This is a genomic window from Streptomyces sp. NPDC021212, assembly GCF_044332925.1.
GTDB lineage: Bacteria > Actinomycetota > Actinomycetes > Streptomycetales > Streptomycetaceae > Streptomyces.
In genome coordinates this window covers 225588-338190 of sequence record NZ_JBIRPZ010000004.1, presented here as the reverse complement: position 1 = coordinate 338190, position 112603 = coordinate 225588, and the positions used below count along the sequence as shown (strand labels likewise).

102 protein-coding genes, 1 tRNA gene, 2 pseudogenes and 1 riboswitch (1 of these 106 running past the window's edge) are annotated in these 112603 nt (G+C 70.8%); of the genes and pseudogenes, 47 read left to right on the top strand and 58 right to left on the bottom strand.

Annotation, left to right across the window (positions count from 1 at the left end):
* Together ACH4SI_RS12990 and ACH4SI_RS12985 are read left to right on the top strand one after the other, a co-directional pair.
* A protein-coding gene (locus ACH4SI_RS12990; RefSeq protein ID WP_398295755.1) for a ParB/RepB/Spo0J family partition protein crosses the window boundary here: on the top strand, positions 1 to 211 show its end. Its footprint begins 935 nt before the window's first position; 211 of the gene's 1146 nt are visible here — the last part of the coding sequence; its start codon lies beyond the left edge, outside the window; it ends in the stop codon at positions 209 to 211.
* 322 nt (positions 212 to 533) lie between these two features.
* Positions 534 to 1151 (top strand): GNAT family N-acetyltransferase, encoded by a 618-nt coding sequence (locus ACH4SI_RS12985; protein ID WP_009716491.1) that lies wholly within the window; start codon positions 534 to 536, stop codon positions 1149 to 1151.
* 96 nt (positions 1152 to 1247) lie between these two features.
* Here ACH4SI_RS12985 and trxA (ACH4SI_RS12980) read toward each other — a convergent pair whose 3' ends face one another.
* The 7 genes from trxA (ACH4SI_RS12980) to ACH4SI_RS12950 all read right to left on the bottom strand — a co-directional run bounded on the left by trxA (ACH4SI_RS12980) (position 1248) and on the right by ACH4SI_RS12950 (position 11018).
* Positions 1248 to 1577 carry a thioredoxin gene (gene trxA / locus ACH4SI_RS12980; RefSeq protein WP_009716492.1) on the bottom strand — a complete coding sequence of 110 codons (330 nt, stop codon included), beginning with the start codon at positions 1575 to 1577 and terminating at the stop codon, positions 1248 to 1250.
* A gap of 41 nt (positions 1578 to 1618) precedes the next feature.
* On the bottom strand, positions 1619 to 2572 hold the full coding sequence (gene trxB, locus ACH4SI_RS12975) for a thioredoxin-disulfide reductase (protein WP_398295754.1): 954 nt from the start codon (positions 2570 to 2572) through the stop codon (positions 1619 to 1621).
* Positions 2573 to 2726: 154 nt separating this feature from the next.
* Positions 2727 to 3692, bottom strand: a complete 966-nt coding sequence (locus ACH4SI_RS12970; protein WP_398295753.1) for a hypothetical protein — start codon at positions 3690 to 3692, stop codon at positions 2727 to 2729.
* Positions 3689 to 4378, bottom strand: a complete 690-nt coding sequence (gene sigM, locus ACH4SI_RS12965) for an RNA polymerase sigma factor SigM (protein ID WP_398295751.1) — start codon at positions 4376 to 4378, stop codon at positions 3689 to 3691. The genes ACH4SI_RS12970 and sigM overlap by 4 nt, the downstream gene beginning before the upstream one ends.
* 38 nt (positions 4379 to 4416) lie before the next feature.
* Complete coding sequence (locus tag ACH4SI_RS12960; protein WP_398295750.1) at positions 4417 to 6153, bottom strand: protein kinase family protein; 1737 nt, start codon at positions 6151 to 6153, stop codon at positions 4417 to 4419.
* A gap of 110 nt (positions 6154 to 6263) precedes the next feature.
* Complete coding sequence (gene murJ, locus ACH4SI_RS12955; RefSeq protein ID WP_398295749.1) at positions 6264 to 8642, bottom strand: murein biosynthesis integral membrane protein MurJ; 2379 nt, start codon at positions 8640 to 8642, stop codon at positions 6264 to 6266.
* Between the two features lie 48 nt (positions 8643 to 8690).
* Complete coding sequence (locus tag ACH4SI_RS12950) at positions 8691 to 11018, bottom strand: DUF6049 family protein (RefSeq protein ID WP_398295748.1); 2328 nt, start codon at positions 11016 to 11018, stop codon at positions 8691 to 8693.
* Positions 11019 to 11208: 190 nt separating this feature from the next.
* Here ACH4SI_RS12950 and ACH4SI_RS12945 point away from each other — a divergent pair, with 190 nt between their 5' ends.
* Entirely contained in the window at positions 11209 to 12699 is a 1491-nt protein-coding gene (locus tag ACH4SI_RS12945; protein ID WP_398295746.1) for a CCA tRNA nucleotidyltransferase, read from the top strand.
* Positions 12700 to 12717: 18 nt separating this feature from the next.
* On the opposite strand, the gene ACH4SI_RS12940 is transcribed toward ACH4SI_RS12945, so the two are convergent.
* The 3 genes from ACH4SI_RS12940 to ACH4SI_RS12930 all read right to left on the bottom strand — a co-directional run bounded on the left by ACH4SI_RS12940 (position 12718) and on the right by ACH4SI_RS12930 (position 15996).
* Positions 12718 to 14055, bottom strand: coding sequence for an MFS transporter (locus tag ACH4SI_RS12940; RefSeq protein WP_398295745.1), 1338 nt, complete (start codon positions 14053 to 14055; stop codon positions 12718 to 12720).
* Between the two features lie 97 nt (positions 14056 to 14152).
* Entirely contained in the window at positions 14153 to 15235 is a 1083-nt protein-coding gene (locus ACH4SI_RS12935; RefSeq protein ID WP_398295744.1) for an inositol-3-phosphate synthase, read from the bottom strand.
* Between the two features lie 50 nt (positions 15236 to 15285).
* Positions 15286 to 15996, bottom strand: a complete 711-nt coding sequence (locus ACH4SI_RS12930; protein WP_398295743.1) for a helix-turn-helix transcriptional regulator — start codon at positions 15994 to 15996, stop codon at positions 15286 to 15288.
* A gap of 357 nt (positions 15997 to 16353) precedes the next feature.
* Between ACH4SI_RS12930 and ACH4SI_RS12925 the strand changes: the two genes are divergently transcribed.
* Together ACH4SI_RS12925 and ACH4SI_RS12920 are read left to right on the top strand one after the other, a co-directional pair.
* Complete coding sequence (locus ACH4SI_RS12925) at positions 16354 to 19020, top strand: transglycosylase domain-containing protein (protein WP_398295741.1); 2667 nt, start codon at positions 16354 to 16356, stop codon at positions 19018 to 19020.
* 206 nt (positions 19021 to 19226) lie between these two features.
* Positions 19227 to 20714, top strand: coding sequence for a glycosyltransferase family 87 protein (locus ACH4SI_RS12920; protein ID WP_398295740.1), 1488 nt, complete (start codon positions 19227 to 19229; stop codon positions 20712 to 20714).
* Positions 20715 to 20747: 33 nt separating this feature from the next.
* On the opposite strand, the gene ACH4SI_RS12915 is transcribed toward ACH4SI_RS12920, so the two are convergent.
* From ACH4SI_RS12915 to ACH4SI_RS12905, 3 genes are all read right to left on the bottom strand, one after another.
* Positions 20748 to 21779 carry an alanine racemase gene (locus tag ACH4SI_RS12915; protein WP_398295739.1) on the bottom strand — a complete coding sequence of 344 codons (1032 nt, stop codon included), beginning with the start codon at positions 21777 to 21779 and terminating at the stop codon, positions 20748 to 20750.
* A 78-nt stretch (positions 21780 to 21857) separates the two neighbouring features.
* The gene (locus tag ACH4SI_RS12910; protein ID WP_398295738.1) at positions 21858 to 22976 is read right to left on the bottom strand and encodes a lipid II:glycine glycyltransferase FemX; all 1119 of its coding nucleotides are present in this window, start codon (positions 22974 to 22976) and stop codon (positions 21858 to 21860) included.
* Between the two features lie 117 nt (positions 22977 to 23093).
* Positions 23094 to 23411 (bottom strand): hypothetical protein, encoded by a 318-nt coding sequence (locus ACH4SI_RS12905; RefSeq protein ID WP_361477329.1) that lies wholly within the window; start codon positions 23409 to 23411, stop codon positions 23094 to 23096.
* Positions 23412 to 23640: 229 nt separating this feature from the next.
* Between ACH4SI_RS12905 and rpsF the strand changes: the two genes are divergently transcribed.
* The 4 genes from rpsF to rplI all read left to right on the top strand — a co-directional run bounded on the left by rpsF (position 23641) and on the right by rplI (position 25401).
* Positions 23641 to 23931 (top strand): 30S ribosomal protein S6, encoded by a 291-nt coding sequence (gene rpsF, locus ACH4SI_RS12900; protein WP_123106135.1) that lies wholly within the window; start codon positions 23641 to 23643, stop codon positions 23929 to 23931.
* An 81-nt stretch (positions 23932 to 24012) separates the two neighbouring features.
* Positions 24013 to 24603, top strand: coding sequence for a single-stranded DNA-binding protein (locus ACH4SI_RS12895; protein WP_009716509.1), 591 nt, complete (start codon positions 24013 to 24015; stop codon positions 24601 to 24603).
* Positions 24604 to 24699: 96 nt separating this feature from the next.
* Positions 24700 to 24936 carry a 30S ribosomal protein S18 gene (gene rpsR, locus ACH4SI_RS12890; RefSeq protein WP_003978893.1) on the top strand — a complete coding sequence of 79 codons (237 nt, stop codon included), beginning with the start codon at positions 24700 to 24702 and terminating at the stop codon, positions 24934 to 24936.
* An 18-nt stretch (positions 24937 to 24954) separates the two neighbouring features.
* Positions 24955 to 25401, top strand: a complete 447-nt coding sequence (rplI, locus tag ACH4SI_RS12885; RefSeq protein WP_398295737.1) for a 50S ribosomal protein L9 — start codon at positions 24955 to 24957, stop codon at positions 25399 to 25401.
* Positions 25402 to 25522: 121 nt separating this feature from the next.
* Here rplI and ACH4SI_RS12880 read toward each other — a convergent pair whose 3' ends face one another.
* The gene (locus ACH4SI_RS12880) at positions 25523 to 26863 is read right to left on the bottom strand and encodes an MATE family efflux transporter (protein ID WP_398295736.1); all 1341 of its coding nucleotides are present in this window, start codon (positions 26861 to 26863) and stop codon (positions 25523 to 25525) included.
* 473 nt (positions 26864 to 27336) lie between these two features.
* Between ACH4SI_RS12880 and dnaB the strand changes: the two genes are divergently transcribed.
* Positions 27337 to 28827, top strand: a complete 1491-nt coding sequence (gene dnaB, locus ACH4SI_RS12875) for a replicative DNA helicase (protein ID WP_398295735.1) — start codon at positions 27337 to 27339, stop codon at positions 28825 to 28827.
* Here the strand turns inward: dnaB and ACH4SI_RS12870 are convergent.
* The gene (locus tag ACH4SI_RS12870; protein WP_398295733.1) at positions 28818 to 29063 is read right to left on the bottom strand and encodes a hypothetical protein; all 246 of its coding nucleotides are present in this window, start codon (positions 29061 to 29063) and stop codon (positions 28818 to 28820) included. The two genes, dnaB and ACH4SI_RS12870, sit on opposite strands and share 10 nt — an antisense overlap.
* Before the next feature lie 163 nt (positions 29064 to 29226).
* Between ACH4SI_RS12870 and ACH4SI_RS12865 the strand changes: the two are divergent.
* Positions 29227 to 29697, top strand: a pseudogene (locus ACH4SI_RS12865) (AraC family transcriptional regulator); the annotation flags it as partial.
* Here the strand turns inward: ACH4SI_RS12865 and def are convergent.
* A complete protein-coding gene (gene def, locus ACH4SI_RS12860; RefSeq protein ID WP_398295732.1) occupies positions 29636 to 30334 on the bottom strand; it encodes a peptide deformylase in 699 nt (232 codons plus the stop codon). The pseudogene ACH4SI_RS12865 and the gene def overlap by 62 nt on opposite strands.
* Positions 30335 to 30552: 218 nt before the next feature.
* On the opposite strand from def, the gene ACH4SI_RS12855 reads away from it, so the two are divergent.
* Complete coding sequence (locus ACH4SI_RS12855; RefSeq protein WP_398295731.1) at positions 30553 to 31164, top strand: class I SAM-dependent methyltransferase; 612 nt, start codon at positions 30553 to 30555, stop codon at positions 31162 to 31164.
* Positions 31165 to 31204: 40 nt separating this feature from the next.
* A complete protein-coding gene (locus tag ACH4SI_RS12850; RefSeq protein ID WP_398295730.1) occupies positions 31205 to 31474 on the top strand; it encodes a hypothetical protein in 270 nt (89 codons plus the stop codon).
* Between the two features lie 25 nt (positions 31475 to 31499).
* Here ACH4SI_RS12850 and trxA (ACH4SI_RS12845) read toward each other — a convergent pair whose 3' ends face one another.
* Positions 31500 to 31838 (bottom strand): thioredoxin, encoded by a 339-nt coding sequence (gene trxA / locus ACH4SI_RS12845; RefSeq protein WP_398295729.1) that lies wholly within the window; start codon positions 31836 to 31838, stop codon positions 31500 to 31502.
* 5 nt (positions 31839 to 31843) lie between these two features.
* Complete coding sequence (locus tag ACH4SI_RS12840) at positions 31844 to 32284, bottom strand: MerR family transcriptional regulator (protein WP_398295728.1); 441 nt, start codon at positions 32282 to 32284, stop codon at positions 31844 to 31846.
* A gap of 89 nt (positions 32285 to 32373) precedes the next feature.
* Here ACH4SI_RS12840 and ACH4SI_RS12835 point away from each other — a divergent pair, with 89 nt between their 5' ends.
* Positions 32374 to 33759, top strand: a complete 1386-nt coding sequence (locus ACH4SI_RS12835; RefSeq protein ID WP_398295727.1) for a serine hydrolase domain-containing protein — start codon at positions 32374 to 32376, stop codon at positions 33757 to 33759.
* An 11-nt stretch (positions 33760 to 33770) separates the two neighbouring features.
* Here ACH4SI_RS12835 and ACH4SI_RS12830 read toward each other — a convergent pair whose 3' ends face one another.
* The 3 genes from ACH4SI_RS12830 to ACH4SI_RS12820 form a co-directional block, all read right to left on the bottom strand.
* Positions 33771 to 34226 (bottom strand): GNAT family N-acetyltransferase, encoded by a 456-nt coding sequence (locus tag ACH4SI_RS12830; RefSeq protein ID WP_398295726.1) that lies wholly within the window; start codon positions 34224 to 34226, stop codon positions 33771 to 33773.
* 10 nt (positions 34227 to 34236) lie between these two features.
* Positions 34237 to 34713: a MarR family winged helix-turn-helix transcriptional regulator gene (locus ACH4SI_RS12825; RefSeq protein ID WP_398295725.1), complete on the bottom strand. Its 477-nt coding sequence runs from the start codon at positions 34711 to 34713 to the stop codon at positions 34237 to 34239.
* A 102-nt stretch (positions 34714 to 34815) separates the two neighbouring features.
* Positions 34816 to 35328: a DUF2269 domain-containing protein gene (locus ACH4SI_RS12820; RefSeq protein WP_398295724.1), complete on the bottom strand. Its 513-nt coding sequence runs from the start codon at positions 35326 to 35328 to the stop codon at positions 34816 to 34818.
* A gap of 562 nt (positions 35329 to 35890) precedes the next feature.
* On the opposite strand from ACH4SI_RS12820, the gene ACH4SI_RS12815 reads away from it, so the two are divergent.
* Positions 35891 to 37393 (top strand): globin domain-containing protein, encoded by a 1503-nt coding sequence (locus tag ACH4SI_RS12815; protein WP_398295723.1) that lies wholly within the window; start codon positions 35891 to 35893, stop codon positions 37391 to 37393.
* 163 nt (positions 37394 to 37556) lie between these two features.
* Complete coding sequence (locus ACH4SI_RS12810) at positions 37557 to 38393, top strand: pyridoxamine 5'-phosphate oxidase family protein (RefSeq protein ID WP_398296053.1); 837 nt, start codon at positions 37557 to 37559, stop codon at positions 38391 to 38393.
* Between the two features lie 42 nt (positions 38394 to 38435).
* On the opposite strand, the gene ACH4SI_RS12805 is transcribed toward ACH4SI_RS12810, so the two are convergent.
* The 5 genes from ACH4SI_RS12805 to ACH4SI_RS12785 all read right to left on the bottom strand — a co-directional run bounded on the left by ACH4SI_RS12805 (position 38436) and on the right by ACH4SI_RS12785 (position 42204).
* Positions 38436 to 38924 carry an NUDIX domain-containing protein gene (locus ACH4SI_RS12805; protein WP_398295722.1) on the bottom strand — a complete coding sequence of 163 codons (489 nt, stop codon included), beginning with the start codon at positions 38922 to 38924 and terminating at the stop codon, positions 38436 to 38438.
* 77 nt (positions 38925 to 39001) lie between these two features.
* The gene (locus ACH4SI_RS12800) at positions 39002 to 39898 is read right to left on the bottom strand and encodes a LysR family transcriptional regulator (RefSeq protein WP_398295721.1); all 897 of its coding nucleotides are present in this window, start codon (positions 39896 to 39898) and stop codon (positions 39002 to 39004) included.
* Positions 39899 to 40129: 231 nt separating this feature from the next.
* Positions 40130 to 41263, bottom strand: a complete 1134-nt coding sequence (locus ACH4SI_RS12795) for a cystathionine gamma-lyase (protein WP_398295720.1) — start codon at positions 41261 to 41263, stop codon at positions 40130 to 40132.
* The gene (locus tag ACH4SI_RS12790) at positions 41260 to 41736 is read right to left on the bottom strand and encodes a low molecular weight protein-tyrosine-phosphatase (protein ID WP_398295719.1); all 477 of its coding nucleotides are present in this window, start codon (positions 41734 to 41736) and stop codon (positions 41260 to 41262) included. Before ACH4SI_RS12790 ends, ACH4SI_RS12795 begins: the two co-directional genes overlap by 4 nt.
* Before the next feature lie 87 nt (positions 41737 to 41823).
* Positions 41824 to 42204 (bottom strand): phage holin family protein, encoded by a 381-nt coding sequence (locus ACH4SI_RS12785; RefSeq protein ID WP_398295718.1) that lies wholly within the window; start codon positions 42202 to 42204, stop codon positions 41824 to 41826.
* Between the two features lie 66 nt (positions 42205 to 42270).
* Between ACH4SI_RS12785 and ACH4SI_RS12780 the strand changes: the two genes are divergently transcribed.
* The 3 genes from ACH4SI_RS12780 (at position 42271) to ACH4SI_RS12770 (ending at position 43798) form a co-directional block, all read left to right on the top strand.
* Positions 42271 to 42588: a cupin domain-containing protein gene (locus tag ACH4SI_RS12780; RefSeq protein WP_398295717.1), complete on the top strand. Its 318-nt coding sequence runs from the start codon at positions 42271 to 42273 to the stop codon at positions 42586 to 42588.
* A 148-nt stretch (positions 42589 to 42736) separates the two neighbouring features.
* The gene (locus tag ACH4SI_RS12775; RefSeq protein WP_398295716.1) at positions 42737 to 42952 is read left to right on the top strand and encodes a DUF5326 family protein; all 216 of its coding nucleotides are present in this window, start codon (positions 42737 to 42739) and stop codon (positions 42950 to 42952) included.
* A 411-nt stretch (positions 42953 to 43363) separates the two neighbouring features.
* Positions 43364 to 43798, top strand: a complete 435-nt coding sequence (locus tag ACH4SI_RS12770) for an SsgA family sporulation/cell division regulator (RefSeq protein WP_179935449.1) — start codon at positions 43364 to 43366, stop codon at positions 43796 to 43798.
* Positions 43799 to 43822: 24 nt separating this feature from the next.
* Here ACH4SI_RS12770 and ACH4SI_RS12765 read toward each other — a convergent pair whose 3' ends face one another.
* Entirely contained in the window at positions 43823 to 45271 is a 1449-nt protein-coding gene (locus ACH4SI_RS12765) for a YibE/F family protein (protein ID WP_398295715.1), read from the bottom strand.
* Between the two features lie 69 nt (positions 45272 to 45340).
* A riboswitch (TPP riboswitch) is annotated at positions 45341 to 45457 on the top strand.
* On the opposite strand from ACH4SI_RS12765, the gene thiC reads away from it, so the two are divergent.
* Entirely contained in the window at positions 45450 to 47219 is a 1770-nt protein-coding gene (gene thiC / locus ACH4SI_RS12760; protein ID WP_398295714.1) for a phosphomethylpyrimidine synthase ThiC, read from the top strand. Its footprint overlaps the riboswitch before it by 8 nt.
* 612 nt (positions 47220 to 47831) lie before the next feature.
* Here the strand turns inward: thiC and ACH4SI_RS12755 are convergent.
* A complete protein-coding gene (locus tag ACH4SI_RS12755) occupies positions 47832 to 48395 on the bottom strand; it encodes a flavoprotein (RefSeq protein WP_398295713.1) in 564 nt (187 codons plus the stop codon).
* Positions 48396 to 48528: 133 nt separating this feature from the next.
* Here ACH4SI_RS12755 and ACH4SI_RS12750 point away from each other — a divergent pair, with 133 nt between their 5' ends.
* The 3 genes from ACH4SI_RS12750 to ACH4SI_RS12740 all read left to right on the top strand — a co-directional run bounded on the left by ACH4SI_RS12750 (position 48529) and on the right by ACH4SI_RS12740 (position 51233).
* Positions 48529 to 49713, top strand: a complete 1185-nt coding sequence (locus ACH4SI_RS12750) for a helix-turn-helix domain-containing protein (RefSeq protein WP_398295712.1) — start codon at positions 48529 to 48531, stop codon at positions 49711 to 49713.
* A 446-nt stretch (positions 49714 to 50159) separates the two neighbouring features.
* Positions 50160 to 50492 carry a hypothetical protein gene (locus tag ACH4SI_RS12745; RefSeq protein WP_398295711.1) on the top strand — a complete coding sequence of 111 codons (333 nt, stop codon included), beginning with the start codon at positions 50160 to 50162 and terminating at the stop codon, positions 50490 to 50492.
* 450 nt (positions 50493 to 50942) lie between these two features.
* Positions 50943 to 51233 carry a hypothetical protein gene (locus ACH4SI_RS12740; protein ID WP_398295710.1) on the top strand — a complete coding sequence of 97 codons (291 nt, stop codon included), beginning with the start codon at positions 50943 to 50945 and terminating at the stop codon, positions 51231 to 51233.
* Positions 51234 to 51730: 497 nt separating this feature from the next.
* Here ACH4SI_RS12740 and ACH4SI_RS12735 read toward each other — a convergent pair whose 3' ends face one another.
* Positions 51731 to 52300, bottom strand: coding sequence for a hypothetical protein (locus ACH4SI_RS12735; protein WP_398295709.1), 570 nt, complete (start codon positions 52298 to 52300; stop codon positions 51731 to 51733).
* Positions 52301 to 52323: 23 nt separating this feature from the next.
* On the bottom strand, positions 52324 to 53103 hold the full coding sequence (locus ACH4SI_RS12730) for a GntR family transcriptional regulator (RefSeq protein WP_398295708.1): 780 nt from the start codon (positions 53101 to 53103) through the stop codon (positions 52324 to 52326).
* 170 nt (positions 53104 to 53273) lie between these two features.
* Between ACH4SI_RS12730 and ACH4SI_RS12725 the strand changes: the two genes are divergently transcribed.
* The 4 genes from ACH4SI_RS12725 (at position 53274) to ACH4SI_RS12710 (ending at position 56815) form a co-directional block, all read left to right on the top strand.
* On the top strand, positions 53274 to 53630 hold the full coding sequence (locus ACH4SI_RS12725) for a hypothetical protein (protein ID WP_398295707.1): 357 nt from the start codon (positions 53274 to 53276) through the stop codon (positions 53628 to 53630).
* A complete protein-coding gene (locus ACH4SI_RS12720) occupies positions 53630 to 54940 on the top strand; it encodes an FtsK/SpoIIIE domain-containing protein (RefSeq protein ID WP_398295706.1) in 1311 nt (436 codons plus the stop codon). The genes ACH4SI_RS12725 and ACH4SI_RS12720 overlap by 1 nt, the downstream gene beginning before the upstream one ends.
* Complete coding sequence (locus tag ACH4SI_RS12715; RefSeq protein ID WP_398295705.1) at positions 54937 to 55134, top strand: hypothetical protein; 198 nt, start codon at positions 54937 to 54939, stop codon at positions 55132 to 55134. The genes ACH4SI_RS12720 and ACH4SI_RS12715 overlap by 4 nt, the downstream gene beginning before the upstream one ends.
* A 283-nt stretch (positions 55135 to 55417) precedes the next feature.
* A complete protein-coding gene (locus tag ACH4SI_RS12710) occupies positions 55418 to 56815 on the top strand; it encodes a replication initiator (protein ID WP_398295704.1) in 1398 nt (465 codons plus the stop codon).
* A 138-nt stretch (positions 56816 to 56953) separates the two neighbouring features.
* Here the strand turns inward: ACH4SI_RS12710 and ACH4SI_RS12705 are convergent, their stop codons facing one another.
* A complete protein-coding gene (locus ACH4SI_RS12705) occupies positions 56954 to 58480 on the bottom strand; it encodes a recombinase family protein (protein WP_398295703.1) in 1527 nt (508 codons plus the stop codon).
* Positions 58481 to 58596: 116 nt separating this feature from the next.
* On the opposite strand from ACH4SI_RS12705, the gene ACH4SI_RS12700 reads away from it, so the two are divergent.
* Positions 58597 to 58731: a hypothetical protein gene (locus ACH4SI_RS12700; RefSeq protein ID WP_398296068.1), complete on the top strand. Its 135-nt coding sequence runs from the start codon at positions 58597 to 58599 to the stop codon at positions 58729 to 58731.
* Between the two features lie 76 nt (positions 58732 to 58807).
* On the opposite strand, the gene ACH4SI_RS12695 is transcribed toward ACH4SI_RS12700, so the two are convergent.
* The 4 genes from ACH4SI_RS12695 to ACH4SI_RS12680 form a co-directional block, all read right to left on the bottom strand.
* Complete coding sequence (locus ACH4SI_RS12695; RefSeq protein WP_398296052.1) at positions 58808 to 59608, bottom strand: Bro-N domain-containing protein; 801 nt, start codon at positions 59606 to 59608, stop codon at positions 58808 to 58810.
* Between the two features lie 246 nt (positions 59609 to 59854).
* Positions 59855 to 60715 carry a hypothetical protein gene (locus tag ACH4SI_RS12690; protein WP_398295702.1) on the bottom strand — a complete coding sequence of 287 codons (861 nt, stop codon included), beginning with the start codon at positions 60713 to 60715 and terminating at the stop codon, positions 59855 to 59857.
* 188 nt (positions 60716 to 60903) lie between these two features.
* A complete protein-coding gene (locus ACH4SI_RS12685) occupies positions 60904 to 62001 on the bottom strand; it encodes a metallophosphoesterase (protein WP_398295701.1) in 1098 nt (365 codons plus the stop codon).
* Positions 62002 to 62232: 231 nt separating this feature from the next.
* Entirely contained in the window at positions 62233 to 63333 is a 1101-nt protein-coding gene (locus ACH4SI_RS12680; RefSeq protein ID WP_398295700.1) for a LacI family DNA-binding transcriptional regulator, read from the bottom strand.
* A gap of 382 nt (positions 63334 to 63715) precedes the next feature.
* Between ACH4SI_RS12680 and hisC the strand changes: the two genes are divergently transcribed.
* The 6 genes from hisC to ACH4SI_RS12650 all read left to right on the top strand — a co-directional run bounded on the left by hisC (position 63716) and on the right by ACH4SI_RS12650 (position 74226).
* Complete coding sequence (gene hisC / locus ACH4SI_RS12675) at positions 63716 to 64795, top strand: histidinol-phosphate transaminase (RefSeq protein ID WP_398295699.1); 1080 nt, start codon at positions 63716 to 63718, stop codon at positions 64793 to 64795.
* Between the two features lie 219 nt (positions 64796 to 65014).
* Positions 65015 to 66601, top strand: a complete 1587-nt coding sequence (locus ACH4SI_RS12670; protein ID WP_398295698.1) for a cytochrome ubiquinol oxidase subunit I — start codon at positions 65015 to 65017, stop codon at positions 66599 to 66601.
* 25 nt (positions 66602 to 66626) lie between these two features.
* Positions 66627 to 67628: a cytochrome d ubiquinol oxidase subunit II gene (gene cydB / locus ACH4SI_RS12665; protein WP_398295696.1), complete on the top strand. Its 1002-nt coding sequence runs from the start codon at positions 66627 to 66629 to the stop codon at positions 67626 to 67628.
* Positions 67629 to 67659: 31 nt separating this feature from the next.
* Positions 67660 to 71499, top strand: a complete 3840-nt coding sequence (gene cydD, locus ACH4SI_RS12660; RefSeq protein ID WP_398295694.1) for a thiol reductant ABC exporter subunit CydD — start codon at positions 67660 to 67662, stop codon at positions 71497 to 71499.
* Positions 71500 to 71571: 72 nt separating this feature from the next.
* Positions 71572 to 73221: a GAF domain-containing sensor histidine kinase gene (locus ACH4SI_RS12655; RefSeq protein WP_398295692.1), complete on the top strand. Its 1650-nt coding sequence runs from the start codon at positions 71572 to 71574 to the stop codon at positions 73219 to 73221.
* Positions 73222 to 73389: 168 nt separating this feature from the next.
* A complete protein-coding gene (locus ACH4SI_RS12650) occupies positions 73390 to 74226 on the top strand; it encodes a hypothetical protein (RefSeq protein ID WP_398295690.1) in 837 nt (278 codons plus the stop codon).
* Positions 74227 to 74298: 72 nt separating this feature from the next.
* Here the strand turns inward: ACH4SI_RS12650 and ACH4SI_RS12645 are convergent, their stop codons facing one another.
* The gene (locus ACH4SI_RS12645; protein ID WP_398295689.1) at positions 74299 to 75180 is read right to left on the bottom strand and encodes an HAD hydrolase family protein; all 882 of its coding nucleotides are present in this window, start codon (positions 75178 to 75180) and stop codon (positions 74299 to 74301) included.
* A gap of 116 nt (positions 75181 to 75296) precedes the next feature.
* Between ACH4SI_RS12645 and ACH4SI_RS12640 the strand changes: the two genes are divergently transcribed.
* From ACH4SI_RS12640 to ACH4SI_RS12630, 3 genes are all read left to right on the top strand, one after another.
* Positions 75297 to 76208, top strand: a complete 912-nt coding sequence (locus tag ACH4SI_RS12640) for an LLM class flavin-dependent oxidoreductase (RefSeq protein ID WP_398295688.1) — start codon at positions 75297 to 75299, stop codon at positions 76206 to 76208.
* Between the two features lie 83 nt (positions 76209 to 76291).
* Positions 76292 to 77200, top strand: a complete 909-nt coding sequence (htpX, locus tag ACH4SI_RS12635; RefSeq protein ID WP_398295687.1) for a zinc metalloprotease HtpX — start codon at positions 76292 to 76294, stop codon at positions 77198 to 77200.
* 6 nt (positions 77201 to 77206) lie between these two features.
* Complete coding sequence (locus tag ACH4SI_RS12630) at positions 77207 to 77797, top strand: hypothetical protein (RefSeq protein ID WP_398295686.1); 591 nt, start codon at positions 77207 to 77209, stop codon at positions 77795 to 77797.
* A gap of 32 nt (positions 77798 to 77829) precedes the next feature.
* Here the strand turns inward: ACH4SI_RS12630 and ACH4SI_RS12625 are convergent, their stop codons facing one another.
* A complete protein-coding gene (locus ACH4SI_RS12625; protein ID WP_398295685.1) occupies positions 77830 to 78393 on the bottom strand; it encodes an RNA 2'-phosphotransferase in 564 nt (187 codons plus the stop codon).
* A 145-nt stretch (positions 78394 to 78538) separates the two neighbouring features.
* Here ACH4SI_RS12625 and ACH4SI_RS12620 point away from each other — a divergent pair, with 145 nt between their 5' ends.
* Genes ACH4SI_RS12620 through ACH4SI_RS12605 form a run of 4 tightly spaced genes read left to right on the top strand, consistent with a single transcriptional unit; the run spans position 78539 to position 82134 of the window.
* Positions 78539 to 79582 (top strand): ABC transporter ATP-binding protein, encoded by a 1044-nt coding sequence (locus tag ACH4SI_RS12620; RefSeq protein ID WP_398295683.1) that lies wholly within the window; start codon positions 78539 to 78541, stop codon positions 79580 to 79582.
* Positions 79572 to 80471: an ABC transporter permease subunit gene (locus ACH4SI_RS12615; RefSeq protein WP_398295682.1), complete on the top strand. Its 900-nt coding sequence runs from the start codon at positions 79572 to 79574 to the stop codon at positions 80469 to 80471. Before ACH4SI_RS12620 ends, ACH4SI_RS12615 begins: the two co-directional genes overlap by 11 nt.
* Positions 80468 to 81394, top strand: a complete 927-nt coding sequence (locus ACH4SI_RS12610) for an ABC transporter ATP-binding protein (protein ID WP_398295681.1) — start codon at positions 80468 to 80470, stop codon at positions 81392 to 81394. The genes ACH4SI_RS12615 and ACH4SI_RS12610 overlap by 4 nt, the downstream gene beginning before the upstream one ends.
* Before the next feature lie 14 nt (positions 81395 to 81408).
* Positions 81409 to 82134 (top strand): ABC transporter permease subunit, encoded by a 726-nt coding sequence (locus tag ACH4SI_RS12605; RefSeq protein ID WP_398295680.1) that lies wholly within the window; start codon positions 81409 to 81411, stop codon positions 82132 to 82134.
* A gap of 285 nt (positions 82135 to 82419) precedes the next feature.
* Here the strand turns inward: ACH4SI_RS12605 and ACH4SI_RS12600 are convergent, their stop codons facing one another.
* The 4 genes from ACH4SI_RS12600 to ACH4SI_RS12585 form a co-directional block, all read right to left on the bottom strand.
* Positions 82420 to 83724, bottom strand: a complete 1305-nt coding sequence (locus ACH4SI_RS12600) for a CynX/NimT family MFS transporter (protein ID WP_398295678.1) — start codon at positions 83722 to 83724, stop codon at positions 82420 to 82422.
* Positions 83725 to 83769: 45 nt separating this feature from the next.
* Positions 83770 to 84480 carry a FadR/GntR family transcriptional regulator gene (locus tag ACH4SI_RS12595; protein WP_398295677.1) on the bottom strand — a complete coding sequence of 237 codons (711 nt, stop codon included), beginning with the start codon at positions 84478 to 84480 and terminating at the stop codon, positions 83770 to 83772.
* Positions 84481 to 84595: 115 nt separating this feature from the next.
* A complete protein-coding gene (locus ACH4SI_RS12590) occupies positions 84596 to 85348 on the bottom strand; it encodes a hypothetical protein (RefSeq protein WP_398295676.1) in 753 nt (250 codons plus the stop codon).
* A 239-nt stretch (positions 85349 to 85587) separates the two neighbouring features.
* On the bottom strand, positions 85588 to 87132 hold the full coding sequence (locus tag ACH4SI_RS12585; RefSeq protein ID WP_398295675.1) for an MFS transporter: 1545 nt from the start codon (positions 87130 to 87132) through the stop codon (positions 85588 to 85590).
* 137 nt (positions 87133 to 87269) lie between these two features.
* Here ACH4SI_RS12585 and ACH4SI_RS12580 point away from each other — a divergent pair, with 137 nt between their 5' ends.
* Positions 87270 to 88280 (top strand): Lrp/AsnC family transcriptional regulator, encoded by a 1011-nt coding sequence (locus ACH4SI_RS12580; RefSeq protein ID WP_398295674.1) that lies wholly within the window; start codon positions 87270 to 87272, stop codon positions 88278 to 88280.
* 201 nt (positions 88281 to 88481) lie between these two features.
* On the top strand, positions 88482 to 88931 hold the full coding sequence (locus tag ACH4SI_RS12575) for a phospholipase (RefSeq protein ID WP_398295672.1): 450 nt from the start codon (positions 88482 to 88484) through the stop codon (positions 88929 to 88931).
* A gap of 72 nt (positions 88932 to 89003) precedes the next feature.
* On the opposite strand, the gene ACH4SI_RS12570 is transcribed toward ACH4SI_RS12575, so the two are convergent.
* The 9 genes from ACH4SI_RS12570 to ACH4SI_RS12530 form a co-directional block, all read right to left on the bottom strand.
* Positions 89004 to 89813, bottom strand: coding sequence for an HAD family hydrolase (locus ACH4SI_RS12570; protein ID WP_398295671.1), 810 nt, complete (start codon positions 89811 to 89813; stop codon positions 89004 to 89006).
* Positions 89810 to 91087: a serine--tRNA ligase gene (gene serS / locus ACH4SI_RS12565; RefSeq protein ID WP_398295670.1), complete on the bottom strand. Its 1278-nt coding sequence runs from the start codon at positions 91085 to 91087 to the stop codon at positions 89810 to 89812. The genes ACH4SI_RS12570 and serS overlap by 4 nt, the downstream gene beginning before the upstream one ends.
* A 533-nt stretch (positions 91088 to 91620) precedes the next feature.
* Positions 91621 to 92556: a prephenate dehydratase gene (gene pheA / locus ACH4SI_RS12560; protein ID WP_398295669.1), complete on the bottom strand. Its 936-nt coding sequence runs from the start codon at positions 92554 to 92556 to the stop codon at positions 91621 to 91623.
* A 78-nt stretch (positions 92557 to 92634) separates the two neighbouring features.
* A complete protein-coding gene (gene efeB / locus ACH4SI_RS12555; protein WP_398295667.1) occupies positions 92635 to 93912 on the bottom strand; it encodes an iron uptake transporter deferrochelatase/peroxidase subunit in 1278 nt (425 codons plus the stop codon).
* Positions 93909 to 96005, bottom strand: a complete 2097-nt coding sequence (locus tag ACH4SI_RS12550; RefSeq protein WP_398295666.1) for a copper resistance protein CopC — start codon at positions 96003 to 96005, stop codon at positions 93909 to 93911. The genes efeB and ACH4SI_RS12550 overlap by 4 nt, the downstream gene beginning before the upstream one ends.
* 6 nt (positions 96006 to 96011) lie before the next feature.
* Entirely contained in the window at positions 96012 to 96479 is a 468-nt protein-coding gene (locus tag ACH4SI_RS12545; protein ID WP_398295664.1) for a copper chaperone PCu(A)C, read from the bottom strand.
* On the bottom strand, positions 96476 to 97138 hold the full coding sequence (locus ACH4SI_RS12540; protein WP_398295663.1) for an SCO family protein: 663 nt from the start codon (positions 97136 to 97138) through the stop codon (positions 96476 to 96478). Before ACH4SI_RS12540 ends, ACH4SI_RS12545 begins: the two co-directional genes overlap by 4 nt.
* 134 nt (positions 97139 to 97272) lie before the next feature.
* On the bottom strand, positions 97273 to 98010 hold the full coding sequence (locus ACH4SI_RS12535; RefSeq protein WP_398296051.1) for a YcnI family protein: 738 nt from the start codon (positions 98008 to 98010) through the stop codon (positions 97273 to 97275).
* Between the two features lie 100 nt (positions 98011 to 98110).
* Positions 98111 to 98926, bottom strand: a complete 816-nt coding sequence (locus ACH4SI_RS12530; protein WP_398295662.1) for a hypothetical protein — start codon at positions 98924 to 98926, stop codon at positions 98111 to 98113.
* A gap of 201 nt (positions 98927 to 99127) precedes the next feature.
* Here ACH4SI_RS12530 and ACH4SI_RS12525 point away from each other — a divergent pair, with 201 nt between their 5' ends.
* Complete coding sequence (locus tag ACH4SI_RS12525; protein ID WP_398295661.1) at positions 99128 to 99631, top strand: ATP-binding protein; 504 nt, start codon at positions 99128 to 99130, stop codon at positions 99629 to 99631.
* Here ACH4SI_RS12525 and ACH4SI_RS12520 read toward each other — a convergent pair.
* The 3 genes from ACH4SI_RS12520 to ACH4SI_RS12510 all read right to left on the bottom strand — a co-directional run bounded on the left by ACH4SI_RS12520 (position 99618) and on the right by ACH4SI_RS12510 (position 104363).
* A complete protein-coding gene (locus tag ACH4SI_RS12520) occupies positions 99618 to 101114 on the bottom strand; it encodes a PLP-dependent aminotransferase family protein (protein WP_398295659.1) in 1497 nt (498 codons plus the stop codon). The genes ACH4SI_RS12525 and ACH4SI_RS12520 overlap by 14 nt on opposite strands.
* Before the next feature lie 85 nt (positions 101115 to 101199).
* Positions 101200 to 102708: an aminopeptidase P family protein gene (locus tag ACH4SI_RS12515; protein WP_398295658.1), complete on the bottom strand. Its 1509-nt coding sequence runs from the start codon at positions 102706 to 102708 to the stop codon at positions 101200 to 101202.
* 89 nt (positions 102709 to 102797) lie between these two features.
* Positions 102798 to 104363 (bottom strand): SpoIIE family protein phosphatase, encoded by a 1566-nt coding sequence (locus ACH4SI_RS12510; RefSeq protein ID WP_398295657.1) that lies wholly within the window; start codon positions 104361 to 104363, stop codon positions 102798 to 102800.
* A 562-nt stretch (positions 104364 to 104925) separates the two neighbouring features.
* On the opposite strand from ACH4SI_RS12510, the gene ACH4SI_RS12505 reads away from it, so the two are divergent.
* Positions 104926 to 105600 (top strand): bifunctional DNA primase/polymerase, encoded by a 675-nt coding sequence (locus ACH4SI_RS12505; RefSeq protein ID WP_398295656.1) that lies wholly within the window; start codon positions 104926 to 104928, stop codon positions 105598 to 105600.
* A gap of 386 nt (positions 105601 to 105986) precedes the next feature.
* Here ACH4SI_RS12505 and ACH4SI_RS12500 read toward each other — a convergent pair whose 3' ends face one another.
* The 3 genes from ACH4SI_RS12500 to ACH4SI_RS12490 all read right to left on the bottom strand — a co-directional run bounded on the left by ACH4SI_RS12500 (position 105987) and on the right by ACH4SI_RS12490 (position 108707).
* On the bottom strand, positions 105987 to 106955 hold the full coding sequence (locus ACH4SI_RS12500; protein ID WP_398295655.1) for a DUF5926 family protein: 969 nt from the start codon (positions 106953 to 106955) through the stop codon (positions 105987 to 105989).
* Between the two features lie 178 nt (positions 106956 to 107133).
* Positions 107134 to 107808: an ATP-binding protein gene (locus ACH4SI_RS12495; protein ID WP_398296050.1), complete on the bottom strand. Its 675-nt coding sequence runs from the start codon at positions 107806 to 107808 to the stop codon at positions 107134 to 107136.
* A 65-nt stretch (positions 107809 to 107873) separates the two neighbouring features.
* Entirely contained in the window at positions 107874 to 108707 is an 834-nt protein-coding gene (locus ACH4SI_RS12490; RefSeq protein WP_398295654.1) for a glycerophosphodiester phosphodiesterase, read from the bottom strand.
* A 217-nt stretch (positions 108708 to 108924) separates the two neighbouring features.
* Between ACH4SI_RS12490 and ACH4SI_RS12485 the strand changes: the two genes are divergently transcribed.
* Both ACH4SI_RS12485 and ACH4SI_RS12480 read left to right on the top strand, forming a co-directional pair.
* Positions 108925 to 110505, top strand: a complete 1581-nt coding sequence (locus ACH4SI_RS12485) for a S1C family serine protease (protein WP_398295653.1) — start codon at positions 108925 to 108927, stop codon at positions 110503 to 110505.
* 39 nt (positions 110506 to 110544) lie between these two features.
* Positions 110545 to 110631 (top strand) — tRNA-Ser (locus ACH4SI_RS12480).
* Positions 110632 to 110776: 145 nt separating this feature from the next.
* Here ACH4SI_RS12480 and ACH4SI_RS12475 read toward each other — a convergent pair.
* A pseudogene (locus ACH4SI_RS12475) lies at positions 110777 to 111172 on the bottom strand (UTRA domain-containing protein); the annotation flags it as partial.
* 404 nt (positions 111173 to 111576) lie between these two features.
* Positions 111577 to 112569, bottom strand: coding sequence for an immunity 49 family protein (locus ACH4SI_RS12470; RefSeq protein ID WP_398295652.1), 993 nt, complete (start codon positions 112567 to 112569; stop codon positions 111577 to 111579).
* Between the last annotated feature and the right edge of the window lie 34 nt (positions 112570 to 112603).

Sequence of the window (112603 nt, the reverse complement as noted above, 5' to 3'; positions counted from 1 at the left end):
CCCCGCGCTCACGGATCTGGCGTCCCGGCTGTCGGACCGCTTCGAGACGCGGGTGAAGGTCGACCTCGGTCAGAAGAAGGGAAAGATCGTCGTCGAGTTCGCCTCGATAGACGATCTGGAGCGGATTCTCGGCACCCTGGCCCCGGGCGAGGGCCCGGTGCTGGAGCAGCCCCTGTCCGCCGAGGACGGGGCGGCGGACGAGGACGAATGAGGCGCTGACCGTACGGCTCGGCCGTGGGGAAGCACGTAGGGGCGGGTCGTGTTCCGATGGCATCGGAACACGACCCGCTCTTTGCTCAAGGGCGGTATCGGTGCAATGTCGGCACGGATACGATGCGATCAGGTAGGCGGATCCATGGGGAGGCACCTCATGCGAAGGACAGGGCCATGCGATCGGTGAGCCGCACCGGACTGGTGGCCACAGGGTTGGGCCTGGGCGCTGTCGGCGGTTTCGTCGGTAGTCTGATCAGGGAGCGTAGTGCGCTGTCAGCCGCCCGTACCGCGGCTGGCCACGGAAGTGAGGGACTGGCTTCATGGGGCGTCGGCTTGTACCGCTCACGCTGGACAACCTCCCGGACATCCCCAAGCGCTGTCGCGCATGTGTCTTCTGGGAGCTCGACCCCGTCAGCGGCGAGGCTGCGGTAAGGGCCGGACGTCCGGAGCTGGAGAAGGAAGCCTGGATCTCGGCCGTTCTGCTGGAGTGGGGATCCTGCGGCCGGGTGGTCTACGTCGACGAGGTGCCGGTGGGCTTCGTGCTCTACGCGCCGCCCGCGTATGTGCCGCGGTCCACGGCCTTTCCGACGAGTCCGGTCGCGGCGGATGCCGTGCAGCTGATGACCGCCTGGCTCATGCCGGGATACCAGGGGCAGGGGCTGGGCCGGGTCATGGTGCAGACCGTCGCCAAGGATCTGATCCGCCGGGGCTTCAAGGCGATCGAGGCGTTCGGGGACGCCACCTGGAAGGAACCGGCGTGTGTGCTGCCCGCCGATCACCTTCTCGCGGTGGGCTTCAAGACCGTGCGACCGCATCCGCGGTATCCCCGGCTGAGGCTCGAGCTGAGGACGACGATCTCCTGGAAGGAGGACGTCGAGCTGGCGCTGGACCGGCTGCTCGGCGCGGTCCAGAAGGAGCCGGCTCTGCGGCCGCTCTGAGAGTCCACGTGCTGCGGGTTCCACGTGAAGCGAGTTCCACGTGAAGCGCGAAGGGGCTGCCCTCTCGGGCAGCCCCTTCGTCGGTGCGGTGGCGTCTCAGCCGATGAAGTCGGCCAGGTCGCGCTCGATCGCGGCCTTCGGCTTGGCGCCGACGATGGTCTTGGCGACCTCGCCGCCCTGGTAGACGTTGAGCGTCGGAATGGACATCACGCCGTACTTGGCGGCCGTGGCCGGGTTCTCGTCGATGTTGAGCTTCGCGATGACGATCTTGTCGGCGTGCTCGGCCGCGATGGCCTCCAAGGAGGGGGCGATCTGACGGCACGGACCGCACCATGCGGCCCAGAAGTCGACGAGCACCGGCTTGTCGCTCTTGAGGACGGTCTCCTCGAAGTCGGCGTCTGTCACGGTGACCGTGGCACCGGCCATGGCTAATCTCCTTAATCGTTGGTGCAGGGACGGAAGCGGATTCAGACGGTGGCGTCTTCGCCGTCGCCCAGGGAGGCCAGGAAGCGCTCGGCGTCCAGGGCGGCCGCGCAACCGGTGCCGGCGGCGGTGATCGCCTGACGGTAGGTGTGGTCCACGACATCACCCGCGGCGAAGACACCCGGCACGTTCGTGCGGGTGGAGGGCGACTCGACCTTCAGGTAGCCCTCGTCGTCCAGGTGCAGCTGGCCCTTGAACAGCTCGGTCCGCGGGTCATGGCCGATCGCGATGAACAGGCCGGTGACCGGCAGCTCGGACGTCTCGTCCTTCTTGACGTCGCGCAGCGTCAGGCCGGAGAGCTTGCCGTCGCCGTGGATCTCCGTGACTTCGCTGTCCCAGAGGAACGAGATCTTCGGGTCGGCGAAGGCACGCTCCTGCATCGCCTTGCTGGCCCGCAGCGTGTCCCGGCGGTGGACCACGGTGACCGACTTGGCGAACCGCGACAGGAAGGTCGCTTCCTCCATCGCGGTGTCACCGCCGCCGATGACGGCGATGTCCTGGTCCTTGAAGAAGAACCCATCGCAGGTGGCACACCAGGAGACGCCGCGGCCCGAAAGCTCGTCCTCACGGGCCAGGCCCAGCTTGCGGTGCTGGGAACCGGTGCTGACGATGATGGTCTTCGCGCGGTGCACCGTACCGGCGGAGTCGGTGACGGTCTTGATGTCCTCGCTGAGGTCGACCGCGACCACATCGTCCGGGATCAGCTCGGCGCCGAAGCGCTCGGCCTGCCCCCGCATGTTGTCCATCAGGTCAGGGCCCATGATGCCCTCGCGGAAGCCGGGGAAGTTCTCCACGTCGGTGGTGTTCATCAGCGCACCACCGGCGGTCACGGAACCTTCGAACACCAGCGGCTTCAAGGAAGCGCGGGCGGTGTAGAGCGCGGCCGTATAGCCCGCGGGCCCGGAACCGATGATGATCACGTTGCGGACGTCGCTCACGGATGTCTTCCTTGTCTCTGCCGACTGCCGACTGCTGACTGGACGACGGCGCCCTCCCCGGGTTTCCGGAGAACCGCTGCCATCCCACCCAACGGATCCTACGGGTCCGGCATTCCCGCATGATGCCAGGCGGGCCGTGGTTGTGGGCTGTGCCTCAGCCGCGCGGATACGTACGGGTCACCAGAAGCTTCCCGGGACTGGCGTGGGAAGCGGAGACGCAGGAGGCGTCGATCACGAAGGCGTCGACGAGCGAGCTGTCGGAGCGGTGCGGCAGCACGACGATGTAGGCCGTCTTGCCGCCGTAGGTGTCCTGCTGCGCGGCGAGAACCGGCTCCGACCGGCCGGTCCCGCGCTGGACACAGGACGGAACCACCGGGTCGTCCGCGCGCAGCGGCATATCCGGAGTGTTCTGGGTGGTGACACCGTGCGACGGGGTGCTCTTCTGCTCGGCGAGCATCTCCTGCACACGGCCCTTGAGGGCCGCCGTGGAGAGAGTGGCCTTCGCCGTGGAGCTGGGGTCCGCATGGGCCGTGGCGCCGGGGCCATCGTTGTCGTCCGAGCCACCGGGGAAGAAGAGTGCGCCGAGGCCGATGACGGCGGCGGCGCACGCGCTGCCGAGCAGCACCTTGGACCAGCGCCGGGAACGGCCTCCACGGGCCCCTGCGGCGACGCGGGGGATGGTCTTGCGCCCTGGCCCGGTAGAGGCGCGCGGGTGCCCCGCGGGCCGGTCCACGGCCGGGGAGGGCTTTCCCTCTACCGCAGGGCCTGAGGGGCTCGCCGCGGTTTCGGTTTCACGTGAAACAAGCCCAGCGGAGTCAGCGTCCTCGGTTTCACGTGAAACCGAGGAGCGGTCGCCGGGGGCTGTCGCGTCGAGGAGGGCCTCGGCGGCGAGCGCGGCGTCGATCCGGCCCGCGATGTCGTCGGGCATCCGCAGCGGCCCGGGCAGGGTGCCCAGCGTCGAGCGGATCTCACCCAGAGACGTCTGTACATCGGCACACAGCCCGCAGGTGGCGAGGTGCGTGCGTACATCGACGGTGCGGCCCGGAGAGAGCAGACCTTCGGTGAGTGCGGAGATCTCCGCGACTTCCGGGTGCTCGTCCGTGTCCGTCGAGGATGTCACGCTCGCCCACCTCCGCCCTTCACGGCATCTGTGTCAGTCGGTCCTGCCGCTGGTGGGACGGATGTCCCCTGCGACCGGTTCCTTCCCCCGCCCGAGGGGACGCTACCCCTTCCGTTGGGATGGAGATGCGAGAGCAACGGCAGCAGCCGGGCACGTCCCCGCGCGCAGCGGCTTTTCACGGTGCCGGTGGGGACGTCCAGGACCTTGGCGGCCTCTGCCACGGGATAGCCCTGCATGTCGACCAGCACCAGGGCCGCGCGCTGCTCGGGCGGGAGGGTGCGGAGCGCCCCGAGTAGCTCGCGATGGAGATCGCCGCGCTCGGCGGGCGCCGCGGCCGATTCGTGGGGCTCCAGAAGCTGCTCGAGCCGCTCGGTGTCGTCGACGGGGGAGGTGCGACGGGAGGCGGCCTTGCGCGCCCGGTCCAGGCACGCGTTGACCGTGATGCGGTGGAGCCAGGTCGTCACGGCGGACTGGCCCCGGAAGGTGTGGGCGGCGCGGTAGGCGGAGACGAGCGCGTCCTGGACCGCGTCCGCGGCCTCCTCCCGGTCGCCGAGGGTGCGCAGCGCCACCGCCCAGAGTCTGTCGCGGTGGCGTCGCACGATCTCACCGAAGGCATGCGGATCGCCGGCCACATGCTGGGCAAGGAGCTCGCCGTCGCTTGCTCCGCCGATGGCGGCGTCGTCCAACGTTGAGCCCCCTCCCCGGTCGGCCGGCTGCCCTGGGGTCAGCCGGTGAACTTCACTTCAGTGATGGCCTGCTTGTGACCAGCTTGGCTGTAGGCGTCGCGCGGTGAGTTCGGCATAGCGGTAATCCAGACGAGGACGTAGCGGCTCTTCTTGGTGCCGTTCACCTTCAGATCGGACGTCCTGGATGAAGTCTGGCCCGAAGCAAGCTTGGTGAACGAGCCGACGGGGTCCACTGCCGACGCGGATGGTGTGAGGGAATCCGTACCGTACAGCGAGACTTCCGTGTAGGAGCCTCCGAACCGAAGTGAGAGCGAGGCGCCACTGATTTTCTGCTCCGAGCCGAGGTCATAGATGATCCCGACCCCCTTCTTGACGCTCGGGGCGAGCGCAGGGCCATCGATGAAACTCTTGGTATGCCAGGCGGTCGACGCATTCCCGTCGTGGGTGAGGTCGGCCTCGTCGGCGTTCTGCGATGCCCCGTCCGGGGCGAACTCTGCGGCGTCCTGGATCTGGATCGGCTTGCTGGCAACCTGACCGGGCTTGTCGTCGTCCTTCTGGCTGGTGGACTTACCCGGATCCGGCTTGTTCTCCTCCTTGAGGAGGGTGTCCGCGAGCTGCCAGCTGCCGAGGCCCAGGGCAGCGATCAGCAGGGCCGAGACGGTCCACTTGAGGGCCTTGCCGGTACGGCTCTGCAGCGGGGGCGGCGGAGCCATGGGGACCGCGGCCGGACCGGCCGTGCGCGACGGGCCGCCGTGGGCGGGCGGCTGGCCGTAACCCTGCTGGTAATTCGTGCGCTGGAACGCCGCGGAGGGCGTGAACGCGGGCTCGGGCGGCCGGATGCGCGGCATGGCCGCGACCGCCTTGGACAGCTCCTCAGGGGTGGTGCAGGGCTGGTCCTGGCGGGAGGCGGTGGCGCCGTCGTTGACCAGCGCGCGCATCGCCAGCTCGGACAATCCTCGGTGGACTCCCGCGCGGACCTGATCGGGGGCGATCAGGCCGACGCCCTTGGGCAGTCCGGAGAGGCCGTGGGCGTCCGTGTCGTACGGCCAGCGCTGGGTGAGCGCGGCGTACAGCAGCGCGCCGATGGACTCGGTATCGGTGCGCTGTGGGTGGTCGGAGCTGATGCCGCGCAGCGCGGCCATGACGGCCAGGCCGCGGATGCGGTACTGGCCTGATTCCGTGCGGAGCACGGAGCCGGGGTTCAGCCGCAGATGGGCCAGGCCTTCGCGGTGAGCGGCGGCCATGGCCTGGGAGACCTGGCTGACCAGTTGATAGGCGTCGTGCGGCTCGAGCGGTCCCGTGGCGAGCACGGTGGTCAGCTCGGTGGCGTCGGGAAGCCACTCATGGACGACGTAGACGAGGTCGTTCTCCTCGACGGCGTCGAGTACCTGGACGAAGCGGGGGTCACCCAGCAGCGCCGCCGAGCGGGCGGCGGCCAGCACCGGACGGGCCCGCGGATGGTCGGCGGGCAGGACGTGAACGCCGACGGCCCGGCGCAGTTTCTCGTCCACCGCACGCCAACTGCTGAATCCGTCCAGTCGGGTGACGCACTCCTCCAAACGGTAACGTCTGGCCAGCTTGTGGCCGCTGTGCAGCTCGGGAGGGCTTACGTCGGCCGCGGCACCATTGTCCTGGTTGCCCGCGGCCTCTGTTTCCTTACCGGCCTTCTGTTGCGTCCCCGCCCCGTCGGCCGTGGCCTTTCCCGCCTCGGCGGTCAGCGACTCCTCGCCGTCGCTGTCGGCCACGTCGACGGCAGCCGTGCTCCGTTCCGCCACCGTCGTTCCTGCCTCCCCATCCGTTGCGCCTACTCCGAGCCAAGACAATTGTGCCCACAGTCCGCCGCTATGCACGACACACGATGGCGGACGATGGTTGTGCTCAATGATCAGCGTCCGAGTCGTCCGCGCACCATACCGACCATGGCCGTCAGCTCTTCAATGCGCATCCGTTTCGCAGCAATGTAGAAGACCGCGATAAGAACGAGACCTCCACCCGCCAATGCGGCTACGGAACCGGACATGCCGTATCCCAGCGCCTGAGTGATGGCATAAGCCGCCGCACCGCTCAGCAGAGCGGCGGGGATGCTGGCGCCCACCAGGCGGGTGTAGGTGCGCACGACACGGCGGCCGTCGAGGTCGCCGCCCAGCCGGTTGCGCAGTCGCTTCCAGGCCAGGCCCACGCCGGCGGCGTACGCAAGGCCGTAGGAGGCGGCCATACCGGCCACGATCCACCGGGTCGGGAGAACGAAGTAGCAGAGCGCGGAGGCGGCGGCGTTGACGGCGGCGACGATCACCGTGTTGTAGAAGGGGGTGCGGGTGTCTTCGTAGGCGTAGAAGCCGCGCAGGACGACGTACTGCACCGAGAACGGGATGAGCCCGAGGCCGAAGGCCATCAGGATGTATCCCATGTTCTGAGCCGTCGGGGTGCCCGAGGTGCCGAAGAGCAGGGTGCACAGGGGGACGCCGAGCGCCACGAAGCCGAAGGCGAGCGGGACGATGGCGACGGCGGAGGTGCGCAGGCCCTGGGAGATGTCGTCGCGGACCGCTCCGGGGTCGCCGTCGTGGGCCGACCGGGAGAGCCGGGGCAGCAGGGCGGCCATCACCGAGACGGTGATGATGGCCTGCGGCATGTTCCAGATGAGCTGCGCGCTGGTGTAGCCGACGTAGCTGGCCCCCGGGGCGTTCATGTTGGCGGCGTCGGTACCGGCCGCGGTGGCGAGCTGGGTCACCACGATGTTCCCGGCCTGGTTGGCGAGCACGAACAGCACGGTCCACTTGGCGAGCTTGGCGGCCTTGCCGAGGCCGTGGCCCCGCCAGTCGAAGCGGGGACGGAAGCGGAAACCGGAGGCCCGGAGGTAGGGGAACATCGCCAGGGCCTGCACGGTGAGGCCGAGCAGTGTGCCGATGCCGAGCAGCCGCACGCCCTCGTCCGTGATGGTGGTGACGCCCATCTGGGAGGTGCTGGAGGTGCCGAACACCCAGATGAAGAGGCCGAAGGTGGCGATGACGACGATGTTGTTGAGGACCGGGGTCCACATCATCGCGCCGAACTTGCCGCGGGCGTTGAGGATCTGGCCGACCACGACGTGCACACCCATGAAGAAGATGGTGGGCAGGCAGTAGCGGGCGAAGGTGACCGCGACCTCATTGGCGGGAGGATCGCCCGCGATGTCCGCCGAGAGCATCCGGATCAGTGCCGGGGCCGCGAACATGGACAGGGCGACCAGGCCGCCGAGGGTGACCATCGCGAGGGTGAGCAGCCGGTTGGCGTAGGCGATACCGCCGTCCTTGTCCTCCTTCATCGCACGCACGAGCTGTGGGACGAAGACGGAGTTCAGACCGCCGCCGACGGTGAGGAAGTAGATCATCGCGGGCAGCTGGTACGCGACCGCGTACGCCTGGCCCAGGGAGGCGGCACCGAGGCCCGCGACGATCACCATCTGCCGGACGAAGCCGGTCAGCCGGGAAACCAGGGTGCCGGCGGCCATGAGAGCGCTGGACTGGAGCAGACCGGCCGCACGGCCGCCGGAGCGCTTCGGGGCGGCCTCGGCCTTCTCGGCCTTCTCGTCGTCGGTCTCGGGGGCGCTCACCACCGGAGCGGCCATGGTGGGGGCGCCGGCCGACGGGGGCGCGGATTCGTGCCGCGCGGGCCCGGGCACCGGCGGCTGGCCCGGCGGGGGCACGGGCGGGTAGCCCTGTGCGGCGCCCTGCGGGTACCCCTGGGGACGCTGCGCGTCGTAGGGCTGCTGCTGATCGCGGTAGAGGTGCGCGAAGGCGTCCTGCTGCGGCTGCTCCCCCGCCCCGTAGCCGCCCCGGTCGCCGTAACCCGTGGCGGCGGGGTCGGCCGCGTACTGCTGCTGTGACGGCTCCTGGGAGCCGGGTGCCACCGGCCACTCCCGCGGGTCGGCGCCCTGCGGGGCGGCGGGCTGCGGGGCGGCGCCCTGCTGCTGGTACGGCGTCTGCTGCTGGTAGCCGCCCTGCTGGGGGCCGGACCGGTCGTACAGCGGATCCGTCAGCGGGTCATGTCCGTACCTGTCCTGCGTCGCATAGGGGTGCGGCGTGAAGCTGCCGGTCGCATACGGGTCGTCCCCGTACGGGTCCTGCACGTAGTACTGCCCGTAGTCCTGGCGCGGATCGCTCGCAGGTGCCTGCTTGCTGTCGCCCAGGTACGGATCGTTCTGGTGCGGTTCCTGTCCGTAGGGTTCCTGGGGCGCGTGGGGGAAAGGCGGTGGCATCCGCCTCTCACCGTCATACGGCGCGTTCATCGCTACCCCACCTCATCGTCCGCTGCGGCCGACCGGCCCCGGAATTGCTCAATGGTCCACTTTCTCACCCGCGCCGGATGCCCCGGCGCTTTGCGATCCGGTGTCCGGCGCCGGGTCACTCGGCTGCTCGGGCACGAGGGCGGCGGCGGGGTCGTTTCCGTCGGCCTCCGCATCCGTGGCCTCGTCCTCCTGCACGTCCTCGTCGCCGCCGTTCGTGGTGGTGGCCCGCTTGCGCTGGAGGTAGATCCGGATTCCGGCGAGGACCAGCAGCAGCACACCGCCCGCGATCACGAGGATGACGGTCGATGTGATCTCGGTGACATCCACCTCGAAGAACCTCTTGTCCCCGTAGGGCTGCCCGTCCGGGGTGACGAGCCGCGCCGACACCCACACCGGGCCGTTCGCGTTGGCCGTCGTCCCGAACTTCACGGACTGGCTGTGCCCGCCCTCGACGTTGACCACCTGGGGTTCGCTGACCGCCAGGCGGTTGCCCTGCTGGGACTCGAGGACCAGCCGCAGCCGGACCCCCTGCACCAGGTTGTTCTGCACGGTCACCGGGATGGTCGCGCTCCGCCCGGACAGCGTCATGTCCGTCTTCGGGATGATGCGCACCTTTTTGGTCAGTCCGTTCAGATATCCCTTTACACCGTCGCGGAAGTGGGTCGCGCCCCGGGCGTCGCCCCGCCACGAGGTGGACATCACCCGCCGGATCGCGTTGCCGAAGGGGGTGACCACCCGGTACTTGGCGGTGAGGATCGTCTCGAACTCGTCGAGCGTGCCCTGGGTCTCCCGGACGTCCTCGAACGCCTGGGTCGGCAGCTCCTCGCGGCGGAGCGAAGCGGGGTACAGGCGGCTGCTGGGCACGCGCTCGGTGGCGTTCGGGTCGGGCTTGGCCTTCGCGGCCTGCCCCAGGTTCATCGGCTCGGTCCACTGCCCGGACAGGCCGTCCAGGGCCGCCGCCATCGCCTGCGCCTGGCTGGTGGTGGGGATGCGCTGCGGAGCCACCACGATGCTGCGCTGCCTGTCCGGCGCCTGCAGGTTGATCATCTGGCTCTGGGCGAGGAACCGCTGGATGGCGAGCGTGGAGTTGTCCGCTTTGGACATGTCGCCGGTGAAGGCGGCGGACAGCCGGGCGTCCGCGACCACCGCCGTGTTGCCGCCGCCGATCTGCCGGGTCGCGGTGGGGGTGTACGAGAGGTTGCCGGTCTCCCGGAGGCTGTCGCTCCGGGCGATGACGTTGTGGGCGCCCGCGGAGGTGGCCACGTCGACGATCGAGGAGTCGACCGCGCCGTTGGCCGGCCAGGCGAAGTCGGTACGCGGCTTCACCCCGAGGACGGTCTGCACGGTCGTCGATGCCAGCTCGGTGGCATCCCGGAGGTGGCTGAGGGCGCCGGGGACGTTCTTGCCGTGGTGGGCGAGCGACGCGATGTCAGGGTCGGAGAACGGCAGGGCGACCACCTGATGGCCCTCCATGGCCTTCTGCACGTCGTTGAGCCACCGCTTGGCGACCGCCTGGCCCCGACCCGCCGTGGTGCCGTCCCCGTGCCGGTTCTGGACCTCGTACTCCCGTGTCATCGCGTCGACCGTGGCGAGCAGGTCGGGGTCGATCACCCAGGTGATGGGGAGGTTCTTCCCCAGACTGACCATCTGCTGGAGCCTGCCGCCGGGGGCCAGCTCCGCCTTGAGACGGTCATCCCGGAAAATCGGTGTCCGATCCTCGTCCGCATCGGTGCGCGAGGTCACATGGGGCGTGGAGATCAGCGGCCACAGATAGGTGAGCTGAGACTTTGCGGCCGGCGCACTCGACTGCCAGGGCAGGAAGGTGCGCTTGATGCCCAGCACCTGCTCCCAGGGGCGGCTCCGGGTCTGACCGCTGAGGGAGACGCCGAGCTGATAGACGCCGTTCTCCCCGAGGTGCAGCTCGTTCACCGGTATGGAGAGCGTGAAGTCCCGGCTGGCACCCGCCCCCAGCTTGCCGATCTTCTCGGCGTACTTGCCGCCGATCTCGGTGCCGTCGGCGCCCTGCTGGTAGCCGGTCCGCCGGGAGGCGTTGTCGATCGCGTTGCGGCCCTCCAGCGTGGGGCCGACACGGAGGCCGACATGGGCGCCGGAGACCGTCGTACCGCTGTCGTTGGTGACGGTGCCGCTGACGGTGAGCGTGTCGCTCTTGGTCGGTGCGGTGGGCGTCAACGAGGTGATGTCGACGTCCACCGAGCGTGAGCCCGTGGGTTTGCCCGCCGCGTGGGCGGCGGGGGCCGCCGGGACCTGTAGTACGCCCGCGAGCACCGGAGCCGCGGCGAGCAGAGCCCCGGTCCGCCGTAGCCATCGACGGGCGCGAGAGGACGTCGTCTCCCGGAGGTCTGCCGCATCGGCCACGCGCTCGCCCGTCCCTTGTCGTCAGTGATCGTCAGTGATCGTCAGTGGTCGTCGCAATGTGCGTCCACGAAATGGTAACGATGCCCGCCGTGACGAAGTGCTGTGGACGGCTCCACAAGATCGTCACCGTGATGGAACCGACGATCAACGTGGAGGCCCCGGGGCGTGCGGCCACGTACCCTGTTCTGTTGTGCCGAACGCCAACAATGACAGCCGATCCCCGCAGTCCACCAATGAGCTCAACCAGGTGCAGCGCCGCGCCGTGGCCGAACTCCTGCGGGTCTCTCCCGTCGCAGACGATCTTGCCCGACGCTTTCAGCAGGCCGGGTTCAGCCTCGCCCTGGTCGGCGGTTCGGTACGGGACGCGCTGCTCGGCCGCCTCGGTAACGATCTGGACTTCACGACGGACGCCCGTCCCGACGAGGTGCTGAAGATCGTCCGACCCTGGGCGGACGCCGTGTGGGAGGTGGGCATCGCCTTCGGCACGGTCGGCTGCCAGAAGGGAGGACCGGGCGACAACGGGACGCATCAGAACTTCCAGATCGAAATCACGACGTATCGATCGGAAGCCTATGACCGGACTTCCCGGAAGCCCGAGGTGTCCTACGGTGAATCCATCGAGGAAGATCTGGTCCGCCGGGACTTCACAGTCAACGCGATGGCGGTGGCGCTTCCGCAGAAGGAGTTCATCGACCCGCACAACGGGCTCGAAGACCTCGCCGCGCGGGTGCTGCGCACTCCTGGGACCCCGCAGGAGTCCTTCTCCGACGATCCGCTGCGGATGATGCGCGCGGCGCGGTTCGCCTCCCAGCTCGACTTCGAGGTGGCGCCCGAAGTGGTCGCCGCGATGAAGGCGATGGCCGGACGGATCGACATCGTCTCGGCGGAGCGCGTGCGGGATGAGCTGAACAAACTGGTCCTGGGCGCCCACCCCCGGAAGGGGCTGCGGCTGCTGGTCGACACCGGGCTCGCCGACTGCGTACTGCCGGAGATTCCCGCGCTGCGTCTGGAGCGTGACGAGCATCACCGGCACAAGGATGTGTACGAGCACTCGCTGACCGTGCTGGACCAGGCCATCGGTCTGGAGGAGGACGGGCCCGATCTGGTGCTGCGGCTGGCCGCGCTGCTGCATGACATCGGGAAGCCGAGGACGCGCCGCTTCGAGAAGGACGGCCGCGTCTCCTTCCATCACCACGAGGTGGTGGGCGCCAAGATGACCAAGGCGCGGATGGTGAAGCTCAAATACTCCAACGAACTGGTCAAGGATGTCTCCCGGCTGGTCGAGCTGCATCTGCGCTTCCACGGTTACGGCACGGGCGAATGGACCGATTCGGCCGTGCGGCGCTATGTGCGCGACGCGGGGCCGCTGCTGGACCGGCTGCACAAACTGACCCGCTCGGACTGCACGACGCGCAACAAACGGAAGGCCATGGCGCTTTCGCGGGCGTACGACGGGCTGGAGGAGCGGATCGCGAGCCTGGAGAAGCAGGAAGAGCTGGACGCGATCCGCCCGGACCTGGACGGCAACGAGATCATGACGGTGCTCGGCATCGCTCCGGGACCTCAGGTGGGCAAGGCGTACAAGCACCTGCTGGAGTTGAGGCTCGAGCACGGTCCCATGGGCCGGGACGCCGCCGTCGCCGCGCTCAAGGAATGGTGGGCGGCTCAGTCTCAGGACTGATGTCGCGCCTCCGGTGCGTCAGGTTTCACGTGAAACGTCGACCCCGGTGCGTTTCCCGGGGCGCTGTTTCACGTGAAACCTGAGCAGGACGGCGGTCGCCGCGTAGAGCAGTGCCACTCCGATCACCAGAACGGCCGATCTCCCGTCCGGCGGCAGTATCAGGGCGGCCACGCCCGCGGCCCCCACGAAGGCGACGTTGAAGAGCACGTCATAGAGGGAGAAGATCCGCCCGCGGAAGTCGTCCTCGATCGCGGACTGGACGACGGTGTCGGTGGCGATCTTCGCGCCCTGGGTGATGAGGCCGAGAACGAATGCGGCAATCAGTATCGGGGCGGGTTCGAAGGGGAGTGCCAATCCCGGTTCCAGGAAGGCGGCGATCGCCGCGCACACCATCACCCAGTGCAGCTGGCCGTCCGGCCGGGAGGCGTCGAGCGAGGAAAGCCGGCCCACCGCCCATGGGGTGATCACCGCCGCGGCGAAGAAGCCCGCGCCCGAGACGCCCACCGCGACACCGAGGAGCGCCAGCCCGCCCGACTCGGTGTCGGCCCATGCGTACCGGCAGAGCATCAGCACCGTGACGGTGAGGGCGCCGTAGCAGAAGCGCATCAGTGTCATCGCGGTCAGGGCCAGAGAGGGATCCCTGCGGTGCAGGAGATGGCGTAATCCGGCGACGAGTCCGCGGACGGTGCTCGCCACGGCCGCCCCGAGGTGCGGTTGCAGGGCAGACGGGTCGGGCCCCAGAAGACCGGAGGGCATGCGGAGCGCCGAGAGTCCGGCGAGGAGATAGAGCGCGGCGCCCAGCAGGACGACCAGCGCGTCCGAAGAGGAGCCACCCGGGCCGGACAGCCGGACCACGAACGCCAGGCCACCGCCCGCGGTGGCGGCGAGCGTGCCCGCGGTCGGGGAGAGGGAGTTGGCCATGACCAGACGTTCCCGGCTGTCCACCACCCGCGGCAGCGACGCCGACAGGCCGGCCAGGACGAACCGGTTGACCGCCGTGACCGAGAGGGCGGAGACGTAGAAGAGCCACTCCGGCACCTGGGCGAGAACCAGCACCGCGGTTCCCGCGGCCAGCCCGGCGCGCAGCAGATTGCCGTGGAGCAGGACCTGGCGGCGGCGCCAGCGGTCCAGCAGCACACCGGCGAAGGGGCCGAGGAGGGAGTAGGGGAGCAGCAGGACGGCCATGGCGGAGGCGATGGCCGCGGCGGATGTCTCCTTCTCCGGGGAGAAGACCACGTAGGTGGCCAGCGCGACCTGGTAGACGCCGTCGGCGGACTGGGACAGCAGACGGACGGCCAGAAGATGGCGGAAGTCGCGCAGTCGCAGGAGCACGCGGAGATCACGCACAACGGGCATGACGCCACCTTCACACACCGCACGGGCCTCCGGGGGGATTCCCGGAGGCCCGTGATCAAGCGGCGGAGATCAGCGCCTCACGGCGCGGCGCGATGGCTCAGCGCTCGACCTCACCCTTGATGAACTTCTCCACGTTCTCCCGGGCCTCGTTGTCGAAGTACTGCACCGGCGGCGACTTCATGAAGTACGAGGAGGCGGAGAGGATGGGGCCGCCGATGCCGCGGTCCTTGGCGATCTTCGCGGCGCGCAGCGCGTCGATGATGACGCCCGCGGAGTTCGGGGAGTCCCACACCTCGAGCTTGTACTCCAGGTTCAGCGGGACATCGCCGAACGCCCGGCCCTCGAGGCGGACGTACGCCCACTTGCGGTCGTCCAGCCAGGCCACGTAGTCCGACGGGCCGATGTGGACGTTGTCGGCGCCCAGCTCGCGGTCCGGGATCTGCGAGGTGACGGCCTGCGTCTTGGAGATCTTCTTGGACTCCAGGCGCTCGCGCTCGAGCATGTTCTTGAAGTCCATGTTGCCGCCGACGTTCAGCTGCATGGTGCGGTCCAGGATGACGCCCCGGTCCTCGAACAGCTTCGCCAGCACCCGGTGCGTGATCGTGGCGCCGACCTGCGACTTGATGTCGTCACCGACGATCGGCACGCCCGCCTCGGTGAACTTGTCCGCCCACTCCTTGGTGCCGGCGATGAAGACCGGGAGCGCGTTGACGAAGGCGACCTTGGCGTCGATGGCGCACTGGGCGTAGTACTTGGCGGCGTCCTCCGAGCCCACGGGCAGGTAGCAGACCAGAACGTCGACCTGCTTGTCCTTGAGGACCTGGACCACATCGACCGGGGCCTCGTCGGACTCGTCGATGGTCTCCCGGTAGTACTTGCCGAGACCGTCGTGCGTGTGGCCGCGCTGGACCGTGACACCGGCCGACGGCACATCGCAGATCTTGATGGTGTTGTTCTCGCTGGCGCCGATGGCGTCCGCGAGGTCCAGCCCGACCTTCTTCGCGTCCACGTCGAAGGCGGCGACGAACTCCACGTCACGGACGTGGTAGTCGCCGAACTGCACATGCATCAGACCCGGCACGCGGGTGTCCGGGTCGGCGTCTTTGTAGTACTCGACGCCCTGCACCAGCGACGCGGCGCAGTTGCCCACACCGACGATGGCTACACGAACCGAACCCATTCCGGTTGCTCCCTGTGTGTACTCGACGAAGCCCTGCGGGGTGCGGGGCCTCACTTGGCGGTGTCATCGGACGGGTCCGGCCGGGAACCACCCCGATGCCGGGGCAGGCCGTCCGCCTCTCCTGACCGGTCCTGCTCCGGCGACCGGTCCGGCCCCTGCTCAGGCGTCCGGTCCTGCCCGGCGGGCTCGTCGCGCTGGTCGCGCCCGGCCCGCTCGCTCTCGATCAGCTCGTTCAGCCAGCGGACCTCGCGCTCCACCGACTCCATGCCGTGCCGCTGGAGTTCGAGGGTGTAGTCGTCCAGCCGCTCGCGGGTGCGGGCCAGGGAGGCCCGCATCTTCGCCAGGCGCTCCTCCAGGCGGCTGCGCCGCCCTTCGAGCACACGCATCCGTACGTCCCGCGACGTCTGTCCGAAGAAGGCGAAGCGGACGCCGAAGTGCTCGTCCTCCCATGCGTCCGGGCCGGCGTGGGAGAGCAGCTCCTCGAACCGCTCCTTTCCTTCCGCCGTGAGCCTGTAGACGATCTTCGCCCGGCGTCCGGCGAGGGTTGCCGCGACGGCTTCCTCGGAGGCGTTACCGGGCTCCTCGATCAACCAGCCGTTGGCGACCAGCGTCTTGAGGCAGGGGTAGAGGCTGCCGTAGCTGAACGCCCGGAACACCCCAAGTGAGGTGTTGAGGCGCTTACGCAGCTCATATCCGTGCATCGGGGACTCGCGGAGGAGACCGAGGACGGCGAACTCGAGTATGCCGGAGCGTCTGCTCATCGCCCGCCTCTCCCGTCTCCTGGGGCCACTATGCCGAGCTGATGTATCGACTCGATACATCCAGACGATAGAACCGTGATCCCGGTGGGACAAGGGCGACCACCGTGAACGGCGTCACATCACCGGTTCGTGGGACTCAACCGAAGCGTTATGGAGTGAAGGTGCCGAGGAGACAAGATTTGGCCATGCGTACTCTGTTCGCCATGCAGACCAAAGGGAACCGTGTGACGCTGTCCTGCGTCCTCGTCCTGGAGGCAGTGCGTCCGGTTACCAGGTGTGGCCGGATCGCACATCGGGGGGACCGGAAGCCACCTGCCGCTTTCAGGCGATAGCGCCTGCCCGAGGAGTAGTCGTTCCATGAGCGAGCACCGTCGCAAGTCGCCGCAGCCCCAGGGCGGCGGCCGAGCAGCGGCCCGGCGTGCCGGACAACAGTCGTCCGGCCGTCGCGCAGCACCACCGCACAACGCCGCCGAGTCGGGCTCGGCTTCCAATGGGGAAGAGATTTCCCACGGCGGCAGGGCCGAGGCCCGCCGCGCCGCGCAACGCGGCAGTGGTGGCCGGCGAAGAGGAGCACCTGATCCGGCCGCCGGTGGCGCGGGCCGCGGCGGCCGCGGTGGTGGCCGGCGGGCCGCTGGCGGTGGCCGCGGCAGGGGCGGGGGCGGCGATGGGCCGCCCGGCAAGAAGCGGTTCATCGACTACCCGCGCGCGGGCAAGACGGGCTTCCGCCGCTGGGTCCCGTCCTGGAGGCTCGTCACGGGATCGTTCATCTTCTTCTTCGCGGTGCTCATCGGCGCCGTGGGCATCGGGTGGATGATCGTCGAAGTTCCCACCGCGCAGGCCGCGTCGCAGACCCAGAAGAACGTCTACTACTGGGGCGACGGCAAGCAGATGGTGGTCTCGGGCGGCGGTGACCTCAACCGGCAGATCGTGCCGCTCAACAAGATCCCCAAGAACATGCAGAACGCGGTGATCTCGGCCGAGAACGCCAGCTTCTACCAGGACTCGGGCGTCGACCCGATGGGTATCGCGCGCGCCGTGGTCAACATGGCGCGGGGCGGTGCGACCCAAAGTGGTTCGACCATCACCCAGCAGTTCGTGAAGAACACGTACCTCGACCAGTCGCAGACGGTGACGCGCAAGGCCAAGGAACTGCTCATCTCCGTCAAGGTCGGTACGACCAAGAGCAAGGACTACATCCTCGCGGGGTACCTCAACACGGCGTACTACGGCCGTGGCGCCTACGGCTGTCAGGCGGCGGCCCGTGCGTACTTCGACAAGGACTGCGAGAAGCTCAACCCGAGCCAGAGCGCCTTCCTCGCCGCGACGCTCAACGGGCCCAACCTGTACGACCCGAACGGCGGCTACGGGCCGACGGCGAGCGCGGAGGCGAACACCAAGCGGGCCACGGCACGCTGGGCGTGGATCCTCAAGCGGGAGACCCAGGTGGGCCGGCTGTCCAAGTCCGCCGCCCAGCACTATCTCGACAAGGGTTTCCCGCGCACGAAGAGCCCGAAGGTGGCGACGAACAAGCAGGGGCAGATCGGTTATCTGACCGACCTCGCCGACAACTACGTCGTCGCCAACACCAACATCTCCAAAACGGAGCTGGACAAGGGCGGCTATCAGATCCACACCACCTTCGACCGCAAGAAGATGGGTCTGCTGAAGAACGCGGTCAACAAGGTGTCCAAGGAGAACATCAAGCCGAAACAGCGCGAAGAAGATAAATACGTGCAGTTCGGTGGCGCCTCGGTGGAGCCCAAGTCGGGCAAGATCAAGGCGATCTACGGCGGCAGCGACGCGCTGGAGCACTATCGCAACAACGCGGACTACACCGGTGTCCAGGTGGGCTCGACCTTCAAGCCCTTCGTGCTGGCCGCGGCGATGAGGGACGGTGTCCGGGACCGCAACGGTCCGCGTGACCAACCGGATTCGGAACGCACCAGGGTCAATCCGTCGAGTGTCTACGACGGTGACAACAAGCTGACCCTGCGCGACTACGACGGATCCGTCTGGAAGGACAAGAACAACCAGGAGTGGCACCAGAGGAACGACGGCAACGAGGACAAGGGCAAGATCAGCCTGCGTACCGCGATGCAGTTCTCGGTGAACACGCCCTTCATCCAGCTGGGCATGGACGTCGGCACCGACAAGGTGCGGGACGCGGCCCTGGACGCGGGCCTCAGCAAGGAGCAGCTGGCCTCGATCACCCCGACGTTCTCCCTCGGCACCTCCGCGCCCAGCGCGATCCGGCTCGCCGGTGCGTACGCGACCTTCGCGGCCAGCGGCCAGCAGGCCGATCCGTACTCGGTCGAGCGGGTCGAGGACAAGGACGGCGAGGTCTACAACCACAAGGACGAGGCCAAGGTCAAGCGGGCCTTCGACGCGGACGTGGCGGACAACGTCACCGACGTGCTGCAGAACGTCATCGCGCGCGGCACCGGCACCTCGGCGAAGATCGGCCGCCCGGCGGCGGGCAAGACCGGAACCACGGACCAGAACAAGTCGGCCTGGTTCGCCGGTTACACCCCGCAGCTGTCCACGTCGATCGGCATGTGGCGGGTGGACGACCAGGCCAAGCGGCAGGTCTTCCGTTCCATGCGCGGTGTGGGCGGTCAGAAGACCATCCACGGTGCGTCGTTCCCGGCCGAGATCTGGGCCGACTACATGCGCCAGGCCCTGGCGGGCCAGCCGGCGAAGCCCTTCCCGCAGGCCACGCCGATCGGTGACAAGGTCTACGGCGAGAACGCGAGCCCGACGCCGACCACCGAGAAGCCGACGCCGACGCCGTCCGAGACTCCGTCGGAGACGCCGTCCGAGACCCCGTCCGAGACACCTTCCGGAAGCCCGAGTCCCACGAACACGTGTGACCCGCTGGACTTCAAGTGCAACAACGACGGGGGTGGCGACAACCAGGGCGGCGGGAACGCGGGCCCCAGCGGCGCCCCCTCGCCCTCGCCGACCACGGAACCACCGGGCGGCGGACTCTTCGGGGGCCCGTCCGGCTCCCGGAAGAACCAATAGTCCCGACATCCCGCACAACGATCGGCGGCCGCGCCGGAGCATCCCGCTCCGGCGCGGCCGCCGCCGTTCGGGGGCCTCTGCGGCTCTCTGGGCGTCTTACGGGCGCGCGGGCGCCCCAGGGCCGACCGGGACGTCCCCAGGCGCTCAGCGGGCCGCTGAGGCGGTCCTCGCCCCTCCCGCCCGGCTCGTACGGCAGGATGGGCCACATGAGCGTGCGCGAGGACCCACAGGCCCAGCCCGTACGGCCGACCACGGAGGACTCGGTGGCCGCGGCAGGCAGCGAGCTGATCGGCGGCCCGGCCGGGCGCCGGGCGCTGCTGGGCACGAGCTGGTGGACCCCGGTGCGGATCATCGCGCTCGTCGCCATCGGGATGTTCGCCCTGGGCATGGTGCAGAAGCTGCCCTGCTACGACGGGGGCTGGTTCTACGGCGCGACCGCCCAGTACACCCACGCCTGCTACTCCGACATACCGCACCTCTACAACGGTCGCGGCTTCGCGGACGACCTCGTCCCGTACTTCAACCGGATACCGGACAGCGTCTCCGGCGGCATGGAGTACCTGGAGTACCCGGTCCTCACCGGCCTCCTGATGGAGGTCGCCTCCTGGCTCACCCCGCACGGCGGTGACCTCCAGACGCGCGAACAGGTCTACTGGCTGGCGAACGCGGCCATGCTCATGGCCTGCACCGCGGTCATCGCGGTCTGCGTCTCCCGTACGCACCGCCGCCGCCCCTGGGACGCGCTTCTCGTCGCCCTGGCCCCCGCCTTCGCGCTCACCGCCACGATCAACTGGGACCTCCTCGCGGTCGCCCTCACCGCCGCCGGGATGCTCATGTGGTCCCGCAGCCGCCCGCTGGCCGCCGGTGTGCTGCTCGGCCTCGCGACGGCCGCGAAGCTCTATCCGGTGCTGCTGCTCGGCCCGCTGCTGGTGCTGTGCCTGCGCGCGGGCCGGTGGCGTGCCTTCTGGGCGGCGACGGGCGGCGCGGCGGCCGCCTGGCTGGTGGTGAACGTGCCCGTGATGATCACGACGCAGGGCGGGGGGCTGCACATCCGCGAGGGCTGGAAGCAGTTCTACACGTTCAGCGAGGAGCGCCCGGTCGACTTCGGGTCGCTCTGGCTGATCATCTCGCAGCGCACCGGCAACCCCATGGACGACGTCAACACCTACGCCACGATCCTCATGGTGCTGGCCTGCGCCGGAGTGGCGGCCCTCGCCCTGTTCGCCCCGCGCCGGCCGCGCTTCGCCCAGCTCGCTTTCCTGGTCATCGCGGCCTTCGTGCTCACCAACAAGGTCTACTCACCGCAGTACGTGCTGTGGCTGATTCCGCTCGCGGCGCTGGCGCGGCCGCGCTGGCGGGACTTCCTGGTGTGGCAGGCCTGCGAGGTGATGTATTTCCTCGGGGTCTGGATGTACCTCGCGTACACCAACAGCGGTGATCAGCACCGGGGGCTGCCGCCCGAGGGCTACCAGCTCGCGACCGCGCTGCACTTCGCGGGAACGCTCTTCCTGTGCGCGATGGTCGTGCGGGACGCGCTGGTACCGGACCGGGATCCGGTGCGCCGGGACGGTTCGGACGATCCGTCGGGCGGCGTGCTCGACCGGGCGCCGGACGTGTTCGTGCTGGGAGGGGCGCGGCGCACGGCGCAGTACGAGGGCGCGGCGCTGGCGGACTGGGGCACCGGCCGGAGGTGAGCTCCCCGCGGGAGCCCACCCCGGCGACGGGGCTCAGCGGTCGAGCAGGCGGTCGAACTGCGTCGTGGTGTGGCGCAGATGCGCCACCAGCTCGTCCCCCACCTGAGGTGCCGTGACATCGCCCGGCACGAACAGGATGGACACCTGCATGTGCGGCGGTTCGGCGAACCACCGCTGCTTGCCCTCCCAGACGAAGGGCGAGAGGTTGCGGTTGACGGTCGCGAGACCGGCGCGGGCGACTCCCTTGGCCCGGGGCATCACCCCGTGCAGCGCCTTGGGCGCCTCCAGGCCGACGCCATGGGACGTGCCGCCGGCGACGACCACCAGGAAGCCGTCGGAGGCGGCCTTCTGCTGGCGGTAGCCGAAGCGTTCACCCTTGGCGACCCGGGTGACGTCGAGCACCGAGCCCCGGTACTCCGTCGACTCGTGGTCGCCCAGCCACAGCCGGGTGCCGATGCGGGCGCGGAACCGGGTCTGCGGGAACTGCTGCTGCAGCCGCGCCAGTTCGTCCGCCTTGAGGTGGCTGACGAACATGGTGTGCAGCGGCAGCCGCGCCGCGCGCAGCCGGTCCATCCACCCGATGACCTCCTCGACCGCGTCGATGCCGTCGGTCCGGTCGAGCGGGAGGTGGATGGCGAAGCCCTCCAGCCGGACGTTCTCTATGGCGGCGTGCAGCTTGGGCAGGTCCTCCTCGGTGACACCGTGCCGCTTCATGCTGCTCATGACCTCGATCACGACGCGCGCGTTCACCAGGCCGTAGACGCCGTCGACGGAGGAGACCGAGCGGATCACCCGGTCCGGCAGCGGCACCGGCTCCTCGCCGCGGCGGAAGGGGGTGAGGACGAGCAGGTCGCCGCTGAAGAAGTCCTTCATCCGGGCGGCCTCGTAGGTGGTCCCCACCGCGAGGACGTCGGCGCCGACGCGGGCAGCCTCCTCGGCCAGCCGTTCATGGCCGAAGCCGTAGCCGTTGCCCTTGCAGACCGGGACTATCCCCGGGAACTGCTGGATGACCATCTGCTGGTGCGCTCGCCAGCGCGCGGTGTCGACGTAGAGGGTGAGCGCCATTGGCCGGTCCCGGAACCTTTCTCGTTGCCGCGGTGTATTCGAGGTATGCAGCATGTGCGGGGAAGCAGGAAATCAGGGTCAGCGGCGGGACATGTAGATGTCGAGCGCCTTGTGGAGCAGCTTGTTGAGCGGGAAGTCCCACTCGCCGAGGTATTCGGCAGCCTGCCCACCGGTGCCGACCTTGAACTGGATCAGGCCGAAGAGATGGTCGTTCTCGTCGAGCGAGTCGGAGATTCCGCGCAGGTCGTAGACGGTCGCGCCGAGCGCGTACGCGTCGCGGAGCATCCGCCACTGCATCGCGTTCGAGGGCCGGACCTCACGCTTGTGGTTGGCGGAGGCGCCGTAGGAGTACCAGACGTGGCCGCCGACCACCAGCATCGTGGCGGCGGCCACCGCCTCGCCCTCGTGCATGGCGAAGTACAGCCGCATCCGGTTGGGGTCCTCGGTGTTGAGGGCCGTCCACATGCGCTGGAAGTAGCTGAGCGGGCGGGGCCGGAAGTGGTCGCGCTCCGCGGTGATCTCGTACAGCCGCTGCCACTCGCCCAGGTGCTCGTAGCCGCCCTGGACGACCTCGACGCCGGCCTTGTCGGCCTTCTTGATGTTGCGGCGCCACAGCTGGTTGAAGCTCTTGTGGACGTCCTCCAGGGAGCGGTTCTCCAGCGGCACCTGGAAGACGTACCGCGGCTGGACGTCGCCGAAGCCCGCGCCGCCGTCCTCGCCCTGCTGCCAGCCCATCCGCCGCAGCCGGTCGGAGACCTCGAAGGCCCGCGGCTCGATGTGGGTGGCCTCGACGTCGCGCAGCCGCTTCACATCCGGGTTCTGGATACCGGACTTGATCGCGGCGGCGTCCCAGCGGCGGATGATGACCGGCGGGCCCATCTTCACCGAGAAGGCGCCCTGCTGCTTGAGATGCGCGAGCATCGGGCGCAGCCACTCCTCCAGGTTGGGCGCGTACCAGTTGATGACCGGGCCCTCGGGGAGGTAGGCGAGATACCGCTTGATCTTGGGCAGTTGGCGGTAGAGCACAAGGCCGGCGCCGACCAGCTGGCCGGTGGCGTCGAACCAGCCGAGGTTCTCCGAGCGCCATTCCGATTTGACGTCAGCCCATGCCGGGACCTGCATGTGGCTTGCCGCGGGCAGGCTCTGGATGTACGCCAGATGCTGCTCTCGGCTGATCGTCCTCAGGGTCAGGCTCATTGCGGGGCGCTCCTCGGCAGGTGTGTCCCCAGGGTCGGGGCTCCGGCTCTCGCGCCGAAGCCTACTGCGACCGGGGCGTGCCCCGTTTGGGCCTGGGGCCAACCTGCCTTCGGGGAGTCAGCCCAGCAGCCCGCCGAAGAGCCCGCCGTGGGCCATGCCGAGGTAGAAGCCGACGCCCGACGCACCGAGTCCGATGATCAGCAGGAACCGCTCCCCGGTGGTCGCGGAGATCAGCTGGCCCCATGCACCGCCGAGCATCCCGATCAGCCCGGTCCATGAGCTGACCAGGTGGAGACCGGGGAAGTGAGCCGTGACGAAGGAGATCAAACCGATCATCAGCGTCGCCACCGCGATGGTGTTCTCGACGGGATGAGACTTGCCGTCGGTGTCCAGGAAGGAGAGGAGTCCGTGCTGCGGTCGTGCTGCCTGTGCCATGGGGCACCTCCAGGTAGGCCCAGATAGGCAGGGCGGCGAACTGTAACGCCGCTCACACCCGATGTGTACAGATTGCGGGCCGGGGCGCCCGGATTTCAAGCGGGAGGCGGGAGGCGGGTACTGTGTACGGTCTGCGGTGGTGTCTGCACAGACACCGCGGCACAACGCATCACGACCCTCCTGCCACGGAACGACCGTGGCCGCTGAGTCCAAAGGAGGTGGGTTCCACATGCGTCACTACGAGGTGATGGTCATCCTCGACCCCGATCTCGAGGAGCGTGCTGTCTCCCCGCTGATCGAGAACTTCCTTTCCGTTATCCGCGAGGGCAACGGCAAGGTCGAGAAGGTCGACACCTGGGGGCGTCGTCGTCTCTCGTACGAGATCAAGAAGAAGCCCGAGGGCATCTACTCGGTCATCGACCTGCAGGCCGAGCCCGCGGTCGTCAAGGAGCTCGACCGCCAGCTGAACCTGAACGAGTCGGTCCTCCGGACCAAGGTCCTCCGTCCCGAGACCCACTGACCGCGTAAGCGTTCAGCGGTCACCGGGACCTATCGCAACGAGTAGCAAGCAGCCCAGCAGTACCCGCCGAGAGGTTCCCCAATGGCAGGCGAGACCGTCATCACGGTCGTCGGCAATCTCGTCGACGACCCCGAGCTGCGCTTCACCCCCTCCGGTGCGGCGGTCGCGAAGTTCCGTGTCGCGTCCACTCCTCGTACGTTCGACCGTCAGACCAACGAGTGGAAGGACGGCGAGAGCCTCTTCCTCACGTGCTCGGTGTGGCGGCAGGCCGCGGAGAACGTGGCCGAGTCGCTTCAGCGCGGTATGCGCGTCATCGTGCAGGGCCGGCTGAAGCAGCGGTCGTATGAGGACCGTGAGGGGATCAAGCGCACGGTCTACGAGCTGGACGTCGACGAGGTCGGTGCCAGCCTGCGCAACGCCACGGCCAAGGTCACCAAGACCACCGGACGTGGTGGCCAGGGTGGCTACGGCGGCGGCGGCGGCCAGGGCGGCGGCGGTGGCGGCGGCTGGGGCGGTGGCCCCGGCGGCGGTCAGCAGCAGGGCGGCGGCGCTCCCGCCGACGACCCCTGGGCGACCGGCGCACCGGCCGGTGGCGGCCAGGGCGGCGGTGGCGGCGGCTGGGGCGGTGGCTCCGGCAGCGGCGGCGGCTACTCGGACGAGCCGCCCTTCTAGGTCCTGGCGCGATGTTTCACGCGGTTTCACGTGAAACATCGCCCGGCCTGGTCAGGGCGACCAGCACAAACTTCTTGATCACACTGGAGAGAGACAATGGCGAAGCCGCCTGCTCGCAAGCCTAAGAAGAAGGTTTGCGTGTTCTGCAAGGAGAAGATCTCCTACGTCGACTACAAGGACACGAACCTGCTGCGGAAGTTCATTTCCGACCGCGGCAAGATCCGTGCCCGCCGGGTCACCGGCAACTGCACCCAGCACCAGCGTGACGTCGCCACGGCCGTGAAGAACAGCCGTGAGATGGCGCTGCTGCCCTACACGTCCACCGCGCGATAAGGGAAGGGTGACCGAGTCATGAAGATCATCCTCACCCACGAGGTCTCCGGCCTCGGCACTGCCGGTGACGTCGTGGACGTCCGCGACGGGTACGCCCGTAACTACCTGGTTCCGCGTGGTCTCGCGATCCGCTGGACCAAGGGTGGCGAGAAGGACGTCGAGCAGATCCGCCGCGGTCGTCGCATCCGCGAGATCGCGACGATCGAGCAGGCCAACGAGGTCAAGGCGCGGCTCGAGGGCGTCAAGGTCCAGCTGAAGACCCGCGCCGGCGACGCCGGCCGGCTGTTCGGCTCCGTCACCCCGGCCGACATCGCCTCGGCGATCAAGGACGCGGGTGGCCCGGACGTCGACAAGCGCCGCATCGAGGTGCAGCAGCCGATCAAGACCCTGGGCGCGCACCAGGTGTCGGTCCGGCTGCACACCGAGGTTGCCGCGAAGGTCGGCGTCGAGGTCGTCGCCGCGTAACGCAGCGCCCGGCCGAGCCGGGCATGTGAGAGGGCCGCACCCCCGCGTGGGGTGCGGCCCTTCGCGTTGCGGTCTCGCGGTACGGGCTGTGTGCCCCGCCGTGGGGTCTCGCCGTGCGGCCTCAGGCCCGGGTCGCGCCGGTGACGACCCACCGCCCGGAGCGGGCGCGCAGCCAGAGGGTCACGAGCCGGAGCGACATCATCAGCGCCATGGTCCACCACAGGGCGGTCAGTCCCCCACCCCATGCGGGGACGAGCAGTGCGACCGGGGCGAAGACCGCGAGAGTGACGATCATGGCCCCGGCGAGGTACGGACCGTCGCCCGCGCCCATCAGCACCCCGTCGAGGACGAAGACCACCCCCGAGACCGGCTGGACGGCTGCCGTCACCAGGAGCACCGGCAGCAGGGTGTCCCTCACCCCGGGGTCCGTGGTGAACAGGGGGATGAACAGCGGGCGGGAGGCGATCACCAGCAGCCCGAGCACGATGCCCGCGACGATGCCCCACTGCACCATCCGGCGGCAGGCGGCGCGCGCCCCCTCGGCGTCCTCCGCTCCCAGATAGCGCCCGATGATGGCCTGACCCGCGATGGCGATGGCGTCCAGGGCGAACGCCAACAGGGTCCACAGGGTCAGCACGATCTGATGGGCGGCGACGTCGGTGTCCCCGAGGCGGGCCGCCACCGCCGTCGCGATCAGCATCACGGCGCGCAGCGAGAGCGTACGGACCAGCAGCGGTGCCCCGGCGTGGGCGCAGGCCCGGATCCCGGCGGCGTCGGGACGCAGCGAGGTGCCGTGGCGCCGGGCTCCCCGGACGACCACGGCGAGGTAGACGGCGGCCATGGCCCACTGGGCGATCACCGTGCCCCAGGCGGAACCCGCGATGCCGAGCCCGGCGCCGTAGACGAGCCCCGCGTTCAGCACCGCGTTGGCCGTGAAACCGCCCACGGCCACGTAGAGCGGGGTGCGGGTGTCCTGGAGGCCCCGGAGCACCCCGGTGGCGGCGAGCACCACGAGCATCGCCGGGATGCCGAGGGTGCTGAGCCGCAGATAGGTGATCGCGTACGGGGCGGCGGTGTCGGAGGCGCCGAAGAGGTCGACGAGGCCGGGCGCGGTGGGGAGGGCGGCGGCGATGATGGCGGCGCCGAGCAGCAGGGCCAGCCAGATGCCGTCCATGCCCTGCCGGATCGCTCCGGGGAGGTCGCCGGCGCCGACCCGGCGGGCCACGGCGGCGGTGGTGGCGTAGGCGAGGAAGACGAAGATGTTCACCGCGGTGGTCAGCAGGGCGGCGGCGACGCCCAGACCGGCGAGCTGCGGGGTGCCGAGATGGCCGACGATGGCGCTGTCGACCATGACGAAGAGGGGTTCCGCCACGAGTGCGCCGAAGGCGGGTACGGCGAGGGCGACGATCTCGCGGTCATGCCGGCGGACGGTACTCCGCGCGCTCGCGGGGGCCTGTGTCATGGAGGCAATCTAATCTTCCACAGGTAAGACACACAAGCCGTATGCAGTCCTTACATGGCGGCGCTCGCGACGCTCTCCTCTGCGCCGTTTGTCGTGATCTTGCATCGGGTGTGGAAGTTTTTCTTCTGCACAGCCACTGGATAGAGAAACCGCAGGTCAGAGCGGCATCCCTGGAGTGATTGTGTGTTTGTCCACAGCGCTGTCCCCCGGCCCGTGCACAGGTTCGCGGGACTTCTCCACAGGATGGATCGCATCATCCACATGGTCTGTGGATAACCGAGTTGGCCGGTGGCCCCGACGGGCCTACCGTTGTCCGGCGCCCGCCATCTGTTCCGGCCTCGAATCCACCAGAACTCGACGCGTCGTGAGCGGAAGCCGGGCGCCCTGTTTGTCATAGCTGACTGTCAGAGCCGTGCCGTAAGACTGAAGACGTCGCGGCGAGATCCGTACCGCGGGCGGGAGGAGGTGGCGGGGTGAGCGTGCCCGAGCCCATGGACGACCCATGGGCGGACTCCGGCCCGGCCGAGTTCCCGTCCCCTCGCTTCCGTCGCGGCGAGGGTGGTGGCCGCGGTGAGGGCGGCCGGGGCCGTGACGATCAGCATGACCGCGGTCGCGACGGCGGCTCGTGGGAGGGGTCCGGCTTCGAGCGCGTCCCGCCGCAGGACCTCGACGCCGAGCAGTCCGTGCTCGGCGGCATGCTGCTCTCCAAGGACGCCATCGCCGATGTGGTGGAGGTCCTCCAGGGCAACGACTTCTACCGCCCCGCCCACGAGACCGTCTACCAGGCGATCCTGGACCTGTACGCGAAGGGCGAGCCGGCCGACCCGATCACGGTCGCGGCCGAGCTGACCAAGCGCGGCGAGATCGCCCGGGTCGGCGGCGCCTCGTACCTCCACACCCTGGTCCAGTCGGTTCCCACCGCGGCCAACGCCGAGTACTACGCGGAGATCGTCCACGAGCGCGCCGTGCTGCGCCGGCTGGTCGAGGCGGGCACCCGCATCACCCAGATGGGATACGCGGCGGACGGGGACGTCGACGAGATCGTCAACAACGCCCAGGCGGAGATCTACGCCGTCACCGAGGCGCGGACCAGCGAGGACTATCTGCCGCTCGGCGACATCATGGAGGGCGCGCTCGACGAGATCGAGGCGATCGGTTCGCGCAGCGGCCAGATGTCCGGGGTGCCCACGGGCTTCACCGACCTGGACTCGCTGACGAACGGCCTCCACCCCGGCCAGATGATCGTCATCGCCGCCCGGCCCGCCATGGGTAAGTCCACTCTCGCCCTCGACTTCGCCCGCGCCTGCTCGATCAAGAACAACATGCCGAGCGTCATCTTCTCCCTGGAGATGGGGCGCAACGAGATCGCGATGCGTCTGCTGTCCGCCGAGGCGCGGGTGGCGCTGCACCACATGCGCTCCGGCAGCATGACCGACGAGGACTGGACCCGGCTCGCCCGGCGCATGCCGGACGTGTCCCAGGCCCCGCTCTACATCGACGACTCCCCGAACCTGTCGATGATGGAGATCCGCGCCAAGTGCCGCCGGCTCAAGCAGCGCAACGATCTGCAGCTGGTCGTCATCGACTACCTCCAGCTGATGCAGTCCGGTGGCGCCCGGCGCCCCGAGAGCCGTCAGCAGGAGGTCTCGGACATGTCGCGAAACCTGAAGCTGCTGGCCAAGGAGCTGGAGGTGCCGGTGATCGCGCTCTCGCAGCTGAACCGTGGCCCCGAGCAGCGCACCGACAAGAAGCCGATGGTCTCGGACCTGCGCGAAAGTGGCTCCATCGAGCAGGACGCCGACATGGTCATCCTGCTGCACCGCGAGGACGCGTACGAGAAGGAGTCCCCGCGCGCGGGTGAGGCCGACCTGATCGTGGCCAAGCACCGTAACGGCCCGACGGCCACCATCACCGTCGCCTTCCAGGGCCACTACTCGCGCTTCGTGGACATGGCTCAGACCTGATCCCGGCCCTCGGGGTGTGCGTTCCAGATGCCGGTGACGGCGGTCTTGCGGACATGGTCCGTGAAGTCGCGGGGCGGCCGGCCGAGAACGCGCTCGACGGTGTCGGTCGTGTTGGCCCTGCGGCCGTCGAAGACCTCGACCATGAGGCTGGTCAGGTCTGTCGCGTACTCGGCGGGCACGCCTCGCCGGGTCAGCGACGAGACGAACCGCTCGGGGGTGACCGGCAGATAACGCACCTCCCTGCGGGTCGCCCTCGCTATCTCACGGACGGCATCGGCGAAGGTGATCGGCCGTGGTCCGGTGACGTCGTGGATCCGGCCGGCATGGCCGTCTTCGGTCAGCGCCGCGACGGCGACATCCGCGATGTCCTCCGCGTCGGTGAACGGCTCCGCGACGTCGCTGCTCGCCGAGGAGACCGTGCGAAACGAGCCCGGCCAAGATCTCGTGCTCGAAAGACTGCTGGACGTCCTGCTGGTCGGCATCCTCCGCGAATGGCTCACCCGGCCGGATGCCGACGCGCCTGCCTGGTACCGGGCCAACGGGGATCCCGTCGTCGGGTCCGTCCTGCGACTCATCCACGGCGACCCGGGCCATCCCTGGACGGTGACCGCGCTCGCCCGGGAGGCCGGGGTGTCCCGGGCGACGCTGGCGCGCCGCTTCATCGACCTCGTCGGCATGCCGCCCATGGCATACCTCACCGGATGGCGCATCGACGTCGCCGCCGACCTGCTCGTGGAGTCGGACGCCACGATTGACACCGTCGCCCGTCAGGTCGGTTACGGCAGCGGCTTCGCGCTCAGCGCGGCGTTCAAGCGAGCCCGTGGGATGAGTCCGCAACGCTACCGGGACCATGCCAATCGGCGGCCTTGAGCGCGCGGCGCGCGAAGACGTCCTCGCGGCGCTCTGCCATCTGCCGCATGGCGTCCGTGCGATCCCGCTTGGAGAGCCGGTCGAGGTACGTGTGGCCGACGAGGTGGTCGGCCTCATGCTGCAGACACCGGGCGAAGTACCCCGTCCCCTCGATGACGAGCGGGCCGCCGTCCTTGTCGAACCCGCGGACGACGGCGCGGTCGGTGCGGGGGACCGCCATGGCGGCACCCGGCACGGACAGGCAGCCCTCGACGTCGTCGACGAGCCGGCGGTCACCCGGACCGGGCAGCTCCAGAACCGGGTTGACGATGTGGCCGACATGCCGGATCCCGGCGTCGTCCGGGCAGTCGTACACGAACAGCCGCGAGGAGACGCCCACCTGATTGGCGGCCAGGCCCGCACCGTCGGCCGTGTACATGGTCAGGAACATGTCGTCGATCAGCGTCGACAACTCCGGCGTTCCGAACGCGGTCACCTCCGGGCACGGCCGGCTCAGCACCTCCTCGCCCACCACCGTGATCCTGCGGACCGAGCCCCGTTCCGCCTCCGGCGGCAGGGCCGGATAGGTGTCGACGGGAAGGCCCTGTACGCGGACCCGCCGGTCGACGGCGCGGGGCCGCTCATGAGGCACGGACATGGTGTCTCCCCCCATGGCTTCTGCTCGCCAAGTTCTTTGCAAAGTAGCAGGCTCCGCAAAGTGACTGCCGCCTCCCGGCTGCTGACCCAGCGGGGCGGACGGTACGGATCAGGGCTGAGGGGCCCGGTTTGCCGTTTCCGCAAGAAAGTTTGTCGTGTGGGTATCGGGGCGGCCACGGTGTGCGGACATCCGAGACCCCTCGACCCAAGGCGGAGCCGATGGACGCACAGTTCTGGGACGACATGTATCGCAGCGCCGACCAACTCCACAGCGGCAACCCCAACGGAGCGCTCGTCACCGAGATCGCCGGTCTGGCGCCGGGGCCGGCGGGGCGGGCCCTCGACGTCGGATGCGGCGAAGGCGCCGACGCCCTCTGGCTGGCCCGGCACGGCTGGCAGGTCACCGCGCTCGACATCTCCCCGACCGCACTGGAACGCGCCGCCGCCACGGCCGCGGACCTCTCCGGTCGGGTGGAGTGGCTCCGGTTCGATCTGACCGTCACGGCGCCGCCGGCCGCCGCGTTCGACCTGGTGTCCGCCCAGTACTTTCCGCTCCCGCGGCAGCCGGAGCACACCGCTGCGCGCGGCCTGCTGGACGCCGTCGCCCCCGGCGGCACCCTGCTCTTCGTCGGCCACGACCTCGCCGACCTGCCCCCGCGCGAGGAGATGGACGTCGACCCCGGCGCCTACTACCAGCCCGCCGAGATCGCCGGGCTCCTCGACGACGACTGGACGGTCCTGATCGACGAAACCCGCCCGCGCACCGCTCCCGCCCCGCCCGGCACCCACCACACCAACGACACCGTCCTGCGGGCCCGGCGCTTGCGGTAACCACACTGTTCACCTGGACGACAAGCCGCTGGACCGGGCCATGCTCGCCGCGTTCGCCGACCTGGAACGGCAGGGCGAGGCGGCCGGGCCGGTGCTGGTCGCCTTCCAGGTCGGCGACGAACCGCTGCGGGTGGCCGAGCCGTTCGGCCATCCCGTGTCGCTCGGCTTCCGCAGGCTGTCGCCCGACGGGATCGCCGGGCTGCTCAGGGGGGCCGGGTTCGCCCTACGGGCCCGGCACGTGCGCGAGCCCGAGGGCAGGGAGAAGGTCCCGCAGGCCATTCTCCTGGCCCGTAAGCCGGAAGCGGGATAGCGCGGGGCCCGGATGTGGCGGCGGCTCAGAGCACGTCCGACAGCTCCTGCAGCAGCCGCCGCTTGGGCCGGGCCCCGACCATCGACCGCACCGGTTCGCCCGCCCGGAACAGCATGAGCGTCGGCATCGAGAGCACTCCGTACGCCACCGTCGTCTCCGGGTTCGTGTCCACGTCCAGCTGGACCACCTTCAGCCGGTGCCCCTCCTCCCGCGCGATCTCCGCCAGCACCGGCTCGATCATGTGGCAGGGCGCGCACCAGGCGGCGGTGAAGTCCACGAGTACCGGCAGCCCGGCCGTCAGCACCTCCTCGGCGAAGGTGGTGTCCGTGACCACGGGCAGTTCCCCGGTCCGGGTGCGTGTCATCCTGCTCATCCCCTCGATGTCGTTTCCGCCGTCAGCTCGCAGCGCGGCTCCGGCGCCCCGCCGGGCGCCGTCGCCGCCGCCTCCAGCGCCGCCCGGGCCCGCTCGGCCTGGGCGAGCTGCGCCCCTACCTGCCGCCGTACGTCGCTCAGCCGCGCGATGCAGTCGTCCAGTTCGGCCAGCTTGCGCCGGTAGACCTCCAGCGACGCCGGGCAGGCGTCACCGGCCGGATGCCCGGAGCGCAGGCACTCCACGAACGGCCGGGTCTCCTCCAGGCCGAAGCCGAAATCCTGCAGGGTACGGATCTGGCGGACCAGCCGGAGGTCGTCCTCGTCGTACGCCCGGTACCCGTTGCCGGAGCGCCGCGCGGGCAGCAGTCCGATCGACTCGTAGTAGCGCAGGGTGCGGGTGGTGGTACCCGCCCGTTCGGCCAGCTCTCCGATCCGCATGGCCCCGACCGTAGACCTTGCCGCCGACGTCAAGGCCAGAACTTTTCCGACGCTCCCACCGCACGGAGTCCGGCCCGTAGGGTGCGGGCATGACCGCACCCGAGGATTTCGCGGAGCTGCTGCCCGCCACCCGCCGCGCCCTGCTCCACCGCATCGCGGTCGGCCAGTCCGAGGGCCGGGCGCCCTCCTTGGTGGGGGCCGTGGTGCGGGAGGGGCAGCTGGTGTGGACGGGGGCGCGGGGCGGTACGGACGGGCAGGTGCCCGACGCCGACACCCAGTACCGGATCGGTTCGCTGACCAAGACGTTCACCGCGGTGCTGGTGATGCGGCTCCGCGACGAGGGGCTGCTGGACCTCGGCGATCCGCTGGCCAAGCATCTGGAGGTGCCCGAGGCGGAGGGCGCCACCGTCGCCCAGCTCCTCGCCCACACCTCGGGGCTGGCCGCCGAGGCGCGCGGTCCGTGGTGGGAGCGCACACCGGGCGCGCTGCGCCCCGAGACGGCGGATCTCTTCGGCGAGCGCCCCCTCGTCCACCCCGCCGGACGCCGCCACCACTACTCCAACACCGGCTTCGCGCTGCTCGGCGCGCTCGTCGAGCGGCTGCGCGGCGCGGCCTGGGGCGACGTCCTCGCGCGCGAGGTGCTGGAGCCGCTGGGGATGACGCGTACGTCCCTAGAGCCGCGCGCCCCGCACGCCGGGGGCTGGGCCGTCCACCCGTGGGCCGATGTGCTGCTGCCGGAACCCGCCGAGGACACGGGGCGGATGGCGCCCGCCGGAGAGCTGTGGTCGACCGCCGCCGACCTGGCCCGCTTCGCCGCCTTCCTGCTGGACGGTGACGAGCGGGTGCTCGGCGCCGCGACGCTCGCCGAGATGCGCACCCCCGCTGCCCCGCCCGAGGGCCGGGACTGGGACGGCGGCTACGGCCTCGGGGTGCAGCTCGCACGCCGCGACGGCCGGTTCCTGTACGGCCATGTCGGCTCCATGCCGGGCTTCCTCGCCACCCTGTGGGTCGGCGCGGACGACCGGCTGGCCGGGATCGCCCTGGCCAACGTCACCACGGGGCCCTCGATCGCGTCCGTCGCCGCCGACCTCGTACGGATCACAGCGGAGCACGAGCCGCGGATCCCCGAGCCCTGGCGGCCGCTGCCCGAGGCCGATCCTGCGCTGCTGGCGCTGACCGGGCCCTGGTACTGGGGCCCCACGCCCTTCTTGCTGCGGCTGCGCGCCGACCGCGGCCTGGAGCTGTCACCGGTCGGCGGAACGGGCGGCGCATCGCGCTTCCGGGCCGAGCCGGACGGCACCTGGACCGGCCTCGACGGCTACTACGCGGGGGAGACGCTGCGCATCGTCACGGGGGAGGACGGCGCGCCCGGCCATCTCGACCTCGGCACCTTCGTGCTGACGCGGGCGCCGTACGCCCCGGAGGACGCGGTGCCCGGGGGCGTCGACCCGGACGGGTGGCGTGGCGCTCCGTAGGGGCGACAGCGTCAGTCGAGCGGCAGCTTGAAGCCGATGTGGCTGGCCTCGAAGCCGAGCCGCTCGTAGAAGCGGTGAGCGTCGATACGGGTCGCGTCCGAGGTGAGCTGCACCAGGGCACAGCCCTGGCGGCGGGACTCCTCGACCGCCCACGAGATCAGCTCGGTGCCGAGGCCGTTGCCGCGTTCGTCGGCGTGGATCCGTACGGCCTCGATGATGGAGCGCGTGGCGCCGCGCCGGGAGAGCCCGGGCACCACGGTGAGCTGGAGGGTCCCGACCGTACGCCCGTCCCGGACCGCGACGACCAGGTGCTGGTTCGGGTCCTGGTCCAGCCTCTCGAACGCGGTTCGGTACGGAGCCGGGTCGTCCGGCGACTCCCGCCGGGCGCCCAGGGGATCGTCGGCGAGCATGACGACGATTGCGGGTATGTCATCGGCGGTTGCGCGCCGGATCTCGAAATCGGTCACGCACGCGATCCTACGCGGCCGCCCACAGCCCCTCCACGGCCGCGACGAGCGGGGCCAGTTCGGGTCGCCGGGCGGCGTCCCGGAGGGCTTCGCGCAGGGCTGCGTCGTGTGTCGGACCCGACTCCTCCAGCAGCTTCAGCCCCTCGGGGGTGACGTTCGTATAGATGCCGCGGCGGTCGCTCGGGCAGATGTAGCGGGAGAGCAGACCGCGGTCCTCCAGCCGGGTGACCAGCCGGGTGGTGGCGCTCTGGCTGAGCACGACGGAGTCGGCGAGCTGCTTCATCTGCAGATGCCCGCCGTCGCCGTCGTGCTGGCCGCTGAGCACGCTCAGCACCGAGAACTCGCGGACGCTCAGCTCGTGCCCGGCCTGCAGCGCGCGCTCGATGTGCGCCTCGATCCGGCCGTGCAGCGAGGACAGCGCGCACCAGCCCTGCGCGAGGCCCTGCCCGGACGGCGGGGTGGTGGTGCCGTGCGGCTCGTCCGGCATGGGGCCCTACTTTCGGTCTTCTTCGACGGCGTCGGCGGGTGAGTCGCCCCCAGGTTAGTCCTGTTGATGAAAATGCCCGCGTATGCACATATCTCTCGCGTATCAGCGTGCGACCGCTCGACGGCCGCGCAGCCGCCGCCCCCGCGCGGTCATGCCCCAGGGCTTGACCACCGAGATCGCGGTGAGGAAGGCATAGACGCCCAGGCTGACCGACGGTGCCAGGATCAGATCGGTGGTGGCGCCGACCGCCCGGCCCGCCGAGACGTCGGCCATCGCCGCGTCGATCCGGGCGCGCAGCGCGAAGGCGGTGGCTGCGGTGGTCGCGAGCGTCAGCCAGAACTTCACGTACACCCAGCGGTACCGGGCCAGGCCCCAGGGCGTGCCGAGGGACAGCACCACTCCGCTGATCAGAGAGAGCAGGCTGATCGGAATGAGCAGCCAGTCCCCGAGGACGTTCATCGACCGGTACGCCCCCTCGGCGGCCTCGGCGGAGCCGGCCGTGGCCCCCGTGATGCCCAGGGCCAGCACGCCGAGCGTCAGCCCGAGCCAGCCGACGGAGACGACCACATGCACGACGAGGAGGGCCCGGCGCGCGGGCCGTGTCAGCTGTTGCATGTGCGTAACCGTCGCGTCCCCGGCCCGTCCGCCGCGTCCGACGGCGGGAGTATCCGCGGCTACTCCCGGACCGGCTTGATCCTGTGGGCATCCTGACACCGGCGGCTAAGTTCGCGGTGAACGCGAACCACCATGTGAGCGAAATCGCATCCAGCCGGTATAGCGGCAAGGATCTCCGAGGGTCTGCGAAATAGCGGGTAACTGCACGTAACTACGGGTAATTACGTGAGTTGGCAGGTGTAACGGAGCCCCCATCCATAGGGCTTGTGAATTCATCCGGGCCCGGTAGGGTCGGGTCAGTTCCGTCCCAGGAAGCTGTGACGGGGCCACAACCGGGCAACCCGCTCCAACCAGCATATCGGGAACACAGCCCCTGTTACCCGGACTTCGGGCGAAGTTCTCGGGGTGCGGAAGGAGCATGGCATGCTGCCCGGAACAGAGTATGGAGCGGGCCGACAGGACCAATCTCAGGTGAACCAGTCGACCAGAGCGGGGAATTGCGGGCATATTCCGTCAGCGGAAGTGCGAAGACCGACAGAAAGATGTTCGAGGCGAGGCAACCATGGACGCTCCGACCACCACATCGTCGGCCGGCAACGACGGCGGCGGAAACAGTGGCGACTGGGGTTGGTTCACCCCGAGCAGGAAACAACCCGATGACCAGCCCCGATCTCCCGAAACGGACGGCGCGTCCGGTGACCGGGCGGCCCCTCGCCCGGTGAGCCCGATACGCCCGGCCGGTACGGAGGCCGAGCGCCGCCCGGCGCCCCCCGCACCGGCCCCCGCGTCTCCCGTGCCCCCCGCCTTCCCCGTAGCCCCCGCGTCCGCGGTGCCGCCGCCCGCGTCCGGGCGCGAGGAGCATCAGCGCCCCGACGAGGCGCCGGCGCCGCACCGCGAGCGCCCGGCCGCCGAATCCGTCTTCACCGCCCCCGAGACCGCCTCGCCCGACGCGATCCTGCTGCGCCGCACCATGGCCGAGATCGAGCCGGTGAGCGACAAGGTCACCTCGTACTTCTACGCGCTGCTCTTCGTCCAGCACCCCGAGCTGCGGCCGCTCTTCCCGGCCGCCATGGACGCCCAGCGCGACCGGCTGTTCAAGGCGATCCTCACCGCCGCCCGGCTCATCGACGACCCCGACATCCTCAGCGACTTCCTCTCCCGGCTCGGCCGCGGGCACCGCAAGTACGGCACCCAGCCCGAGCACTACCCGGCCGTCGGCGAGTGCCTGCTCGCCGCGCTCGCCCGGTACGCGACCAGCACCTGGAGCGACGAGGCCGAGGCGGCCTGGGTCCGCGCCTACACCGCGATCTCGCAGATCATGATCGACGCGGCGGCCGAGGACGAGCTGCGCGCGCCCGCGTGGTGGCAGGCCGAGGTCGTCGGGCACGAGTCGCGCACGGCCGACATCGCCGTCGTCACCGTCCGCCCGGACCAGCCGTATCCCTTTCTCGCGGGCCAGTACACCTCGGTGGAGACGCCCTGGTGGCCGCGGGTATGGCGGCACTACTCCTTCGCCTCCGCGCCCCGCGCGGACGGGCTGCTGTCCTTCCATGTGAAGGCCATCCCGGCCGGGTGGGTCTCCTCCGCGCTGGTGCACCGCGCCCGCCCCGGCGATGTGATCCGGCTCGGGCCGCCCGCCGGTTCGATGACGGTCGACCACTCGACCGACAGCGGGCTGCTGTGCCTGGGCGGCGGCACCGGCATCGCGCCGATCAAGGCGCTGGTCGAGGATGTCGCCGAGCACGGCCGTCAGCGGGCCGTCGAGGTCTTCTACGGCGCACGCAGCGACCACGATCTCTACGACATCGACACCATGTTGCGGCTCGCCCAGCGGCACCCCTGGCTCTCGGTCCGTTCGGTGGTCTCCGACGGCCCGACCAGCGGACTCAGCGGCAGGCTGCCCGACGCCGTGCGGCAGTACGGCCCGTGGAACGCGTACGACGCCTATCTCTCCGGCCCGCCCGGGATGATCCGCAGCGGCGTGGACGCGCTGATGGGCGTCGGCGTCCCGTCCCATCGCATACGGCACGACTCCATCGAAGAGCTGATGGCGGCGGCGGAGTAGACAGCGGAGCAGGCAGGAACGACGGATTTCAGGACGGGGACGAGGAACTGTGGACGACGTCGGGCACGAGCGGGCGGCTGCGGCGGCACCCGGCCACCGTGCGGAGCACGTGGAGGGTGCGGGCCGTCCGGGGAGCGACGGTGAGCACCTCCTCCAGCAGCGCCTGGGAACGGCCGATCGCGCCGACCGCTTCTACGACGATCAGGTGCTGGACCACCTCAACGTCCGGATGCGCGAGTTCGTCGCGCGCCAGGAGATGTTCTTCCTGGCCACCGCCGACCGGCACGGGGAGTGCGACAGCACCTTCCGGGCCGGGCCGCCCGGCTTCCTCACCGTGCTCGACGGGCGCACCCTCGCCTACCCCGAATACCGGGGGAACGGCGTGCTGGCCAGCCTCGGCAACATCGAGGAGAACCCGCACGTCGGCATCATGATGATCGACTTCTTCCGCGACCGGATCGGGCTGCACGTCAACGGCCGGGCCCGGGTGGTCGAGGACGACGAGATGCGCGCCCGCCACCCCGGGCTGCGGGTCGACCCGGTGCCGGGCCGCCGTGCGGTCGTATGGGTCGAGGTGGCCGTCGAGGAGGCGTACATTCACTGCGCCAAGCACATCCCCCATCTGCAGAAGGTGCCCGCGGGGCGGCGTGCTCGCCCCGCGGACGGGGCGGCCACCGACCGGCCCCGTGAGCCGCAGCAAGGCCGGGCCTGGGGGACGGACGACGTCAAGCGCAAGGGCGGCGACTTCTTCGGCGCCGCCGCCGAGGCGCGCGAGCGGCGCCGTACGCCCCCGGCCGCGCCGGTCGCCCCGGTACCGGCTTCCCGGACACCGGCTCCCGAGGCGCCGGCTCCCCGGACACCGGCCGTTCCGGAGCCGGCACCCGCGGCATCGGTGGCGCGTCCCAAGGAGTGGCTGGAAGAGGCCGAGCGGGTGCTCGCCGACGCGCGCCGGCGGGCGGCCCGGAAGAGACCGCAGCCGTTCAGCGGCTGGTTCCGCTGATCAGCCTCGAGCAGGGCTGATCCAGGACCGATCCAAGACCGATCAGCCGAGGTCGTCCGCGAGGAGTGCGCGCACGCCCTCGACGTTGGCGTCGAGATAGGCGCGCAGCGACGGCGGCACCATCCCGACGGAGGCGATCCCCTCGCGGGTGAACGGGATCCTGACCACCTCGTACTCCCCGCACGGCTCCTCCACCTCCGGGCCGTGCCGTCGGCTGAGGTCCATCGACGCGAGTCTGCAGACGAAGAAGTGCTGCACCTTGACGCCGTCCGGGACGTCCCCTTTCGGGTGCGGGACGGTGTCCACGAAGGCGGGCACCACGTCCGTCACCTTCGCGCCCAGCTCCTCGTCCACCTCGCGGTGCAGGGCCTCCACGACGGTGGAGTCCTCGGGCTCCACACCGCCGCCGGGGGTGATCCAGTACGGCTCTTCATCCGGCTTGGTCCGCTTGATCAGGACCATCCGCGGGTCGGTGTCGCCGTCGAGCAGGATGGCGCGGGCGGTGCGTTTGACCACGGGTCGTTCGGTCATGCAGGACATCTGCCGCAGCCGTCCCCGGCTGAAACCCCATACTCACCAGTGGACAGGGCTCACGTGTCGACAGGCGCTCACCAGTCGACAGCGGCGCGCAGCAGCCACTCGTGCGCCCGGGCGACGTGCGGCACCGCGAGCCCACCGGTCCGCACCACCAGGAAGTACGTGCGCAGCGGCGGCACCGGCGGGTTGAGCAGCGCCACCACCTCCCCGGCGTCGAGGGCGTCCATGCACAGGTAGCGCGGCAGTACGCCGAGCCCCGCGCCCTCCGCGACGCACGCCAGCACCGCCCGCAGATCGGGGGCGATGACCGTGCCGGAGGTGACCGGCCGGGTGTCGAAGACGGCCGACCAATAGCGGCTGACCAGCGGCAGGCTCTCGTGCACCTCGACCACGGGCAGCGCCTCCAGCGCGCTCGCGCCCTTGACCTGGAGCACCGCGGAGCCGCCGAGCCGGGCCGCCCAGCGCGGAGACGCGATCAGCACGTGCTCCTCGTCGCACAGCGGCGTGGCGGCCAGCAGCCGCCCACGCGGCCGGGCGGTGGTGATGGCCAGGTCGTGATGGCCGGCCCCGAGCCCCTTGAACAGCTCCTCGGAGCTGCCGAACGCGCACCGCAGCGCGAGCCCCTGGGCGACGAGCGCGGTGAGCGCGGGCAGGGCGCGCAGCGCCGTGAATTCCGTGGGGCCGGCGAGGTGCAGGGTGCGCAGGGGGGAGTGGTCGTCCAGCCCGGCCTCGGTGATCTCCACGAGCGCGTCGAGGTGCGGGGCGGCCTTGTGAGCCAGCTCCTCCCCGACGGTGGTGGGGACGACCCCGCGCGCCGTACGGAGGAACAGCGGCCGTCCCAGCTGCCGCTCCAGGGTGCGGATCTGGCCCGTGACGGCGGGCTGGGAGAGTCCGAGCAGCGCGGCGGCACGGGTGAAGGAGCCGGCGCGGTGGACCGTGACAAACGTGCGTAAGAGGGCCAGATCCATGCGGTTCCCCTCGCCTCGACGCACCCCCGACGCATGCCAACTATAAATATGCCGATAGGTTCATGTCGCTACTGTGATTGGACACTGACGCTGAGTCAACTAGCCTTGTTCAAGCGGTTCTCCACGAGAAGAACCGGGGCGTCTCAAGCCACGAGGGGGGAGGCTTGAGACGCCCGTCAGGCGTACCCGCGCGCAAGCCGTACGGCGAGTTTCGGCCGCCTTCAACCGGCTTCAATCACCGGCGCGCGCCGCGTCGAGTGCGTGCAGCACATCCGCGATCAGATCGTCCGGGTCCTCCGCGCCCACCGAGAAGCGGATGAAGCCCTCGGCCACCGCGTCGCCGCCCCAGCGGCCGCGCCGCTCGGCGGTGGAGCGTACGCCGCCGAAGCTGGTGGCGTCGTCGACAAGGCGCAGCGCGGCGAGGAACCGCTCCGCGTACTCCTTGCCGGGCAGGGTGAAGGAGACCACGCAGCCGAAGCGCCCGCCGCGCATCTGCCCGGCCGCGACCGGGTGCGCCGGGTCGTCCGGCAGTCCGGGGTGGCGCAGCCCGGTGACCTCGGGCCGGTCGCGCAGCGCCCCGGCGAGGGCGAGGGCGGTCCGGGCCTGCCGGTCGACGCGCAGCGGGAGGGTGGCCAGGGAGCGGTGGGCGAGCCACGCCTCCATGGGGCCGGGGATCGCGCCGACGGTCTTGCGCCAGCCGCGCACGGCGGCGGCCAGCCGCGGATCGCGGCAGGTGACGTAGCCGAGCAGGACGTCGCCGTGGCCGGTGAGCGCCTTGGTGCCGCTCGCCACGGAGAAGTCCGCGCCCAGGTCCAGGGGGCGCTGGCCGATCGGGGTGGCGAGGGTGTTGTCCACGGCGACCAGCGCGCCGCGGGCATGCGCCGCCTCGGCGAGCCGACGGATGTCGCACACGTCGAGACCGGGGTTGGACGGGGTCTCCAGCCACAGCAGCCCGGTGGCGTCGTCCAGGGCCTCCAACTGGGCGTCGCCGGCGGTCGGGGCGGTGCGCACCTCGATGCCGAAGCTCCGCAGCCGCTCACTCAGTGCCGGGAGCAGCTGGTAGCCGTCGGACGGCAGGACGGCGGTGTCGCCCTGCCGCAGCTGGGACAGGAGGACGGCCGCGAGGGCGCCCATGCCGGAGGCGAAGACGACGGTCTCGGCGTCGGCGTCCGGGGACTCCAGCTCGCTGATCGCCTGCTCCAGCCGGGACCAGGTGGGGTTGCCGTCGCGGCCGTAGGTGAAGGGGCCGGAAGCCTCGCCGGGGAGGTGGTAGTGCGCGGCGAAGACGGGCCCTGGCAGCGCCGGTTCGTACGCCTCCGCCTCGGGCAGTCCGGCACGGACGGCCCGGGTGCCGTCGCCGGTCATACGCGCTCCTCGTTCGGCAGATGCGTTCCATCGGCCTCGAGGGCCTCGGCGACCGCGTCCAGCAGTCCGCCGCTCGCGGCCTCGATCATCTCCAGGACCTCTTCGAAGTCGTCCGTCCCGCCGAAGTACGGGTCCGGTACGTCCAGGCCGCCCGGTGCGTCGCGGTCGGCGTCCGGGTCGTAGTCGCGCAGCAGCCGTACCTTCGCGGCGTCCCGCGGGGTCGGCGCCAGGGCGCGCAGCTCCCGCAGATGGCCGCTGTCCAGCGCGATCACCAGGTCGAGGTCGGCGAACCACGCGGGCTGGAACTGGCGCGCGATGTGATCCTGCTCATAGTCGTGATCGGTGAGCACGGCGATCGCGCGGTGGTCGGCCCCGTCGCCCTCGTGCCAGGGGCCGGTGCCCGCGCTGTCCCAGGCGACGAGGCCGTCCAATCCGGCCTCCATGGCATGGGCGCGGACGATGGATTCGGCCATCGGCGACCGGCATATGTTGCCGGTGCAGACGAAGCAGACACGAAAGGGCGACGGGGCTCTCATACTTGTCATCATCCCCGGCCGAGGTCAGTCCTTGTCATCGGGAAGGACGACGTGCAGCGCCCACGCGACTATGGAAACGATCAGGCCACCGAGGACGGCCGTACCGAAGCCTTCGACATGGAAGCTGAGATCGAATTTCCCGGCCAGCCAGGACGTCAGCAGCAGCATCAGGGCATTGATCACCAGGGTGATCAGCCCGAGGGTGAGGATGAACAGCGGAAATGCCAGCAGTTTGACGATCGGCTTCACCACCACGTTCACCACGCCGAAGAGCAGTGCGACGAGAATGAGGGTGATCGTCTGACGTCCGGTGTTCTCACCGGTCAGCGTGATGTCCTTGAGCAGCCAGATGGCGACGCCGAGGGCGCCGGCGTTGGCGAGCGTCTTGACGAGCAAATTCTTCATGGTTGAGATCGTCGCAGACAGGCCCGGAGACGGGCAGGGGCACGGCAGGCAGGGGTGGAGAAGCGAATGAAGGCGTTCCGGCTGGACGAGCTGGAGGCGGAGCGGGCCGCGAACGAGGGCGCGTATCTGCAGTTCCTGCGCGAGCGGAACATGTCGGTCGGGCTGTACGCGCTGAACGCGGGCCAGACCGATCCGCAGTCGCCGCACGGCCAGGACGAGGTGTACCTGGTGATGAGCGGCCGGGCGTCGATCACGGTGGGCATGGAGACGACCCAGGTGGCGCGCGGCAGTGTGGTGTACGTACCGGCGGGTGTGGCGCACAAGTTCCACCACATCACCGAGGATCTGCGGGTCATGGTGGTCTTCTCTCCGCCGGAGAGCTGACGGGAGCGCTCCGGTCCCCTACGGGTACGGTCAGGGATGGACGGGGGATGGAAGCCCTTCGTCCGCTTCCTGCCCGCCCTAGCATCGAGGGCAGGGGGCCGGGTGTCATGACCGGCCCCGCCAGCCAGGAGAGAGCAAGGAGCACAACGTGGCCGCGAAGGGCATATTCCAGGGCTTGCCGTGGTGGGTGACATGGATCGCGGTGCCGGTTCTCGTCCTCGCCGTCTTCGGCGGGCTGATCACGAGCGTGGTCGGCTTCGTCATCGGCCTGCTCTTCAAGGTGCTGCTGCTGGTGGCGCTGATCGGTGGTCTGATCTACGTCGTACGGAAGTTCACCTCCTCCTCGTCCCGCGACGACTGGTGACGCGCGGCGCCTGACACGCGGCGCCCGGTGACCCGCGGCCGGTGACCCCGCGGCCCCGCGCGGCGGGTACGCCGCGCGAGGGATACCGCGGAGCCAAACATCGGCCCCACGGCACCACTGTGGTTAGAGTGCGAGTCCGCGACGTTCCCCATCTCGGCGTCTGCCTCGCAACAACACCCCGGGGGTGCCTGTTGACGACAGCGAACATCGACACGGCCGCTGAACCGGCCCTGATCGCCCGCGCACCGGGCCGGCGTCGCCCGGCCCCGTGGGTTCCACCACTTCCACCACGGCAACACTGGCCATTTCCGTTCCCTCACATGAGGCAAAGCGACTCCGCCCCGCAGTCGAGTCGCTACGCTCCAGAGTCGGCCAAGTCTGAACTACCCGGGGCGGCGAACGATGCGTGACATGCGTGACACAGTCCAGGCGGAAGTGACGATGACCTTTCTGGTCTCGCAGGAACTGTCCTTCCGGATCCCGGTCGAGCTGTCGTACGACAGCGGCGATCCCTACGCGGTCGAGATCACCTTCCACCTGCCCGGCGACGCGCCGGTGAGCTGGGCCTTCGCCCGTGAGCTGCTGCTGGACGGGCTGAGCAAACCCTCCGGCGAGGGCGATGTGCGGATCGCACCGGCCTCGCCCGAAGGGCTCTCGGACGTGTTCATCAGACTGCAGGTGGGGTCCGAGAGGGCCCTGTTCCGGGCCGGGGCGGCGCCGCTGGTGGCCTTCCTGGACCGTACGGACCGGCTCGTCCCGTTCGGTGAGGAGCCCGCGGCCTGCGATCCGGTCGGCGATCTCGACGCCGAACTGGACCGCATCCTGGCCGAGGACCGATACGCGTAGCGCCGATGCGCGCCGGTACGCGCGTCAGCGTGCGCGCGCCCGGCGGCGCCGCCCGCGCCCCCGACCGCCACCGCTCGCCCCGCTGCCGCTCGTCCCGCCACCGCTTGCCCCGCCGTCGTCCGGCGTGTGGTCCGCGGAGACGACCAGGACGGCCAGCGCCGTGGTCACCGGCACCGAGGCGACCAGCCCGATGCTGCCCACCAGCGTGCGGACGATCTCCTGCGCGACGATCTCGCTCGTCGCCACCGTTCCCACCCCGCTGTCCGCGATCGAGAAGAGGAGCAGCAACGGAAGCGAGGCGCCCGCGTACGCCAGCACCAGGGTGTTCACGACGGACGCGATGTGGTCCCGCCCGATGCGCATCGCGGCCGCGTAGAGCTTGCGCCGGCTCGCCGTGGGGTCGGCTTCCCGCAACTCCCACACCGCCGAGGTCTGGGTGACTGTCACATCGTCCAGCACGCCCAGCGAACCGATGATCACCCCGGCCAGCAGCAGGCCCTTGATCTCGATGTTGGGGTAGAGGCCGTGCACCAGCCCGGTCTGGTCGTCGGTGTTGCCGGTCAGCGACGCCCAGCCGATGAACAGCGAGCCGAGCACCCCGATCAGCAGCAGCGAGACCAGGGTGCCGAGCACCGCGACCGAGGTCCGGGCGCTCAGCCCATGGCACATGTAGAGCGCGAGCAGCATGATCGCGCTGCCCCCGACGACCGCGACCACCAGCGGATTCGAGCCCTGGAGTATCGCCGGGAGGATGAACAGCGTCAGCACCCCGAAGCTGATGGCCAGCGCCACCAGCGCGAAGACGCCGCGCAGCCGGCCGACGGCCACGACCACGAGCGCGAACACCCCGGCGAGCAGGGCCATCGGGAACGAGCGGTTGATGTCCGAGACCGAATACTGGAGGTTCTTCGGCGCCTTGGGCGCGTAGGCCAGCTTCAGCTCCTGCCCGGCGCTGAACTTCCGTGAGGCGTTCGGCTGGACGATTTCAGGGAACGTGCGGCCTTTGTCCTTGCCCGAGGTGACCTCGATGGTGGCCCTCTCGCAGACGCTCTTCCCACCGCCGCTCCCGCCCCCCGCGGCCCCGCTCGCCCCGCCCGTGCCGCCGCCGGGCGCCGGGGCGGCGCCCTGCTGACCCGGTTCGGTGGGCGCCTGCGGCTGCGCGTTGACGTCGGCGCAGTCGACCTCCGCCACCTTCACCACCCGCCCGGCGACCGTCTCCTGGTCGAATCCGAGCCCGCTGCGGCCGTGGGTGGTGTGCTCGGGGCCGTCCGGCCACAGCGCGACCAGCCCGGCGACCACGGCGACGGTGAAGGGGATGAGCACCACCGCGATGATCTTGCGGAGGCGGGTGGAGACGGGGGTGGCCGGGCCGTGCGAGTGGGCGTGGCTGTGGCCGTGCGCGTGGCCATGGCCGGGGGCCTGGCCGGACGGGTGGGGCTGCTCGGGCGGATGGTCATGCTGTGTCGCGGTCACCGTCGCATCATCGCAAGAGCGCGAGGCCCCCTGTTCAGGTATGCGGGTAAACAGTTAGCGTGGGGACGCCTTTGCAATCGCGGGAGCTCGGAGCACCGGGCTGAGAGGGCGCTGACGCGACAGCTGCGCCGACCGCTGAACCTGGTACCGGGTAATGCCGGCGTAGGGAGTGGGTCTCATGACTCAGCAGGATGCACACATGCGCGAAAATGCTGCCGATTTCGGCTGGCACAAGGGATATGTCACGGGTTCCCGCCCGGACATCCAGGTCCCGGTTCGCCGCGTCCACCTCACCAATGGCCAGGACGTGACGCTGTACGACACGTCCGGCCCGTACACCGACCCCCACATCGACACCGACGTCCGCCGTGGCCTCGCGCCACTGCGGCAGAACTGGATCATCGCCCGAGGCGATACCGAGGAGTACTCCGGCCGTCCGGCCCGGCCCGAGGACGACGGGATCAAGCACACCGCCCCCCGCGGTGGCCTGCGCAACCTCGACGCGGTCTTCCCCGGACGGCCGCGCCAGCCCCGCCGGGCCCGCGACGGGGAGGCCGTCACCCAACTCGCCTACGCCCGCCGGGGGGAGGTGACGGCGGAGATGGAGTACGTGGCGCTCCGCGAGAACGTCTCCCCCGAGGTGGTCCGCGAGGAGATCGCGGCGGGCCGGGCCGTCCTGCCCGCCAACGTCAACCACCCGGAGATCGAGCCGATGATCATCGGCAAGCGATTCCTGGTGAAGGTCAACGCCAACATCGGCAACTCCGCCGTCACCTCGTCCATCGAGGAGGAGGTCGAGAAGATGACCTGGGCGTCCCGCTGGGGCGCCGACACGGTCATGGACCTCTCGACCGGCCGCAACATCCACACCACCCGGGAGTGGGTGCTGCGCAACTCCCCGGTGCCGATCGGCACCGTGCCGCTCTACCAGGCGCTGGAAAAGGTCGACGGCAAGGCCGAGGAGCTGACCTGGGAGGTCTACAAGGACACCGTCATCGAACAGGCCGAGCAGGGCGTCGACTACATGACGGTGCACGCGGGCGTACGGCTGCCGTACGTCCCCCTGACCGCCCGCCGCAAGACCGGCATCGTCTCCCGCGGCGGCTCGATCATGGCCGCCTGGTGCCTGGCCCACCATCAGGAGTCGTTCCTCTACACCCACTTCGAGGAGCTGTGCGACATCCTCGCGGCGTACGACGTCACCTACTCGCTGGGTGACGGGCTGCGCCCCGGATCCATCGCCGACGCCAACGACGAGGCCCAGTTCGCGGAGCTGCGCACGCTCGGCGAACTCAACCGGATCGCCAAGGAGCACGGCGTCCAGACGATGATCGAGGGCCCGGGACACGTCCCGATGCACAAGATCAAGGAGAACGTCGACCTCCAGCAGGAGATCTGCGAGGAGGCCCCCTTCTACACCCTGGGCCCCCTCACCACGGACGTCGCGCCCGCCTACGACCACATCACCTCGGGCATCGGCGCCGCGATGATCGCCTGGTGGGGCACGGCGATGCTCTGCTACGTCACCCCCAAGGAGCACCTGGGTCTGCCGGACCGCGACGACGTGAAGACCGGCGTGATCACCTACAAGATCGCCGCCCACGCCGCCGATCTGGCCAAGGGCCACCCCGATGCCCAGGCATGGGACGACGCGCTCTCCGACGCGCGCTTCGAGTTCCGCTGGGAGGACCAGTTCAACCTGGCCCTCGACCCGGACACGGCGCGCTCGTTCCACGACGAGACGCTTCCGGCGGAGCCCGCCAAGACGGCGCACTTCTGCTCCATGTGCGGGCCCAAGTTCTGCTCGATGAAAATTAGCAGAAGCATCACAGAGCAGTTCGGCGGCGACGCCGATGCGACGCCCGAGGAGATCGAGGCGGGGATGCTCCAGAAGTCCAGGGAGTTCGCCGAGGCGGGTAACCGCGTCTATCTGCCGCTCGCGGACTGATCTGCTGCCCATGCGAGTGAGCGATGGAGGCTTCTTAACGTGCTTCCATCGCTCACTGCTACATGGCCGGAGGTGCCTTAGCCGAGGGCCGCACTGGGGTCGTCGAGAGCGCGTCGCGCGAGGGTGCGGAACTCACTCATACAGACGCTGACGGGCGGTGTGTGCCCTCGGCGTCCTTGAGGCCGGGGAGGCCGGAGGTGGGGGGGTCCCCTGGCGTCGTTCAGGGCGGGGTTCATGGCAGCGTCTTGTGTCCAAGATCCACAGTTGGAGGTGTCGAGTAAGCGTGGCTGCTGCTTCTGCCACATCTGTTGGGCCCTCGACCTGCACCTCTGAAGTTCTGAACTTCGCCCCTCGTCTGGCGAGGCGAGTTTGTGGGCGCGGGCAGCGAGCGAGTTGTAGTCAGTGGCAACGCTGATGAATGTCGCGTAAGCCTCTTTTCGACCCTGCCGCCGCCAGTGTTCATGTTGACTGCTGCGCTGCGTTCCGCTGGTGTGCCTGGCTGCACGAACAGCTCCCAACGCTCCGAGCGCAGCGGCAACTACCGCTGCTCCAGCAGCAATTACGGCCGTGCCTCCGATACTCATGGCACGGATTGTCTCAGCAGTGGCTGGCTCACCGTCGATCAGCATCCTGCTGGTCGAGCGCTGATGCGGCCGCGTCCAGGGCCAAGTGCCACGGGTAGCTGTCCGGCCGACCTTTGCCCGGCTCGTTGGGTACGAATCCGCCTTCCCCGTACAGCACGCGCACCCCCATCGCGCGGAGTGTGGCAAGGCTGGTGTCGAACTGGGTGTGCTGGACGTAGGCGGCGTTGACGCATGGCATGGTCACGGTGGGGATGCCCTTGCCGATGGCCTCGGCCACGAATCCGACGATGAACTTCTCGGTGATCCCTAGGGCCCACTGGTTGATCGTGTTGAAGGTGGCTGGCGCCAGGACCGCGACATCGGCGGGGGGCCATGCGTCGGGCTCTCGGGGCAGCTTGTACTGGCTGCGTACCGGGTGCCCGGTCAGCTCCTCCAAGGCTGGCAGTTCGTCGTCAAGCCAGCGTGCGGCCGTGGGGGTCAATCCGAGGCAGACATCCCAGTCGGCCGCCTGCGCTCGTTCGATGACGCCAGCGATGTGCAGGACAGGCGGGGCGGCGCTGCCGAACAGGTAGAGGACAGGGTTCGCGGTCATGCGGGCAGTCCACCGTGTGGCACGCCCCATCCGCAAACTTCGCCCGCCTCGGCGTTGAGATCGTTGTTCACGGTCTTCTGCCGTGGCCGAGCGGGTAGCGTCTCCGTTGAGTGAGTCACGAAAGGGAGGCTGTATGCCGTTCCCCGACGACGAGCACCCGGGCGCTCGGATCGCACATCACCGGAAACGGGCTGGGCTGACTCAGCGTGGGTTGGCTCAGAAGATCCCCTACTCCTACAGCCTCCTCACCCAAGTCGAATCCGGGCACAAGCCAGCCAGCCCCGACCTGGTGGCCGCTGTGGCGAAAGCGCTGTGCATCGACGTGACCGCGCTGACCGGCCAGCCCTACGTCACCGAGCTACAACAGGACCGCTTGGCCTCGCTGGTCCGCCCGATCCGTGAAGCCCTCGACCTTTACGACCTGGGGGCCGATCCGGCGATCAAGCCGCGTCCCACTCCTCAGCTCATCGCCGCTGCTCAAGCTTTGTGTCAGCAGGTCCGGGCGACGAAGCTCCATGACGCTGCTCTTGATCTCCCCGGGACGATGGCGGAGATCACCACAGCCGCGTATCAGGCGCCGTCGTCCGAGTTGTGGGCCGCTCTGTCGAGTACCTACCGCACCGCGCATGACTTGGCCGTGAAGCTGGGCTATTACGACTTGTCCACCGTGGCTCTGGACCGTATGGACTGGGCCGCGTCACGGGCTTCCGATCCGTTGCTGTCCGCAGTGCGCCAGTACATGCGTGCGCTGGTCTACTTCCGAGAGGGCGAGTACACCATTGGTCAGCGGCTCGTGGCTTCCGGCCAGGGGCTGTTGGGGCAAGCTCCGCAGACGCGAGAGAGTCAGGCCGTCGCCGGACAGCTTCACCTCGGGGCAAGCATCATCGCTGCCCGCGCCGAGGACGAAGGCGCGGTGACGACCCACCTCGCAGAGGCCAAGTCCTACGCGGATCGGGTGGGTGAGGCCACGGACGTGCACTGGCTGTCCTTTGGTCCCACGAACGTCAGTCTGCACGCCGTATCCGCCCATGTCGAGATGCGTCACTACGGCGAGGCTCTGCGAGAGGCCGCGAAGGTGCGGATACCAAAGGACTGGCCTGCATCCCGCGCCGCTCATTTCTACGTGGATCAAGCACGGGCTCAGATGGAGGCGGGCCGTAACGAAGCGGCCTTGAAGTCCATCGTCACCGCGCGCAAGCTGGCTCCGCAGCAGACGCGGTATCACTCAGGTGCACGAGAGACCATCAGGAGCCTGATCCACCTGTCCCGGCGCACCCCGGACACCCTGGATCACCTGGCCGCCTGGGTGGGCCTCTGACACTTTCACCGCAGTAGCCCCCGGCTTTCACTCAAGTGTGAAAGTTGGGGGCTTCGCATGTCACCAGCATGAATACTCAGCCGGTTTACACCCGCCACAGGACCCCGGCGACGCGGGCATGCGCCCCGGGGCGTGGCCAACCTGAGGAAGCAGGTCGACATGCGGAACTGTATCGGCAGGATCTTCGAACCGTTGAGGAGAGTGCTGCAACCCGGCCAGGGGCGTCATCGCACGGTGAAGGCAAGCCCGCCGATGGCCTGCGGGGATGCCTCGACGTTGCGCATTCCTCGTGTGCGCCAGGTGCCGACTCGGCCGACGTTGCGCGGGGAAGAGGTCGGCCTCGTCCGGCCGTACGTCGTGGCGCATGAGCGGCGGCAGGAACGTGGCGGTGAGGGCTCCCCTCGCGTGGCGCTGGTGTGCCCGCCGCACGGGATGGTGGTGGTCCGGTGAGTGCGCAACCGCGGCTGCTGCCCTGGAGCGGCACGAACGGTCAACCTGCCTATCTCGTGACCGACGAAGAAGGCACCGGGCACGTGTCGAAGCTCGCGGACGAGATGGAAGCGTTCCAGCTCCACATGGCCACTGAACTCGTGGGTCATGCCCTCGAACTGCTCGGTAACCCCAAGGCGGAAGTGGAAGAGCTGCGCTTTCTCTCGAACCGCATGATCGAGGCGCTGCGTGATGCGCTCCGGATCGCTGAAAGTCGCGGCAGGCGCCTCGGCCTGTCCGAAGAGGACGGGGACGACGGGCCGGAACAAGCGAATGAGGCGGGCGGATGAGCGATAAGTCGGAAGGCTGGCAAGTCGGTCCCGTACCGGGGCGTGGCCTGCGCCGTGGGAATGACGGTCTCCTTGAACTGCCGCTCCACGTCCTTCGCCCTGGTCGCGCGTCCGTGGCTTCGCTGGTGCTGACGGTGGTGGAGGCAGAGCAGTTGCACGCCGCCCTGTGCTACGCGCTCGGCGATGAGCCTGCCCCTGCGAACGCTCCGGAGTGCCGAAAGCCGGTCCGTTACCCGGGCGGGCGACAGCAGTACTGAGGTCGGCTCGTTCGCAAACAACCGAAGAAGCAGCACCGGACCACCCCCCTTGCCTGGACAGCTCACGGGGTGGTCCGGCTGGGGATCGATCACGAACCCCGGTGCCGATGGTACCGGGGGCGTCGTCGTGTTCTCGTACGGCGTCCCCGCATGTTGATGGTCAGACGGCTTGCAGAGAAGGGGACTTGACCGAATGTGCGGCCTGGGGGACGACGGGTTCGACGGCGAAGCGGCAGACCTGGACGCGGGGATATGGGTACGCGGAGTGGACTACGTGAGCGGCTGGCGAGACGCGCGGGAAGCGACGGCCGAGCTGGACGACGCGCTGAGGCTGGTCGGTGTGGAGGCGGCAGAGATGCGCATGCGTGCTGCTTCGGGCGCGGACGGCTCCGGGGTCGTTCGGCTGGAGCTGTCGGCAGCGGGCGCGCGTGAGGTGGCGATGCTGGCACGGGTGGCGGCGGCCCGGCTGGGCAGGGCGAGCTGATCGGGGCGGCCGGTGGCGGGCGTGCGGTGCCTGGGTGGTGCGCTGTGGGCACGCCGCCGGCCGTAGCGGCTTTTGGGCGGGAGCTGCCACGGGGTGAGAGAACAGGGGGCCTTACGCTGGCCCGGCGAATCGGGCGGGTCTGTGATCCTGCCCGCGTTTGCGACCGATCGGCCCCCTGTTCTTAGAGGCTCGCCCCGTGGTGGCTGCCTAAAAGCCGCGTAGGCCGTCGGCCACCAGTCACAACGCACCAGCCCGAAGGGCGGTCGGCTCCTCGTGAGCGATCGTGGCGCGCTCGGAAGTGCGGGCGGTGGGCGTCCGCCGGGACCGGCGGCCACGCCGCAGCCCGGCGGGGCGGCCAGACCGCCCGGCGCGCCGCAAGGCGCGCCCTTGAGTAAGTGAAGACAGGTTTCGACAGTCGACTCACTGACTACAGCGCCAGACGCAACGTGGGAGGAGAACGACAATCTAGAAGGGACAGCCAGCAGCGATCGCCTCGTTCACGCCTCGGGGCTGGCTGGGTGACTGCTGGCACTGGCATCGCGTGCCAGCTCCTCGATCCTTTCGATGATCTTTGCGTTGAGGGCTGCTCGCCGCTCGATCACACGCTGAAGCACATCATCCAGGTGATCGGGTGTCCGACGTTCCGCGCCTGTGGCCCTACTGACGATTTCGCGCCGCAACTGCCAGGAGAGATGGTTAATGTCATCGAAGATCTCTGCCGCCAGTTGATCTACGGAGGGGTCAGGGGACCTCGCCCGGTAACCTTCCTGGGCTGCCGTTCCTCCGGCTTCCTTGACCTCTTGGTCGAACTTGTCGAGATCGACAGCCACTCCGGCTTCTAGGTTCTGCTTTGCTCGGAGCACAACGTCTAGCCATGCTCGTCCCGCAAAGCGCATCGATGTCAGTCGGACAATCTCCTCTTGAGCTTGCAACCTGCCTCGTTCTTTGTCCCGTTCGGATATCTCACGACGGAACTGCCGCGTCGAGACGTAGACCGTAGATCCGGCCCCTATCGCTGCACCGCCCAGTCCGCTGATGAGGGCGTAGATCGCTGATGCATCGGCCACCGAACGACTATGACATGGCAGTCTCAGTTGGCGGGAACGGCACGCAGCTTGCGGGGGCTGTCGGCGGTGATGCGGTAGGCAAGTTGGGCGCGGTCGGCGCTGGCGCGGAGTTCTTCGAGGAGTAGCGGGCGGTCGTCGGTGCCGTAGGTGACGCGGGCGGTGTGGAGGATCGGGGTCGCGTCGGGGGTGTCCAGCGTGCTGCGCTCGTCGGGTAGGGGCATGCGGGCGCTGACGGTTTCGTGCCAGGTGAGCGTGTGTCCGGCTGCGGTGAGGATGGCGTAGATCTGTTCCGGCTCGGTGTCCGGGGCCTCGGCTAGCTGCTCGGCCTGGTCGGCGGTGGCGAACGGGATCAGTACGCGGTGGAGAGCGCGGGCGCCGGTGTCTGGGTCGGCTAGCAGCCGGTCGACGCCGAAGAGCGCTTCCCCCTCGTCGAGTCCGAGTAGCGGGGCCGTGGTTGCCGTGGTCGTGGTGCGGTAGACGGTCGGTTCCTCGACCTGTTCCCACGCATGGTGTCCGGTGTGGAACGTCTTGCCGGTGCGGGTGATGGTCCGCTCGATGGTGACGGCGGGTGCGGGGAGTGCGCGGACGTAGCTGCCCTTGCCGTGGATGACCTCGATGAGTCCTTCGGCGCGGAGTGCGGCGATGGCCTTGCGGACGGTGGGGCGGCTGACTTTGTAGCGCTCGATGAGCTGGGCCTCTGAGGGGAGCGGGGCCCCGGGCTTGTACTCGCCTGCCGCGATGCCGCTGCGGATCTCGGCGGCAACCTGCTGGTACAGCGCTCCGGGGCGCTGGATCTCTCCCATGCCGGGCTCTCCTCGTCACCTGTCGTCGGTGGTTCTGACGTGAGCTGATGTCACTCGTAAGCATAAGTACTTGCCTCCGGCCGTCAAGGCGTGCATAGTTGGCGACTCGTAAGCACGAGTGACGTCACATGACGTGTGGCGTCTCGACTGGCCAAGGAGGCCCACAACCCATGCAGTCCATCCCTGTGGACACATCCCGACTGGGCGTACTGCGGTGCGCGGTCGGGCCCGAACCGAAGATCACGGATTTCGAAAGCAAGGAGGTCAAGAAGGACCGGGACGGCAACACGATCTACACCGTCGCCGTGACGGTGCGGCAGGACGGGCGGCGCGTGTCGGTGATCGAGATCGCCGTACCCGGTGAGCCCAAGGGCGTTGCGGAGGGCTCGGAGGTGCGGGTGACGGGCCTGGAGGCGTTCGCCTGGACCATGGGCGACCGCCACGGCGTCAGCTTCCGCGCAGCGGCCATCACCCCCGTACCGGCCCCGGCACCGGCTGCGTCGGCGGGCAAGGGCGGTGGTGCGTGATGGGTTCGTTCCTGTTCATCGTCGCGCTGCTGGTGGTGGCCTGGATGGCAGTCATCGGGCCCCATCTGCGAGACCAGCGGCCGGACTGGCACTGGTACCTGACCGGCTTCCCGCGTACCGCGCTGCGGGTGGTGGTCACCTGGCGCAAGGTCGCTCACCTCAATGACCTCACCGTTTCCCACAAGCCCAATCGGCGCCTGCTGGGGGATCTGGCGGTCAAGGGCGAGCCTCTGCGCACCCGCGTGCCGCGCTTGTCTTTTCCTCAACCGACGCCGAATGGGCTGTCGGTGCTGGTGCGACTGCACCCTGGGCAGACTCCGGAGCCGTTCCTGGCTGCGGCTGACGCGCTGGCGCACGCATGGCGGGTGCACGCGGTGCGGATCGTCTCCCCCGAACGTGGCGTCGTGCTGATCACCGCGTCAGCCAGTGATCCGCTGGAGCATCCTCACCGGCCTACAGGTGAGGTGTCGGCCTCGTTGCTGTCGGCGGCGGTCGGCACGCTGGAGACAGGCCACGCGTGGGTGATGGATTTCCGGCGAGTGCCGCACTGGCTGATCGTCGGTGCCACACGGTCGGGCAAGTCCACGCTGATCGCCCGGCTCATCACCGAACTCGCTCCGCAACCTGTTGCCCTGGTCGGCGTCGACTGCAAGGGCGGCATGGAACTGGGCCTGTTCGAACGGCGGCTCTCGGCCCTGGCCACCTGCCGCAGTGAGGCCATCGCCGTGCTCGGGGCCTTGGTGGTCGACATGCAGGACCGCATGCGCATCTGCCGGGCGGCCGGGGCCCGTTCGATTTGGGAACTGCCGGAGGAACAGCGGCCGATGCCCGTGGTGGTGATCGTCGACGAGATAGCCGAGCTGTACCTGACCAGCGGGGGCAAGGAACAGCGGGCAGAGGCCGAACAGTGCTCCACCTACCTCCTGCGCCTGGCGCAGCTCGGTGCGGCGCTGGGGATGCACCTGGTGGTGGCAGGGCAGCGGGTCGGCTCCGATCTCGGGCCGGGTGTGACGGCGCTGCGGGCCCAGTTGAGCGGCCGTGTCTGCCACCGCGTCAACGACCCCGGCACCGCAGAGATGGTTCTGGGCGATCTGAACAAGGACGCGGTAGCGGTCGCGCAGTCCATCGGAGAGGCCGAACAAGGTGTCGCGGTCACCACCGGGGAGCTGGGTGGCTGGATGCGCGGGCGGTCCCACCTGACCACCCCCACGGAAGCCCAGTTGACGGCGGCCGAATACGCGGGGCTCGCACCCCGCCTGCGCGGGATCGTCCGCGCCCTGGAAGACCTGAACGGAGGTGAGGACGTATGAGTGAGCAAGCGGCTCTCCCGCTGGCGCTGCTCTTCGGGCTCGCCACCGTGCTCCTGGTCCGTTCCCGCGCGGTGCGCTGGTGGGAAGCGGTGTTGATCGGCCTGTTCGGCATGTATCTGGGCCAGACACCCGTCATCTTCACCGCAGACGGCCTCGTGAACTGGTTCCTCTCCGGCTTCGCACACAACAGCTAGACCACCCTCGGGAGGCCCACCAGGTGACCATGCGCCGTGTCCGCTGCCCCATCTGCAAAGGGGAGCGCTTCCGTAAGACCCGTACCGGCCACCGGCGGCGCTGCCGTTGCTGCCGGGGCGCCGGAACCATCCGCTGACCCAACCGATCCATACCCCGAACCAAGGGAGTGATCGCCATGGACGACACCCATCCAACCCCAACTGTCATCCGTGCCGCTGCGGCGGCCCACCCTGGGAGGTCCCCACCATCACCGCCGAGATCACCTCGGCTGACAGGCGCGCCGTGCTCGACCGTGCGGCGCGCCTGCGTCAGCTCTCCGAAGTTGACCAAGACCTGATCCGCCTCGTCCAAGACCCCGGCTTCGGCCGCTGGCTGGAGCAGATCACCGCTACCGGCGGCTGCGCTCATCCGATCCACCTGACCGGCTCCACCACCACCCGAGACGCGGCAACCGGCGAAGTGCTCCACCACTACGACACCCGCAACGAACCCGGTGAACGGCTCCTGATCCGCTGCCGCAACCGCCGTGCAACCGTCTGTGCCCCCTGCTCCCGCCTCCACGCGGGCGACACCTTCCACCTGGTGCGCGCCGGACTCGTCGGCGGCAAGACCGTCCCCGCCGATGTACGGGAGCGGCCCCGACTCTTCCTCACGCTCACCGCGCCCAGCTTCGGCCCCGTCCACCGCGTCACCACCGATAGCGCACGCTGCCGACCGCGCCGCGACGCCCAGCTGTGCGAACACGGCCGTTCCCTCGGCTGCCCGGCCATCCACGACGTGTCGGACCCGCGTACCGGACAACCCCTGTGCCCCGACTGCTATGACTACCCCGGGCATGTCCTGTGGCATGCGCACGCTGGGCGGCTGTGGAAGGCGTTCACGGACAACCTCTACAACCACCTCGCTGCCCGCGCCGGCCGCACCCGCACCGGACTACGCCACAGCCTGCGCATCTCCTACGCCAAGGTCGCCGAGTACCAGAAGCGAGCGGCCGTCCACGTCCATGCTGTGGTGCGTCTCGACGGCGCACACGGGCCGGACGATCCGCCCCCGGCCTGGGCAACGGCTGACCTCCTGCGGACTGTGGTGCGCACTGCCGCTGCGGCCGTACGCCTCACCACCCCCTACAGCGCGGCTCTGGGAGAACACCAACTGCGCTGGGGCTCCGAACTCGACGCCCGGCCGCTCCGTGCCTTCGGCGGCGGTGAGGGCCTGGCCGACGACGCCGTGGCCGCGTATGTCGGCAAGTACGTCACCAAGGGAGCCACCGACACCGGGGCCGGACTCGATCACCGAGTGACCAGCCCAGCGGACATCACCGCGGCCCCCTTGCCCGCACACGTCCGCGCCCTCATGCGCACCTGCTGGCGCCTCGGCGGCCTCGCCGAGCTGGAACCGCTCCGCCTACGGGCTTGGGCTCACACGCTCGGCTATCGGGGCCACATCCTCACCAAGTCACGCGTCTACTCCACCACCTACGCAGCTCTGCGTGCTGCCCGTGCTCAGCACACGGGAGAGGGCGGCACGCCGGGCACCGTGACGGTAGCCCACTGGCGCTACGTCGGCTCCGGGCACTCTGCCGGGGCTGCGCTCATCGCTGCGGGCATAGCCGATGACCTCGCTCAGAACCGCGAGTTGGCAGCGGAAGAGCTTGACCGCCGGGGCGGTGATGTCGTCTGAGTGGACACGAGACGAAAGATGCCAAGGCGGACCGTGAGGCCGTGGCCGTCAATGCGTGGATCGAACGGCACCTGCGTGAATCTCCCCCACTCTCCGATGATCAGGTGCGGAGACTGGGGGAGATCCTCGGACTTCGGCTCACTCGGAAGTCCGCCACACGGGCTTGAGGAGTTCCGGGTCAAAGGTCTTGTTGCCCTTGCCTCCCGGCAGGGCGACGACCGCGTTCAGCACCTTCTTGATGGCCTCGCGCTTCTGCGTCAGGGTCTTCGAGTCCCACGACTTCGCGATGTCCTCCTGGGCGGCTTCCGCCTCCGCCCTCAACGCCTCGTGCTTGGCCTGATCGGCGCGAAGATCCTTGATCCGTCGCTCAAGCACGGGGAGGTTGCGGAAGAACGCCTCGTCGTCAATGTCCGTGTCCTCGTCGTCGTGCCAACGACGCTCCAGCTCGTTGCGGCTCTTCACGGCCCGTTCCAGCGTCTCGGACTTGTCCCAGTCGGGCACGTCCCTGGCCTTGCTTGCCGCGTCCTTCTCCAGCTTGGCGATCACCAGCTTCTCAACGGCGTCGTCGGTCTTGTCGCCACGCTTGTACGTCTTGTTGCAGCCACCGTCCACGGTCTTCTTGCACATGTAAGCGTGCTGGTACTTCAGCCAGTCATTCGCCTTGATACCGACCATCTTGTTGTTGCAGGTCGTGCCGTCATCCAGCACGTTTCCGCAGCGGAGAATGCCGGTCAACAGGTACTTGTGGACCAGTCCGCCGCGTGGCACCCCAGCGTCGTGGCCCCTCGTCCTGATCTTGGCCGTGACGGCGAACCACTGCTTCGGAGTGATGATGGCGTCCCACTCGCCCACGATCGGTTGATCATCACCGTCGCGGACCAACTCACCCTTGATCTGCCGGTAGCCGCAGAGCCGTGGGTTCACGAGCACCTGCTTGACGGTCTGGTACTGGAAGGGGTTCCCACGACTGGTGATGAACCCTGCTTCCTTCCACCTCCTGGTGATCTCCGAAATGGAGGCCCCGGCGATCACGTCCTCTACGGCCTGGAGGATCGCCTTCGCCTCATCCGGCCGGAGCGTGATCTTGTCGTCTTCCCACCCGAAGGGGCGCCATGCTGCGACGGACTGGCCACGAAGTGCACGGCTGCGGTGGCTGTTCTTGGTGCGTCGCTGCTTCTTCCTCGTCTCGCTGAGCGACATGGCGACGCCCACTAGCCCTTTGATCTCGAACCCCTCCGCGTACAGGTCCTGCACGCCGTTCGAGTCGTGGTAGACACGCCCCTCGTGTGACGTGAACGCCTTGAGGTAGCGCTCCCAGTCGCTCGGGCGTCGGTAGAGGCGGTCATCGTTCACGGCCATGACGCCGTGGATGGGGTAGCCCTCGGGGGTGGTCCCGGCGGCCAGGTCGTTGACCAGTTGTTCGAAGTCGTCGCGGACCACGCTCTCTTTGCTGGCGCTCTTGTCGTTGTCCGTGTAGCGGTAGACGACAAGCCACCCCAGCTTGCTGGCGTCGCCGGTCATATCGCGGTGCTGGTCCTCGATGCCGTGGGCGTCCTTCACCCGGCCGTCGAACGAGATCCGCGCGTAGCAGACGACGCACTTGAGGCTCGGGTCCGCGGCCACCATGGCCCGGACTTGCTCGACGGAGGGCACTCCCTCCGGCACCCCTCGCAGTCTGCTGATGACATCTTCGCGTTTGCCCACAGCTGTTCCCCCTCGCTCCGTGGCAGGCAGTTGGGACGACCGTAGCGCATATCAGGGGTCTAGTAATGCTCAGTTCGATGAAGATCAGCCATGACATCCGGCGCGAGCACGGCGACGCGATGGACGAAGCGGAGGCGGAGGCCGGAATGGCGGAGAAGTCCCGGGAGTTCGCGGCCGCGGGTAATCGCGTGTATCTGCCGATCGCGGACTGAACGAGCCGGTAGGCTACGGCCCGGGCCCGAAGCCGCAACTTCGTTTTGCGGCTTCGGGCCCTCCTGGCGGAGTCAGTTACTTGGGCGGCAGCTCAGCCACGTAGAGCGGGTTGCCGTCGTCCGTCAGCCCGCTCTGGCGGATGCAGCGGTGCTTCTGGAGGAAGCGAAGACAGGCGTGCACCCGCTGTCGGGTCAGCCCCGTCCGGTTCGCGAGAGTCTCCAGCGAGTGGCCGACCTGCCCGGCCGCCGCCAGCGTGGGCAGGATGTAGATGGCCACGGCCCAGACATCCTCGGTGATGCTCAGCCGGGACTGCCACTGCGCGAACAGGTCTTCCGTCCTGAGCCGCAGCTCACGCTTGTCGACTTCGGGCTCTTCGGCCGGTCGGCGCCCCAGGGCGTCGAGGATCTGTGTCCAGGCGTGCTCGGAACGGCGCAGCGAAGCCATGACCTCGGCCTGGAACCGTTCGTGCTGGACCTCCAGCCGGGTGACCGCGTCGATGATCTCGTGGGAGGCCACCACGGACTCGGGATCGGGTGGTGTCGTCGGCTCGGCGCGGGAGAGTTCGGACACCTCCAGCGCGTACGAGCCGTCCCGCTGGACGGTGAAGATCACTCTCGACACCCACTCCTTGAAGAGGGCGGCCTCCGGCTTCGTGCAGGCGTTCACCAACTGGATCAGGCCTTGCAGATTCACCATCTGCAAGTCTCGGCGCCACTCCCTGCCTGCGGGAATGCTGAGACCGTAACGTGAGGTTACAGTCTCGAGCGAAGACTTTCCGCCAGCATGGACATGGTCCGCCAGCGCTTTACGTGCGTTGCTATGACCCAGCTCCGAGCACAGGTCGACTGCCGGGAACCAGTGTTCGCCATCGGGCATGGTCAGTCGGCGCAGCCGGACCCCCGTGGCCGCGTACACGAAGTCGTTGATGTCCAAGGCATCGCGCCGTCGGGATCGGCCCGGCGGCATGTTGCGTTCGCGCATATGCGCATCACCTCCGCCACGGACGATAGGCAGCGGTTGTCCGCACATTGCTGCGGATAAGCGGAAGTTCGCTCGATGGGTGGGGACTGGGGCATTCCGGAGGGAAGGGGCGCTCGCCGCAAGACGCACGCCCCCTCTCCGTCAGTCCGGCTGGTTCTCCGGGCCGCCGTATTCGGGGCTGGTGTAGTCCGGGCTGCTGTAGCGGGGGCGGGCCCTGGGGCCCTCGTCGTCGGTGCTGAAGCCCGGGCGGCTGTAGCCGAGGTGGGGGGTGCGGCCCGCCGCTTCGGAGTGCCCGGGGACGTAGGCCGAGGAGGCGGTCCACGGCGCGGGGGCCGACGGATTGGTCAGGGCCTCGCGGAGAAAGGGCAGCACGCCCCGCTCCAGCAGGGCCTGCCGCCATGCCTCTCTGGCCCGGTCCACCTCCTCCAGCTGCTCGGCCAGGGCCTCGCCGCGGATCGCGCTGGAGCCGTTGCGCAGCGCGGTGATGAGGAGGCCGACGCCGGCGAGCAGGATGCCCGCGGCGGTGAGTGCGGCGAAGAACCAGCCCGCGGTGATCATCGGCTGGGCGATGGACGGGGCGGGGTCCAGGACGTGCAGCACATAGCCGACGAGCAGGAAGATGATCGCGGCGGTCCCGGCCAGCACCGGGGCCAGCACGGCGAGCATGGGGACCAGCCCCGCTCCGGAGGCGTCCAGGACGGCGCCGGTGAACCCGGCGGAGTGCGGGTGTTCGCCGTCGTCCTCCGGCGCCCCGGGGATCGGCAGGGGCGGGGCCGGCTCGCGCAGCCTGGCGCGGGCGACGACGTAATCCTGGTATTCGGCGGCCGCGCACGCGGTGATGGCGGCCGAGGCGCTGAGCGCCATGCTGCGCAGCTGCTCGGCGGTGAGCCGCTGTCCTATGCCCTTCAGATCCGGTTGGCGGTCCGCGGTACGCAGCACCTCGTCGAGAACTCGCTCGAACTCCGGGCGATCCTCGGCGAACAGGTGCGGAGCGCTTTTCATGGTGCATCCCCCGATACTCCGTAGGGCCTTGGTGCCGGCATTCGCCGGCAGTCGGGCGGAAACGGAGGAGAGCCTGCGACGGATAAACCGATGGTAGAGCCGATCCGGCGAGAGGTGACACCAAGTTTCGTGATTTGCTCAGCCCCGGTGGCGCCCTCCGGCCCTTCCCTTACGCGTCCGTATCCCCCTCAGGCGCCGAGCGGCAGTTGTACGACCAGCAGTTTCCCGGCCATCGTGACGCCGCCGTCCATCGCGACCGCGAGATTGTCCGCGTAGACGTGCGGGCCCTCGACCGCGGGCGGGCCGTCGTCCTCGCCGTCCTCCGAGCCGACTTCGCCCAGCAGATACGGGATCGGGCTGTGCCCGTGGACGATGCGCTCCCCGCCGAAGGCGTCGAGCAATTCGCGGACGGCCACCGGTCCGGCGTCCTCGTCGCGGAAGGCGAAGCGCTTGGTGAATTTGCGGAACAGGTCCCAGCACTCGTCCGCGTCACTGCGCTGCAGCGCCTCGGTGACGGCGTCGTTGACGGCCTCGATCGAGTCGCCGTACTCCAGATAGGCGGTGGTGTCGGAGTGCACGAGCAGATGCCCGTCCTCCTCGGCCATCGCGTCCAGCCGTGACATCCACTGGAGGTGATGGTCCTCCAGCCGCTCCATGTCGGTGCGCTGGCCGCCGTTGAGCAGCCAGGCGGCCTGGAAGGAGGCGGTGCCGGCCCCGGAGTTGACAGGGGTGTCGCCGAACCGCTTGGCGCCGATGAGGAGCAGTTCGTGATTGCCCATCAGCGCCTTGCAGTAGCCGCCCGCGGCCGCGGCCTCGGCGGAGAGCTGCATCACCAGGTCGATGACGCCGATGCCGTCCGGGCCGCGGTCGGTGAAGTCGCCGAGGAACCACAGCCGGGCGTTCCCGGCCGCCCAGCTGCCCTTGTCGTCGATCAGGCCCTGTTCGGCGAGCGCCTCACGCAGCTCGTCGTGGTAGCCGTGGACGTCGCCCACGACGTACAGCGGGCCGGGCCCTTCGCCGTCGGCGAGCGGGTCGGCTTCGGGATCGGTCACCGAGGTAAGGGCGACCGTCGGGCGGTCCTCCGGGGGCACCAGCCGAGTGTCCGCGATGGTGTGCCCCGGGCCCACGACCGGCAGCTTCTCGGTCGGGGTGTACCCGTCGGGCATGGGTTCGGGCGCCGGTGCGGGAGGCACCGATCCGGGCGGCGTGGACGCCCCGTACGCGGGCACGTGCGGCACCGCCGCCGTGGCCCCTGCCGTGGCTTCCAGACCGGCCCCCTGAGTCATCGACCCCTCCACCATCGCGCCGCCGTGCCACCTTGTGGACCTTGCCTGGTCGATGGCGGTCCGCGGTGTCGTCCGCCCATCATAGGAATGACCGTGAGGGCTTGTGACGCACCAGGGTGCCGTCAATCGGTACTCGGTCACGCCTGGACGGTCTTTTATCCCGGATTGGCCCGGTAGGGGAAGCCCAGCGGCCCCAGGTCCTCCTCGGGTCATTCTTGAGTCGCTCTCAGATCATCCTCCAGCGCGGCTGCGTGGCGGGCTGACGGTCGTACGGGGCGGACGGCGCTGGGACGACGTCCGCACGATCAGTTCGGTGGGTATCACCTGCTCGACGGGGCGGTCGCTGTCGAACCCCTCGATGGCGTCGATGAGCAACTGCACCACGGCGGTGCCGATCCGGCGCGGCTTGAGCGAGAGCGTCGTGATGGGCGGTTCGGTGGTGCGGTAGACCGTGGACTCGCTGCAGCACACCAGCAGCAGGTCCTCGGGGACGCGCAGCCCGTAGCGGCGGGCGGCGGCGAGCAGATCCGTGCCGTTGGGGTCGAAGAGCCCGTAGACCGCGTCGGGGCGGTCCGGGCGGGCGAGCAGCCGGTCGGCGGCGACGGCCCCGGCACGGGGGTCGTGGGCCGGGTACGCCTCGTAGACCGGGTCCTGGCCCACCCGCTCGCACCAGTGCAGGTACGCCTCGGTCGAGAGCCGGGTGTAGGTGTCGGTGGTGGTGCCGGTGAGCAGCCCGATGCGGCGGGCGCCGGCCTCGGCGAGGTGGTCCAGGAGGCCGAGCACGGCCGCCTCGTGGTCGTTGTCGACCCAGGCGGTCACCGGGAGGGTGCCGGCCGGGCGGCCGTCGCTGACGACCGGGAGCCCCTGGCGGAGCAGCTCGGCGACCACCGGGTCGTGGTCGGACGGGTCGATCACGATGGTGCCGTCGAGCGCGACGTTGGACCACACATCGTGGCGGGAGGTGGCCGGGAGGATGACCAGGGCGTAGCCGCGGGCCAGCGCGGCGGAGGTCGCGGCCCGCGCCATCTCGGCGAAGTAGGCGAACTCGGTGAAGGTGAAAGGTTCATCCCCGTACGTGGTCACGGTCAGGCCGATGAGGCCTGACTTGCCGGTACGGAGGGTACGGGCCGCGGCGGACGGGCGATAGCCCAGCCGCTCGGCGACCTCGCGGACGTGGCGGCGGGTGGCATCCGGGAGCCGTCCCTTGCCGTTGAGCGCGTCGGAGACGGTCGTGATCGAGACCCCGGCGGCGGCGGCCACGTCCCGGATGCCCGCCCTGCCTAACCGGCGGCCGGCCGACCGGCTCACCTGGTGCTTCCCTGCTGCTGTCATGGCCAGCCGATAGTAGGGCCCGAGTGCCCGGTCTGCGCGATTCCGCCATCGGTATTCGGAAGGCACGTTTCTGCATGAGCGCTCTGCCCAATTCCCTTGGAAAGTAAGCCAGTTGGGGTGCCGGGGAGGGGTCTGGTCGCCCCTGGCATATCCACGCCTGGCGATTGTTCGATGTCTCGAAGAGGTCTCAACTCACCTGTACGAGGGACGCGCGCCACGGAGCTCGCCACCGGCGCGCGCACATGAGCGGGGCGCTCCCCCGGTGGGTACGCGGGCGTCCCCGGCGGGTACGCGGGGCGGGGCGATCCTCATAAGGTGTGCACTATTGCCGTGTGCGAAGCCTGCGCACGGAGCCGGAGGGAAGGGCCGAGGAGGACTGCCGGTGAGTGAGAAGAGCCCCAAGCTGCGCGCCGCGCTGGACGGGATTCCGACGTACAAGCCCGGTAAGCCGGCCGCCGGGGACGGCCCCCGGTCCTTCAAGCTGTCCTCCAACGAGAATCCGTATCCGCCGCTGGCCGGGGTGCTGGAGACCGTCGCGAACTCCGCCGCGTCCTTCAACCGCTACCCCGATCTCGCCTGCACCGCGCTCATCGCCGAGCTGGCGAGCCGCTTCGACGTACCGCTGGAGCACCTGGCCACCGGGACCGGTTCGGTCGGCCTGGCTCAGCAGATCGTCCAGTCGACGGCCGGGCCGGGCGATGAGGTGATCTACGCCTGGCGCTCCTTCGAGGCATACCCGATCATCACTCAGATCGCGGGCGCGACCTCGGTGCCGGTCCCGCTGACCGACGCGGAGGTCCACGACCTGGACGCGATGGCGGACGCGATCACCGACCGCACCCGGCTGATTTTCGTCTGTAACCCCAACAATCCGACCAGCACCGTGGTGCGCCGGGCGGAGCTGGAGCGGTTCCTGGACCGGGTGCCGTCCGATGTGCTGGTGGTGCTGGACGAGGCGTACATCGAGTTCATCCGGGACGATCAGGTCCCCAACGGCATCGAGCTCTACCGCGAGCGGCCGAACGTCTGCGTCCTGCGCACCTTCTCCAAGGCGTACGGCCTGGCCGGGCTGCGGGTCGGCTTCGCCATCGCCCACGAGCCGGTCGCCGCGGCGCTGCGCAAGACGGCGGTCCCCTTCGGCGTCAGCCAGCTGGCCCAGGACGCCGCGGTCGCCTCGCTGCACAGCGAGGACGCGCTGCGCGAGCGGGTGGAGGCGCTGGTCGCCGAGCGGGCGCGGGTGGCCGGGGCGCTGACCGGTCAGGGCTGGACGGTGCCGGACTCGCACGCGAACTTCGTCTGGCTGCGGCTGGGGGAGCGTACGGCCGACTTCGCGGCGGCGTGCGAGGCGGCGGGCGTGGTCGTGCGGCCCTTCCCGGGCGAGGGGACGCGCGTGACGATCGGCGAGCGGGAGGCGAACGACCTCTTCCTCGGGGCCGCCGAGGAGTTCCGCAAGGAGCTGTGAGGCCGGCGCCCGTGGCGCCCGGCGCTCTCGGCCCTGTGCTGTCAAGGGGCCGGCCGGGCCCTCCCTGAACCGCGAAGGATACCCAAGACTGTCCCGTTCGGCCCCTCCCACCCCAGGTGGAAGGGGCCGAAGGCGTGTGCGTATCATTGCTTGTGAATGTGAATACGTTCACAAGCTCACCTCCGGGGGAGCACGGCAAGACCGTAAGGAGAGATTCTCGTGGAGCTGGCTCTGGCGCCGGAGACCCTGGCGCGATGGCAGTTCGGGATCACGACTGTCTACCACTTCCTCTTCGTGCCCCTGACGATCTCTCTTGCGGCGATCACCGCCGGGCTGGAAACCGCCTGGGTGCGCACGGGCAAGGAGAAGTACTTCCACGCCACCAAGTTCTGGGGCAAGCTTTTCCTGATCAACATCGCGATGGGCGTCGTCACCGGCATCGTCCAGGAGTTCCAGTTCGGCATGAACTGGTCCGACTACTCGCGCTTCGTCGGTGACGTCTTCGGCGCCCCGCTCGCGATGGAGGCGCTGCTCGCCTTCTTCTTCGAGTCCACCTTCATCGGCCTGTGGATATTCGGCTGGGACAAGCTGCCGAAGAAGATCCACTGCGCCTGCATCTGGATCGTCTCGCTCGGCACCGTGCTGTCGTCGTACTTCATCCTCGCCGCCAACTCCTGGATGCAGCACCCGACCGGTTACGCCATCGACAAGGCCACCGGAAAGGCCCGGCTGACCGACATCTGGGCGGTGCTGACCCAGGACACCACCCTGGTCGTGGTCTTCCACACCCTCACCGCCGCCTTCCTCACCGGCGGCGCCTTCGTCGTCGGCATCGCCTCCCTGCACCTGTGGCGGGCCAAGCGCAAGCAGCTCCGCGGCGAGGAGCTTGCCGCGAAGCAGAAGAAGCAGATCGGGGCGATGCGGGCCAGCCTGCGGGTCGGTCTGGTCGTGGCCATCATCGCCGGACTGGGCACGGCGCTCAGCGGTGACTCGCTCGGCAAGGTGATGTTCGAGCAGCAGCCGATGAAGATGGCCTCGGCGGAGGCGCTGTGGGACACCCAGGCGCCCGCGCCGTTCTCCGTCTTCGCGGTGGGTGACGTCAGCAAGGGGCACAACAGCGTCGAGCTGGAGGTCCCCGCGGCGCTGTCCTTCCTCGCGCACAGCAACTTTACCGACGCCGTCCCCGGCATCAACGACGTCGCCCAGCAGGAGGCCGCCGCCTACGGCGGTCAGCCCGAGGACTACATCCCCAGCATCTTCATGACCTTCTGGGGCTTCCGGCTGATGATCGGCTTCGGCATGACCTCGTTCGCCGCCGGCGTCATCGGGCTGTGGACGACCCGGAAGAAGCGCTGGCTCGACCCCGCCTTCCGCACCGCCGAGGACGAGGTCCCCCGGCTCATGCTCACCAGGACGCGCGAGATGAGCCCGCTGCTCACCAAGTGGTCCTGGCGCATCGGCATCCTCACCATGGGCTTCCCGCTGATCGCCAACTCCTTCGGCTGGATCTTCACCGAGATGGGCCGCCAGCCCTGGGCGGTGTACGGGCTGATGAAGACCTCCGACGCGGTCTCCCCCGGCGTGAGCCAGACCGAGGTCCTCATCTCCCTCGGCGTCTTCACGCTGCTGTACGGCGTGCTCGCCGTGATCGAGGTGCGGCTGCTGGCCAAGTACGCCAAGGCCGGTCCCGACACCGACGAGAAGCCGCCCGCCGAGGACCCCAGGTTGCGGCTGCCCTCGGGCGGCCCGGGCGGCGGGTCCGCCGCGGAGGACGACGCCGACAAGCCGCTGACCTTCGCGTACTGACGCGCACTGACGGCCGGAGAGACTCATGCACCTTCACGACTTCTGGTTCCTGCTGATCGCCTTCCTGTGGACCGGCTACTTCTTCCTCGAAGGCTTCGACTTCGGCATCGGCGTGCTGACCAAGCTGCTCGCCCGGGACCGCACCGAGCGCCGCGTGCTGATCAACACCATCGGGCCGGTGTGGGACGGCAACGAGGTCTGGCTGATCACGGCCGCCGGTGCCACCTTCGCCGCCTTCCCCGACTGGTACGCGACCCTCTTCAGCGGCTTCTACCTGCCGCTGCTGGCCATCCTGGTCTGCCTGATCCTGCGCGGTGTGGCCTTCGAGTACCGGCACAAGCGCGCCGAGGACCGCTGGCAGCGCAACTGGGAGCACACGATCTTCTGGTGCTCGCTGCTGCCCGCGTTCCTGTGGGGCGCGATCTTCGCCAACCTGGTGCACGGGGTGCCGATCGGCCCGGACAAGAACTACAGCGGCGGTTTGGGTGACCTGATCACTCCGTACGCCCTGCTCGGCGGCGTCGTCACGCTGGTGCTGTTCACCTTCCACGGCGCGGTCTTCGCCGCGCTCAAGACGGCCGGGGACATCCGGGCGCGGTCACGCCGGTACGCGGCCTGGCTCGGCCCGCTGGCGGCCGTGGCCGCGGTGCCGTTCCTCGGCTGGACGCAGGCCGACAGTGGCAACGGGCGCAGCCTGGTGGCCGTGGTCCTCGTGGTGGTGGCGCTGGCCGCGGCCCTGGTGATGAACGCGCGGGGGCGTGAGGGCTGGGCGTTCGGCCTGTCCGGGGTGGCCATCGCGGCGTCGGTCGCGATGCTCTTCCTGGCGCTCTTCCCGGACGTCATGCCGTCCTCGCTGGACCCGAGGTGGAGCCTGACGGCGGCGAACGCGGCCGCCGGCGCCTACCCGCTGAAGATCATGACGTGGGTCGGGGCCATCATGATGCCGCTGATCATGGCCTACCAGGCGTGGACGTACTGGGTCTTCCGCAAGCGCATCGGCACCCGGCACATCCCCGCCGCCCACTGACGCGCACGATGGCTCAGGTGGTGTGTTTCACGTGAAACCAATCGACCCCCGGCTGCTCCGGTACGCGCGGGCGACCCGGTTCTTCCTGGCGGCCTCCGTGGCGCTGGGGCTCGCCGGAGCCGGGCTCGTCATCGCGCAGGCCATGCTGATCGCCGAGATCGTGGTGGGCGCGTTTCAGCGGGGCGAGGGCACCGGCGCCCTGACCGCGCCGCTGATCTGGCTGGCGCTGGTCGCCGGGGGCCGGGCCGCCGTCTCCTGGCTGACCGAGCTGGCGGCGCACCGGGCGAGCGCGGCGGTCAAATCGGAGCTGCGGCTGCGGCTGCTGGACCGGGCCGTACGGCTGGGTCCCGGCTGGCTGGACACCCAGCGCACCGGAGAACTCACCACCCTCGCCACCCGTGGCATCGACGCGCTGGACGACTACTTCGCCCGCTATCTGCCCCAGCTCGGTCTCGCGGTGGTGGTTCCGGCGGCGGTGCTCGCCCGGATCGTCACCGCCGACTGGGTCTCGGCGGTCGTCATCGTCGCCACCCTGCCGCTGATCCCGCTGTTCATGGTGCTCATCGGCTGGGCCACCCAGTCCCGGATGGACCGCCAGTGGCGGCTGCTGTCCCGGCTGTCCGGCCACTTTCTCGACGTCGTCGCCGGGCTGCCGACGCTCAAGGTCTTCGGCCGGGCCAAGGCCCAGGCCGCCGCGATCCGGACCATCACCGCCGACTACCGGCGGGTCACGCTGAAGACGCTGCGGCTGGCCTTCCTGTCCTCCTTCGCCCTGGAGTTGCTGTCCACGCTGTCGGTCGCCCTGGTCGCCGTCGGCATCGGCATGCGGCTCGTCCACGGCGAACTGGACCTCTCCACCGGGCTGATGGTGCTCGTCCTCGCGCCCGAGGCGTATCTGCCGCTGCGGCAGGTGGGCGCGCAGTACCACGCGGCGGCGGAGGGGCTCGCGGCGGCGGACGAGGCGTTCGCCGTGCTGGAGCGGGAACCGGTCGCGGCCGGGGCGTCGCCCGCTCCCGACGCCCGGGACGCGGCGCTCACGGTCGACGGACTGACCGTGCGTCACCCCGGGCGCACCGCGCCCTCCCTGGCCCCGGTCTCGTTCGAGGTCCGCCCCGGCGAGACGGTGGCGATCACCGGCCCCAGCGGCGCGGGCAAGACGACCTTGCTGAACGCCGTGCTCGGCTTCGCGGAGCCGTCCGGGGGCCGGGTGCTGGTCGGCGGCCGCGACCTGGCGTCGCTCGACCCCGAGAACTGGCGCAGCCGGATCGCCTGGGTGCCGCAGCGCCCCTACCTGTTCGCGGGCACCATCGCGGACAACGTACGGCTGGCGCGGCCCGACGCCGACGACGCGGCGGTGCGCGACGCCCTGCGGCAGGCGGACGCCCTCGGCTTCGTCTCCGCGCTGCCGGAGGGGGCCGGGACCCGGCTCGGCGAGATGGGCGCGGGCCTGTCCGCGGGCCAGCGCCAGCGGATCGCCCTGGCCCGCGCCTTCCTGGCCGACCGCCCGGTGCTGCTGCTCGACGAGCCCACCGCGAACCTCGACGGCGCGACGGAGGCGGCGGTCGTCGACGCGGTGCGGCGGCTGGCCGAGGGCCGTACGGTCCTCCTGGTCGTCCACCGCCCGGCCCTGCTTCCGCTGGCGGACCGCGTCATCGCCCTGCCGGGACCCGCGGGCGCGTCCGGTGACGTGGCGCGTGCCGCGGAGGCGGGCGACGCGGCTGCCGGGGGCCCGCCCGGGCGGCGCGCCGATGGCGGGGGTGCGGTGTCCGCCGAAGGGGCGGCGGCCGTTTCCGCTGCGTGGCGGGCCGCGCCTGCGCGTGCCGAGGCGCGCCTGACGGGACCGGACGACGTGGTGGCAGCGGGCGCCGGGCCCTCGGCCGTCCCCGGCGCGGCCCCGGATGGCGCGTACACGGCGCGGTCCCAGCCGTCGGTGGGCTGCCCGGAGGCCGCGACGGAACGTCCCGGCGCGGGTGCGGCCCGGCAGGACGTGGGTCCGGGCGAGGGCTTCGGCGGGCCCGTTGCGGAGCCGGAGTGGTCGACGGACGGCTCGGGTGTCCCGGTCGGGCGGGCGCGTATGGGCCGTGCCGCCGCGGGCGGTGCGCTGCGGCGGGTGCGGGGCGCCGCGCGGGGGGCGAGGGGGCGGTTCGGGTCGGCGCTGCTGCTCGGGAGCCTCGCGCTCATGAGCGCCGTCGGGCTGATGGCCGTGTCCGGATGGCTGATCTCACGGGCGTCCCAGCAGCCGCCGGTGCTGTACCTGATGGTGGCGGTCACCGCGACCCGGGCGTTCGGGATCGGCCGGGCCGTCTTCCGCTACGCCGAGCGGATCGTCTCGCACGACGCGGTGCTCCGGGTGCTGGCCGAGCTGCGGGTCGCCGTCTACCGGCGGCTGGAGCGGCTGGCGCCCGCGGGGCTGAAGGAGACCCGGCGCGGGGATCTGCTCTCCCGGCTGGTGGCCGATGTGGACGCCGTCCAGGACTACTTCCTGCGCTGGCTGCTGCCGGTCGGCGCGGCGCTGGTCGTGAGCGCCGCCTCGGTCGGGTTCACCGCCTGGGTGCTACCCGAGGCCGGGGCCGTGCTGGCGGCCGGTCTGCTGGTGGCCGGGGCCGGGGTGCCCGCCGTCTCGGGCGCGCTCGCCCGGCGCGCGGAGCGCCGGCTGTCGCCCGCACGCGGGGCGCTGTCGGCGCAGGTGGTGGATCTGCTGGCCGGAACCGCCGAGCTGACCGTGGCGGGGGCGCTGCCGCGCCGGCTGGACGCGGTGCGCCGGGCCGACGGGGTGCTCACCCGGATCGCCCGGCGGGGCGCCGCCGCCACCGGCGCGGGAGCCGGGCTGTCCGCCCTCGTCTGCGGCCTGACCGTGGCCGTCGCGGCCTGGGCCGGGGTCGGGGCGGTGGCCGACGGGCGGATCGACGGGGTGTGGCTGGCCGTCGTGGTGCTGACGCCGCTGGCCGCCTTCGAGGCGGTCGCCGGGCTGCCGCTCGCGGTGCAGCACCGGCAGCGGGTGCGGCGGGCCGCCGAGCGGGTGTACGAGGTGATCGACGCGCCGCTTCCGGTACGGGACGGCGGCACCGAGGAGCCGCCCCGGTCGGCCTTCCCGCTGGTGGTGCGCGGGCTGTCGGCGCGCCACGCCGGGCAGCGCGCCCGCGCGCTGGACGGGTTCGACCTGGAGCTGAGCCAGGGCCGCCGGGTCGCGGTCGTCGGCCCCTCCGGCTCCGGCAAGACCACCCTGGCCCAGGTGCTGCTGCGCTTCCTGGACGCCGAGGACGGTACGTACACCCTGGCGGGCCGGGACGCGGCGGACGTGGACGGGGACGCGGTGCGGCGGCTGGTCGGGCTGTGCGCCCAGGACGCGCACATCTTCGACAGCTCGCTGCGGGAGAACCTGCGGCTCGCGCGCACCGACGCGGGCGACGACGAGCTGCGCGCGGCGTTGTCCGCCGCCCGGCTGCTGGAGTGGGTGGACGGGCTGCCGGACGGTCTCGACACCCACGTCGGGGAGCAGGGCGCCCGGATCTCCGGCGGCCAGCGGCAGCGGCTCGCGCTGGCCCGCGCGCTGCTGGCGGACTTCCCGGTGCTGGTGCTGGACGAGCCCGCCGAGCACCTGGACCTGTCGACGGCCGACGCGCTGACCGCCGACCTGCTCACGGCGACGCGGGGCCGTACGACCGTCCTGATCACCCACCGGCTCGCGGGCCTGGAGGCGGTCGACGAGGTGATCGTGCTGGACGGCGGCCGGGGCGCCCAGCGCGGCACGTACGGGGAACTGGCCGCGGCGGACGGGCCGTTCCGCCGGATGCTGGAGCGCGAGGCCGCGGAGGCCGGGACGCGGCGCCTCACCGAGGCGGCCCCGCTGCGCTCCGGTGCCCCCGCCTGACCGGATGGGGGCGCCTCCCGGCGATAAAAACTAACGCTTTCCCGGGCAAAAGGTATTCATTACGCTCAGATCATGGCGGCCTCGGTACCCTCACCGGACCCCCTGGACGTCGCCGCGGAGGCGACCCGTGGGCTCCAGGGGCTGTCCACCGAGCTGACCGCGCGCGTTCCGCGGCTGCTGGAGGCGATGCGCTCCATCGGCACCGGCCTGGAGCTGCGCGTCGTCCTCGATCGCATCGCCGAGACCGCGGCCGAGCTGGCGGGGGCCGGGTGCGCGGCGATCGGCGTGAACGACGCGGCGGGGCAGGGGCTCGCCGACGTCGTCACGTACGGGGTGACCGAGGCGGACCGGAAGCGGTGCGGCTCGCTGCTCGGCGGCCGGTCCGCCGGGGCGGGACTGCTGTCGGCCGAGCCGCTGCCGCGGTCCTTCCTCGGGGTGCCGATCCGGGTCGGGGACGAGGTCTTCGGTCATCTGTGCCTCGCCGAGAAGCGGGACGGCGGGGAGTTCAGCGTGCCCGATCTGCACATGGTCAAGGTGCTGGCGACGGAGGCCGGGATCGCCATCGGCAACGCCCGTCTCCATGAGGCGACCCGGCAGCGCGAGCGGTGGATCGACGGGTCGGTGGCCGTCACCCACTCCCTGCTGTCCGGCGACGCCGAGGACGCCCTGGTGGTCGTGGCGGAGAAGGCCCGTCAGCTGGCCGGTTCGGCGGCGGGCCTCGTGCTGGTGCCGGAGGAGGGCGGCGGGTTGGAGATCGTGGCGGTGGACGCCGCGAACCCTCCGGAGGGGGCCGCGCTGCTCGGCACGGTCGTCCCGGCCCGTTGCCCGGCCGTGTCGCGGCTGCTGGCCGGGGAGCCGGTCTTCAGCGACGATCCGGGCGCCGAACCCCGGCCGGCCGCCGGGGTTCTGGGCCGTTACGGGCCGAGCATGATGCTGCCGCTGAGCGGCGGCGACCGGGTGCTGGGGGTGCTGGCCACCCCGCGCGGCCCCGGCGCCCGGCCGTTCACCGCCACCGAGCGCAGGCTCGCCCTCCAGTTCGCGGCGCAGGCCGCGGTCGCGCTGGTGCTCGCCGAGGCGCAGCGCGACCGGGAGCGGCTGGCGGTGCTGGAGGAGCGGGACCGGATCGCCCGGGATCTGCACGACCTGGTGATCCAGCGGCTGTTCGCGACGGGGATGCTGCTGGAGAGCGTGCGGCGCCACGCGGAGACGCCGGAGGCGGGGGAACAGGTCGAGCGGGCCGTCGGTGAACTGGGCGCCACCATCCGGGAGATACGGACGACGATCTTCGCGTTGCAGCAGGGCCCGGAGGCGGCGCCGTCCGGGCTGCGTACCCGGGTGCTGCGGGAGGTCGGGGCGGCCGCGGTGCCGCTCGGTTTCCAGCCGTCGCTCAGCTTCATCGGCCCGGTCGACACGAGGGTCGGCGAAGCGGCCGGAGCCGGCCTCATCGCGGCGCTGCGCGAGGCGTTGTCCAACGCCTTCCGGCACGCCCGGGCGGCGCGTATCGAGGTGGTCGTGGACGTGACGGCGCGGCTCGCCGACGGGCGCCCGGCGGTGCGGCTGACGGTCGCGGACGACGGGGTGGGCGTTCCGGCGGGCGGGCGGCGCAGCGGGCTCGCGAACCTGGCCCGGCGGGCGGAGGCGCTGGGCGGGTCGAGCACTTATGGGCCGGGGCTCGGGCCGGATGGGGGCGGTACCACGGTGGTGTGGCAGGTGCCGTTGTAGGGCGTAGATCGACCGGGCGGCTCCAACTCCTCACCTACGCGGGCGAACTATCAGCTTGTCAGACCGCGCTGCGCCGAACCCGTGGGAGGGATGAGCCGTGCGGACCGCTCGGTCCTTCGTATCCCTTCACACTCCGCGACAGTCTCTTGCGGGGAAGGAAGTCATGACGTGAACAGCCAGAGACCCATTCCTCACCGTTCCCGGACGCGCCGCCGGGTCCTCTTCGCCTCCGTCGCGACCGCGGCGGCCCTTTCCAGCCAGCTGCTGACCCTTGCGCCCGCCCAGGCGAACGACGGCCCGATGACCGGCGGGGGCTACCTCAAGCCGCCGCACCCGCCGACCATCCTCCACGGGGTGCAGGAGTTCACCGAGGACGGCACCTTCACGCCGCCCCCGGGCGTCACCTCGGTGAACGTCCAGGCCTGGGGCGCGGGTGGTGGCGGTGGCGGCGGTGGCGGCGCCAGCAGCGCCGCCGCGGGTGGGACCGGCGGTGGCGGCGGGGCCGGCGGCTTCACCTGGTGTGTCATTCCTGTGGTGCCGTTCGCCACCTACACCGTTGACCTGGGTACGGGCGGCATCGCCGGCCCCGGTGGTTCCGGTGGCACCACGACCGGCAGCACGGGTACGGGCGGTGGCAACGGCGGCTCGACGACCCTGGCCTCCATCAGCGCCACCCAGCTCGTCGCCGGCGGCGGTCTCGGTGGCACCGCCGGCGGTGGAGCGACCGGCACGACCGCGGGCACGCCGGGCACCGGGGGCGCCGGCGGCACCGGCGCCTGCAACAGCATCTACACGGTCAACCGGACCGGTGAGAGCGGCGAGGACGGCGACGAGGGCGCCGCGGGCGGCGACGCGGTCGACGGCATCGTGGGGCTTCCCCTGACGAACACCAGCGCGGGCGGCAACGGCGGCACGGGCGGCCTTGCCAGCGGTGGCAGCGCCCCGGGGGCCAGGGGCGGCGACGGCACCGCGGGCGGCAACGGGTACGCCGTCATCTTCTGGTAGACCGACCCCTGCCGGACACGACCGCCCCCGGCCTCCGTGGCCGGGGCGGTCCCGTTTCTCACGGCCCGTCTCTCACCGCGCCAGGATCCGCTCGATGACGGCGGCGACGCCGTCCTCGGTGTTGGCGCCCGTGCGGTGGGTGGTCGCGGCCAGCACGTCCGGGTGGGCGTTGGCCATCGCGTACGAGGAGCCCGCCCAGGTCAGCATCTCCAGGTCGTTGGGCATGTCCCCGAACGCCACGACCTCCTCCGCGGCGATGCCGCGCTCGGCGCAGCACCAGGCCAGGGTGGACGCCTTGCTGACCCCGAGACCGCTGACCTCCAGCAGGGCGGACGGGCTGGAGCGGGTGAAGTCGCCGTGCTCGCCCGCGACCGTGCGGGCCAGCCGGAGGAAGCCGTCGGGCGCCAGCTCCTTGTGATGCGCGAGCAGCTTGAGAACCGGGGTGTCGGCGTGCGGGAAGCCGTCGTCGAGCAGCTTCTCGGCGGGGGCGATGACCGCGCCCGGGTCGAGGTGGAAGGGCGGGTACTCCGGCTCGTAGAAGATGCCGCCGCTGCGCTCGACCGCGAAGGACGTGCCGGGAGCGGCCCGGCGCAGCGCCTCCACGACGGCCAGCGCCCGGTCGGCGGCCAGCGGGCGGACCTCGACCAGCAGCCCGCCCTGGTGGAGGTCGACCACGGCGGCGCCGTTCGCGCAGATCGCCAGGCCGTGTCCGTGCACATGGGCGCTGACCACGTCCATCCAGCGGGACGGGCGGCCGGTGACGAAGAACACCTCGATGCCCGCCCGCTCGGCCGCCGCCAGGGCCGCGACCGTGCGGGCCGAGACCGTTTTGTCGTCCCGCAGCAGAGTGCCGTCGAGGTCGGTGGCGATCAGCCGGGGGCGGGGCGTGGCGGAGGCGGAACGGCCAGGGGCCGGGTTCTCGGGCTGCTCGATCGCTGGAGTCACGGCAACCATCCTCCCGCATGGGCCGCTCACCGGTGCGGGGCGCTCGGCCGGCGCCCGTACCCTCAGGCCCTGTCCGGCGGCCGGGCCGTGCGCCACTGTCACAGGCACCGCTTAGGCTCGACGGCATGCGAGTGAGCACCGTGATCCTGCCCGTCCACCGCTGGGCCGACGGCGGCAGGGAGCTATGGCAGCGCGCCGAGGAGCTGGGTTTCCACGCGGCGTACACCTACGACCACCTGTCCTGGCGCAGCTTTCGCGACGGGCCCTGGTTCGGGGCGGTGCCGACGCTGACGGCGGCCGCCGCGGCGACCTCCCGGCTGCGGCTGGGCACCCTGGTCACCTCGCCCAATTTCCGGCACCCGGTGACGCTCGCGAAGGAGCTGATCTCGCTGGACGACATCTCCGGCGGGCGGGTCACGCTCGGCATCGGCGCGGGCGGCTCCGGCTTCGACGCGACGGCGCTGCTGCGCGGCGCGGAGGAGGCGTGGACGGCGCGGGAGCGGGCGGACCGGTTCGGCGAGTTCGTCGAGCTGCTCGACCGGCTGCTGACGCACGACGTGGTCAGTTACGAGGGCGAGCACTACAGCGCGCGCGAGGTGCGCAACATCCCCGGCTGTGCGCAGCGCCCCCGGCTGCCGTTCGCCGTCGCGGCCACCGGCCCGCGCGGGATGCGGCTCGCCGCGCGGCACGGGCAGGCGTGGGTGACCACGGGCGATCCGAAGCTCTTCGAGACGGGGACGCCCGCGGATTCGCTGGCCGCCATCGGCCGCCAGATCGAGCGGCTGGGCAAGGCCTGCGCCGACGCCGGGCGGGACGCGGACGGGCCGGACAGGATCCTGCTCACCGGCTTCACCCCGGACGGGACCCGTCCGCTCAGCTCGGTCGACGCCTTCGTCGACTTCGCGGGCGAGCACGCGCGGCTGGGCATCGACGAGATCGTGCTGCACTGGCCGATCGCCGACTCGGTCTTCGCCGCCGACCCCGGGGTCTTCGAGAAGATCGCCACGGAGGGCGCGGAGCGGGTCGCCGCGTTCTGAATCCTTTATGCCGCGAAAACCCGGATAAGGAGCAGAATCGGGTAGAGAGGCTCCCGCTGCCGCAGTGACTGTGGAGGCACCCCATGCCGCATACCCGCTATGCCCCCGACCGTGGGCTGACCACCCGCATGGTCATCACCATGTTCTTCATCGGCCTGCTCTACGTGGTCTTCGTCGGTGTGCTGATCGCGCTGCTGCGCGGTGCCTGGCCGCTGATCCTGCTCATCGCGGGCGGCCTGTTCATCGCGCAGTTCTGGTTCAGCGACCGCATCGCGGCCTTCAGCATGGGCGCCCGGGAGGTCACCCCGCAGCAGGCGCCCGAGCTGCACGGCGCGGTGGACCGGCTGTGCGCGCTGGCCGACATGCCGAAGCCGCGGGTGGCGATCGCCGACACCGACGTGCCGAACGCGTTCGCGACCGGCCGCAGCCAGAAGAACGCGCTGGTGTGCGCGACGACAGGGCTGCTGCGGCGGCTGGAGCCGGACGAGCTGGAAGGCGTCCTCGCCCATGAGCTGTCCCATGTCGCGCACCGCGATGTGGCGGTGATGACCATCGCCTCGTTCCTCGGCGTGCTGGCGGGCATCATGACCCGGGCCGCCCTGTGGGGCGGGCTGTCCCGCAGCAGCCGCAACAACAACGTGGGCATCGCGGTCCTGCTGATCCCGCTGGTCAGCGCCGTGGTCTACACGATCAGCTTTCTGCTGACCCGGCTGCTGTCCCGCTACCGCGAGCTGTCCGCCGACCGGGCCGGTGCCCTCCTGACCGGCCGTCCCTCGGCGCTCGCCGCCGCCCTCACCAAGGTGACCGGGCAGATGGCCCGCATCCCGACCCGCGATCTGCGCAAGGCCGAGCCGTTCAACGCCTTCTTCTTCGCCCCGGCGCTCTCCGGGGAGAGCCTCAGCCGGCTGCTGTCCTCGCACCCGACGCTGGAGCAGCGGCTCGGGCAGCTCGGGCGCATCGCCGCCCAGCTGGGCCGGCCGGGGAGGAGCTGAGGGCGGATGGGACTCCTCGACATCATCCTCGGCCGCAGCAAGCCCGTACGGCCCGACCTCGACCAGCTCTTCGGGCTGCCGTCGGCCGCGGTCACCCTGGAGGCGGGGGCCGGGTTCACCCCGACGGGGCTCGGGTCGGTCTGCTTCGCCAGCGTCGAGGGCGGCGCCTTCGGCCGGCTCCAGCGGGACGTCACGGAACTGCTGGACGCGGACACCGACCGGGGCGGAGTGCCCGTGGAGTTCAGCCAGGACGGATTCGGCTACACGTGGCTGCTGGCCCGGCAGCCGCCGGACGATGTGGCGTCCCTGGTGAACGACCTGCACGCGGTCAACACGCTGCTCCAGGACGGGGGGTTCGGCCCGCAGCTGTTGTGTTCGCTGCTCGGGTTCCACGAGGCGGCGGGGCGTTCGCTCGCGCTCGTCTATCTGTACAAGCGCGGTACGTTCTACCCCTTCGCACCGCTCCCGGGCGCCGCCGAGAAGCGGGACAACGCGCTGGAACTCCAGGTGCGGGCGCTGCTCGGGGACGATCTGCGGATCGAGCAGGACCTGAGCCGCTGGTTCCCGGTATGGGGCGCGCCCGGGCTGCACACCTGACGCCCGCGCTCAGCTGGTCCGCATGCGCGGTTTCACGCGGTTTCACGTGAAACATCGCCGGGAAAGCGCAGAAACCCGGGCGGGACCCGGCCGACGAGCCATACCCCGTTGTCACTGACCCGGAAGACATGGCCCGCGCGGGACATGGCCCCCGCGTCGACCGTCAGCACGACCGGCTTCCCGCGCCGCGCCCCCACCCGGACCGCCGTCTCCCGGTCCGGCGACAGGTGCACCGCATGGCGGGCCATGGGCCGCAGCCCCTCGGCCCGGATCGCGGCGACGCTGCGGCTCACGGTGCCGTGGAAGAGGTACGCGGGCGGCTCGGCGGCCGCCAGGCCGAGGTCCACCTCGACGGTGTGGCCCTGGTTGGCCCGGACGCGGGTGCCCTCGATGGTGTAGCGCCGCTTGTCGTTGGCGGCGACGACGTGCTCCAACTCGGCGCGGGTGAAGGGGAAGCCGTGTGCGGCGGCAGCCGCGAGGAGGGCGTCGGTCTCCACCCAGCCCTGCGGGTCGAGGGTGATCCCGATCCGCCGGGGGTCATGCCGGAGGTGTCTCGCGAGGTACTTGGAGATCCTCACGGCTCGTTTCTCGTTCATCACTCCAGGGTGACTCCGGCAGCGGGCCCACGGCACGGGCTTTTTCGTGCAGGCCGGGGCGACCCCCTCCCGGAGGCCCCCTCCCCCTACGGGCGTGTCAGACCCGAGGAGTAGGGAAATCCAGCCGTCAAGGGTGACGTGGACTGTGGCTCACCCCACTACCGTCGAACACGTGACTGTGATCGCCACCGAAAGCCTGAGCAAGCGGTTCCCCAGGGTCACCGCGCTCGACCGGCTGTCCGTCGACATCACACCGGGCGTCACCGGCCTGGTGGGTGCCAACGGTGCCGGCAAGTCGACCCTGATCAAGATCCTGCTCGGGCTGTCCCCCGCCAGCGAGGGCCGGGCCGCCGTCCTCGGCCTCGACGTGGCCACCGAGGGCAGCGCCATCCGCGAGAACGTGGGCTACATGCCCGAGCACGACTGCCTGCCGCCCGATGTGTCGGCCACGGAGTTCGTCGTCCACATGGCGCGCATGTCGGGGCTGCCGCCGTCCGCCGCCCGCGAGCGCACCGCCGACACGCTGCGCCATGTCGGGCTGTACGAGGAGCGATATCGCCCCATCGGCGGCTACTCGACCGGTATGAAGCAGCGCGTCAAGCTCGCCCAGGCGCTGGTGCACGACCCGAAGCTGGTCCTGCTGGACGAGCCGACGAACGGCCTCGACCCGGTCGGCCGCGACGACATGCTCGGCCTGATCCGCCGCATCCACACCGACTTCGGCATCTCGGTCCTGGTCACCTCGCATCTGCTCGGTGAACTGGAGCGCACCTGCGACCACGTGGTGGTCATCGACGGCGGCAAGCTGCTGCGCTCCAGCTCCACCAGCGACTTCACCCAGGTGACGGCCTCCCTCGCGGTCGAGGTCACCGACACCGACGAGCACCCGGACGGCACCGCCGCGCTGCGCGCCGCCCTCGGCCGGGCCGGGCTCACCGCCTCGCCCGCGCGGCGCGGCGCGGACGGGGTGCCCGCCTCCGACCACCTGCTGCTCGTGGACGTCGCGGGCGAGGAGACGTACGACACGGTCCGGGACGCCATCGCCGGCCTCGGTCTCGGCCTGGTGCGCATGGAACAGCGCCGTCACCGCATCGCGGAGATCTTCAGCTCCGACAGCTCCGACAGCGAAGACGACGGCGCCGACAACGGTGCCGGCACAGGAAACGGAGGTGCCGTCGATGCCGTCTGAGGCCGTGCCCCAGCAGCGCGCCGACGTCATTCACAACATCGGCTACCGCCACTACGAGGGCCCCCGGCTCGGCCGCGCCTACGCCCGCCGCTCGCTCTTCGCGCAGAGCCTGCGCGGCGCCTACGGCCTCGGCCGCTCCGCGAAGTCCAAGGTCGCGCCGATGCTGCTGTTCGCCGTGATGTGCGTGCCCGCCGCGATCATCGTCTCGGTGGCCATCGCCACCGACCTCAAGAAGCTCCCGGTCGAGTACACCCGTTACGCGGTCATGCTCCAGGCGGTCATCGGCCTCTACATCGCCGCCCAGGCGCCCCAGGCCGTCTCCCGCGATCTGCGCTTCAAGACGATTCCGCTCTACTTCTCGCGCCCCATCGAGACGGCGGACTACGTGGTGGCCAAGTTCGGCGCGATGGCCTCCGCCCTCTTTCTGCTCACCGCCTCGCCCCTGGCGATCCTGTACGCCGGGGCCCTGCTCGCCAAGCTCGACTTCGCCGACCAGACGAAGGGCTTCGCGCAAGGACTGGTCTCCGTGGGTCTGCTCTCGCTCCTCTTCGCCGGCATCAGCCTGGTCATCGCCGCGGCCACCCCTCGGCGCGGCTTCGGCGTCGCCGCCGTCATCGCCGTCCTGACCATCTCCTACGGCGCGGTGTCCACCGTCCAGGCCATCGCGTTCGCCCAGGACGCCACCGGCGCGGTGCGCTGGCTCGGGCTGTTCTCGCCGATCACGATCATCGACGGGGTGCAGACGGCGTTCCTCGGCGCCAGTTCCTCGTTCCCCGGCGGCTTCGGCCCGGGTGCCGGGCCCGGCGCCGTCTACGTCCTCGTCCTCCTCGGCCTGATCGCCGGCTCGTTCGGGCTGCTGCTGCGCCGCTACCGAAAGGTCGGGCTGTGACCACGATCGCCATCGACAACGTCTCGCGCTGGTTCGGGAACGTCGTGGCCGTCAACGACGTGACCATGACCATCGGCCCCGGGGTCACCGGGCTCCTCGGTCCCAACGGCGCGGGGAAGTCCACCCTCATCAACATGATGGGCGGCTTCCTGGCCCCCTCCACCGGGAGCGTCACCCTCGACGGCGCCGCGATCTGGCGCAACGAGCAGGCATACCGCCACATCGGCATCGTGCCCGAGCGCGAGGGGATGTACGACTTCCTCACCGGCCGCGAGTTCGTCATCGCCAACGCCGAACTGCACGGGCTGCCCGACCCCCGCGCCGCCGCCCGCAAGGCCCTCGACACCGTCGAGATGGACTACGCCGGGGCGCGCAAGATCTCCACGTACAGCAAGGGCATGCGCCAGCGCGTGAAGATGGCCTCCGCCCTGGTCCACGAGCCGTCGGTGCTGCTCCTCGACGAGCCGTTCAACGGCATGGACCCGCGCCAGCGGATGCAGCTGATGGAGCTGCTGCGGCGGATGGGCGCGGAGGGCCGCACCGTGCTGTTCTCCTCGCACATCCTGGAGGAGGTCGAGCAACTGGCCGCGCACATCGAGGTGATCGTCGCGGGACGCCACGCCGCCTCCGGCGACTTCCGCAAGATCCGCCGGCTGATGACGGACCGTCCGCACCGCTATCTCGTACGGTCCAGCGACGACCGCGCGCTCGCCGCCGCCCTCATCGCCGACCCGTCGACCACCGGGATCCAGGTGGACGCGAGCGACGGCGCCGACGGCGGACTGCACATCCAGGCCGTCGACTTCACCCGCTTCACCGAACTGCTGCCCCGCGTCGCCCGTGAACAGGGCATCCGGCTCCTCACGGTCTCGCCCTCCGACGAGTCCCTGGAGAGCGTGTTCTCCTACCTCGTCGCGGCCTGAAAGGAGCCCCTGCGATGCCCGCGCTCTACCATCCCACCGTCGCCCGGCTCACCTACCGAGCCCTGCTCGGCCGCCGCCGCGCGATGATCCTCTTCCTGCTGCCCGCGCTGCTGGTGGTCATCTCGCTCGCCGTCCGCATGCTGACCGGCGTCGACGACTCCACCGCCAACTCGCTCCTGGGCGGTTTCGCGATCGCCACCATGGTCCCGCTGATCGGCGTGATCGCCGGGACCGGGGCGATCGGCCCGGAGATCGACGACGGCTCGGTCATCTATCTGCTGGCCAAGCCGGTGAAGCGGCCCACGATCATCGTCACCAAGCTGATCGTCGCGATCGGCGTCACGGTCGTCTTCTCGGCCGTGCCCACGCTGATGGCGGGCTTCATCCTCAACGGCAACGGGCACAACATGGCGGTCGGCTACGCCGTGGCCGCGGCCGTGGCGTCCGTCGCCTACAGCGCCATCTTCCTGCTGCTGGGCACCATCACCCGGCACGCGGTCGTGTTCGGCCTGGTCTACGCCCTGGTCTGGGAGGCCTTCTTCGGCAGCCTGGTGGCGGGCGCCAAGACCCTCAGCGTCCAGCAGTGGTCGCTGGCGATCGCCCAGAAGGTCACGGACGAGGCGGTCACCTCGGACGTGGGCCTCACGACCGGCGTCATCCTGCTGATCGCGGTGACCGGCGCCGCCACCTGGTACGCGGGGCAGAAGATGCGCTCCCTGACCCTCGCGGGCGAGGAGTGAGCGTCATCAAGGCTCCTACGGCCGCCAGCGGTTGACGAAGCGGCCGGTCTCCCCCCCCGTGGCGGCGGTCGTCGTGACGACCGCCGCCACCGTGTGTCCGGGGGCGGCGTTGGCCCGGTCGAGGGCGGAGGCCATAGTGACGATCCACGGCGCCCGCAGCATCCGCCGCCACTGACAGTGAGCGTGGCGGCCGGAGTTGTCGGTTTCCCCTCCGCCGCCTGCGGATGAGCTGTGAACGCGCGGAAGGGGCGGGGTGCGCCTTCAGGTATTCAGGCCCTCATGCTTTCAGGACGCGATCTTGCAGTCGCGCCCCGCACCCAGCCCCAGCAGCGCCAGCGCCGCGCACACCGCGAGCATCAGCGTGATCGGCAGCGTCCAGCCGCCGGTGGCCTGGTGCACCGCGCCGAGCGCCAGCGGGCCCGCGGCGGCCAGCAGATAACCCCAGGTCTGTGCCATCCCCGACAGCCGCGCCGAGGTGTGGGCATCCCCGGTCCGCAGCACCATCATGGTCAGCGCGAGCCCCACCGTGCCGCCCTGCCCCACGCCGATCAGTGCCGCCCACGCCCAGGCCCCGGTCACCGGGGCCACCAGCAGCCCGGCGATCCCGGACGCCATCAGCCCGGCCACCACGACCGCCAGCAGCCGCTGCGCGCGCATCCGCCCGGCCAGCAGCGGCACCACGAACGAACCGGCCATCTGCACCAGCGTGCTGAAGGCGAAGACCAGACCGGCGGTGGCCTTGTCCATGCCGTGGTCGGTGAGGATCGTCGGCATCCAGGCGATGGTGACGTACGCGATCAGCGACTGCAGCCCCATGAACAGCGTCACCTGCCAGGCCAGCGGCGAACGGGACAGCGCCCGGCCGTCCCCCTTGCCGTCCCTGTTGGGGGCTGGCGTCGCCGCGGCCCGGCCGTGGTGCGTACCGCGCCGGGCGAGCACCGCCTGCGGGAGCCACAGCAGCGCCGCGACCGCGGCCAGCAGCGACCAGGAGGCGAGCGAGCCGCGCCAGCCGCCGAGCGCGTCCTCCAGCGGGACGGCGGCCGCGGCGGAAGCGGTCGCTCCGGCGATCATCGAGGTCGTGTAGAGGGCGGTCATCGGCGCCGCCCGGTCCGGGAAGTCCCGCTTGATCAGGCCCGGCATCAGCACGTTGAGCAGCGCGATCCCGCTGCCGACCAGGGCGCACCCGGCGAACAGCGCGACCAGCGGCGGCGCGACGCGCAGCAGGACCCCGCCGCCCAGCAGCACCAGCGCCGCCAGCAGCACCGTCTCGGTGCCCCAGCGCCGGGCCAGCCGTGGCGCGAGCGGCGAGGCCAGCCCCATGAAGACCAGCGGGATCGTGGTCACCAGACTGCCCGTGGTCGCGCTCAGCCCGAAGTCGCCGCTGATCTCGCCGAGCAGCGGGGAGACCCCGGCGAGCGAGGCGCGCATGTTGAGCGACGCCAGCACGATGCCGACCAGGACGAGCGCCGGGTGGGCGCGCGGCGTCCGCCGGGCGGCGGTCACCTCCGGGGTCGGCCGCAGATCCGTCTCGGCGTCGACGAGCGGCGGCCCGGCCTCGGCCTCGGGGGCGGGGGTGTGCGGGCGTGACAAGGGACAGCTCCGTTCCGTGGTGGTGGGGTGGGGGGTGGGGGTGGCTCAGTTGGCCGCGAGCAACGTCTCGACGGCGAGCTTCGGCGTCTCCAGCAGGGCCCGGGCCGCGTTCTCGGCCGCCGTCGGGTCGCCCGACGCGATGGCGTCGATGAGCGCGTGGTGGTCGCCGGGCGCGATGCGCGGCATCTCGCGGTCGCCCAGCGACGCCACCAGCGCCTCGCGCACCGAGCTGCTGAACCAGCCGTACGTGGCGCTCAGCGCTGCGTTGTGCGCGGCATCGACCACGGCGGTGTGGAACGCGACGTCATGCGTCGCGTACAGCTCATGGCTGCCGGACTCCGGCTGCCCCTCGGCGTCCTCGAAGGCCGCCTGCGAGGCCAGCGCCGCGCGCATCCGCTCCAGATCAGCGGGGTGATGCCGGAGCGCGGCGAGCCGGGCGCCCTCGGCCTCCAGCGCGATGCGCAGCTCCAGCACGTCCCGGATCCCGGCGCGCCGCACGTCCCGCATGACCTCGGCCGGGTCGGTGGTGGAGACCACGAAGGTGCCCTCGCCCTGCCTGGACTGCAGCATCCCGGCGTGCACGAGGACCCGAACCGCCTCACGGACCGTGTTCCGGCCGACCTGGAGCTGCTCGGCGAGCGCGTGCTCGGTCGGCACGCGATCGCCGACCCGCCACTCGCCCCCGGTGAGCTGCGCGCGCAGCTGCTCCACGACGGTGTCGACGAGCGACTGCCGCCCGGCGGCACGCAAGGCCATGGCCTGTGACTCCCTCGATTCAACCGGTTGCCCAGTCATCCTACAACCTAGATGCCTATGCCACCTAAATTGCTCGGTGGGCCGGACGGACGCCGACCCACCGAGCAGGCGGTGGCTACCGTCGGCGCCGTCCCTTGCCCCGGACCGCACGCCCCGGCTCCGCCGCGGCCTTGAGCCGGGCGACGTCCCGGCGGACTTCCTTCATGTCCTCGCCGAGGTCGCAGAGCCGCTCGCTCATGGCGCAGATCACCCGCCCGTGCGCGTCGAGCCGCTGATCCATGCCGTCCAGCCGGGCCGACATCCGGGCCAGCCACGGGGTCAGCTCCCGTAGCGCGGAGCCGACGTCGGACAGCCGCGATTCGACGGCGTCGAGCCGGGTACCGATCGGCCCCTCCAGCAGGCGCTCGGTCAGGATCTGTTCGAGCGGAACCCGCCCGGCGCCGGATTCCTGCCCCGCCCGGGCGTGCTCCTCGACGTCGAGCAGATACATCCGTACCCGCCTGGCGATATCGCTGTCGCGCAGCAGCATGGCGATGTTGAGCACCGCGCGACGGGGGTAGAGGGCGAGGTGAGCGCGGCCCTGTGGATAACTCGAATCTGAAAGGTCCAAGTTGGACCTTTCAAAGACTTGCAGGTCAGAGCCCCGGAGTGTGTGCATCCCGTTGCTGTGGAACTCCTCCCGGTGTCGCTTGGCCAGGCTCTTGATAGCTTCTTCCCCAACCTCGAAGTAAGCCGCGACGATTCGTGTGGTGACGTGGACCCCGTCGGGGAGCATGGCGAGGATCTTGACCTTGTCGAGGACGTCGGTCCGTTCGATCACGCTGTCGCGCAGGGCGCGCGACTCCAGCAGTGCGGTCTCGGGTGGCATGGCTGTGCCTTCCGGTGTGGATACGGGTGATGTTGAGCCCCACTAGCCAGGGACCAATGGCCGCCCGTATCCAGGGACCAGGAGCGGAGGCTGCCATACCTCTTTCGGACCCAACCGCCGTGCCATCCGGCGATCCGTCGCCCGTCCGAAGCTCGAACTCGCGTTGCCTCCGCGCATAACGCGTAGCTAGAACAACGATCCGACTGTCGGAGGGTTACGCGACTCCGCCGGGTTGACGCTCACGCCGCGACCGGCTCCGTCGGGGACGGTTCGGGCTGCGGTCCCCGCGCCGGGGGCTTCGGGCGGCCGCGGACGACGGCGAGGACGAGGAGGCCCGCGGCCAGGGCCGTGATGCCGGAGATCACGCAGATCCGGTCGAGGCCGGAGGCGAACGACTCGTGCACCAGGGTGCGGGCCGCGGTCGCGTGGTCCGGTGGGGCGGCGGCGATGACGGCGTCGGCGTGGCCGCCGGTGATCGCGTCGGCCGCCTGGCCGGAGGCCCGGGGCGGGACGGTGCCGCTGTCGGTGACCACGTCCCGTACCCGGGAGGAGAAGACCGTGCCCAGGACCGCGATGCCGAGCGCGTATCCCAGCTGGCGGAAGGTGTTCACCGCGCCGCTGGCCATGCCCGCCCGCTCCGGCGGGGCGGCGCCGAGGGCCGCCTGCACCAGGACGGGCATGGCGAGGCCGATGCCGAGACCCGCCAGCGCCAGGCCCGGGGCGAAGGCCGTCCAGTCCGAAGAGGCGTCCACGAGCGTGGCGTTGACGAGCGCGCCCGCGCCCACCAGCAGCAGCCCGCCGCCGAGCGTGCGCCCCGGCGCGACCTTCTCCAGCAGGCGCCCGCCCACCGCGCCGACGATCAGCGAGACCGCCGCCATCGGTGTCACCGCGAGCCCCGCCCGTACCGGGCTCATGCCGAGTACGGACTGCAGCCACAGCCCGGCGTAGGTGAGGTACGGGAAGGCCGCCGCCTGGAGCAGCAAGGCCGCCGCCATCAGCACCGCGAAGGACGGGCGGCGCAGCAGCCGCAGGTCGAGCAGGGGCTGCCGGGCCCGGCGCTCCACCGCGGTGAAGACGATCAGTGCGAGCGCGGCACCGGTCAGGGCGACGACCGCTCCGGTGTCGGACCAGCCCTCCTCGCCGCCCCGCATCAGCCCGTACGTCAACCCACCGGCGCACGCGGTGAAGAAGACGGCGCCCGGCCAGTCGATGCGCGCTCCGGGCGCGCCGCGCGATTCGCCGACCGTGCGGAGCGTGACCCAGACCGCGATGGCCGTCAGCGGCAGGTTGACCAGGAAGATGGCCCGCCAGTCGACGTACTCGGTGAGCACCCCGCCCAGCACCGGGCCGACCGCCGCGGCCGCCCCGCTCGTACCGCCCCACACCCCGAAGGCGACCCCGCGGGCGCGTCCGGAGTAGGTGGCCATCAGCAGCGGTGTGTTGGTGGCGAACATGGCCGCCGCCCCGGCGCCCTGGACCGCGCGGGCGGCGATCAGCACCCCGGCGTCGGGGGCGAGCCCGCAGGCCAGCGAGGAGAGCGCGAAGACGGCGAGGCCGAGCAGGTACAGCCGCCGCCGTCCGAAGAGGTCCGCCGCCGAACCGGCCACCATGAGCAGCGCGGCGAGCGCCAGCGCGTAGATGTCCATCACCCACTGGAGGGAGGTGAAGGACGCGTCCAGTCCGTGCGCCACCTGCGGCAGCGCGGTGTTCACGATGGTCACGTCTATCAGCAGCATGAAGTTGCCGAGTGTGATGGCGGCCAGCGGCCACCATGTGCTGCGCATGGGAAGTCTCCGAGAGGTGACAGGGGGCCCGGCCCGACGCCGCGGTCCCGTGGCCCATACGGTCGCCACCGCACCGGTCTCACCTCCAGCCGGGGCCCGGCCTGGTGGCGTTATCCGACACCGGCTAGCTTTGAGCGGTGAAATCCGACGCGCGCGGCGCGAACGACGCGTACGACGACCTGGACCGGGCGCTGGTGCACGCCCTCCAACTCGACGGCCGGGCCCCCTTCAGCCGCATCGCCGAGGTGCTGGGCGTCTCCGACCAGACCGTGGCGCGCCGCTACACCCGGCTGCGGACGACGGGGGCGATCCGGGTGCTGGGCCTGACCGACCCGGCGTCGGTCGGCGAGGTGTCGTGGCTGGTGCGGGTGCAGTGCCTGCCGGACGCCGCGCTGCCGGTCGCCGAGGCGCTGGCCCGCCGCGCCGACACCTCCTGGGTGCATGTGCTGTCCGACGGCACCGAGGTCGCCGCGACGACACGGGCGGCGTCCGGCCAGGACAGCGATGCGCTGCTGCTGCGCAAACTGCCCCATACGCCCCGGGTGGTGGGCGTGACCGCGCACTGTGTCCTGCATCAGTTCTTCGGCGGTGCGCTGGGTCTGGTGAACAAGTCCGGTGTGCTCGACCCCGATCAGGCGGCACGGCTCGCCGCGCCCGAGGCGGACCGCCCCGCGGGTTCCCCCGGGCCGCTGACCGCCGATGACCGGAAGCTGCTGGCGGTCCTCGCGCACGACGGGCGGGCGCCGCTGGCCGAACTCGCCGCCGCCACCGGCTGGTCGCAGTCGACGGTACGCCGTCGGCTCGCCGCCCTGCGCGCCGACGGCACGCTGTACTTCGACGTCGATCAGCGTCGGCGCATTTTCGGGAACGACATCACGACCGTGCTCTGGCTGTCGGTGCCGCCCTCCGACCTGGCCGCCACGGGGCAGGCGCTCGCCGACCACCCCGAGGTCGCGTTCGCATGCGCGACCACCGGGCCCAACAATCTGATGGCGACCGTGGTGTGCGAGGGCGTCTCCGCGCTGTACACCTATCTGACGACGCGGATCGCCGCGCTGCCCGCCGTACGGCACATGGAGACCTCCCCGATCCTCCGCCGGGTCAAGGGGCCGGGGCCGTTGCCCCCGGCACCGCTGAACCGGCCGTGAACTGGCCGTCCGTGTCACCCACTTGGAGGAACCTCCGAACCTCCGCTGGTTGAACTCTGTTCATCCATACGCCTGTCTAGATCTTGACGCTTGTCAGGAACCTGCCGGACTTTGGATGTGCGTCACCTCACACCGCTCCGTAACTCGTGCCTCATACGAGCGGTTTGAGCTGCCGTCAGCAGCCAACGGAGGGAACCCGAAATGCGTCGTCTCGCCACGAGTCTTGCCGCCACCGCCGTCACCGCGGCCGCCACCGTCGCCCTTGCCGCACCCGCCCAGGCCGTCCCCGCCGACAAGGCCCAGGTGCTCGCGAACTGGACCCAGACCAGCGTCGCCAGCTACAACACCTGGCTCGCGGCCCGCAACAACCAGGGCGCGTGGGCCGCGTACGCGTTCGACTGGTCCACCGACTACTGCAGCAGCTCGCCCGACAACCCTTTCGGCTTCCCCTTCCAGACCTCCTGCGCCCGCCACGACTTCGGCTACCGCAATCACAAGGCGCTCGGCATCTTCGACGCCAACAAGGCCCGTCTCGACAGCGCCTTCTACGAGGACCTCAAGCGGGTGTGCGCCGCCTACACCGGATCGAAGAAGTCCTCCTGCGACGGCACCGCGTGGACCTACTACCAGGCCGTGAAGAACCTGGGCTGAGCCGGACCCCGCACGACGACGGCGGGCGGCCCGCGAGGGGCCGCCCGCCGTACGCGCACATCCGCCGAGGGCTCAGCCGAGGAGCCGCTCCAGCACCACGGCGATGCCGTCGTCCTCGTTGGAGGCGGTGATCTCGTCGGCGACGGCCTTCAGTTCGTCGTGCGCGCCCGCCATCGCGACCCCGTGCTTCGCCCAGCCGAACATCGGGATGTCGTTGGGCATGTCGCCGAACGCGATGGTGTCCGTGGCCGTCACCTTCAGCCTGCGGGCGGCCAGCGAGAGGCCCGTGGCCTTGGTCAGCCCCAGCGGCAGCAGCTCCACCAGCCCCGCGCCCGCCATCGTCACCCCGACCAGACCCCCGGCGGCCGCCCGCGCGGCCTCCGCGAGCGCGTCGTCGCCCAGCTCGGCGTGCTGGATGTAGAGCTTGCTGATGGGCGCGGACCACACCTCGTCCGGGTCGCTGAAGGAGGTGACCGGCATCTCCCCGTGCCCCACCCGGTACCCCGGGCCGAACAGCACCTTGCCGTCGAGCCCGTCGCGGGCCGCGGCCAGCAGCAGCGGACCGGTCTCCGCCTCGATCTTCTCCAGTGCCAGCAGGGCCACCCGGCGGTCCAGCGTGACGGAGGTCAGCAGCCGGTGCTCGCCCGCGTGGTAGAGCTGCGCGCCCTGACCGCACACCGCGAGCCCCTCGTAGCCGAGGTCGTCCAGTATGCGCCGGGCCACCGGCACGGTGCGCCCGGTGACGATGATGTGGGCGGCGCCGGCCGCGGTGACCGCGGCGAGCGCGGCGCGGGTACGGGCCGAGACGGTGTGGTCGGAGCGCAGCAGGGTCCCGTCGAGATCCGTCGCGACCAGGCGGTACGGCAGGGTGCCGGCGCTCACCGGGCGACCGGTGCCAGGACCTCGCGCCCGCCCAGGAACGGCCGCAGCACCTCGGGCACCCGCACCGAGCCGTCGGCCTGCTGGTGGTTCTCCAGGATCGCGACGATGGTCCGGGTGACCGCGCACAGCGTGCCGTTCAGCGTCGCCAGCGGACGGACCTTCTTGCCCTCGCGCATCCGGATCGACAGCCGCCGCGACTGGAACTCGGTGGTGTTGGACGTCGAGGTCAGCTCGCGGTACTTCCCCTGGGTCGGGATCCACGCCTCGCAGTCGAACTTCCGCGTCGCGGACGAGCCCAGGTCACCCGAGGCCAGGTCGACCACCCGGAACGGCAGCTCCAGCGAGGTCAGCCACTGCTTCTCCCACTCCAGCAGCCGCTGGTGCTCGGCCTCGGCCTCCTCCGGCGTCGTGTAGACGAACATCTCGACCTTGTCGAACTGGTGCACCCGGAAGATGCCCCGGGTGTCCTTGCCGTGCGACCCGGCCTCACGGCGGAAGCAGGAGGAGAAGCCCGCGTAACGCCGCGGCAGCTGCTCCGCTTCCAGGATCTCGTCCATGTGGTACGCGGCCAGCGGGACCTCGGAGGTGCCGACCAGGTAGAGGTCGTCCTTGTCCAGGTGGTAGACGTCCTCCGCGGCCTGGCCCAGGAAGCCGGTGCCCTCCATGGCCTTCGGCTTGACCAGCGCCGGGGTGAGCACCGGGGTGAAGCCCGCCGCGGTGGCCTGTGCCATCGCCGCGTTCACCAGCGCGAGCTCCAGCAGCGCGCCGACGCCGGTGAGGTAGTAGAAGCGCGAGCCGGAGACCTTGGCGCCGCGCTCGGTGTCGATCGCGCCGAGCAGCTCGCCCAGCTCGAGGTGGTCCTTGGGGGTGATGCCCTCGGCCGCGAAGTCGCGCGGGGTGCCGACCGTCTCCAGGACGGTGAAGTCGTCCTCGCCGCCCGTGGGGACGTCCGGGTGGACCAGGTTGCCCAGTTGGCGCAGCAGGGTCTGGGTCTCCTCGGCCGCCGCGTCCTGCTCGGCGTCGGCCGCCTTGACGGCGGCGGACAGCTCGCCCGCCTTCTTCAGCAGCTCGGCCTTCTCGTCCCCGGACGCCTTGGGGATGAGCTTGCCGAGCCCCTTCTGTTCGGAGCGCAGCTCGTCGAAGCGGACACTGGAGGACCTGCGCCGTTCGTCGGCGGCCAGGAGCGCGTCGACGATGGCGACGTCTTCTCCACGGGCGCGCTGGGAGGCGCGCACACGGTCGGGGTCCTCACGGAGCAGGCGAAGGTCAATCACCCCCCCAGGTTACCGGTGTGACCTCGGGGACTCGACGCGATATTCCGGTGTGCCCCTTTTTGTCCCTGTTTAGGGCTGTGGGAAAACCTGGGAATTCCTGTGGGGATCGACGTCAAGGAATATGTGCGCATTCCCCGAAAAGGGGCAAAGAGATGACCGGCTTCCCTTGTGCGTGGGGCGAGTTGGCCGTCCGTTGTCCACAGGGCTGTTGGGATACCCATGAGTTATCCACAGCCTGTGTGTGAGGTCTGTGGATGTCGCGGTGATCGTTTAGTCCGCCGAGTGCTCGGCGATGGATTCCCCTATCGAATCGCGTTCACACACTCTTCGAGAGAGGAATCCCTCACTCCAAAGAGCGGATCAAGAGAATTGGGGTGACGAATGCGCAATGTCCGGTGTTGTGAGCTGATGAGGTGACTGTGGTGATGTGTCGACATTGCCGGGTTGGTGTTGTCGACTTGTCCCCAGCCGCAGCCCCAAGCCTGTGGATAACTTTTCCGGAGCGGTGCCCCGGCCCGCGATTGACGGGCCGCTCAGCCCCGCCCGTCCTGGCAGCGGGCCAGCCACTCCGTCGCCTCCGCGAACGCCTCGTCCGAGGTGCCGTGGCGCAGCGGGGCCAGGTCCGCCGCCTCCACCCCCGCGCGCGGGTACGAGCCCAGGAAGCGCACCTTCGGGCAGATCCGCTTCAGCCCCATCAGGGCCGACCCCACCCGCCGGTCCGCGATGTGCCCCTCGCAGTCCACCGAGAAGCAGTAGCGGCCGATGCCCTCGCCGGTCGGGCGCGACTCGATCCGCATCATGTTGACGCCGCGCGCCGAGAACTCCTGGAGCAGCTCCAGCAGCGCGCCCGGGTGGTCGTCGCCGAGCCAGATCACCACGGACGTCTTGTCCGCGCCGGTCCGGGCGGCGGGCCGGGCCGGGCGGCCGGCCAGCACGAAGCGGGTCATCGCGTTCTGCGCGTCGTGGATGTCGGTGACCAGAGGCTCCAGACCGTACTTCGGCCCCGCGAACGCGCCCGCGAACGCCGCGTCGTACCGCCCCTCCTGCACCAGCCGCGCGCCGTCAGCGTTCGAGGCCGCCGACTCCCACAGAGCCTCCGGCAGGTTCGCCGCGAGCCAATTGCGGACCTGCGGCTGGGACACCGGATGCCCGGTCACCGTCTTGACGTCCGCGAGCGTGGTGCCCGGCCGCGCCAGCAGCGCGAAGCTGATCGGCAGCAGCACCTCGCGGTAGATCGTCAGCGGTTCGCCGGTGGCCAGCTCGTCGAGGGTCGCGGTGACCCCGCCCTCGACCGAGTTCTCGATGGGCACCAAGGCGGCCGCCGCCGCGCCGCTGCGCACGGCGTCCAGCGCCGCCGGCACCGACACCATCGGGACCAGCTCCCGCGTGGCGGCCTCCGGCAAGGACCGCAGCGCGGCCTCGGTGAAGGTGCCCTCGGGGCCGAGGTAGGCATAGTGACTGGCCGACATCACGCTGGCTCCCTGTGATCGTATGAGAGTCGCCACGATACCCAGCGGTGACAGGGGCCGAGGCGGTTCATCCCCCGCTCACCCTTCCAAGAGTGCCTGACCCACGTACTCGTCCGGCGCGCAGCCGCCCGGCACCGCGAAGAGCGCGCTCGCCTCGTGCCGCAGGAACCGGGACAGATCGTCCCCGAGGTCCAGCTTCCGCTGCACCGGCACGAACCCCTTCATCGGATCCGCCTGCCACGCGATGAACAGCAGCCCCGCGTCCGGCGCCCCGTCGTCGCGGAAGCCGTCGTGGTACGAGAACGGGCGGCGCAGCATCGCCGCGCCCTGGTTCGACTCGGGGGCCGCGACCCGTACGTGGGCGGCGCCCCCGATGGCCAGCCCGCCGTCCGCGCCCATCTTGTCGAGCCGCACCGGCGTCGTCTCGGTGCCGCCGGACAGCGGTGCCCCGTCCGACTTGCGGCGGCCGACGACCTTCTCCTGCCGCTCCGTGGAGAGGTTGTCCCAGGAGTCGAGCAGCATCCGGATCCGGCGCACCACGGCGTACGAACCGCCCGCCATCCACGCCGGGTCCCCCTTGTCCGGTACGAAGATCCGCCGGTCGAAGTCCGGCTCCTCCGGCTTGGGGTTGTTCGTGCCGTCGACCTGGCCCATCAGATTGCGCATGGTCATGCGCCGGCCGGTGGCTCCGGGGGTGCGGTTGAAGCCGTTCATCTGCCAGCGCAGCCGGGCCACCTCCCCGGCCTCCCGCTGCAGCGCGCGCAGCGCGTGGAAGGCGACGAGCCCGTCGTTCGCGCCGATCTGGATCCACAGGTCGCCGTTGCTGCGCTTCGCGTCGAGCGCGTCCGAGGCGAAGTCGGGCAGCGGAGCGAGCGCCTCCGGGAGCTGGTCCTTCAGCCCGGCCCTGCCGAAGAAGGAGCGGCCGAAGCCGAAGGTGACCGTGAGGGACGACGGCCCGGCGTCGAGCGCGATGCCCGTGTCGTCCGGCGGCGTCCTGCCCTCGGTCAGCTCGCGCGCCGTCCTCGACCACCGGCGCAGCAGCGCCGCGGTCTTCTTGCGGTTCGCGCCGGGCGCCAGGTCGAAGGCGATGAGATGGCCGTGGGCCTGGAGCGGGGTGGTGATCCCCGCCTGGTGCTTGCCGTTGAAGGGGACGGCCGCCCGGCCGACGGAGCTGAGCGGTCGGGGCGTGTTCCGCGTCGCCTCCGCGGCGTACGCGCCGGCCGCCCCGCCGGCGACGAGCCCGGCCGCGCCCGCGGCGCCGGCCGAGCCCAGCAGTCGGCGCCGGGACACCCCGGCCGGGTCGGTGTGCTGGTCCTGCGGGGTTTCGGGGGCTTTCGGGGCCTGCTGAGTGCTCATTGTGCGATCTTCACGTTCCTGGTCTCCGTCACCTGGTCGATGTCGGAGGTACGTACGGTCAGGGAGAGCAGCCACTTCCCGGCCATGGGGAGTTGCACGCCCTGGGCGTTCCAGTGCCCGGTGGAGCGGTGCTCGAGGGGGATCGTCAGCGGGCCCAGGCCCTTCTCCTTGAGGGTCAGGGAGACCTTCACCTCGGGCACGTCGATCGGGCGGTCGGCGAAGTCGCTGATGAAGACGTTGAGGGTGTTGTCGCCGGGCAGCGCCGGGTCCATCATGACAATGGCCTTGCCGCGGCCGCTCTTGGGGCCGGTGTTGTACGGGATCTCCACGCTCACCGGATCGACGTTCAGCGCACCGGGGTCCGCGGCCGCGGCCGCGGGGGGCCTCCCGGTGTCCGCCCGGCCCGGCTGGGTGCCGCTCAGCACGGTGGTCACCGCGAGCAGCACGGCGGCCACGACGGTCTCGGCGATCACGGAGCGGCGCAGCCCGCTGCGCTGCGGGTCGGCGTCGCGCTCCCGCCGGGCGGCGGTCTTGTCCTTGGCCGCTCGCTGACGGGCGAGCTGGGCGGTGCGTACGGGGTCGTCGTCGGCCCCGGAGCCCGCTGCGGAGTCCTCACCGGAGCCGGAGCCGGAGCCGGAGTCGGAGCCGGAATCGGGGTCGGGGTCGGGTCCGGCGGCGCCGGTACGGACCGGCTGCCCGGCCTTCACCACCGCCTTCGCGTCGGTCCGGGCCTCCGCCTCCGCCGCCACCTGCGCCTTCTCCGCGCTCCCGGCCTCGGCCCCGCCTTCCGCCCCGGCGGAGACCTCGGCCGTGGCGTCGTCAAGGCGCGCGGTCCAGCGGCGCGAGACGGCGGCGATGCCGACGAGCACCGCCACCAAGGCCAGCTTGATCAGCAGCCAGCGCCCGTATTCGGTGCCGGTCAGCGCCTTCCACGAGCCGACCTGCCGCCACGACTGGTACAGCCCGGTGAGGACCAGGGCGATGACGGAGCCGAAGGCGAGCCGGGAGAAGCGGAGCACGGCCGCCCGCTCGATCGGCACGCCCGCGCGGAGCGTCACCGCGAGCGAGGCGAGCCCGCCCAGCCACACCCCGACCGCGATCAGGTGGATCACGTCGACCGGCATGGCCAGCTGCCGCTGGATGCCGACCGAGGCGTGCTCGGCCATCGCCCAGGTCGCGGCGAGGCCCACCGTGACGACGACACCGCCGAAGCCGAGCCCGAAGGCGAGGTCCTGGCGGCGCCGGGCGTCCTCCTCCGCCGCCTCGGTGTGGCGGGTGTACGAGCCGAAGAGCACGGCCAGGAAGACCGCCGCCACGCCGAGCAGCAGCAGCCGCGACAGCAGCGCCGCGCCCGGCTTGGTGTCGAGGGCGTCGCCGAGCCCGCCGAGGTCGAAGACCTTGCCGAGCCCCTCGGAGTCGGCGTAGGGGCCGCGCAGCAGCAACAGCATCACGGTGGCCCCGAAGAGCGTCGCCCAGCCGCCGACGGCGATCTTCCGGACCGGGCGGGAGGAGCGGCACACCCCGGCGAACACACAAGCGCCGACCAGCGCCGCGAATCCGCCGTAGGCCGCGTACCGCCCGATGCCGTACAGCGTCGTGACCGTGCTGTCGCCGCTCTCGCCCGTCGGCGCCTCGACCGAGGTCTTGGACGGGGCGCCGATGGAGAAGGTGAACGCGCCGCTCACCGGGTGGCTGTCCTCCGAGACCGCCTTCCACGCGACCGTGTACGTGCCGTCGGGCAGCCCGGAGCGCAGGTCGACCGACGCGGTCGACGACTTGCCGTCCACGTGTGCCGTCTTCCCGGTGTCCACGCGCTTGCCCTTGGGGTCGAGGACGCGCACCGCGTCCCTGCCGAGCAGCACGCCCTCCGTGAAGGTGAGCGCGACGTCGGACGGCGCGGACTTCACCACCGCGCCCTCGCCGGGGCGGGTGGAGGTGAGCGCCGCGTGCGCGGAAGCGGGCCCGGCGCCGAAGCTCAGCGCGCACAGCAGCGCGGCGAACAGCGCACCGAGGACCGACAGCACCCGCCGGGCGGTGACGGAGGTCCCGGCACCGGTCCGGGGCCGGGCGGTCGGGGAGGTCAGCGAGGGCATCGGCTGTCAGTCCTTGGGACGGTATGTCATCGGCTCGACCGGGACTTTGATCTTGACGGCGTCGGACGTGGCGAAGTGCAGGGTGAATGCGACCTTCTCACCGACCTTCGGCTTGTGGGTCAGTTTTGTCAGCATCAGATGATCGCCCCCGCTGGACAGCCGGAGTCGGCCGCCTCCGGGCACGTCGAGCGAGCTGACCTGCCGCATCTGGGTGCCCTTGGTGGTGTGCAGGGTGACCTCGCGGGCGAGCGGGGTGGTGATGGACGTCAGCTTGTCCGCGCCGCCCCCCTTGTTCGTCACGGTCAGGAAGCCGGCCGCCATGTCGGCCATCGCGGGCCGCGGGATGTACGCGCCGCTGACGGACAGCTCGGGGCGGTCCCCGCTGCCGCCGTCGTCGCCGCCGCAGGCGGTGAGCGCGCCGGTCAGTCCGAGGGCGAGGGCGGCCGCGGCGGCGGCCCGGTGCCGGACGGTCACGGGTTCTCCCCCTTGATGATCTTCGGGAGGTCCTTGGTGTACTGCTGGGGTGAGGTCGACGTGGTGTAGATCCAGTGCCCCTTGTCGTCCTTCGGCGAGAAGCCCATCACCTGGGCGCCGTGGTTGACGATGACGCTGCCGTCCTTCTCCTTCTTCGGCTTCTCGATGAAGATGCCGAGCGGCTTGGCCCCGGCCTGGATGGTGTCGAAGTCGCCGGTCAGCCCGATGAAGTCCTTACCGCCCTGGGCGTCCAGCCACTTCCGCATCCGCTGCGGGGTGTCGCGCTCCGGGTCGGTGGTGACCATCACGACCCGCAGCTTCTCCCGCTCGGCCTTGGACAGCTTGGACACGGCGATGCCGAGGTTGCTCATGGTCAGCGGGCAGACGTCCGGGCAGTGGGTGTAGCCGAAGAAGAGCAGGGTCGGGTGCCCCTTGGTCTCCTTGAGTAGGTCGTACTTCTTGCCCTCGGTGTCGGTGAGGACGAGGTCGGGCTTGGTCTTGGCGTCGCCGTTCAGGACGATCGCCTGTCCCGTCTTCCGGCCGCCCGAGACGCTGGCGGCGCTGTCTCCCTTGTCCCCGCCGTCGCCGGAGCCCCCGCAGGCGGTGAGGGTGAGCGCTGCGGCGACGACGAGGGCGGAGCCCAGGATCTTGGTGCGCATGGAGCTGTTCTCCAAAGAGATCGTTGGATCGGTGGTGCGTGAGGGCGGCGGGCCCGGGGCCCGCCGCCCGGCGTACCGCGGCGCCGGGTCAGGACGCGCGGTCACGCCGTGCCGTCACGCGGGGTCCGGCTGGGTCAGGCGGAGCGGCGACGGCCCGCGAGCACGCCGAACGTGACTCCGGCGGCGCCGATGACGATGCCCGCGATGCCCAGCACCCGTGCGGTGGTGTCGGTGCCGTCGTCGTCCGACGCAGAGGCGGTCTTCGCCGCGTCACCGGACGCCGTGGCCTTCGTCCCCTTGGCGTCGCCTGCGTTTGCGGAGCCGTGCCCGTCCGAGCCCTCGGCCGCGTCGGTGAGCTTGAGGACCGGCGCCGGGTTCTCGGGCTCCGGCGCGCCCTCCTCGGGCTCCTCGATCCAGCGCACGACCTGCTTGTCGTCGTACGTCTGGAGGGCCTTGAAGGCGAGCTGGTCGGCGTCCTTCGGCAGCGGGCCGACCGAGACCGGGAACTGCTGGAACATGCCCGGCTCGATCTTGCCGCCGGTCCAGGTGATCTTGCTGACCGCCTCGGTCACCTTGCCGTCGTCGGTCTCGATGGGCTTGGCCAGCTTGGACTTGGTGACCTTCACGTCCCAGCCGGGCACCGGCTGGGGCATCACGGACGCGAGCGGGTGGTCGGTGGGCAGGTTGACCTCGAGCTTGACGGTCGAGGAGTCGTCCCGCTCGTTGGGCACCTTGAAGTCGACGGTGCTGTAGCCGCCCTTCTCGGCCTGCCCCGGCTGCACGCTGACGTGCGCGAAGGCGGGGCCCGCGGCGAGCAGCACCAGGGCGCCCGCGGTGAGGCCGCCGAGAACCGGCAGACGGCGAAGACGCATGGCGTTCATGTCAAACGCTCCAGATGAGGAGTGATCGGTGGGATGGCGTGCGTGCGGCGCCGGCACGGCCACCCTCCGGTCCCGCTGGAGGAGTGTCGTGTCAGGCCGCCAACTCGCAAGCCGGCGGTCCCCGCCGGATCACGCTGTGCTGGAGGACGACGGCCGTCGTCCCGCCCTCGTCCGCCCCGTCGTTACGAGGGCGGGGCGGCGCGGTGCCGGACGCGGCGTCCGCAAGCCCGGCGAGCAGCGTCCGTACGAGGCCCAGCGCGGCGCGCAGCGACCGTACGAGCGCGGCTTCCGCGACCCCGCGCGCACCGTCCAGCGACAGCCGTACCGCCCGCCACACGGCCCTCTCGCCGCGCCGCAGCAGCCAGCCGACGGCGAGCGCGGCCAGCAGATGGCCCAGGGTCATCGGCAGCGACGGCAGCAGGGCCGTCCATCCCCTGTGGTGCCCGGGATCGGGCATCGCGGTGGACGGAGCGGAGTGCAGCGACGAGGGGTCGATGCCCGACCGGGCGACGATCCGGTGCGCCGTGGCCGCGTCGAGGCGGCCGGGAAGCGTGGTGCACAGCAGCTTCGCCGCCATGCCGATGACGCGGCCGTCGGCGGCGTCCGCGCGGTGGGCGGCCTCCGCGGCGGCGGCCGCCTGCTGCTGCCCGTAGCCGAAGAGGGAGTGCAGCGCGAGCTGCCCCAGGGCCAGCAGCGAAGCGATCCCGGGCAGCGACCGCTCCCGCCCGGCCAGCGGCAGGGCCACCGCGAACATCGCCGCGGCGCCCACGCCGAGCGTCCACAGCGGCACGGTCGCACAGGACGCCAGCACGTGCCCCGCCGCGGACAGCACGACACAGACCGCGGTGAACACCGCGGCCCGCAACATGCGTAGATCGGCACCCGCACGGGCGACAGGGGAAGCCATGGCCGCGCCATCATCCCACCGGGCAAACGCGTTCCCTACGGCGGGTAGGGCGTACCGGCGCACACCGGGACAGGTCTATACACCGATGCGCCTACCGCGCGCGTCCGCCGAATGAGCGGAGTCACGTCAATCGGACGCTTACGGACCATGGACCCAGGCAATACGTAACGGTATGTCGAGCCGCGGCCGGGAGGCTGGAGCATGAGCATCTGGTGGTCACTCCATTTGCCCCGCGAGGCGGCGAGCGTTCCGCTCGCACGACGACTGCTCCTCGGCACCATGGAGACGGCCGGAGTCGATCCGGAGATCTCCTACGACCTGTCGGTCGCCCTTTCCGAGGCATGCGCGAACGCGGTGGAGCACGGCGGCAGCGACGGTATGGGCGGGGATTACCGCGTCACGGCCTTCATCGACGGCGACACCTGCCGTATCGAGGTCACCGACTCGGGCCCCGGCTTCGCCCGCCGCGGCACCGTACGCCGTGAGTCGCGCACCCGGAGCGAGCGGCGTCCGGCATCGGCGCCGAGGCCGCAGCACCCGCAGAGTCCGGCTCCCGCACACGCGGAGCACGGGCGGGGGCTCTTTCTCATCGAGGCACTCACCGACCACGTCCGCTATCGCGACCGACCGGGCCGCGGCGGGGTGGTGGTGAGCTTCGACAAGATCCTCAAGTGGCGCGAGGACTCCCTGCTCAGGGCGTCCTAGTCGCGCCTCCGGAGGTCTCACCGGGCGGCAGCGCCCGGCACAGCGCGTCCAGCGCCGCCGCGAACGCGTGGTCGCGCGGGGCCGCATAGCCCACCACCAGGCCGTCGTGGGCCGGTCCGGTGGCATCGGGGTGGCGGTAGTCGGCCAGCCCGTCGAGGGCGAGCCCCTGCGCGATGGCGGCCCGCACGGCGGAGCGCTCGGTTCCGGGCGGCAGCGCGAGGACCGCGTGCAGCCCGGCGGCGATGCCGGAGACCCGGATGTGCGGGGCGCGCTCGGCGAGAGCGGCCACCAGCTGGTCGCGGCGCCGCCGGTAGCGCTGACGCATCCGGCGCACATGGCGGTCGTAGCCCCCGGACTCCAGGAAGTCCGCGAGCGTCAGCTGATCGAGGGCGCTAACCCACGCCTCGCGCTCCCCCTTGGCGGCCAGCGCCTCGTCCACCAGCGCGTCCGGCAGGACCATCCAGCCCAGCCGCAGGGCGGGCGAAAGGCTCTTGCTGACCGAGCCGACGTACAGCACACGGTCGGGGTCGAGGCCCTGGACGGCGCCGACCGGCCGCCGGTCGTAGCGGAACTCCCCGTCGTAGTCGTCCTCCACGATCAGCCCGCCACTCGCCCGCGCCCAGCCGACGGCCGTGGCGCGCCGCTCCGGGTGCAGCGGGCCACCGGTCGGGAACTGATGGGCGGGGGTGAGCAGCACGGTCCGCACGCCCCGCAGGTCGCGGCGGATGGCCAGCTCCTCGGTGCGGGCGCCGTCCTCGTCCAGCGGGAGCGGCACGGTCCGGATTCCGGCGGCGGCCAGCAGCGAGCGGTGGAAGTCCAGGCCGTACGCCTCGACCGCCGCGGTGTGGCGCAGGGCGCGGGTGCCGCTCAGCAGCCACAGGGCGTGCGCGAAGCCCGAGCAGATCACGATCCGGTCCGGGTCGGTGCGTACGCCGCGGGCCCGCGCGAGGTAGTCGGCCAGGGCGCGGCGCAGCTCCGGTCGGCCGTGCGGATCGCCGGGGCCGAACGCCTCGCCGGGCGCGGCGGTCAGCGCGCGGCGGGCCGAGGCCAGCCAGGCGGTGCGCGGGAAGGCGGCGGCGTCCGGCTGCCCCTGGAGCAGGTTGTGGACGGGGCGCGCGGCGTTCCCCCGGCCGCCGCTGGTGGTCCGTCCGCCACCGGGCCGTGCGGCGGCGGGCGGGTCGGTACGCCGGGCCGCGAGCGGGTCGGCCCGGGGCGCCACGCGCGTCCCCGAACCCTGGCGGGCGGTGAGCCAGCCCTCGGCGACCAGCTCCGCGTACGCGTCGGCGACCGTGTTGCGGGCGATGCCGAGGTCGGCGGCGAGCGAGCGGTAGGGCGGCAGCCGGGTGCCGGGGGCGAGCCGTCCGTCCCGTACGGCGTCGCGCAGCGCGCGCGTCAGTGCGGCCCGGCGGCCGCCCGCCCCGGCCAGCTCCAGATGCAGGTCACTGCCCAGGGCCTCCGCCGAATTGACCCACGATTCCGCCATGGGCACGCACCCTATAGGCGGTCACTGACGGGTGGGGGAGCGGCGCCGGCCGCTCCCCCCACCAGCGTCCCGCTTCGCTTCGGCCTCAGCTCCGCTGCGCGACGATCCGGGCCATCCACGCCTCGACGTCATCGGCGGACCGCGGCAGCCCCGCCGACAGATTGCGGTTGCCGTCCTCCGTCACCAGGATGTCGTCCTCGATCCGGACGCCGATGCCCCGGTACTCCTCGGGCACCGTCAGGTCGTCCGCCTGGAAGTAGAGGCCGGGCTCGACGGTGAGGCACATGCCGGGCTCCAGCGTGCCCGCGACATAGGTCTCGGTACGGGCCACGGCGCAGTCGTGCACGTCCAGGCCGAGCATGTGGCCCGTGCCGTGCAGCGTCCAGCGGCGCTGCAGACCCAGCTCCAGCACACGCTCGACCGGGCCCTCGACCAGGCCCCATTCGACCAGCTTGGTGGCCAGGACGCGCTGGGCGGCGTCGTGGAAGTCGCGGTACTTCGCGCCCGGCTTGACCGCCGCGATGCCCGCCTCCTGCGCCTCGTACACCGCGTCGTAGATCTTCCGCTGGAGCGGGGTGTAGCTGCCGCTGACCGGCAGGGTGCGGGTGACGTCCGCGGTGTAGAGGGTGGTGGTCTCGACCCCGGCGTCGAGGAGCAGCAGGTCGCCGGAGCGGACCGGGCCGTCGTTGCGCACCCAGTGGAGGGTGGTGGCGTGCGGACCGGCGGCGCAGATCGAGCCGTAGCCGACGTCGTTGCCCTCGACGCGGGCGCGCAGGAAGAACGTGCCCTCGATGTACCGCTCGGAGGTCGCCTCCGCCTTGTCGAGGACCTTCACGACGTCCTCGAAGCCCCGCACGGTCGAGTCGACGGCCGACTGCAGCTGGGCGATCTCGAACTCGTCCTTGACCAGGCGCTGCTCGCTGAGGAAGACCCGCAGCTCCTCGTCGCGCTCGGCGGTGACCTTGTCGGTCAGCGCCGCCTCGATCCCCGCGTCATGGCCCCGTACGACGCGCACCGGGCCGGTCGCTGCGCGGAGCTGGTCGGCCAGCTCGCGTACGTCCTTCGCGGGCAGGCGCAAGCGCCGCTCGGCCTCGCCGAGGCTGTGCCGCCGCCCGACCCACAGCTCGCCCTGTCCGTCCAGCCAGAACTCGCCGTTCTCCCGGTTGGAGCGCGGCAGGAGGTACACCGTCGCCTTGTGGCCCCCGGCCGCTTCCGGCTCCAGTACCAGGACGCCGTTCTCCGTCTGGTCGCCGGTGAGGTACGCGTACTCGGTCGCGGCGCGGAAGCTGTACTCCGTGTCGTTGGAGCGCGTGCGGAGGTTGCCCGCGGGGACGACCAGGCGCTCGCCGGGGAAGCGCGCGGAGAGCGCGGCGCGGCGGCGGGCGGTGTTCGAGGCCTGTTCGATGGGGCTCAGGTCGTGCAGCTCGGTGTCCGCCCAGCCGGACTTCATGTTCTCGGCAAGCTCATCGGAAACGCCCGGGTAGAGACCGTTCTTCCGTTGCTTGATGGGCTGCTCCTCGGCCTCCGGGGTCTCCAGAGCGTCAGGAGTGGGCTCCTCGGTCACGTCATCCTCCTCGAACTGGACCTCTCCCATGGTAGGTCCGGGGGTACGGCCCCGGGAGACGTCGTGGACGCTGCTGATCAGCCGCCGATTCAATCGAGGCGGGCTCAGTCGAGGCGGGCTCAATCGAAGCGGGCGACGAGCAGGACGATGTCCTCCGCGCCGTCCCCCGCGTCGTCGTCATGGGTCTCCCCGGTGTCCTCCGTGTCACCGGGCAGCATCGCCTGCAGCACATGGTCCCCGAGGGCGTCCGGATCGGCGCGCACCGACCTGGGGGCGCCGGCCGCGGCCGCGTGCAGCCGCGCGAAGGCGCGGTCCATCGGCTCGCCGGTGCGGTGGAGCAGCCCGTCGCCGTAGAACAAAAGCGTTTCCCCGCAGGCGGGCTCGATCTCCACGCTCGGCGCCTCCCAGCAGGAAAGCATGCCCAGCGGCGCGGACAGCGTGGTCTCCACGAACTCCGTGCGCCGCTCCCCGGTGATCAGCGGCGGACAGTGCCCCGCCCCGGCCAGCAGCACCCGGCGCACCCCGGGCTCGCAGTAGGCGAACAGGGCGGTCGCGGAGCGGGCCGGCTCGGTCAGCCGCAGCAGCAGCTCCAGATCGGAGAGCACGGCGACCGGATCCTCGCCCTCCATCACGGCGTACGCGCGGAGCGAGGCCCGCAGCCGTCCCATGGCGACGATGGTGCTCGGCCCGGAACCGGTGACCGCGCCGACCGAGAGGCCGAGGGCGCCGTCCGGCAGCGCCAGCGCGTCGTACCAGCCTCCGCCGCCCCGCGGGCCGGGACGGTGGCGCACGGCCAGGCGCACCCCGGGAAGCCGCGGCAGCCGGGTGGGCAGCAGCTCCTCCCGGACGGTCGCCACGGTGGCGCGGGCGCGGGCCAGCTCGATCAGCCGGGTGATGTGGGCGGCGGCGTAACGGCAGTACAGCGCCACCAGATGGCGCTGGTGCTCCTCGGGCTCGGCCGGTTCGTCGTAGAGCCAGGCGACCGCGCCCAGCCGCCCGGCGGGCACGCCCGCCATGCCGGGGGCACCGCCGGGGGCGGAAGCCTGCGCGGCGCCCTGCCCCGGGCCCGGCGCCGTACGGTCGCCCGCTCCCGGGGACGCGTCCTCGGCCGGGGCGGGGGCGGGGACGATGCCGAATCCGGGACCGGACCCGGGGCCGGGGAAGGGGTCCAGCGGGACGGCGTAGCTGGCGGCGAAGCCGAGGCGGGCGGCGACCTCGCGATGGCGTGGGTGGAGACCGGCCTCGCCCGCGATGTCGGAGTGGGTGACATCGGCGCGCCGCTTGCCGCCCGGCTCGGGCAGCCCGTCGAGGAGATGGCCGCCGGGCACGGAGGGGCCCGGGATCGTCTCCATCTGGCCGAGGTCGGCGTGGCCGAGGCCGAGGCCGACGCTGGTCACCGGGCCCTGCCCGTCCGCCGGTTCGAGCGCGACCAGCCCGCGCTGCGCGCCCACGAGCGCGGCGCCCGCGCGCAGCAGCTCCCTCAGCGCGTCGTCGAGGGTACTGGTGTGGACCAGCCGCTCGGTGAGTTCGTGGAGCGTGGTGAGGTCCGATACCCACCCGGCCAGCCGGTCCTGAACGCCGGGGTCCGGCCCGGGGAGGGGCGCGCTGATGGGATCGGCAGTTTGCGTGGGTCCGGGTAGGGAAGAATCGATTCCAGCCACTTTCGGCGGATGGGGCGAGTTCATGGACCGCTGCCTTCACCCGCTGCGCCCAGCTTGCTCAATAGCATCGCAAACCCCCTGTCATGCTGCGCCGCTACTGTGCCGCTACTGTCTCCAGATGTACACGCACGGGAGAGGCGATGTCCAGCATTGTCCCGGTGGTCTTGTTAGTGTCTGTGGGGAATTGAACTTGGCCGAAAAAAAGTCGTTACGCTGTCAATTTGAGGTCGACTGACGTCATTCGACAGCGCGTCGTCTCCATCGCGGCGGGTACACATTCGGAGAGGGACTGGGGCAGTTCGGACCGCCCCGGAACCCCGTGGCCGGTCCAGGCGTCATAGACCACAACGGCCGCGCCCCTCTTCGAATGGCGAGGAAACGCACCACCCAGGACGGTAAGCGCCATGCGCGCGCCACCCCTCGCCACGTTCCACGCTCGGCCCGCGGCGTGATGCGCTGCCTTGTACGCGCAGTGACTTGTGATCCACGTGCTGTGAGTGGCCGAACGACGCCCGGCAGCGCCACGTAGTGCCATGTAGTGCGAACGGATACAGCCCTCGGCGTTAACGGAAAGGAACGAGCGCTCATGCGCGAGATCCTCGGAAGGCGACGCAAGTTCTCGCTGCGGCGCGGCGCACGCTCGCCGCAGCTCCGCGCGGCGCTCACCTGCGCCACCGAGTGGCAGTGGCCCGTCCTGCCGGGCATCGGCCTCCAGACCGGCGGCGGACGCCTGCGGGTGTGCGGCTGTCCCGACCCGGAATGCGCGGTGCCGGGCGGCCACCCCTTCGACCCCGCTCTCCTCGCGGCCACCACGGATCCGCGCATGGTGCGCTGGTGGTGGACCAACCGCCCCGGCGCGCCGCTCCTCCTGGCCACCGGCGGCACCGCCCCGTGCGCGCTCAGTCTGCCCGCGGTCGCCGGGGCCCGGGCGCTGGCCGCCTTCGACCGGGCGGGCGTCCGGCTCGGCCCGGTGGTCGCCACGCCCACCCGCTGGTCGCTGCTGGTCGCCCCGTACTCCCTCGAGGAGCTGGGCGAGCTGCTCAACCGCCAGGACTGGGTGCCCAGCTCGCTGCGGTTCCACGGCGAGGGCGGCTATTTGGTGCTGCCGCCGTCGCAGACGGGTCTTGGCCGGGTGCGCTGGGAGCGGACGCCGCAGCGCCGTCGCGGGCGGCCCTGGCTGCCGGAGGTGGCCACCGTGGTGGACGCGCTCGTCGAGGCGAGCAGCAGCGCGCCCGACGGGGGCAGCCGGCTCGCCTACTGACCCGGGACCCCGGGACGCGACACTCAACAGAACCTGTCGACATCACACGCGGCGCGGCCCACGGCCTCGCCGCGTGTGGTGCGTTCGGGGTGATCTTCCGCGGCCGGGCGCCGACTGGTGGGTTGGCCTGCGCGTCGGCCTGTGGCGGGGGCAACTCCCGCGCCGCCGCGGCCGATTGGTTCGTACCGGACCGTTGCGTTCCGGTACCGGACATGCAAGCGCCCGGTCGCTGGCGACGGGGGATGCACCAGCGACCGGGCTTTTAGAACCGTAACAAGAGATCGGCCCCAAGCAAATTCGATCGCGGATTTCCGGACGTGTAATTCCAGGCCGTAACCGTAAGTTGTGAGCAGCGTCACGCCGCTCGGCCGAACCGTCGGTAACGCTCAGCTGAGCGTGACCTGACGGTTGGTGAGACCGCCCCGGGCGCGCCGCTGTTCGGCGGTGAGCGGCTCGTCCGAGGCGAGCGCCTCGCCCAGCCGCTCCGCCAGCTCCGCGGCCGGCTTCTCGGTCTCCTCCGCGCCCATGCCGCGTGGCAGGTCCCACACCGGCACGGTGAGCCCGTGGGCCCGGAAGGAGCCCACCAGGCGGGTGCCCTCGCCCAGGGAGGACGCCCCCGCCGCGTGCAGCCGCGCGAGCGCGTCGAGCAGCTTCTCCTCCGGGTGGGCCATCACCCAGCGCAGGTGGTTCTTCTCCGGTGTCTCGCACCAGTAGGCGGCCTCCACGCCGGTGAGCCGGGCGGTCGGGATCGCGGCGGCGTTGGCCCGTTCCAGCGACGCGGCGACCTCCCCGGTCGCGTTCGCTGCGTCCTCCAGCCAGAACTCGAACCCCTCGTGCAGGGTCGGCGTGAAAGCGCCGTTCGGGTCGAGCAGATCCTGGAGGCGCGGACCGTCGCCGGGCGCCCGCTGGGCAGACACCGGCGTGCCGGGCTCGGCGGTCAGCGCGCGCCGCAGCGTGTCGGCCAGGTCGCGGCTGAGGTCGCCGGAGGCCGTGTCGTTCTGCAGGCCGACCAGTACGGCGCCGCTGTCCCGGCGCAGCGCGGGCCAGGCCATCGGCAGCACGGTCGCCAGGGTGACCGACGGCACACCCTCGGGCAGCCCCTCGGCGAGGGGCAGCCGGACGGTCGCGGCGGGCACCAGCTCGCGCAGCGCCACCCAGTCGCATTCGCCGGGGAGTCCCTCGAAGGGGCGCTGCACCAGCTCGGTGACGGCGTGGGCGGCCTCCCGGCCGTGGCAGCCCTTGTAGCGGCGGCCCGAACCGCACGGGCAGGGCTCCCGCGCACCCACCACGGGGATGTCGCCCGTGGCGCCCCGTGGTCCTGCGGCCTTCGTCTGGGGGCGGCGCTTCTTGGCCATGGTGTGGCTGTCTCCCGATCGTGGCGGCTCAGGGCTTGTCCGCACGGCTCGTACACGGCTCGTATGCGCTCGGATCGGCTACGGGCTCGTATCGGCGCGTACGTCGTCGTACGGCTACGCGTACGGGCGGGAGCCTAGCCCTTCGGCCGAAGCTCGTCGGCCAGATGCGCCGCGTCGCTCATGCCAGCTCGTCCAGATCGGCGAAGCCCAGCTCGCGGTCGAAATCGGGATCGATGTTCGTGTCGATGTTCGTGCTGCCGTTGGCTCTGCCGTTGGTGCTGCCGTTCGTGCGGAGGCCGGGCTCCGCGCCGAGGTCGGCCGACAGCATGACCCGGCCGGAGAAGCCGGTGTCGGCCGGGAGGAGGGCCCATACGGTGACCTCGCCCGTGCCGTCGCGCACGCCCCAGTCGTCGGCCAGGGACCTGATGATGTTCAGCCCGCGGCCCCCGCGGGCCGTAACGGAAGGTTTGGCCGGAAGTGGCCTTGTGGGGCCACCGCCATCCGTGACTTCGACCCTCACCCGATCGTCTTCGTCGACGCTCCATGCCGCGCGAACCGTCCCGCCGCCAGGGGCGGAGCGCCATGCGCTGCCATGTCGCCACGCATTGCTGAGCAGTTCCGAAAGGATCAACACTGCGTCGTCTATGACCGAATCCGATACCCCAGTCCTGCTCAAATCGCCGCGCATCCAGTGTCTTGCCGCGCGGACGCCCGCAGGACCATGGGGTACGGCCATGGTCGACGACGTCGGCACCTTCTGTGCCACCACCAACGCCACCCCCGAGACCTCCTTAGCCCCACGCCAGGGGATGAATGCCCCGACGGGCTGGAGCGGAAACCGGCCAAGTGGCATCGTGTGACGCACTCGTCACGATCGAATACGTAACGAACGCGCCGGTGCACGCCTTGTAATGCCCACTATGAACGCCCGAGTTGGGACAGTACCCGTTTGGGGCGATTCGTGATCAGCGCGTCGACCCCCAGTTGCACGCACAGCTCGACATCGGCCGGGTCGTCGACGGTCCACACGTGCACTCCGTGCCCCGCGCGCTGCAGCCGCGCCACATACGTCGGGTGGTTGCGCACGATCCGGATGCTGGGCCCCGCGATGTGCACCCCCGGCGGAAGCTGTCCGTCCCGATGGCGCGGCAGGATGAACTGCATCAGATAAACGGTGGGGATGGCGGGCGCCGCGCTGCGCACCCGGTGCAGCGAGCGCGCAGAGAAGCTCATGACGCGCACGGGCGGCGGTTCGCCGGGCGGCGGCGTGTCGAGCCCGTACCGGCGCAGCAGCTGGATCAGCCGGTCCTCGACCTGGCCCGCCCACCGGGTGGGATGCTTGGTCTCGATAGCCAGTTCGACATGGCGTCCGGCGTCGGCGATCAGCCCCAGCAGCCGTTCGAGGGTGAGGACGGACGTACTGTCGCGGCTCTTGCGGTCCGGCGCCTCCTTGTCGGTGGCCTGACCCTTCCAGGAGCCGAAGTCAAGGGCCGCGAGATCGGCCAGCTCCAGCCCGGAGACCGCGCCGCGGCCGTTGGACGTGCGGTCGATGCGCCGGTCGTGGACGCAGACGAGGTGCCCGTCGGCGGTCAGCCGGACATCGCATTCGAGGGCGTCGGCGCCGTCCTCGATCGCCCTGCGGTATGCGGCCAGGGTGTGCTCCGGCGCGTCCTCGGAGGCCCCGCGGTGGGCCACGACGGACACGGTGTGCGGACCGGGGCGGATGTCCCGGTCAGAACGCGCATAGGTCACCGCGTTATGGTGCCACCGCCCGGTGTCACTCGGTGGAAGGTTCCTCTTCCTGCCGTTGCCCGGAATGGCGGTAGGGCGAATTGTCCGGGATAAAGGGTGGTAGTCCACACGGCCGCCGCTCCTTACGGCGGTCTGACGCGCTGTGGGAAAAGCTGACAACGGTGATACGTACGCGTGGGCCGTCATGAAAAACTGTCGTGCACCTGAGGAGACAGCTGTGAGCACCGAGAACGAGGGCGCTGCCGTACCGCCTGCGGCCGGGCCGCAACCGGCCCCTCCGGCGCCGCACCCGAACCCTGCGGTGCCGCCCGCCCCGGACTTCGAGCCCACTGCGGGCGCGAAGCCGGACGCGCCGGACGCCCCGGCCGCGCCGATAGGCGCGGCTCCGGAAGGCCCGGCCCCGGATCCGATGGCGAAGGCGGGCGACCCGGCGCCGTCCCCCACCCCTCCGGCCCAGCCCCCGGCCCCCACCCAGCCCCCGGCGGCGTTCGCGTCGACCGGTGCGGGCGACCCCGGCGGTGCCCCGGGCTTCGGCGCTCCGGGCTCCGGAGCCGGACCGTGGCCCTCCGACGGCCGGCCGGGCGGTCCTTGCGACCCCGGTTCCGGTGGCCAGGGCGGCCCGGGCGACCCGTGGGGAACCGCCCCCGTACCGCCTCCACCGGGGACGCCGGAGCGCAAGCCCCGCGGGCTCGTGGCCGCCGTCCTGGCCGCCGTCCTGGTCGCGGGCGGCATCGGCGGCGGCGTCGGCTTCTGGGCCGCCGACCGGGAGAACAACAGCGGTGACACCACCACCGTCTCCGCCGTCGGCAACCCGAAGGCGGAAAGCCGCGCTCCCGGCTCCGTGTCCAACATCGCGGGCAAGACCCTGCCCAGCGTCGTCACCATCGAGGCGCAGGGCAACAACGGTGAAGGCGGCACCGGCACCGGCTTCGTCTACGACAAGCAGGGCCACATCCTCACCAACAACCACGTCGTGGCCTCCGCCGCCGACAACGGCAAGCTCATCGCCACCTTCTCCAACGGCAAGCGGTACACCGCCGAGGTCGTGGGCAAGGCCCAGGGCTACGACGTCGCCGTCATCAAGCTCAAGAACGCCTCCGGCGCCAAGCTCGACCCGCTGCCGCTGGGCAACTCCGACAAGGTCGTCGTCGGCGACGCCACGGTCGCCATCGGCGCCCCCTTCGGCCTCTCCGGCACCGTCACCACCGGCATCGTGAGCGCCAAGAACCGGCCGGTCGCCTCCAGCGACGGCGGCGGTGGCAGTTCCTCCTACATGAGCGCCCTGCAGACCGACGCCTCCATCAACCCGGGCAACTCCGGCGGCCCGCTGCTCAACGCGGACGGCGGCGTCATCGGCATCAACTCGGCCATCCAGTCCGCGGGCAGCGGCAGCGGCCTCGGCGAGTCCCAGCAGTCCGGCAGCATCGGCCTCGGCTTCGCCATCCCGATCAACACGGCGAAGACCGTCGCCCAGCAGCTGATCAAGACCGGCCAGCCGGTCTACCCGGTGATCGAGGCCACGGTCAGCATGAAGGACTCTGGCGGCGGCGCCACCATCGCCGCCAACGGCGCCGGCGGCAGCCCCGCCGTCGTCCCCGGCGGCCCGGCCGCCAAGGCGGGCCTCAAGTCCGGCGACGTGATCACCAAGCTCGACGACACCGTGATCGACAGCGGCCCGACCCTGATCAGCGAGATCTGGACCCACAAGCCCGGCGACAAGGTCACCCTCACGTACAAGCGCGACGGCAAGACCTCGACGGTCGACGTCACCCTGGGGCAGCGCAAGGGAGACAGCTGACACGCTAGGCTGATCCCCGCGCCACCTGAGGTGGCGCGGGGAGGCTTGCCCGAGCGGCCTAAGGGAACGGTCTTGAAAACCGTCGTGGCAGCGATGTCACCGTGGGTTCAAATCCCACAGCCTCCGCAGTTCGACGGCCCCTGACCAGGCAAGACGGTCGGGGGCCGTCGTCATGCGCGCCACCCGCAGGACACCGCCGTTCCCCACGATTCCCCGACCGATCGGGCACGGAAGGGGCACGGCCGGACACCGGCTGGGAGGGCCCCGTCGACTACCGATTGATCGGAATCTCGTACACGATCTCGCAGTGAGCGGCGGGTACGACGATGTCCGCTGTCTCCACGGGCCGTCCCTGGTCGCTGTAGTACGTCCGCCGGATGTGCGTGACGAGCGCGGCCTTCTGGATGCCGAGAAGCGATGCCTCCTCAGCGGTCGCTTGCCTGGGCTCCGGCTGCTCCACGGCATGGCTGACGGTGATTCCGATTGCGGCCATGCGATTCACGACGCCCGCCCCGGCGTGCGGCCCTCCCTCGGGGAGGACGACGAGCGTGCCGGCGGTGAGGTCGTACGGCTCCCAACTCGTCGACAGCTGCACGGGCCTGGCGTCGGCCAGGAACTCGTACGACGTCCGGACGCACAACTCGCCCTCGGCGATGCCGAGTCGCACCATGAGGCTACGGAAACCCGGCAGTCGGGCTGGTGGCATCGGGCTGGGCTGCTGCTGCCCCGGGTGCTGACCATTTTGGGGACATGGGCCGGTGATCTTGCTGTCCGCTCCTGCCGCTGGCAGGGCCGCCGCAGTGCGGGGGATCACCTGTTCCGATATGCACCGCACTGACTAGGCCGTGTCTTTCGGAACATCGCGAAAGACACGGACTGAGGCTCGGCGCCGTCGGGGCTACCGGGTCGCAGGGCGTGGAGATCCGGCAGATGGCGTTCGCCGACGTGGGCAGGGGGGTCTTTCGTCATTGGCTGTCGCGCAGACGTACGCGCTGCCTCGGTGGGGACGAGTCCGTCTCCACCACGATGTCCTGGATGTCGGGCCACTCCCACTTTCGCGACCCTGGTGGCCTACTTGGCCGCCCAGCGGCCCAAGTTGTTCCGGTTCTCCTCCGCCGCCCGGCGCGGCGCGTCCGGCGATCCCAGCAGTCCGTACGGCAGGTACCCGGACCGGACACCGAGTTCCCACCCATGGACCTGGACGGCGAGGCAGGCCAGGGCGAGGGTGCCGAGGGGGAGGAGGGACCGGGGCGCGGGATCACCGGCATCGGCCTCGACGCTCTCCCGGTACGCGACCAGCCGGGCGACGAGGGCGTCCTCGAAGGCGTGCTGGTCGTCGTCGAGGAGTACGCGGAGCAGCCGCTGGTCCGCGCTGAGCGCGTCGCCGACCTCGTCGAGCCGCCGGGCGGCCTCCGTGCGCTCCCCGGCGTCCGGCTTGCGCAGCGGAACCGTAGGCCAGTCGCGGGGCAGATGCCCGGCTTCCTCGGTGAGATAGGGGCACAGGGCGTCCATGGCGGCGAGGTCGGCGGGGTCGGAGACGGAGGTGTACCGGTTGTAGGGCACGCCGTCACGGATGGCGGGCGCGTAGTCGCCGCGCAGCAGCAGCCCGGTGACCCGCTCCCAGTCCCACACATGCCCGCTGACGACACACATCTCGAACATGTCGAGCCAGGTCCGCGCGGTGGGCGCCTCCTTGACGACGTCCCGGAAGGTGATGGGCCCGTCCCCGAACTCGTCGTCGTCCGGGTCCGTGCTGATCCGCTCCCCGATGAGGGGGAACCGGAGTTCCTGGTCCCCGTTCGGGAAGCACATGATGCTCAGCACTCCGTGCGCACACTCCGCGGCGGTGACGGCGACCGTGCCGGCCGCAGCATCGAGCCCCGGCTCCGTCACCGCTCGCGCGGCGACATGGTCGAGCAGTTCGTCCGCCATGGCCCGGATCAGCGTCGGCGAGATGCTGCCGTACCGCAGCGAGTGCCACCGCGTGTAGGCCCGCCCGTCGATGTCGTCGAGCGCCTCGGCCAACCGCTGCTCGCCGACCTGGTGGCATGGCACATTCCGCATGTTCCCCGGTCCCCTCATGAACTCCACGACTGGA

Excerpts from the sequence above, each read along its gene's own strand:
- ACH4SI_RS12985 (WP_009716491.1), top strand. The coding sequence starts at position 534 with ATGGGGCGTCGGCTTGTACCGCTCACGCTGGACAACCTCCCGGACATC.
- trxA (WP_009716492.1), bottom strand. The coding sequence starts at position 1,577 with ATGGCCGGTGCCACGGTCACCGTGACAGACGCCGACTTCGAGGAGACC.
- murJ (WP_398295749.1), bottom strand. The coding sequence starts at position 8,642 with ATGAACGCGCCGTATGACGGTGAGAGGCGGATGCCACCGCCTTTCCCC.
- ACH4SI_RS12940 (WP_398295745.1), bottom strand. The coding sequence starts at position 14,055 with ATGCCCGTTGTGCGTGATCTCCGCGTGCTCCTGCGACTGCGCGACTTC.
- ACH4SI_RS12935 (WP_398295744.1), bottom strand. The coding sequence starts at position 15,235 with ATGGGTTCGGTTCGTGTAGCCATCGTCGGTGTGGGCAACTGCGCCGCG.
- ACH4SI_RS12930 (WP_398295743.1), bottom strand. The coding sequence starts at position 15,996 with ATGAGCAGACGCTCCGGCATACTCGAGTTCGCCGTCCTCGGTCTCCTC.
- ACH4SI_RS12925 (WP_398295741.1), top strand. The coding sequence starts at position 16,354 with ATGAGCGAGCACCGTCGCAAGTCGCCGCAGCCCCAGGGCGGCGGCCGA.
- ACH4SI_RS12920 (WP_398295740.1), top strand. The coding sequence starts at position 19,227 with ATGAGCGTGCGCGAGGACCCACAGGCCCAGCCCGTACGGCCGACCACG.
- ACH4SI_RS12915 (WP_398295739.1), bottom strand. The coding sequence starts at position 21,779 with ATGGCGCTCACCCTCTACGTCGACACCGCGCGCTGGCGAGCGCACCAG.
- ACH4SI_RS12910 (WP_398295738.1), bottom strand. The coding sequence starts at position 22,976 with ATGAGCCTGACCCTGAGGACGATCAGCCGAGAGCAGCATCTGGCGTAC.
- ACH4SI_RS12905 (WP_361477329.1), bottom strand. The coding sequence starts at position 23,411 with ATGGCACAGGCAGCACGACCGCAGCACGGACTCCTCTCCTTCCTGGAC.
- rpsF (WP_123106135.1), top strand. The coding sequence starts at position 23,641 with ATGCGTCACTACGAGGTGATGGTCATCCTCGACCCCGATCTCGAGGAG.
- ACH4SI_RS12895 (WP_009716509.1), top strand. The coding sequence starts at position 24,013 with ATGGCAGGCGAGACCGTCATCACGGTCGTCGGCAATCTCGTCGACGAC.
- rpsR (WP_003978893.1), top strand. The coding sequence starts at position 24,700 with ATGGCGAAGCCGCCTGCTCGCAAGCCTAAGAAGAAGGTTTGCGTGTTC.
- rplI (WP_398295737.1), top strand. The coding sequence starts at position 24,955 with ATGAAGATCATCCTCACCCACGAGGTCTCCGGCCTCGGCACTGCCGGT.
- ACH4SI_RS12880 (WP_398295736.1), bottom strand. The coding sequence starts at position 26,863 with ATGACACAGGCCCCCGCGAGCGCGCGGAGTACCGTCCGCCGGCATGAC.
- def (WP_398295732.1), bottom strand. The coding sequence starts at position 30,334 with ATGTCCGTGCCTCATGAGCGGCCCCGCGCCGTCGACCGGCGGGTCCGC.
- ACH4SI_RS12855 (WP_398295731.1), top strand. The coding sequence starts at position 30,553 with ATGGACGCACAGTTCTGGGACGACATGTATCGCAGCGCCGACCAACTC.
- ACH4SI_RS12850 (WP_398295730.1), top strand. The coding sequence starts at position 31,205 with ATGCTCGCCGCGTTCGCCGACCTGGAACGGCAGGGCGAGGCGGCCGGG.
- trxA (WP_398295729.1), bottom strand. The coding sequence starts at position 31,838 with ATGACACGCACCCGGACCGGGGAACTGCCCGTGGTCACGGACACCACC.
- ACH4SI_RS12840 (WP_398295728.1), bottom strand. The coding sequence starts at position 32,284 with ATGCGGATCGGAGAGCTGGCCGAACGGGCGGGTACCACCACCCGCACC.
- ACH4SI_RS12835 (WP_398295727.1), top strand. The coding sequence starts at position 32,374 with ATGACCGCACCCGAGGATTTCGCGGAGCTGCTGCCCGCCACCCGCCGC.
- ACH4SI_RS12825 (WP_398295725.1), bottom strand. The coding sequence starts at position 34,713 with ATGCCGGACGAGCCGCACGGCACCACCACCCCGCCGTCCGGGCAGGGC.
- ACH4SI_RS12820 (WP_398295724.1), bottom strand. The coding sequence starts at position 35,328 with ATGCAACAGCTGACACGGCCCGCGCGCCGGGCCCTCCTCGTCGTGCAT.
- ACH4SI_RS12815 (WP_398295723.1), top strand. The coding sequence starts at position 35,891 with ATGGACGCTCCGACCACCACATCGTCGGCCGGCAACGACGGCGGCGGA.
- ACH4SI_RS12805 (WP_398295722.1), bottom strand. The coding sequence starts at position 38,924 with ATGACCGAACGACCCGTGGTCAAACGCACCGCCCGCGCCATCCTGCTC.
- ACH4SI_RS12800 (WP_398295721.1), bottom strand. The coding sequence starts at position 39,898 with ATGGATCTGGCCCTCTTACGCACGTTTGTCACGGTCCACCGCGCCGGC.
- ACH4SI_RS12795 (WP_398295720.1), bottom strand. The coding sequence starts at position 41,263 with ATGACCGGCGACGGCACCCGGGCCGTCCGTGCCGGACTGCCCGAGGCG.
- ACH4SI_RS12790 (WP_398295719.1), bottom strand. The coding sequence starts at position 41,736 with ATGGCCGAATCCATCGTCCGCGCCCATGCCATGGAGGCCGGATTGGAC.
- ACH4SI_RS12785 (WP_398295718.1), bottom strand. The coding sequence starts at position 42,204 with ATGAAGAATTTGCTCGTCAAGACGCTCGCCAACGCCGGCGCCCTCGGC.
- ACH4SI_RS12780 (WP_398295717.1), top strand. The coding sequence starts at position 42,271 with ATGAAGGCGTTCCGGCTGGACGAGCTGGAGGCGGAGCGGGCCGCGAAC.
- ACH4SI_RS12770 (WP_179935449.1), top strand. The coding sequence starts at position 43,364 with ATGCGTGACACAGTCCAGGCGGAAGTGACGATGACCTTTCTGGTCTCG.
- thiC (WP_398295714.1), top strand. The coding sequence starts at position 45,450 with ATGACTCAGCAGGATGCACACATGCGCGAAAATGCTGCCGATTTCGGC.
- ACH4SI_RS12755 (WP_398295713.1), bottom strand. The coding sequence starts at position 48,395 with ATGACCGCGAACCCTGTCCTCTACCTGTTCGGCAGCGCCGCCCCGCCT.
- ACH4SI_RS12750 (WP_398295712.1), top strand. The coding sequence starts at position 48,529 with ATGCCGTTCCCCGACGACGAGCACCCGGGCGCTCGGATCGCACATCAC.
- ACH4SI_RS12740 (WP_398295710.1), top strand. The coding sequence starts at position 50,943 with ATGTGCGGCCTGGGGGACGACGGGTTCGACGGCGAAGCGGCAGACCTG.
- ACH4SI_RS12730 (WP_398295708.1), bottom strand. The coding sequence starts at position 53,103 with ATGGGAGAGATCCAGCGCCCCGGAGCGCTGTACCAGCAGGTTGCCGCC.
- ACH4SI_RS12725 (WP_398295707.1), top strand. The coding sequence starts at position 53,274 with ATGCAGTCCATCCCTGTGGACACATCCCGACTGGGCGTACTGCGGTGC.
- ACH4SI_RS12720 (WP_398295706.1), top strand. The coding sequence starts at position 53,630 with ATGGGTTCGTTCCTGTTCATCGTCGCGCTGCTGGTGGTGGCCTGGATG.
- ACH4SI_RS12715 (WP_398295705.1), top strand. The coding sequence starts at position 54,937 with ATGAGTGAGCAAGCGGCTCTCCCGCTGGCGCTGCTCTTCGGGCTCGCC.
- ACH4SI_RS12700 (WP_398296068.1), top strand. The coding sequence starts at position 58,597 with ATGAAGATCAGCCATGACATCCGGCGCGAGCACGGCGACGCGATGGAC.
- ACH4SI_RS12695 (WP_398296052.1), bottom strand. The coding sequence starts at position 59,608 with ATGCCCGATGGCGAACACTGGTTCCCGGCAGTCGACCTGTGCTCGGAG.
- ACH4SI_RS12690 (WP_398295702.1), bottom strand. The coding sequence starts at position 60,715 with ATGAAAAGCGCTCCGCACCTGTTCGCCGAGGATCGCCCGGAGTTCGAG.
- ACH4SI_RS12685 (WP_398295701.1), bottom strand. The coding sequence starts at position 62,001 with ATGACTCAGGGGGCCGGTCTGGAAGCCACGGCAGGGGCCACGGCGGCG.
- ACH4SI_RS12680 (WP_398295700.1), bottom strand. The coding sequence starts at position 63,333 with ATGACAGCAGCAGGGAAGCACCAGGTGAGCCGGTCGGCCGGCCGCCGG.
- cydB (WP_398295696.1), top strand. The coding sequence starts at position 66,627 with ATGCACCTTCACGACTTCTGGTTCCTGCTGATCGCCTTCCTGTGGACC.
- ACH4SI_RS12655 (WP_398295692.1), top strand. The coding sequence starts at position 71,572 with ATGGCGGCCTCGGTACCCTCACCGGACCCCCTGGACGTCGCCGCGGAG.
- ACH4SI_RS12645 (WP_398295689.1), bottom strand. The coding sequence starts at position 75,180 with ATGGTTGCCGTGACTCCAGCGATCGAGCAGCCCGAGAACCCGGCCCCT.
- ACH4SI_RS12640 (WP_398295688.1), top strand. The coding sequence starts at position 75,297 with ATGCGAGTGAGCACCGTGATCCTGCCCGTCCACCGCTGGGCCGACGGC.
- htpX (WP_398295687.1), top strand. The coding sequence starts at position 76,292 with ATGCCGCATACCCGCTATGCCCCCGACCGTGGGCTGACCACCCGCATG.
- ACH4SI_RS12630 (WP_398295686.1), top strand. The coding sequence starts at position 77,207 with ATGGGACTCCTCGACATCATCCTCGGCCGCAGCAAGCCCGTACGGCCC.
- ACH4SI_RS12625 (WP_398295685.1), bottom strand. The coding sequence starts at position 78,393 with ATGAACGAGAAACGAGCCGTGAGGATCTCCAAGTACCTCGCGAGACAC.
- ACH4SI_RS12615 (WP_398295682.1), top strand. The coding sequence starts at position 79,572 with ATGCCGTCTGAGGCCGTGCCCCAGCAGCGCGCCGACGTCATTCACAAC.
- ACH4SI_RS12605 (WP_398295680.1), top strand. The coding sequence starts at position 81,409 with ATGCCCGCGCTCTACCATCCCACCGTCGCCCGGCTCACCTACCGAGCC.
- ACH4SI_RS12595 (WP_398295677.1), bottom strand. The coding sequence starts at position 84,480 with ATGGCCTTGCGTGCCGCCGGGCGGCAGTCGCTCGTCGACACCGTCGTG.
- ACH4SI_RS12590 (WP_398295676.1), bottom strand. The coding sequence starts at position 85,348 with ATGCCACCCGAGACCGCACTGCTGGAGTCGCGCGCCCTGCGCGACAGC.
- ACH4SI_RS12585 (WP_398295675.1), bottom strand. The coding sequence starts at position 87,132 with ATGCGCAGCACATGGTGGCCGCTGGCCGCCATCACACTCGGCAACTTC.
- ACH4SI_RS12575 (WP_398295672.1), top strand. The coding sequence starts at position 88,482 with ATGCGTCGTCTCGCCACGAGTCTTGCCGCCACCGCCGTCACCGCGGCC.
- pheA (WP_398295669.1), bottom strand. The coding sequence starts at position 92,556 with ATGTCGGCCAGTCACTATGCCTACCTCGGCCCCGAGGGCACCTTCACC.
- efeB (WP_398295667.1), bottom strand. The coding sequence starts at position 93,912 with ATGAGCACTCAGCAGGCCCCGAAAGCCCCCGAAACCCCGCAGGACCAG.
- ACH4SI_RS12550 (WP_398295666.1), bottom strand. The coding sequence starts at position 96,005 with ATGCCCTCGCTGACCTCCCCGACCGCCCGGCCCCGGACCGGTGCCGGG.
- ACH4SI_RS12540 (WP_398295663.1), bottom strand. The coding sequence starts at position 97,138 with ATGCGCACCAAGATCCTGGGCTCCGCCCTCGTCGTCGCCGCAGCGCTC.
- ACH4SI_RS12535 (WP_398296051.1), bottom strand. The coding sequence starts at position 98,010 with ATGCGTCTTCGCCGTCTGCCGGTTCTCGGCGGCCTCACCGCGGGCGCC.
- ACH4SI_RS12530 (WP_398295662.1), bottom strand. The coding sequence starts at position 98,926 with ATGGCTTCCCCTGTCGCCCGTGCGGGTGCCGATCTACGCATGTTGCGG.
- ACH4SI_RS12525 (WP_398295661.1), top strand. The coding sequence starts at position 99,128 with ATGAGCATCTGGTGGTCACTCCATTTGCCCCGCGAGGCGGCGAGCGTT.
- ACH4SI_RS12520 (WP_398295659.1), bottom strand. The coding sequence starts at position 101,114 with ATGGCGGAATCGTGGGTCAATTCGGCGGAGGCCCTGGGCAGTGACCTG.
- ACH4SI_RS12515 (WP_398295658.1), bottom strand. The coding sequence starts at position 102,708 with ATGGGAGAGGTCCAGTTCGAGGAGGATGACGTGACCGAGGAGCCCACT.
- ACH4SI_RS12510 (WP_398295657.1), bottom strand. The coding sequence starts at position 104,363 with ATGAACTCGCCCCATCCGCCGAAAGTGGCTGGAATCGATTCTTCCCTA.
- ACH4SI_RS12505 (WP_398295656.1), top strand. The coding sequence starts at position 104,926 with ATGCGCGAGATCCTCGGAAGGCGACGCAAGTTCTCGCTGCGGCGCGGC.
- ACH4SI_RS12500 (WP_398295655.1), bottom strand. The coding sequence starts at position 106,955 with ATGGCCAAGAAGCGCCGCCCCCAGACGAAGGCCGCAGGACCACGGGGC.
- ACH4SI_RS12495 (WP_398296050.1), bottom strand. The coding sequence starts at position 107,808 with ATGCCACTTGGCCGGTTTCCGCTCCAGCCCGTCGGGGCATTCATCCCC.
- ACH4SI_RS12470 (WP_398295652.1), bottom strand. The coding sequence starts at position 112,569 with ATGCGGAATGTGCCATGCCACCAGGTCGGCGAGCAGCGGTTGGCCGAG.